Source organism: Acidovorax sp. T1 (genome assembly GCF_002176815.1).
GTDB lineage: Bacteria > Pseudomonadota > Gammaproteobacteria > Burkholderiales > Burkholderiaceae_C > Acidovorax.
The window spans coordinates 1-115,343 of sequence record NZ_CP021649.1 but is presented as its reverse complement, the minus strand read 5'-3'; the positions used below and the strand labels follow the sequence as shown (position 1 = coordinate 115,343).

Sequence of the window (115,343 nt, the reverse complement as noted above, 5' to 3'; positions counted from 1 at the left end):
TCCGGTGAAAAACCGTCGCATTCAGCATTCAAACCCTCTGACCGCGACGACACAGCACGCCCGCGCAGCGTGTTCTTACTGAGCGGGCTGAATGTCAGTGACAACCATCTTCCCGCCCTCGTTGATGACCATGAACTTGACCTTGTCGCCGGGCTTCACTTTGCCCAGCAGACTCTTGTCTTTTGCGGTGAACACCATGGTCATGCCGGGCATGTCCATGTGCTTGATTTCTGCGTGCTTGATGGTGATCTTGCCAGTTTCCTGATCGACCTTCTTGATTTCGCCGTCCGTCAGGGATGCCGATGCTTGGGACATATCCATCTTGCCGTGATCCATCATGGTCTGGGCGAAACTGCCCATGGGCGTGAATGTGCCCATGGCAAGAGCGGAGATGGCCAGAATGTTCTTGATGGTTTTCATGATTTCCTCACGATTGAGAGTAAAAAAAGTGGGTTATTTCATAGCCACTTTGACAGCGCCTTTCATACCGGCCTCGAATGACCAGACATCAGGCACGCGAACTCGGCAGTGCCCGCCTTCTTGGCGAATTGCCAGACGATCTCACCTTGCTTGCCAAGGGCCCGCGTGACCTTGCTGGGCACATCACAAAAAATGACCGATCTCATGGAGGTGATTCTGAAGCGCGGTCATGTCAGAAAGCTGTGCGCCGGATTACAAATTTGTTATCTACGTGTCAGGCACGCAGAAACTCGTCAAACTCACGTCTACGCCAGATAGCGGAGAGTGACCATGAAGATATTGATCGTCGAAGATGAACCTAAAACCGGCGAATACCTTCGCCAGGGATTGAGCGAGGCCGGATTTGTGGCCGACCTGGCGCAAAACGGTAGTGATGGCCTGCACCTGGCACTCCAAGGTGAATACGACCTCGTGATCCTGGATGTCATGCTGCCCGGACTGGATGGCTGGCAGGTGCTGCAGTCGCTGCGCAATCGCGGATTGCAGATGCCTGTGTTGTTCCTCACGGCGCGGGACCAGGTGGAAGATCGGGTCAAAGGGTTGGAATTGGGCGCTGACGACTATCTTGTCAAGCCCTTTTCATTCGCCGAGTTGCTGGCCCGTGTACGGACAATCTTGCGCCGGGGCCGAGGAGGCACCGAAACCAACACATTGCGCGTGGCTGACCTGGAACTTGATCTGCTGCGCCGACGGGTCTCGCGGGGTGGCCGTCGCATTGACCTGACAGCCAAAGAATTTGGTTTGCTGGAGTTGCTGTTGCGCAGGCATGGAGAAGTGCTTCCTCGCTCGCTGATTGCCTCCCAGGTGTGGGACATGAACTTCGACAGCGACACCAACGTGATCGAAGTGGCGATGCGCCGCTTGCGCCTGAAGATTGACGAAGGCCAGGACGTCAAGTTGATCCAGACCGTGCGGGGCATGGGCTACGTGCTGGAAGCACCGGAGAACGCTTGAATGTTTCGGTTCTTCTCGCTCACCCATCGTTTGGCCATCTTTTTCACGACGGTGGCCGCAGCCGTCGTGCTGGGGCTTGGAATGTTGTTCCTGGTTGCGACCGAACGCCACTTCCTGGAACTGGATCGAATCACGCTGCAAGACAAGCAGCACCTGATCGAGAACATAGTAGTCAATGCCAACTCCACCGATGACATCCCATCGCGCTTACGCGAATCTTTGAACAATCACCACGGCTTGTCTGTCATTGTCAAAAACGCTAATGGGGATGTTCTTTTCAGGACTGAAGGGTTTCAACCTCCAGCCACTTTGGACGCGCCAAAACCAGAGCATCGGATTTCCGAGATTCAGAGTTGGAAAAATCAAGGCCGTGAATTTCGCGCGTTGAACTTGCGTTTCAACCCTGCCAATAGTGCGGCGCCACCACTGGATGTCCTGATCGCCATTGACATGGAAGATCACATGCAATTCATGGCGCAATTACAGCGTACGCTTGTGCTCTATGCTATTTGTGCCATCTTTGTCAGCGGGATGCTGGGATGGTTCGCAGCCTACAAAGGGATGGCACCGTTGCGCGCCATGAAGACCCAAGCCACAACGGTCAGTTCCCATCGTCTCGATGAGCGAATGCCCATCGAAGCAGTTCCTGTGGAAATGGCTGACTTGGCACAGGAACTCAACAAAATGTTGGACAGGCTGCAAAATGACTTTCAACGACTGTCCGAGTTCTCCTCGGACTTGGCGCATGAAATTCGCACGCCCATCAGCAACCTGCTGACGCAAACCCAGGTGGCACTCGCCACCCGGCGAGACGCTGACACCTATCGAGACATACTGGCGTCGAACGCGGAGGAATTCCAACGCCTGGCGCGCATGGTGTCGGATATGTTGTTCCTGGCCAAGACGGATCGTGGGGTTGACTTGCCGAACAAGGAGCGGTTTTCTGCAGCCAAGGAAGCCCAGGCCTTATTAGAATTTTATGAAGCCGTCGCTGAAGAAAAGGGTGTTACGCTACACCATTTCGGTGATGGAGCCATCTTGGGTGACCGATTGATGTTTCGCAGAGCGCTGAGCAATCTGTTGTCGAACGCATTGCGCCATTCCAAAGACCATAGCGATGTAACGATTGACATCAGCGAGACAGCGCAAGCCATTGTCGTAACGGTCGAGAACACGGGGGAGGACATTGATCCTCAAAGCATTCCTCGTCTGTTTGACCGCTTCTACCGTGCCGACCCGTCTCGGTCGCACCCACAATCCGATGGTGCTGGCCTCGGACTATCAATTACCCGGGCCATTGCACAAGCGCATGGAGGACGTGTGACGGTTGTATCTGGCGCGGGGAGAACAAAGTTCAGTCTGGAATTTCCTAGCAAGTTGGCGTAATAGGAACAACTAACGCCAACAGAACTTCCACCAGCGTAACAGCACCTTATCTACTTACTGATCGGGATCAGTTTTTCTGTAGAGACTTCCTTACGAAGGGTTTCCAACAAAATGTAACCGACTACTCATCACTTCGTCACGAATGAACGGAATAATGAATACGCAATTCATGCAACCCACTTTCGGGGTCCCCTCGTTTTCAGTGCAATAACTGGCGGTACGCAAACCCAGCACTGGCGCGGGGGTGGTGTTGGTAGATCGTTGATTCTGTTGGCTTTCCTGTTCACCTTCAAATCCGGGATTCGTGGCGTCAAACCGTGATCGGTTTCATCCGTTGGTGCCAGTTATCGGTGCTCCCTGCCGCGAGGGCAGGATTTGGTCGGCATAACGGTCAACAGGAAAGCGGAACACGCCTCGCAGGTTGATGCTTTCCAGCCTGGTGGGAGCAATTTTTCCGATCAGTTCCGGCGGAATGGCCTGGCGGCGGTTCGACCAGCGATCCAGAACAGCCTGCATTTGTGACGTGTTCCACGCCATGACGATGTTGGCCAGCAGACTCAACGCGTCGGCCACAGCCTGCATTTCGTCCACACGTTTGGCCTGTGCCGGGCTGATCCGGCCGGTGTAAATGGCGCGCTTGAGGGCGTTGACCGCCTCCCCCCGGTTGAGCACCCGGCGCAATTCATTCCTGAAAGCGTCCTTAACAAAGTAGTCGGCAAGGAACGCGGTTCGCAGCAAACGTCCCAATTGCACGCCAGCGTCATAGATGGGGTCACCCTGGGCAGCAGAGCCAAACCGCGCCAGTGCTGCCACCGCACTGGCGTGACCACTCATGACCGAAGCCGCCAGATGCACCAGGCTGTCCCAATGCTTTTCGATCAGGGCAACGTCAACATTGGCCTCGCACACCGCAGCTATTTCGGCTGGCACCTTGGCGCCGCGAGGCACGAACAGGTGGCGTTGTTTCAATTCCTTCAACCGCGGGCAAAGATCAAAGCCCAACAACCGGGCCAGTGCCATCGCAAAATCGGTGTAGCCGTGGGTGTCCACCGCCAGTTGGCTGGTTTCAAGGCGTTCCTGACGTATGACGCCTTCAATGGCCACGCCAGCTTGGCGCTCATTGAGCACGAAGGGCTGTGCGTGAAAGATTCCCCAGCGGTCGCGTACATGGGAGTAGATGCCAATGGAGGGCGTGTTGCGCCGGGGATCAAGCCGGGCCTGCCATACCCGCTTGGTTGTCTCCATGCTCATCATGTCAGAAGACGCCAGGTCTGAACGGCCCCAAGTGGTGGCGATCGGGTGGCGTTGCATAAACTCCAGCACCGCCTGGCAAGCCTGACTCAGACGGCGTTCGTCCCGTGCCCAGCGCATGGCCTGGCGGATGCTGGTGGCAGACAACTGCGGAATCATGCGCGCGCATTCGATGGCTGTCAGACTGGTGCCGTGGGCCATGATGCCGGCATAGACCATCAGCAGTTCCGCTGTTGACCGTGGTTCACGGCCGAGCATGATCCAGCTGAAGCGCACCTGGGCGTCAACGGCCAGAATCACTTCAGGCAATTGCACTTCGCCGATGCGGTGATCCAAAGCCGCCCGTAGCTTGGTGACTTCGGGGTCTTCGTCTTCGGCGGGTAAAACTGAGAGGTGGAGTTCATCGTCGACGCGCAGTACGCCACTGCGTGCCGCCGCAGCCACAGCATCGACACCTGCAGTTACCTTGGCCAACAATGGCTTCAGAAAGGTGGCCGCCTTGCCGGGCAGCGACAGACGGGCATAGTGCTTCTTGGACTCGTCCTTCCAACGTTCGTCCGTGAAGAACAGGCGTGCACGGCCCCTAAAACTCAAGCTGTGCTCGATCCAGACCGATCCATTGCGCACCGCGCGGCGCAGGGCAAACAAGGTGGCAACCTCCAATGCCCGAAACGCCCGTTCCCGGTCTGGGCTGGATATGGCGGCTTGCCAGACCTTCCCCAGGCCTGGCGCGACAACGCCATCCGGCAACTTTCTGATGTTACTGGCGTAATAGGCGCTCAATTTCGTCAGGGCGTCGATGGTGGGATGCTCTCCGGTGGCTTGCCATGGAAGCTTTGCAATTGCCACAAGCAGTGAGCGTACGGGGCGAATGACATCAATCAATCCTTCGCGCACAAGGGAGGCCCGACTGGGTGGCTTGCGTTTCTGGGTTTCGATGACCAAGGCTTCAAGCCGTGCGCGCAGCTCGGCGTCCGGCACAGCGCCCTGGGCGCTCAAGGCCACGAGTTCGGCCAGTAGCGTTTTGTACATCGCCGCCCAGTTGACGGTGGCGGGGACCTCGGCAGCGGTCTGGCGCCACAGATCGGCAATCCGGCGCTGCACCATCAAAATCAACTGGTCCGTGGTGGTGAACAGGCAATACCGCAGAAAGCAGGCGACCTCCACGGTGCGCGCGGGTTCCTTGATCTTGGCGCCGGCAGACGGCGGCCGAGAGACTAGTCGGCGCGCGTAACGGCGCAAGATGAGATCGGGGATGTCGGTCAGGTGTTTATGAACGTCCAGCTCGTACAGCAGATCGATGCGTTCAAGTACCTCGCTGATTTGGCGGGTTGAGTGCTTGGCCGGCGCCGACCACAGCCAGCTTTGTTGGGTTTGTCCATCTGGGCGCAGCTCTGCAACCGAGGTTCGCCACCGATCAAGGGTTGCCGGATCGACGCTGGCGGCGATTGCAGCACCTGTCTCCGCTTCGAGCTGGGTGAGTGCGCTCGCAATCAAAGTCCGGATGGCCCGCTCGTGCACGATCACCAGCTTATTCTTGTACAGCCATTGGCGGGCCCTCCCGAGCAGTTGATCGCGGTCGGCGCAACGGGCCACTTCGTCCCGCAGTTCACGCACCAGGGAGCGGCGTTGGTGCTCGCTCATCCACCGAAAACCAAGGGCCGTGCACGCTACTTGCTGGTGATCGAACAGTGTCTTCTCCCGCCCGTACAGCGTGCGCAGCGAAGCCACATCAGGGGTGGCAATGCCAAGTTCCTCGCTCAAGTGGCGCCACAGGGCGACGGGAACCACCCGAAAGGCATACAGCAGGCGGCCACTCATGCGCAAAAACCCGATATGCAGCGCCAGACCGAGCTTGTGGGCGTCACCCCGGCGCGCATTGATTGCCTCGCGCTCTGCACCATCGAAGGTGAAAAACGCCTTCATCTCGAAGTCACTGATATCGCGGGGCAGCTCACGCATCCCCAAAAACGTCGTTTGCCAGTCCTGCATCGTGAACCCCATTAGTGGGAGGCCACGATACCCGTTTGAGAAGTGAACAGGAAAGCCAACAGAATCAACGATCTACCAACACCACCCCCGCGCCAGTGCTGGGTTTGCGTACCGCCAGTTATTGCACTGAAAACGAGGGGACCCCAGTCCCGTCTTTGGAGTATTTTTAGTGAAGTCTCCCGGTGCAATGTGTGAAAAAGAACGGAACACACAATGCAGCTCCCCCGCGTGGACGGTGTGGAACACAAGCAATTAGCATCCGGTTTGATCCGTACATCATTGGTACGTAATCAACCCGGTAATAACTTGTGCCCATTCACCCGCTATGGGTCACCAAGGTAAACGCAACAAGGCGTCGTCCAAGGCAGGCAGTGCCGTAAGTGGCAAACTGAGTTCGATCATCGGTCGAACCTCTGCACTCTACTTTCTACGGAACCCAGGCGATGGGCGCCGCACGCGTTTCAATATCCGGCATCAGACATCCCGCTCTTCATCTGCTCACCTCAACTACACAGTGACCCATCATGGAATTTCTTCCGGGTATGTGCACGAGGGCAAATGTGGCTTTGGAATGTCCAACACAAAGAAGCAATCAGGCTTCCGGCATTGATCGGTACGTAGAGCTAGAACCTTTCCGAAATTCATCGGAGGGATTCACTACTTCAGTCAGTTGGAACTGACTTTGGCCAAGGAACTTCCCCGGCACCAAGACCCAGACGGGCCTTTTTTGGTTTGCTTCGACCATCCCGCTGTACGCAGGATCTGAAGCTGGTTTGAACGCCGCGAGCGGCAACTTTGAAGGTTGAGCATCAAGCCCAGGAACAACCCGAAGGTCATTGGGAATGGATTCTGACATGAAAAGCATCAAAAGTCACTTTTTTGCAGGCCGATTTATCTCTAAAAAACCCGTCGAAACCCGTTTGGAATTCGTGTTCGGTCTTGAAACCCGCATGGATACTGGCCGCGAGCAATGGTTCTCCTTGGCCGAGAACTTGGGTTGCGGGGCAAAAAAAGGCGAAAAGTCGCCTTGGCAAAGGGCTCGAAACGGCGTTTTCGATGTGTTCTGGGGTGTCCTTGGCCCCTGTCCGGTGCGTCAAGGACTCACGCTGTGAGCCTGGAGCGAGTCGAGGCTTGCGGAGTGTTGTGGGGTGGCGACTCCGATACCTTGCCGTCATGGATGGCAGATGTTGTGACGATGGATGCGACCCAGCGCACACGCTTGTTCGGGCGCCCTGTCTCCGTGCATGACCAATCAGTGGCCCCAATGAGGCCAATCACTGGCATGTGCTCCAGCGGGTCATGGGTGGTTCTGGTGGGGTGTGGCACCAAGTGGCCTGCTATTGGCCCGGAGCGGGCCTCCCGTTGCCCGTCGCATTGTGTTTGCGCCGCCAGCCCATACGCCATCTGGCAATCAGTGGCCTTTTGCGCGCCAGTCAAAGGCCAGTATGGTGATTATCAACACGTTTCTTTGCGGTTTTGATAGGGCATCCGACCGTATCAGTGCCTTATGGAGATTCGTGATTTCCCACAAATCGAGGATGATTTCGCTCGTTCCCAACTATTGCTCATCCAGATATGGCTAATTCCACATTTCAAATCCCCGTCGTCGCGCTCGATATTGGTTATTTCTCTGTTAAAGGAGCATCTCGCCGCGAAAAGAACGACACGATCAAGGCATTTCAATTTCCCAGCCAGTGCTCGCATGTATCGTCGGTACATAAAACATCTATGGGAATGGCCGCACTTTCTGGTGCGAATGTCACGGTTAACGGCGCGGAGTATTTCGTAGGCAAAGACGTGGTACTTCAAACCAGCGCCCGACAAACCCGCGCCATCACAGAAAATTACGCTGACTCGCCCGAATACAAAGCACTGTTCCTGGGTGGCCTGTATTACTTCCTGAGCGATTATGCGGGTGAACTGCGCGGAAAGAACGAAGTAGAGATACGTCGCATGGTTGCTGGCCTGCCGATGAATATGGTTTGCGACAGGATCAAGCCTGGCATCAAAGACGATCCTCTTGTGGTTGAACGTGTCGATGAGGCGATTCGTGAGGGCTATGAAGAAATTACCCTCGGCGGCAAGAAATATCGCATGGACGATTATTTGCCCATTGCTGATGGGCGGATTCAAAAGTGAAGTGCAACACCTTGGATTTCAATGAATCTGAGTGTAGTGCTGTGGGTTGTTGATCAGCAACTCGCGGTACACCGCCGCGGTGATCGTACCCCCGGCCCCTTCTTGGGACGGTTGTTGATTTCATCGGCAATGGCATCGAGCTGCTCCTGGCTGTGGATGCTCAGTTCCGTCCCCTTGGGCAGGTACTGGCGCACCAGATCATTCATGTTCTCGTTGGTCCCCTTTGCAATGGGCTGTGCAGTACACGGCAATACCGGTCTGCTCGCTGAGCTTCTTACGCATGGCCATCTCCCGACCCTGGTCGTACGTCATGCTCAGGCGCATCGGCTGTGCAATGCCCAGCTGCTTGTTCGTGAAGGCCTGCAAGACGTGGCCGGCTTGAACTTAGGCAGCTTGACCAGCATCCATGTGCGCTCCACCAATATTCTCACTGCACTGGCATTGCCTTCGCCCCTTGATGAGATCACCTTCCCAGTGCCCGGGGAACTGGCGGTCTTCAATCTCGGGCAGGCGCACATGGATGCTCAGCCTGTCCGGTATCTGGCTTCTACGGTCCTTGCCCTTGCCCTTGCCCTTGGCTAGCGCGGCAGTCGCTTGTTATGGCCGTGGCGCTGGGTGGCGAACAGCTCTTTGCGCAACTCGCCCACGGGCATGGCATATATGCAGTTGTGGATGGTTTCATGTGACGCGCGGTATTCTTGGCCGGGGGGATACAAGCGTGCCAGTGTCAGGGCAATCTGCTCGGGCGACCAGCGCAGCCGCAGCAGATGGATTACCAGGGCGGACAAGATCGACTCGGAATGCAGCTTCATCGCTGGCCTGCCGCAACGCCTGCGCTGCAGGAAACAAACACGGGGCATGTGCGCTGTCATAGCCAGAGGAGCAGGCATTGCGCTGGAGTTCGCGGCTGAAGGTCGCCGGGGATCGGCGCAGTTGCCGCGCGATGGCTCGTACGCTGTGGTTCTGCTGCCTCAGGCTGGCAATAGTGACGCGGTCTTCAGGCTGGCGCAGGTGATAGTGCGAGGAGGCGGTTGGCATCTGCGGACCTTACAGGTTGGCAGGTGTTGCACTTCACTTTTGAATCCGCCCCTAAACATGGCATGTGTTGTGACGCATGAACGATCCGTTTGACAGCAAGCACTCTTCTATGTTGTTGATTTCATTAGATTTATTGGCATCATCTATCGCATATCTTGTGACCACATACTTCGAGCTTGCTAAACCCATGGTTAGCATATCTTGTGATTGCCATTGATCACAAGATATGCCATGTATGGCGTTTCTTGTGAAGAATTCCAGGTGCCCGCCAGAAAATTTGGCCATTTCATAAGCCAAACATGGCATGTCTTGTGACTAGATAGGACGCAGGTCGCACACCACGTATGCTGCTAAGTATTTGATTTATAAGGAAATTACAAGTTGAGCATCGCGTATCTTGTGAATACACGGCTTCAATGTTCTTCAGGTGGAACCACACACTTTTCTGCGCATTCCGATGGCTTGGCTCGGCTTCTGTGCACCAAAGATGGCGTTTCTTGTGACAGATGGCTCCCATTTTTCGAAGGAGCCGACCTCCAACTATGGCGTATCTTGTGTTGATTTCCACGCAGAAGTGACCCACTAACCCCAGGTGGGGGTGCGGTTGCATGGAAATCAACAGTAACGGTATGACGTTGGGGTTGTTCGGTGGCCGACTTGCTTCAAGTGTTGCATCTCTTGTGAAGAGTTTGGCCTAGGCCAGGCTGTAGTCCGGTGGTACGCCGTCTGCGTCAAGAGCAATGAGGAGCGCGTTGTCATCAGGCTTGCACTTCCAGCTGCCGGATTCGCTCTGCCGCTTTGATACTTGATGTTTTTAAAGAAGCTTCCGCAACCGAGCCACGAGCAGTTCCCCGCTGGTCGGGCCCAGGCCTGTACGGCCGTCGGTCAAGAACAGCGACTTGCAAAATGGCCTGTAGAGCCATGAACGGTCATCAACCGCCAGCCAAGGCAGATGGGAAGCCTCATGCATCCGGAGCCATGCATGGCACTCGGCTTCCCGCTCGTAGCCAACCAGCGTCTGTGGAACGTCGTTCAGATCAAAGTACTTTGGGGTGGTTCCTGCGATTCTGACTGCCACATCCGAGCTGAACCTTTGTCGAAGTTGCTCCAGCGGACTTTGCAGTCGCCAAGTGCTTGTGATCACCAGCTTGAATTCAGGGACTTGGCGCAATGCGCTCTCCAACACCGGCAAGCAGCAGAAGTGCTTCGATTCATGGCAATGCTCTGGATGCAGAACCCCGTCGAAATCCAGGAACAAAATAGGCATCGGTCGGCTTCCAAGGGTGGATTCTCGACAAGAGAACACTCAATCAGGCAATCAGGCAATCAGCAAAGTCCGCCCTCTCCACGCCCAAGTCACGCAGCCCACGTCGAGGGTGAATCTGCAGCGCTGCCAGCTACCCGCGCACTGAAGAAGCTCAAGGACGCAACGTTAGGATTGCTCGCGTCGGCATGGTGGTTCAGACAGAGGATTCGGTGGCGGGGACGTTGAGCCGCCGAATCGTCAGTGCGCAGCAGTGTTCGATCAAGGTACTGATTTGCTCTACCACGGCATTCCCCACAAAACCTCGTTCAGGGGCAAACTGAAGCTTGCGTGCATTCGCTGGTAGTAATTTTGCCAGCTCCAGAATTCGCCGTTTGGCCTGCGCTTTGGTTAGCCCGACGCTTTCAGCAAACTGCTCCCAGTGACGCGCCTGGACTTCGCTGAACTTGTAGTTGCTGCCGATTTTCATCGCCATCTTTTGCGTCATTGTTGGATACGCTGCCGTCGAGAGCGTGTCGTAAGACGGTGCCAGAACGGGCGCCTTGCCCGAGTACAGCAGTGAGAAATTCTTGGCGTGCGCATCATGATTGCCGATCAGCGCATTGAAGATCACATAGTCGAGCAGTCGCAGAACCTGCGGTGCACTGGGGCGTGTCGCACTGCGTAACAGATCAAAGCATTGCACCAGATCCGGACCACCTTCATTTTGGTATTTCATTTCTGGCACCACACCCAGCGCCTGGCAGAAATCCTCTTGATGAAGGCGTTGTCGGTTCCCCTGCGCATCAATCAGTCGGTCGTAGCGTTCAACCAGCAGAAAGGAGCGATCCAATACCTTGTGTACTTTTGATTTCGCTGGCTTGAGCTGCATGGCCTCAGCCAGTGCCATGCAGAATCCCTCGTTACTCACGCTGTCTTCAACAGCGTGAATGGCCGGTTTCAGGATATGCGAGCTAGGCGTTCCGTTGAGGGGCAGACCAATGCGGGCACCGTCAAACACCACCGGTAGTTTGTCCTGGGCACCTGCCAATGAAAGCCGCAAGCCGTCTTGGCCTGCCAACATGGGGCGGCGCGGTAATTCATTCAGGATGGCAACAACTTCCTCGTCGCTCAGCCATTGAACGTCATCGCTACGGGTCGGCACAGGCAAAGCTTGCCCCGGCTCCAGGAACGTCACAGCCCCGGCGCATTCGCCGCCAATGTGGTCCAGCAGTGCAAAGTCGTTCTGGCCTGAAACTTGGAATTGTTTCGCAATCAAGCGGCGCATCTGCCCTTCGGGCAGAAGACCCGCAAAGAAGGGGCGCGTTTTGCGATCGTCGAACGGCTCCGCTTGCAGGGGCAGCGAGGCAGACAAGGTGATGGCGTCCTTGTGTGACAGCCAATCGGGTAGGTAGCAAAAGTTGAGTCGACCATCAACCAGCGCCAACGTGCCGACACGATCTGCAAAAACCCAGACTTCCAGTTCATGCACCATGGTTGCCACCTTCACATTGATCGTCGACTACGGTTGATGGCAACCCGCTCAACTGAATCTCACCACCCAGGGCATCAATGACCCGTAGCACGTTTTCCAGTCGCAAGGTGGGTTTGCCTGCTTCAAGCTCGACAATGAAGCGCACCCCTACCCCAGCCGCCAGAGCCAGCTGAGGCTGTGTCAGCCCGAGCTGTTTGCGTGCGGCACGCAGTGCATCACCGAGTTGTTGCGGGGATCGAATGGATGTCATGGCTCGCTACGTTTCCCGTTCGGGAAATTATCAGCCATAACCGGACTATGTGCAAGCAATATTTCCCGATCGGGAATGTTCAGTTCGGTTAGGACATGATCTATCCATATGTTTCCCGATCGGGAAACAACCGCAGCGCTCGATTCCAAAGTGACAGGGTGCGCGGCAAGTATCGTCGCAGACCGTCCGACGTAGCGCAGCAGCACTTGCACGATGGCTCAGGAAACATGCATGACGCAAACGGCCGTCAGCCGCATCTAGCGCGCCTTCGGTCTGCAGCCGCATCGGCAAGAGAGTGGACCCGTTGACATCATGTTTGTGCTTCCAGCTGCCGGATTCGCTCTGCCGCTTTGATACCTGGTGTTTTCAAAGAAGCTTCCGGAATCGAGCCACAAGCAGTTCCCCACTGGTCGTGCTCAGGCCTGTACGGCCGTCAGTCAAGAACAGCGACTTGCAAAATGGCCTGTAGAGCCATGAACGGTCATTAACCGCCACCTTCGTTCTTCTACGGCCTGTTATCGAAGGGCCATCACAAGCCCGTGTGCGGCTGAGTTGCGTGGTTCGTTGGGTGATTGCGCAGTCAATACGGCTTGGTCACGCAGCCAGCTGACCCGATCGTACACATAGTCCGGGAATTCCTGTGCCAACGTGGTTTTGCGCAAGATGAGGTTGCGGGCCAGGTGGGCCACTTCTGCGACCTCTTGCTCATTGCGCACTTCAAGTGGTGCCGCCAGGGTCACGCCCATGGCCCAACTGAGACGCTCCCATTTCCATGACGGGCGAACTTCCAGGTCGATCCCATCCCTCATCAACCTTTCCTCAATCTGGAATAGCGTGGCGTAGTGTTGTCTCTGCGCCACCGAAGGCTCGCGACTGGTGTAGCTGCTCAGCTTTTTCCGCCGGCCCGATTTGCCAACTTTTTTGTAGTTCTGGGTTCCCCCTTCGATCAGCCAGCGATCCCGGGGGCCGTCACCAGCCTCGTCCCAAGCCAGGGAGGAGATAGCTTCTTTTAAGATGTCCCGAGGATGCCGCCACCACACCATGACGCGTCGTCCATTGAGGATGAAGCCCACATCATCCCAGTACGAAAGGCTGCCTTTTGAGGGCGACTGCGGTGTGTTCTTGCAGCATCTCCAATACCTCTGTCAGGTGTGCGCAGCGTTCTTCGATGGTTTCACCTTGGGTGTACGCACCTGGGATTCCTGGCACATTGCCCACCAGCAATCACGTGTCTGGATCGCGTTCGATCTGAATGGACGGGACACAAAGGCCAGCGCTTTGCTTCTGCAGGAACTTTGCAATCCGGGGGTCGGAAGCCTGGATCGTCTGCACGCGGCCATCGACATACCCGGTGAGGGGGATGCCAGCGCGTGCGTTCGATGCGACCGCGTTGGCCACAGCTTCCCTTGCTAGCTGAGTTAGCTGATCAGCATCCAATCCGTGAAAAGTAGGAGTCGCGCGTTCCATGCGGGGAAGGCTACAGCCATTGATGACCGGGGGCAAGGCCGCTTAGATCAGACCGATCCCCTCGTGCACGTGTTTTGAGATCGCAATGCGCACCTCGTGGTGCACTAAGTCACGAAGGTGGTACAGCCCTTTCGCGTTCTTCAGACCTGCAGCCTTCACCACTTGTTCGACAGTGAAGTCACTATTGAGCCATCGCACAAGGACGGTGTTTCGGACAACCTGTGGCCCCAGACGCGCGGGAGACGGCAGGTTACTGCTTTGACATGCCGTTCGAATGGTTTTGGTCACCAGATACAGGAGTGCGTGCATAGACATGGATGGCGATTTCCGCGAACAAAACAGCACCTCATGATCTTGGGCCGGCTCATAGCACTTACGGGCGGACAGCCATTCTCCGAGGGCTTTCGCCACTGACGCTGGCACATGCATGACCCTGTGGTCTCCGCGTGTTTCGTTTTCTACCCGCAACGCAGTGATCTTGCCATTCGGAATTGCCTTGCGTGGATCCTCATCTCCTTCGATCAATACGTCCTTCACCGTCAGTTGCCGTATCTCTCTGGGAGCAAGTCCAAGATGAAAAATTACCATCAATATCGCGCGATTTCGCCTCTCAATCAGGTCATCACCAACTGGGAAGGCAGCAAACGCTGCTTTCCAGAGCGCATTTGAGAGGATGGTCCCCTTGGGATCCTCGCTTGGCGGCATGTCCTCCCCCAGCAAGCCAAGAGCCGGATTTGCATTCACCCACTTCTGTGACAGCGCGAATTGGTAGATTCGGTTTATGGCGCTCCAATAGCGCCTGCGAGTGATGAGACTGACCGTACCTTGTTTTTTTGAAGCCCGTAAGCTGCCGTTGATGAAATTGTGGACGTCTACGGCAGTGGCCTTGTGCCAAGCGGTGGCAGACATAGCTTGCCCGTCGATGTTGGCATGTTGACTCAACGACGTAAGCCAGCGTTTCCAAATTAGCCGATAAAGAACCGCCCCCTTAGGGGTTAGCCAATCGCGATCGTCGTTGGCGCGATTGTTGAACCAGAGCTCAAACACCTCTGGTCCCAAAGGCCTCGGCACAGGGGATAAGAGGTGATTCTCCTGCAGAGGCAAGTCAGACATAGAGCTTTCTTGAAGTTTTGAATGCACATTACATGACGTAAGAAACATTAAGCCATCATGCCATCTCATATCCGAAAGCTACGCGCAAAGCATAGAAATGAAAAGTTGATCAGCAAATGAAAACGCTGATGACTGTGAAGTCCGGTCATGTAGTGTGCATTCAATTGTCGGGCCTAGTCGCTCGCGAAGATCGGCACCGGTATGCCGATGCCCCTAGGAGGTTTGCTCACGATGGAAATACTGCCCCCTCCCCCGAAGGGTTGCGCAAACGGTAAACGTCGTTGCTATGCTGCGGGCTGAAATTGCTCAATGAACTGCGCCAGAGCCTGGGCTGTAGGCTCGCCCCAGAGCTCCTTGGCATACCAGGTTGAAAAGAGGGAGCGGACCATGGCGCTTTCGATGCCCTTATCAAGCTTGATGGACTTGTTTAGGTTTTGTGCCTTGAACGCGTCGAAGATCTGCTTGTGCTCCTTTTCATCGAGCTCTTTATAAACGGCCAACGCGTCCTGCGCGCGTGCGGCGAGGAACTTCTCCATCACCGACGGACCTGCGGGGTTCTTTTTAGAAATCGTCTTGGGAGCGCTTAACAGCAAAGAACTCGGATTTCTAGCAATGTCTTGGAGTGTCCATCGGAAATACCCCGCCGGCGTGCCCAGTGGACTCATGCTGGTGGACTCTGCTCTGATTTCCACTCGGGAAATGGCAGCGCGGATGACATCGTCTTGGTACTGAGCGGCCAAGTCTGATGCGTCAGTCTGGCTGAATCCGAACTTCATAATTCTTCCAATCAACTCCACATCGATCACTGGAGGTGCGGGGAATTCGAGCTGCGGCTGCTTGTTTTGCTCGACACGAAATTGAAGCTTTTCCACCCTACGCCCGTTCTTATGCTCAACGAGCTCAATGTTGATGTCGGTCAGCGCATTGATTTCCGCAATGGCTGGCTTGATCGTGTCCCGCTTGAAATACTTGTATACCGGTGGAGCCTCAGCGGATATCGGATTTCCAGTAATGACACCGTACCAGTGCTCGTAGCTCTGGATAAAGGTCAACTTCGACGGGTTGGTGGCATAGCGCCTACAGATCTCATAGAGAGCAAGCGCCGAGCCGGATTTGAGCGAACTTTGGTAGACGATTGACAGCCGCGTATAAGTACTCGGTGCCATAACTTGCTCGTGGACCTCTGGCGGGAAGGCGAAACCGAACCATACTTGGCCAGAGTGCTTATTGAACCCCTCGGGGTTCACCAACGTCACCGACGAAACCAAACGCTCACTGGTCCACTGGCGCTCGTTCTCCATGAGCAGCTTGATGTTCTGCATGTCCTCCAGTTGTCGCTTGAGGTACTGGACGTCTTTGCTGTCGTATGCGGCGTCTCGAGCCAGGTCTGACAACGGTATCCAAAAATATTTCTTTGCAGCTGGCGTATTGATGGGAGCGTTAAGGCCGGGCTCTTTCATCTCCTGCGCGTGATACATCATCACATTGAAAACCTTGCGCGACAGCAAAGACAGGTTGCCTTCGACAACACGAAGACCGATGGCTTCGTTCGTCTTTCGAAATTGCTTGAGATCGCCTGATTCGAGGGTCGTCAGCGCATCGCTTCGAGCCTTGCTCTTCCTTGTCGCCATCGACAGCCTTTCAGTGTCACCTGCCCATCTCTTTCGCCGCAGCAATGGCCGCCATCATCGGTGAAAATTTCGATGAAATTTTTCACCTTTGTATGAGCACCTCGCTTTTTCACTTTTCGATGAGATCATAGCGCGCTCACCGCATGAATTGATAGCTTCTCTTTAAATCTCAAGCAGTTATCCAACAGGTACAAGAGATCAGGTCCCTGTAAAGGCTCACCAATGTCCCTGAATCCACTCACCTATGCTCCCTGTAGAAGCTCACCCAAAACTCATTTGCTCCCCGGTGAGTCTCACCTGTGTCCCTGTAGATGCTCACCTTGGTCCCCGAATCCACTCACCGGATCGCGCCCTTCCCCGCGCCAGTGCTGCGTTTTCCCTCACTTAATTTGTATTTAAATGATCCAAGGGTATTTTCAAAAAGATTCTCAACGTAACGGTGTCTCTTTTGAGGAATACAGGAACCAAAAACCGTCTCCAGAAAGACCGGGAAGCCAGCTCGGGGACACTCAAGCACTCCTGGTACAAGTTCAATCACAGCAACTGCTTCTACAGCGCACAACTGATCCTATCCTTGCCCTCCTCTCCTCCACAATGGCAGCCACCTTGGTGCTAGATCAAAGCTTCTCTGAACGCGCTTCAGGATCACGAACCCATACGTCATCGGGAAGAGGATTGTCAACTACATCCTGATAGGTGAGCTTCTGCAGGGACCACAGCCCAAGAATACCTCGCACTAAATTTTTGCTAGCTGAGCTGCCCCGCTTACTTGGAATAGTAGAAAGGTGAGCCTTTCCGGGGACCTTTGCAGACTCTCAGCGGCTGGTTTCTTAAGGTGAGCCTCTACGGGGACCATTTTCTTGCTAGTTACCCTCAATACTCGCACCACCGGTAAGACGTAAATCCATCCCTGTAGTCCAAAAGGTGAGTGTTTACAGGGACCTTGCACGACGCAACGGCGAAAGTGGACTCTCGCACTCACGCATCAACAAAGGTGAGCTTCTCCAGGGACACAAGACTTCAACATAAAGCCCACCATACCGCTCCAGTCAAGGAAAGGTGAGCTTTTTCAGGGACCTGCTTTCTGTGGTTTGCGCTCAAGAACACAACCAAAGTGAGTACACGCTCTCATGGAAATCATTTTTTGTCTGTATTCTTTCGAGACACTAACTGACTGGTGAGCTTCTACAGGGACTTATTCAAGGCTTTATCCAAAATGGACACCTCAAGATGAGCCTGAAATGGCCCCCAAGAGGCCCCTAAAAGCAGAGACCACGACAAGCCCTGATGGCCACCCAAATTCCCCCGTCTATGGCCACCTCAAACTCCCCCACCTGAACTGATCGGGGATAGGGGTTTAACGCCGGCGTCGTCGGCACCTGTTGGCAGGACATTGATCCAGTCTTCCCCGAGGGAAGGCCAAGGAGTGAATGTCTTGAAGTCCAACCAACGCGCCACCATAGAGACACTGCTGGAGCGCAACACATCGCAACGCGAGATCGCCCGCATCACGGGCATCGACCGCAAGACGGTCAGGAGCTACCACCAGCGCTGGCTGGAGCAACTGCAGTCAAATTCCCCCGGGGTGGCCACCGGCTCGGCCCAGCAAATTCCCCCACCCTGGCCACCGGCTGCTGTGCCGGTGGCCACCTCCCTGTGCGAACCCTGGCGCGAGTTCATCGAAGCCCAGTTGCGTCTGAAGCGCAACGCCATGGCCATCTTCCAGGACCTGGTCGACCAGCACGGATTTACTGGTCAGTACAACTCGGTCAAACGCTTCTGTGCAAAGCTGCGCCACAAGGAGCCCGAGCAGTTCGACCGCCTGTCCTTTCTGCCTGGGGAGGAGATGCAGGTGGACTACGGCGAGGGCGCGCCCACCCGCGTGCCGGGCAGCGAGCGGTACCGCAAGCCCCGCCTGTTCGTGGCCACGCTGCGCTACTCGCGCGCCAGTTTCCGCTGCGTGGTCTGGAAGTCCAGCCAGCAAATCTGGGCCGAGTTGCACGAGCAGGCTCTGCGGTACTTCGGTGGCTGCCCGCAGTACGTGGTTCTGGACAATCTGAAGGAAGGCGTCTTCAAGCCCGACCTGTACGAGCCCGAACTCAACAAAGTCTACGCCGCCACCCTGGCGCACTATGGCGTGGTGGCCGACCCGGCGCGGGTGCGAGACCCCAACCGCAAGGGCACGGTGGAGCATGCCATTGGCCACACCCAGGCCACGGCCTTGAAGGGCCGGCGCTTTGAGTCCATCGAGGCCCAGAACGAGTTCCTGGCGCACTGGGAGAAGAGCTGGGCAGCCAAGCGCATCCACGGCACCGAGCGGCGCCAGGTGCAGGCCATGTTCGAGGAGGAGCGCAGCCACCTCAAACCTCTGCCGCTCCTGGGCATGCAGTATTTCGAGGAGGCGGTGCGCACCGTCTGCGACGACAGCTGCGTGCGGGTGGATCACAGCAGCTACGCCGCTCGCCCGGCGAACATCGGCTCCAAGATGCTGGTGCGCATCTATGCCCAGCGCATCGAGATCCGCGATCTGCAAACCGGCGCCTTGCTGCGCACCCACGCCAAAGCCGAGCGCCCCGGCACGGTGGTGCTGCCCATGGAGGAGCGGGTATTCAATCCTTCGCGCGAGACCCGTCTGATCCTGCGTCAGGCCGGCGAGATTGGTGAGCACGCCAGCCGGCTGTGTGAGCTGCTCTTTGCCATCGAGGGTCGTGTCGGGCAGCGCAAGCTCTGGGGCATTGTGGGACTCATGCGCCGTTACCCGGCGCACTGCATCAATGCCGCCTGCGCCCAGGCCCTGGAGCAAGGGGTCTACAGCTACAAGCGCGTGCTGGCGCTGACCGAAGCCCTCTTTGCCCAGGCGATGGCGGCCATCGAGGCTACCTGCGGCGAAGCACCCGCCGCCGGTGCCCACGCGCTGACGCAGCAGCATGAGCTCATCCGAGACGCTGAGGAGTACAGCGATCTCTTCGCGCTCGCCGCCGCCACGGCAAACACCACCACCACCACCACCACCACCACCAACAACACCACCAACGCACCGGGAGTTCAGCCCATGAACATGATCGAGATCGAACGCGCGCTGCGCGAGCTGCGCCTGTCCGGCATCGCCGAGACCCTGTCCACCCGCGTGATGCAGGCCCAGGCCGCCCAGCAGCCTTTCCTGGAGACCTTCGCCGCCATGCTGCAAGACGAGCTGGACCGCCGGCGCTCTCGCCTGACCGAGCGCCGCTTCAAGCGCTCGGGTCTGGATGAGCGCCCCTCGCTGGCTGACTTCGACTGGCGTTTCAACCCGAAGCTGCCGCGCAGCGCCTGCTTCGAGTTGCACACCCTGAAGTTCATCGGCGAGGGGGCCAACGCGCTGATCATCGGCAAGCCGGGCACCGGCAAGAGCCATGTGGCCAAGGCCGTGGCCTACCAGGCCACGCTGCAGGGCTATGACGTGCGTTACCTGGAAGCCGACACCGAGTTCGCCCGTTACGCGCTGGCCACTACGGCAGAGCGCACCGAGCTGCTCAAGGACTGGGTCGCGCCGGACCTGCTCGTCCTCGATGACCTGTTCCTGGCCAGACGCATCAGCGAGCATGCCGCTGAAGTCCTACAGGCCATCGTGCACCAGCGCTACAAGCTGCGCCGCGCTGTTCTCATCACGTCCAACCGCGTGGTGCAGGACTGGGGCAAATACCTCGGCGACGCCACCATGGCCAGCACCATCCTGGATCGCCTCATGCACCGCTGCGCGATGCTGGAGTTCGAGGGCAAGAGCTACCGCCTCAAGGAGGCCGCTGCACGCATCGCCATCACACCCGAGTCGTCATAATCCGACCGTCCTGCCTGGGGGAATTTGGGGTGGCCAAGGGTGGGGGAATTTGACCTGGCCATCGGGGGACAAGTAGCCACCATGGTGAGTCTTGATCCGCAGGAAAGGCGTAATGCAACCAAAAGGTGAGCTTTAACGGGGACCAGTTGGAATCCTTGGTTCTCCGAGATGTCATCGTGCTGAGCAAAGGAGATGAGATCAGCTTTTCGGTGAAGATTTGTCCCTGAAAAAGCTCACCTTTCGCTCGTCCCTGTAAAGGCTCACCTCCTGACTCGCTACACAGGCGTTACACCGATAAGCGTGCGAGGGATAGCCTGCTGTCTACATCCCTTTCAGTTGTCGCTGCCGTCATGAGCAACTCTGAATGTTTCTTCTAAGCTTGGTGCTCAGATTTGGTCCCTGAAGAATCTCACCTTGGGATTTCTGGCAACGAGAAGTGGTTCTGAATCTGCAAACTTTCTCAGCACTTGCAAATCTTCCGCTGGCCCCGGCGTCAAGGCGTTGATCCAGTGCGCGGCAATCAAAGTGGAATCAGCTTGTGGACTCGCTGTCCAAGCCAGGGCAGGTCGAGCTGTGCGAAATGAGATTTGCAGGTTTTCGAGAACGGGCCATGAATCATGTCTCAACGAACATGCAAGCGCGTTGATCAGCGAAGTAGACACTTCGTGGGTTCATCGATGACCTAGACATGTCAAATTGACAATAATTACGGTAATTATGATAATTACCGTAACAAAGGAAAACCCTATGGCACGACCACTCGCCACCAAAGAACTCGTCTTTGATGCCGCCAGCTCTCTGGTATCTGATGGTACAGAGCCAAGCATCGTCAATGTGCAGGCAAAGATTGGGGGCGGATCGTACACAACGATCAAACGCTACCTTGACGCATGGAATGTCCAGCGCGAGATCAGTGCGCAAGAGGGCCTCGAAACACCCTCCTTCGTGCTTGAAAAGAGCGCAGAACTTGGGCGCCAGCTCTGGGCCATGGCTTGGCGAGATGCAAACAAGCAAACACAGTCAGTCAGGGACGCCGCAGAAGGTAAGGTGACAACCATCGCTCGCGATCTGGAGTTTGCCCTCTCCGAGATCCGGCGCATGGAAGAACTCGAAGAATCTCAAAACCAACTTTTGGAGAGAACCAATGAACAGCTCTCAAAAGTTATCGAGGCGCTGACAGATGCACAAATCAAGGCATCCAAGGTTCCAGACCTGGAAGCACGTCTTGCAGCTGCCTTGGCAGAAGTCGCCACCGCTCGCCAGGCGGTCACTGATAAAGCGGTGGAGATCGGGCGAATGACAGGCGAAACAGAAGCCTTGCGCAAGCAGCTCGTTGACCTGACTTCCGCGCTGGTATCCCCATCAAATCGCGCGTGAAGCTAGATTGCCCTGCCCTGCCCCGAAGCGAATTACTCTTTCGAAAACAATGCCATTAGTTTCGACGTAATTTCATGGGCAGTCTCGGGACTGAGACCCCTCAGACTGAGTTCGATTCGGCCGTCCTCCTCGAAGGATTTGAGTTCGCCTTTAGCGCCTTTGAAGCTGAGCGCCTCACGTGTGGAGCGAGGGCGCTTCACGGGGCCCTTGACAGCGGCTTTGCGCCTGGCCACGACGTCGCGATATCCCATGCCTGTTTTTGCGACTTCGAGGATGAGTTCGAGAGTAGCCTCATCTCCCTCGACATCCCAGAATTCACGGAGTGCATTGAGCATCTTGTGATTTAGCAGCTCCGGGTTCTCGGCTACGGCGTGTATGACTCTGTTGGACAGGCCGGCCAACGACAGCGTTCGACTGACGTGGTCTTCGCCCAGGCCGAGAGATTTTGCCAATGCTGCTTGAGTCTGATAGACCTTTTTTGCTAGCAGCTCTTTCCATTTGATCGCGTCATCCAGAGGCGTCTGCTCGCGTCGCTCAACATTGGCCGCGCGAGCTTCCTCGTAGAGTTCTCTATCGCTTGCCGGACGGGGCCGAATCTCGATGCGTAACGTCGCAAGTCCCGCGGCGCGGGCGCCGCGCAACCGCGTCTCACCTTCAATAAGGGTGATGCTCCCTTGGTCGTCAATGTAGCCAGTAGCGGAGATGCGCTGTCCTGAAGTCGACAGCGAAAGAGCCATGTTGTCCACTGCAGTGGTCGTGTAGACAGCGCGGGGATTGAATGGATTTGACTTGATGAGGCCGACAGGGACGTCATAGACGGTTCCTACCTGGTAGTCTGAAGAGACCGCAGTCCGATCTTGGCTCGAACCAACTCCTGAGGTGATAAGCACGGGGCGCGTGTCTGCTAGGCCTATCTCGGATGGACTCATGCGCGGATCACCGACGATGGGAATGCTTGCTGAGACTGATTCAACTGCAGCGACGCGGTCAGCGGAGACTTCGCGTTTTTTAAAACTGGTAGCCATGTTCATTGCTCCTCACCATTGATGCGGCTTAGGATCTCGTCGTAAACAGCTTGCATTTCATCAACCGCCTTTTGTGAGCGTTCGCGGCCTTTTAGCTCATGCACTGCGCGACCGCTCTTGCCGGTGGCCAGCCAAGAGGTGCGGTGAGCAATTTGAGACTTGAACACCGAGATACCCTCGCTGGTGAGGAACTCGCGCAGTTCCGCCGTGGCTTTGGCACCTTCGAGCGGTGAAACGCGAGTGAGAACGACGTGGGCTGGAATTTCGCCGGACTCGTGGCGGGGCCCCATCTCTCTAAGAGTGTCGAAGACATTCAAAGTCGATTCAACTTCTTGCTGGTCAGCACCACATGGAACTAAGACGATATCGCTGAGCAATGCGCACTCGAGCATGGTTCTGTAGTTTTGAGCTCCGATATCTACAACGACCAAGGTGTATTTTTTCGAGAGATTTGCGAGTTCACGTGCTGGATTCGGTGGCAAAGCGAGTACGGGAATTGATGGTGTGACGCCCTCATCGTTACGAATCTTTGACCAGCTCATCGCCGATCCTTGCTTGTCCGTATCTAAAAGAACGACATCCACGCCATTTGCCGCTGCCAAAGCTGCTATATGAGTTGCAAGTCTGGTCTTTGCGACGCCGCCTTTTTCTGCTCCGATGGTGATAACCATATCAAATTTCTTTCATAAGGCAAAAAACGTATCGGCATATTTTCTATGAAAATACAATGCCTAGTCAATATTAAATCTGATTCAACTTGAATATTTTCAACAAATGCAACATCGGTTGCAGCTCGTCGCCTGGAAATCAGTAACCAGAATCTTGGCTCGAGCCAAGCATCGGTTGATGCCCCAACTTCCGAGCCGAAGACGTGTGGGTTGGCTCGAGCCAAGATGCTTTTCGCGTCACACATGTCGATGTGAGTCTGGTGACTGACTTTAGGGGCGATAGTGCCCGGGGTGGTTTGTGCGCGGGTGTTGATCTGCTTGTGTTTGGAGTTTTTTCAGCATTCGCTGAATAGCTAGGGGTCGATGGGTTGGCTCGAGCCAACTTCTCGTCGTTGAGTTTGTTGTTTGGTTCGGGTGCCTGCCCTGTGTCGGATTATTTCTGAGATTTTTCAGAAGTGCCGTAAGTGGGAGGTCACGGTAGGGGCGTTGGGTCTGTGGATGTCCAACGAGTTCTGGCAGCAGGCTTGATACGTGCCGTATTTGTGGGTGGAGCTGCTCTGCTGAAAATTTCTTGCCTAATGAATTAGGGGTTTTGTTCGTTGATGAGCGGATGTGGCAGCAACAATAACGAGTCTGGGTGGCTGCGGTGTTTGGGGTTTTGGAATTTAGAGGGGCGGGTGCGTTAGGCAAAAAGTCTTGAGTGCTTGAAGAGCACTATTTCCGAAATCAAGGAGTTGCCGTAGATGTGCGGCCATTCAAGAGGAGTCCCCGTACATCGATATGCTATGGCGCACCATTGGAATGTGAAAACTTTGCTTAATTAGACGAAGAGACCCTTTTGCTGATGGGATCGAATGCGTCGAACGCCATGTGGTTTCAGGATGGATTTGGTGTATTCATTTCAGCAAGTTTCTCGACAACGTTGGGTGTCGTCAATTTCACTTAAACGCGGCAGAGATGGTTTCGATCTGGCGCTCCAATGGAGCCTTGGCGTAAATGTTCATCGTCGTGCTGATATTGGCGTGACCCAGCTGAGCTTGAACTACTTCCATGGGTACCTCGCGTTTAATTGCGCGAGTTGCAAAGGTATGTCGCAGCCAGTGTGCCGATGCGCCTGCAAGCGATTGACGTTCGGCAGAGGGGAGGAGGGATGCGTTAATCGCATTCCTCAACCAGGTGCGTACGGTGAGGTACAGAGCCTGGTAGCCAATGGATTCCATGGGACCTTTGGCGCTGGCCAGTAACGGAGCTTTTACAGGAGCTTGCTGCAGGCTGCCGATACCGCGGGCCTCGAGGTAGTCCTCCAGTGCCACCAAGGCAGAAGGGGGGATGGCTACGACACGCGGCGTACCTCCTTTGCCTATCACCTGCAACACATACCCTCCGCTGACATAGCGCAGATCGCCCAACCTGGCTGCCAGCAATTCAGAGGCGCGCAGTCCGACACCCGACAAGAATCCGACGATGAACCGCATGCGCGCGCGGGAAGGGGAGGGTGGTTGTGCATCAATGAAACGTTGGATTTCAGTCTGAGCGTCTTCGGAAAAGGCGCGAGTGTCTACGCTGTTGACAGCAGTCTTTTTCATTGAGGCGCGGGTCTTGATCAGCGGCCATGGGTTTTGGCCGATGTAGTCGGCCAACTTCAAATAAGCGAAGAGGGCGCCCACAATGTTGAGCAGGTGGTGCCGGCTCGATTGCGAAAGCTGTCCACGAAATGGTGCCCAACCGGGTTGGCCAGGGCTGGCGCGCTCACGCGATATCCAGTGGGCCGGTATGTTCTCGGTGAAGGCCCTGAACGCCAGGCAGTCCTCGACCTTGACCTCTGAAAAAGTGATGCCCCCGCGCTCCCACTGGAGCCAGAGCATGAAGACACGAGCCTCCCGCCAGAAACTCTTGACCGTGGCGGCAGAGCCTGCATGGGTCTGGATCCAGGTGCGCATAGCCTGCAGGTCGCTTGAGGCATTGAGCATGGAGCCCGACCCCGACAGAGGTAGCTCCATTGGCGGTGTCTGCAGAGACTCTTGATAAGCGTTTCTAGGGAGCCATTCAAGCTCCAGCGGATGGTCGGCCAGGGCAGAGGAGGGCAGGGCGAAGAGGCGCCTCAAGGGTGGCGTCGCTGACGGGATGAGAGTGTGGAGGTGAGCCGCAATGCGCTGGGCCTTGCCTTTGCCCACACCCGGTAGGTTGCGATACCAGCGTCCCCCGGCAGCAATGGCTTTGGCCATCTCGCCTAGGTTGATAAACCCCGCGCCGACGAGCTTGGTTGCGCTGCGCTCGTCGAACCAGCCGGTCACCATGTCCTGGGGTTTGGGCTGTTCGGCATTGCTCGTTTCCAGACTTCGCAACAGCTCCAGCTGCCTGCGGCGCAATCGGTCGCGCCGTTCGGCCTTGTGGTCGGTCGGGAAAGCTGCCTCGTAGAACTCCAGTTGCTCGGACTCGCTCCATCCATCCAGGTCCCGGTCAACGATGAAATCTTCCAGGCTGGGCCGCAAGCTGAAGTCCTGGACCCGAATCCGCACGCCTATCAGACGCCACGCTGAGTCTCCTCTACGCCGAGCGATGGCGCGAACCTGATCCACAGTTTGCCGGTGGGCGGTGATGGCCTCGTTACCGTGCTCGATGCCGAGGTAACGCAGGGCGCTCTCGTTGAGGTCAATACCTTCGGCCACAGCGCGCAGATGTGCGAAATGGTGGGGACCAAGCCGATGTATGAAACGTACATTCGCTCGGGTCTGGCGACGTTGCAAGTCCTTGATTGGATTGGGTTTTCGACCCAGATCGACAGGGGGAGCGATTTTTGTCACCTGTTTTTTGACTTAAGATAATGTAGCATTATCTTAATCACATTCGGTAGCGGGATGTGGGAAGGGCGTCGAAGTTGAAAGGAATACATGCAGGTCGACATTGGCGACGTCCCGTGGATGGGGTGATCGTACTTTCCGTGCAAATTGGTGCGCTTCGCGAAAAAAGTTCTTTCAAAAACAACCACTTGTGAATATCTGAATTTCCGGCGCGCCGTCCTTTGCGTGCAGATTGGTGCGCTTTGAGGGTTGCGGCTCCCTTTCATCAGATGTCACCGCCATCGTCCCACCGGGCTCAGTTCGGTTTGACGGTCTATGCCTAAATTGGCATAATCACCACTAATGTCCACCCAGCCGCGCAAACCGCTCAAATGGGTCGGCTCGGCCAAGCGGGATCTGGACGGAATGCCCGAGGACGTCCAAGACGTGTTCGGCCATGCGATCGACCTGGCGCAAGCCGGTGGCAAGCACCCGGACGCCAAGGCGCTGAGCGGGTTTGGTTCCGCCGCGGTTTTGGAAGTGGTCGAGGATTTCCGGAGCGACACGTTCCGGGCGGTCTACACGGTCAAGTTCGCGGGCTGGGTCTATGTGCTGCACTGTTTTCAGAAGAAGTCCAAGAGCGGCATCAAGACGCCGAAGGAGGACCTGGACCTGATCAAGGCACGGCTGAAGGCTGCGGTGCAGGATTTTGAGGCTTGGCAAGCAAAGCAAGGAGTAAAGCGATGAGCCAGAACAGCCACATCACCATCGAAGAAGGCAGCACCAACGTCTACGCGGACCTGGGCTATGCCGACGCTGCGGAAATGCAGCGCAAGTCGCAGCTCGCGGCTGAGATTGCCCGCGCCATCAAGGCGCGACGCCTGACGCAACAGGGAGCCGCCGCGCTGCTGGAAATCGATCAGTCCAAGATCTCCCGCATCACGCGCGGCCAGTTTCGCGGGGTCAGCGAGGCGAAGCTGCTGGAACTGGTGGCCAAGCTGGGGCATGACGTGAAGATCGTGGTCGGTCCAGTACGGCGGCGTGCCGGTAAGATCGAGCTGCAGTTCGCCTGACGCTGCGACCCGTCAAGATCGCCGGGCTGCGAAAGCCTCCCCCATCTCCCGCGCCCGCTTAACCTCGTCGCCGTGCAGGTAGATTGAGGTCGTCGAAATCGATGCGTGCCGCAGGTTGTCGCGCACGGTGGTCAATTCGGCCCCGCGCGCCAATGCATGCGTAGCATGGGTGTGGCGCATCCAATGTGGGCTGGCACGGCGCAGTTTCTCGGCCGTGGCCGGGCTGTCCTTCTCAATGACTTCGGCGACCTTTGTGAAAAAGCGTCGCATCACACTCCACAGCCGCGTCGCGGTGATGCCCGCTGTACTCTCTTGATCGAGGCTGCCAATGAGCGGTGCCAGCGGATCCCATCGCGCGGGCGTGATCGGCAGCTTGCGCTGCATCAGATACCGGTCCAGCGCCGCACAAGCCAGTGGCGGCAGCGCCACCTTGCCGGCCTTACTGCCCTTGCCCACCAGGTGCAGCCAGCGATCACCATGCGCATCGGTCTCGATCTGTCCCAGCGTGGCGCCGACCAGCTCCCCGATGCGCAGGCCCGTGGCGTAGGCGAAGTCCAGCACGAAGCGCAGGCGCTGCGCCGCCGGTGCCTGCCATCCATGTCCCCATTCCAGGCCTTCGGCGACCGCTTGGATCACTGACCATTCGCCTTCGCCGAAGACCCGGGTGACGGCCAGCGATTCGGAGCGCGATGCGCCGCGCACCTTGATGCCGGCGAACGGGTTGGCCAGCAGGTAGCGCTGCTGGATCAACCAGCGGAACATGGCGCCCACCACCGACAGCGCGTAGGCCACCGATCGGGCTGACAGTCCACCGATGAACGGCCGCCACTCGGGCGACGAGCGCGGCCGCGCCGGGCCGATCCAGCGGGCCCTGGGCGCTGGGTGTCGCAAGAAGGCGCGAAAGGCGACCGCGTCTTCTGTGGTGAGCGAGGACAGCGCCCGGCCGCGCTCCACAACGGCCCACAGAATCAGCCGCTCGGCCTCCTTGCGGTAGGCCCGCTGGGTTGCAGCCGATTCGTGCAGCGCCAGCCAAGCCTGCACCGCCTCGTAGTCGTCGTTTGCGTCCAGCGTGCAGGTGGCCTTGGGTGCGCGGAAGGTGCCCCGCGAGCCGTCGACCTCATGGGGCACGCGCAGCCTTTCCCAGGGCGCCACATCATCTTGAGCGCCGATGGGCACCAGCGCGCGGGCTTGCTGCGTGAGGTGCGCGTGCGCGGCGAAGAAGGCTTCGATCTGCCTGGCGCTGGCCGCGCCCAAGCCGGGAATGCCCGTCCACCAGCGCCGGCGCCGCGGAATTCGCACCGTCAGATCGGCCAGGGTCTTGAAGCCATGGGCTTTCATGGCGCCGGCGGCACGCGCCGGCAGCCAGCGCTCGAGGTCGTCCGTCACCATGGGCGCGGGCACCGGCAGATGCCGCAGCGTCTCGATCGCATCCATCACGGCGCGGGCGCGCTGCGCGCGTTCCGCCGCCGAGTGTTCGAGCAGGCTGGCCAGGTCTTCCCGGTGCCGCTGGCGCGCATGCTTGGTCAGCTGCCGGCGGATGTCGCCCAGCATTGCGCGAGAGGACTGGCCGTCCGCCCTGTCCACCCCAAGATATTGGGCAACGGCCGCTCGCGCACCCAGGCCCGCGTACCAGGCGCGCAGCGCCGCGAGGGCCGCGGTGCCGGGGAATTCCTTTTCCGCATTCGCCGGCTTGGAGACTCGGGTACTTTTCACGATCGCCAGTTTAGTGGATCGACATGGCTATTGCGATAAGAAAGATTATCTCAATAGCATCGTCAATGAACGCGTCATGAGGCCGATGCAGGTGGGTGCGGACATGACCGATGTGCTCATTCAGTGCAAGATTCGCCGCTCGGTAATCTGCTTTCCTGCGCAAAGCCAAGCTCAGCAGTGTTCGAACCTCTTCGAGCGACATGTCCATCGCCCGGCACAAGCAAATGAAGCGCAGCTGGTGGATGTCCTCGCCGGTGTATTGGTCATGCGGGTGATCGACGACAACTTCAAGACGATCGTCCAACTCCTGTCGACTGCTTGGCTATTTCTTGGATTGGCAATATTGCTCATTAGGCGAGTACCCGTGCCATTGCCAAGCTCGAAGCATCCGGATGTGCCGGGCGCTATGCGGCTGCTTTGGTGGGCTTTTTCCTGGCCTTGGTATTGCACGAGAAAATAGACTTGGAGCGAATCGCTTTGTTTTCAACATCGCTCAACTGTGCCTCAGCTGTAGGAGTGCGCCTGCGCGGTGAGACCGCGACGGCGGCTAGCGTAGCGGCAATGCCTGTGCAACTGGGGAGTCCCTCGGCGAAAAGGGCTGTACCATGCGATGGCACGTGACGAGCAGACAAAAACCCCTTTCCGAGCGACTCTCGAGACGTGCTCGCCCCTGTCGCAACGGGGGAACTTAGCCATGGATACCTTGCATTTGACGCGCCGCAAATGGGTTGTGGGATTTGGACTGGCGCTGGTTGCGACCGCGGCGTGCATCGCTGAGCCTTCCGCCAGCGACTTCATCTCTGGCCGGATCGTCAAGATCGATCACGAGGCAGGCAAGATCACCCTGCAGCACGATGCCATTCCCTATCTGCACCTTCGGGCCGGGACGACGACCTTCAGGTTCGTTGAGGCGAAGTGGCTGATTGGCAGGCGCGACGGGGACCGGGTCCGCTTTCAGGCGGATCGGTTCGATCTCAGCCTGAGAATGACGGCACTGATCTACGTGCCATCCTGAAACGCAACGAGGCGGACTCGCCGCCTCGCTCAAGTGCTGCGTAAGCAGCTTACTTCCTCTGTTGTCCGCCCGACGTATCGCGGTGTCCGTGCGGGTCCAGGTCCCCGGGTTTGTGGCCCTCGTGCGGATGATGGGCGCCAGGCTCTTCCGTTGTGCCTGTTGGTGGAGCGCTTTTGTCGCGGTGGCCTTGGGGATCCAGATCACCTGGAACGTGGCCTTGGTGCGGATGATGGGGGCCGGGTTTCTCGGCGGGTTGATTGGCCATGATTTGCTCCTTGGATTGAAGGGCCAACCTTAGCGCTACTGCACTTCCTGGGTGGTAGGACGGCATCCCGAAATTGCGAAGAGCTGGCGGTAGCGCGTTTACTCAGCCGTTGCGCCCGACGGTATCAGGACCTGACCCCCGGCGTGCCGCCGCCTGCGGATCGTGCCCATGAATCGTGGCCTCCAGTTTCCTGACGGCGCGCCAGGCGGCCGGCCCCGACAGCATGAATAGGACGGCGGCGAGACCGAGGTACAACCACCCCAGCATGGTCAGCGAAGCGATGGCCTTGGCGGCATCCGCGCGATAGACAAAGGCGAGAACGATCTGGACCGAAAAGAGGGCCGCCAGCACGACTGCCGATAGCAGGCTGAAGCGCAACCGGAGCAACAAAGCCACTCCAAATAGCGACTGTGCCGCGGTCAGAAAAAATTCCTCGTGCTGCCGCGCGTCCAGCGGCAACGACGCAATCGCTCCGGCGCCGACGCTCATCGCCAGCGGCAGCATGCCCACCAGCAGGGTCCACTGGTTGATCTTGTCGCTGATCATAGTTGTGAGCCCGCCCTCGGCGCGCCCCGAAAGGACGAACAGGATGGCGATGACGACTGCCGGCGCCTCGCTCGCCAAGGGTGCAAGCCACTGGATCAGCAGGAACTCGTCGATGCCCAGGATGCGCCCTGAGGCGACGATGGATTCAGCGAACGGCTCGGCTGCCGCCAGGATCACGCCCGCGGCGACGATCGCCAGCCCGGCCATCCAGGCCCACTGCTTTCGCGGAGAGAGCTCCGACAGCGCCGCGGCCGGGCCGGGCTCATCGTCGGCTTCGAGGCCCGTTTCCACCTTCGGCAGCCGGCTCGTGAACCAAAGATAGGTGCCGAAAATCAGGACCAGAATGACCGTGTCAACCAGATTGATGCGGTTCTTCAGGACGATCGAAAATGCGTAGACGCTGGCCACCAATAGGAAACCCACTTCCAGCACGTTCACGCTTGCCAGTTCGATGGTGCGCTTGCGGGTGCGCCACCAATGAAGGAACACCATGAGAGGCCACGCCACGCCGACCAGCAGCCGGTTGGCGCCTGTCATATTGGCCGCGGCATAGTGCACATAGTTCGACTCAGGCGCCTTGCCAGCCTGGTACGCGTAGTACATGTCGACTGCATACTCGGGCAGGACTGTGATGAGTGCGACGAGAGCCAGTATGAGGCCCTGCGAAATGCGCTTCTCTGCGGCTTCGGCGCCCCACGAGAGCATGAAGCCGGCCGCCAGCACGGCGAGCCCGAACACGGCCGTGTCCACGACAGCATTGGGGCGCCATCCGCTGATCCGGAAGATGGCGGCCGGGACAATCGCGGCAATGGCAATGGCCAGCAGGACAAGAAACTTTCTCATTGTTGTGCTTCGCAGTACGTTGGCGGGTTTGGCCCGGCAGCCGATCTTACCCACGAGCTTGTCTGCTGTGGGGCCCTCGGCGGGCCTGACTGATAACTCGACCTCATAATCCACTGTTCACAACGGCTGGAGCTGCATAGTAGCCCAGCAGCTTGACAACAAAAATCGGAGTGCACCCATGGCCAAAGCCGAAAAAATCCGCCTCGACATTCCCGTCCTTCTATCCGGCGTGGAAGATGTCAAGGACCTGTGCGTGGCGCGGCTCATCTCGCTGCTTTCAGGTCGCAACGGCATCAGTGAGGTGCATGTTGCCAACGCCGGGGGTTCGCAGCCGCCTCAGTTGTGCATTCACTACCGGCCCGACACGATCTCGCTGCAGCGTGTGCGCGAACTCGCTGCCTCATCGGGCGCCGAGCTGGGCGAACGCTTCGCGCATCTGGCGTTCCACACATCGACCCAGCACGCGCGCGCCGCGAGGCGCCTGAGCGACAAGATCTCCGCACTCCAGGGCGTGGTCGAGGCGGAAGTTTCAACCACGGGTTCCGTTCGCATCGAATTCGACCGGTCGCTGGTCGATGAAGCGAAGGTCAGGTCCGAACTCGAAATGCTTGGGCTTCCCCTGAAGCCAGCGAGCTCGGCCCCGGCGAAACACGGTGAAGGCGTGCATTCGCACGACGGCCATGCGCATGAGGGCGGCCATGCGTACGATGACGCGCCAACGCCGCACCAGGGTCATGCGCATGCCGAGCACGGTCACGATGACCATGCCGACGGGAAGGACCATGACCACGACCATGCGGATCACGCCGGCGCGGGCCATGCCCATGACCATGGCGGGCCCTTCGGAGAAAAGTCCGAATTGATCTTTGCGTTGCTGGCGGGCCTCATGGTGCTCATCGGCTGGCTGCTTGCGTGGCGCGACCTCGCGCCCGAACTCGTCAGCAAGGGCTTTTACGTCGCCGCGTATGTCTTCGGCGGCTACTACACGCTTAAAGAGGCGATCGAGAACATCCGCGCGAAGCGCTTCGAGATCGACACGCTGATGCTCGTTGCCGCCGCGGGCGCAGCCGCACTCGGTCAATGGGCCGAAGGAGGCCTGCTCCTGTTCCTGTTCAGTCTTGGCCACTCGCTGGAACATTACGCCATGGGGCGGGCACGCAAGGCGATTGAAGCGTTGGCCAAGCTCGCGCCCGAAACTGCGCTGGTGAAACGGCCCGACGGCAGCATGGAACAGGTCGCGGTGGCGCAACTCGTAGTGGGCGACGTGGTGCTCGTCAAGCCGAACGAGCGGCTGCCCGCCGACGGCTTCGTGGTGCGTGGCGAGTCCAGCGTGAACCAGGCCCCCGTCACCGGTGAAAGCGTGCCCGTGGACAAGCGGCCGGTCGACGATTCCCAGGCGGCGTTGCGGGCGTTCGAGAAGGTTGCCGCACTGCACAAGGTGTTCGCAGGCACGATCAATGGACCGGGCGCCATCGAAGTCATGGTGGCCCGTGCCTCGACGGAGTCCACGATGGCACGCGTTGTCAAGCTGGTCACCGAAGCTCAGACGCAGCGCTCACCCACGCAGAATTTCACCGACAAGTTCGAACGGATTTTCGTTCCCGTCATCCTCATTGGCGTGGTTCTTCTGCTGTTCGCCGGCTTCGTCATCGACGAGCCGTTCAGCACCACTTTCTACCGGGCCATGGCCGTGCTCGTGGCGGCAAGCCCCTGCGCGCTGGCGATTTCGGTGCCTAGTGCCGTGCTGAGCGGCGTGGCTCGCGCCGGGCGCAGCGGCGTGCTGGTCAAAGGCGGCGGCCCTTTGGAGAACCTGGGCACCCTGACGGCGATTGCGTTCGACAAGACGGGGACACTCACGGAAGGCAAGCCCCGGCTGACGGACGTCGTTGCCGGCCCCGGTTCGAGCGAATCGGAGTTGCTGACGGTCGCGCTGGCGGTGGAGCGGCACAGCGACCATCCGCTGGCCTCCGCGATAGTCGAAGGCGCACAAAAGCGACTGACCTCGGGCAGCCCCGAACCCGGCGTCGAATCGGTGCAGAGCATCACTGGCCGGGGCGTATCGGCACGAGTTGCCGGGGAAATGTTGCATGTGGGCAAGGCCGCCATGTTTTCCGAGATCGGCGGGGCGCCAATGCCGCCGGAGGTGGCTCGCGCCAACGAGGCGCTCATCGCCCAGGGACGCACGACCATGGTCGTGCGCCTGGGAGAGCGCTACCTGGGTGTGCTCGGCGTGATGGATACGCCCCGGCCGGCCGCAGCGGGCGTGATGCGAGCCCTCAAGGAGCTCGGAATCGAGCGCCTGATCATGATCTCTGGCGACAACCAGCGCGTTGCCGAAGCCGTGGCGCAGAGTGTCGGCCTTACCGAAGCGCAGGGTGATCTGATGCCGGAACACAAGGTGGATGCCATCAAGAAGTTGCTGGAGAAGGGAAGGGTCGCGATGGTGGGCGATGGGGTCAACGACGCGCCGGCCATGGCGAACGCGACCGTGGGCATTGCGATGGGCGCGGCCGGCTCAGATGTGGCGCTGGAGACCGCGGACGTGGCGCTGATGGCCGACGACCTGAGCCAGTTGCCTTTCGCGGTCGCGCTGTCGCGGCGCACGGCGCGGGTGATCCGCCAGAACTTGTGGGTGAGTTTGGGGGTTGTGGCCGTGCTGATCCCGGCAACCATCTTTGGGCTGAACATTGGCACGGCTGTTCTGTTCCACGAAGGATCGACGTTGCTCGTGGTCGTCAACGCGCTGCGCTTGCTCGCATTCGAAGGTGTGCCTTCCGTCGGCGCCGTGGTTCCGCAAGCAGCGCCCACCGCTGCCTCCTGAGACCGAGTCGCTAGCCCTTGTTCGCGTTTGCCGCCTTCGCAGGTACGGCCTTCTCGGCCTTCTTTTCTGCCTTCATGTCGGCCTTGGCGGCTTACCGTCGGCGTGCTCGGGATCTCCCCGCAGGTCCAGGCAGTTCATGCCATCAAGGACCGTGCGAACGCGTGTGCTCTGCTCGGTCAAGGTTTCCCTGACAACCTCAGCATGGCTGACGGGCGGACGGCCCAGCATGTCATCGGCCAACGCCGTGATGGCTGCCAGCCGTTCATGGGCATCGCGCGCGCTGTCAGCAGCAATGTCCCGCATCGATTCAATGGAATGGCGGTACTCGATTGCGCGCTGTGCCTGTTTGGCCTGGACGCGCTTGGTGCCCGAGCGGACGATGTCGTTGGTGTGCCGGTTGTTCCGAAAAATCGCCTCGTCACTAAGCTCGCCGAGCAGGTGTTTGAGAAAGCACACGATCTCGATCGAGCGGGTACCCTCGATGCGGCGGGCGGTTTCGGGGGGCGGCCGATTGACCACGGCCTGGGCGAACGCATGAATGCGCCCAATCGAGAGCCCTTGCAGGTCCCACAGGTGCACGCCCAGTGTTTTGAGAGCATCAATGCGTGAGTTCACCTCTTTGAGGCCCTTCACCCCATGTTTGCCGGCCGATTGCTTCAACCACTCCAGCAACGAGATGCCAGGAGTCGGACTCTCTTCGTGCATGACCTTGAGCACCGCGCGAAGTCGTACTGGAGTGACCGCTGCTCGAATTGTTGCCAGGGCCAGGTTCTCGACAACCTGAAACGCAGATCGGGCCAGGTCGAGCACCACACGCTGGCCTGGCAGGACGATCCTGCTGCCGAAGAGCCATTCCTGCGCGCAGGCGAGGAGGTCATCGACGGAGGAGGCGTCGATCGCCTGCTGGGACAATGCTGCCTGCAAGCGTGCCTCGGCGTTAGAGTCGTAGGTAGAGAAGAGGAGTTGTTCTCGAACCCAAGCCCTATGGTTGCTGATGGTCCGGTCGGCATTCGAGTACAGCGACTTTAGGGAGGCAATCGCGGTCGAGTGGATGCCCAGTTGCTCGCACAGCATTTTCAACATCGCACTCGGCATCTTGAGCGCGGCATCGGCATTCCTGCCAGTCAGCGCGAGGAACGACAGCTGCACGGCCAGTCCCAGGTGGTAGCGCTTCGCGTAGCCACTGTTCCTAATTTCCCTGATCAACTCGTCCGGTAAACGGCAGTGCAGCTGCACGTCATCCGCATTCATGCCAGACGGCAGCTTTTCGTAGCCTACGAATCTGTATCGGTAGCTCGACATCAGCGTTCTCCTTCGCTCCGGGGAACACTATAAATCGCAGCTAAGTTGTTGTCGCCAGAGGCTTATTTGGAGATGGATTCCGAAATTGCACGGAAACCGAGACTACCCCAATAAGTGACGGTACGAAAAGCTAGCACTGGCGCGGAGGTGGTGTTGGTAGATCGTTGATTTCATTGACTTTCCTGTTCACTTTCAAATCTGCGATTCGTGGCGTCAAACCGTGGTCGGTTTCATCCATTGGTGCCAGTTATCGATGCATTTGGCCGCGAAGGCAGGATTTGGTCAGCATAGCGGTCAACCGGGAAGCGAAACACACCCCGCAAGTTGATGCTCTCCAGCCTGGTGGGCGCAATCTTCCCGATCAGTTCCGGTGGAATGACCTGGCGGCGGTTCGACCAGCGATCCAGGACCGCCTGCATCTGTGAGGTATTCCACGCCATCACGATGTTGGCCATCAGGCTCAACGCATCGGCCACAGCCTGCATTTCATCGACACGTTTGGCCTGCGCCGGGCTGATCCGGCCGGTATAAATGGCGCGCTTGAGGGCGTTAACAGCCTCGCCCCGATTGAGCACCCGGCGCAACTCGTTCCTGAAAGCGTCCTTGACAAAGTAGTCAGCCAAAAACGCCGTACGCAGCAACCGCCCCAATTGCACGCCAGCCTCATAGATTGGATCGCCCTGGGCGGCAGAACCGAACCGCGCAAGAGCTGCCACCGCACTGGCATGTCCGCTCATGACCGAGGCTGCCAGGTGCACCAGACTATCCCAATGCTTTTCGATCAAAGCGACGTCGACATTGGCTTCGCACACCGCAGCGATTTCTGCGGGCACTTTGGTGCCGCGTGGCACAAAGAGGTGGCGCTGTTTGAGTTCCTTCAACCGCGGGCAAAGATCAAAACCAAGCAAACGGGCATGTGACATGGCAAAGTCGGTGTAGCCATGGGTATCCACAGCAAGCTGGCTGGTCTCCAGCTTTTCTTGGCGGATGACACCTTCAATGGCCACGCTCGCCTGGCGCTCATTGAGCACAAAGGGCTGCGCATGGAAGATGCCCCACCGGTCTTTTACATGGGAGTAGATTCCAATGGAAGGTGTGTTGCGCCGAGGATCAAGCCGGGCTTGCCACACCCGTTTGGTGGTCTCCATGCTCATCATGTCAGAAGATGCCAAATCGGACCGCCCCCAGGTGGCGGCAATCGGGTGTCGCTGCATGAATTCCAGCACAGCCTGGCAGGCCTGGCTCAGACGCCGTTCGTCCCGCGCCCAGCGCATGGCCTGGCGAATGCTGGTGGCAGACAATTGCGGAATCATGCGCGCGCATTCGACCGCAGTCAGACTGGTGCCGTGGGCCATGATGCCGGCATAGACCATCAGCAGCTCGTCGGTAGAGCGCGGCTCACGTCCGAGCATGATCCAGCTAAAGCGCACCTGGGCGTCAACGGCCAGAATCACTTCCGGCAATTGAACCTCACCGATGCGGTGATCCAAAGCCGCGCGCAGCTTGGTCACTTCTGGGTCTTCGTCCTCTGCGGGCAATGGCGACAAATGGAGTTCATCATCCACGCGCAGTACGCCACTGCGGGCTGCAGCGGCCACCGCATCGACACCGGCAGTTACTCTGGCCAGCAAAGGCTTCAAGAAAGTGGCAGCCTTGCTGGGTAACGATAGACGGGCATAGTGTTTCTTGGACTCTGCCTGCCAACGCTCGTCCGTGAAGAACAAGCGCGCACGACCCCGAAAGCTCAGGCTGTGCTCAATCCAGACCGAGCCATTGCGCACCGCGCGGCGCAGGGCAAACAGGGTGGCCACCTCCAACGCCTGAAACGCCCGTTCCCGGTCTGGGCTGGAGATCGAAACCTGCCAGATCATTCCCAGACTTGGTGCCACCACTTCAACTGGCAGCTTTCTGGATCCTTTGAGATATAAAGCTTGCAGCTTGGCAAGGTACTCGATGGCAGGATGCTCGCCGGTGGCCTGCCAGGGCAGCTTTGCAATGGCGACGAGCAACGACCGCACGGGGCGAATTCCATCAATCAATCCCTCGCGGACCAGGGAGGCCCTGCTCGGTGGTTTGCGTTTCTGGGTTTCGGTGATCAAGGCTTCAAGACGGGCACGCAACTCAGCATCTGGCACCGCACCTTGCGCGCTCAAGGCAACAAGTTCGCCGAGCAGCGTTTTGTACATTGCGGCCCAATTGACGGTAGCGGGGACATCGGCGGCAGCCTGACGCCACAGATCGGCGATCCGGCGCTGCACCATAAGGATCAACTGGTCTGTGGTGGTGAACAGGCAATACCGAAGAAAGCATGCGACCTCCACGGTGCGCGCTGGCTCTTTGATCTTGGCTCCGGCTGAGGGCGGCCTGGAGACAAGTCGGCGCGCGTAGCGGCGCAAGATGAGATCGGGGATGTCTGCCAGGTGCTTATGAACGTCCAGCGTGTAAAGCAGGTCGATGCGCTCCAGTACCTCGCTGATTTGGCGGGTTGAGTGTTTCGCCGGTGCAGCCCATAGCCAACTCTGCTGGGTTTGTCCATCTGGGCGCAGCTCTGAAACTGAGGCTCGCCAGCGATCAAGTGTTGCTGGATCAACGCTGGCGGCGATGGCGGTGCCTGTTTCAACTTCAAGCTGGGCAAGTGCCGCCGCAATCAGTGTCCGAATTGCCCGCTCGTGCACGATCACCAGCTTGTTCTTGTACAGCCATTGACGCGCCCGCACGAGTAGCTGATCGCGGTCGGCGCAGCGCGCCACTTCGTCGCGCAGTTCACGTACCAGTGAGCGGCGCTGGTGCTCGCTCATCCACTGGAATCCAAGGACCGTGCAGGCTACTTGTTGGTGATCGAATAGCGTGCGCCCGCGTTCATACATGGCTCTCAGCGAGGCGACTTCTGGTGCTGCAATGCCAAGCTCGTTGCCAAGGTGGCGCCACAAGGCTACTGGAATTACCCGAAAGGCACCGAGCAAACGCCCACTCATGCGCAGGAAACCAATATGGAGCGCCAGACCAAGCTTGTGGGAATCACCTCGGCGTGCATTGATTGCGTCGCGCTCGGCACCATCGAAGGTGAAAAATGCCTTCATCTCGAAGTCGCTGATATCGCGGGGGAGCCCACGCATCCCCAAAAACGTTGTGTGCCAACCCTGCATCGTGAACCTCAAAAGTGGGAGGCCACCATACCCGTTTACAAAGCGAACAGGAAAGTCAATGAAATCAACGGTCTACCCAGACCACCCCCGCGCCAGTGCTAGCTTTGCGTACCGTCACTTATTGCACTGAAAACGAGGAGACCCCACTGAACAACGCACAGGCTTGATGTTTGAAAACTACCCAATCCAATCAACCACTTAGCCCCTGGCGCATGTCCGTCGCCCCGATGATGGACTGGACGGCGCCTTAAAAAATCATAGACGAATCAACGTGTTGCAGCGATTCTTTTGGAGTCGTTGCATTTTCGTTGCACGGAAAGTGCAGAAAAGCGCTTGAGCTTGGGGCCGAGTTGCACTTTCTCCAGAACGTCGTCAGCGCCTGAAGCGTCGGCGGGGATGCCAGTCCAGCATGCCCATGGCTGACTTGACTATACGGCTGATATCCGTATGATCTGTTGTCTGTACTAGGAGAACCGACATGGGCGCGCTCGCACTCAAAGATGCTCGCATGGAGCTCAAGACCACCAAGGAAGCCAAGGAGCTGCTGAGCAAGGCCGCCGTCCTTGGCGGCATGGACCTGTCGTCCTTCATGCTGTCGACCGCCATGGAAAAGGCGCGTGCGATCCTGCTCGACCACACCTCCATCCAGCTCTCGGTGCAGGGGCAGGCGCAGTTGGCCAGCGTGCTGCAGACGCCGGGTGCTCCGACCGAGGCCATGAAGGAACTGCGCCGCACGCCCCGCTTGAAAGTGCGTGAATGAGTTTTTTCATCACTCGCTTCGATCCGGGGGCGAAGTATGGGGGCTACAACCAGTTCGATTGCCAGCACGCCGTCATCAACAAGTTCGTCAAGGACTCGCTCAAGAAGCAGGTCAAACAGGGCTTGAGCGTGGCCTACGCACTGCTGGAGGAGGATGGGGCCACGCAGCGATTCGCCGGCTTCTTCACGATCGCCAGCCACACCATTGCACTGTCGGCGCTGGGCGCCCTGCAGCGTGGCGGTCTCCCCAAAACCATTCCCTGTGTCCGCTTGATCATGCTCGGGGTTCACCATGCCGATGCAGGCCAGGGTCTTGGCTTGCAGCTCATGAACCATGCGCTGGACATCGTGAAGGTGGGGGCGCAGAGCATCGGGAGTTACGGCTTGTACCTGGATGCCGACGCTGGGGCGTTCGGCTTCTATCAGAAGCTGGGCTTTGTGCCGCTGGAGGGCGACAAGAGCCCCGCGCCTTCGCCCATGTTCCTGCCCATGTCGGCGATTCCCTGAGTCAGGCCAGCGACAGGGCATCGTTCTCTTGATTGCCAGCCGTGAGCTTGGGCATTCGTCGGGTCAAACCGAGGCCACTCAACCCGTAAGACAGGTGCATGGGTTCCACGATGAAGCTCGCCGACCGCATGCGTCAGTCGATTCAACGTCGCTCTGGCCACGTCGTGCTGCGCGCCGAGCTCGTGCCCCTGGGCAGCGCATCGCAGGTTTCGCAAGCTCTGAAGACGCTTCAGCACGACGGGGAGTTGCTTCGCTTGGGCGCAGGCGTCTATGCCAAGGCCCGCCGGGACGAATCCACGCATGAGGTGACGCCGGCGGTGGATGCCGAGACGCTGGGGCGCGAGGTGGCGCACAAGCTCAAGGCCCGGGTGATCGACGGCGGGGATGGCACGCTGGTGCTGGATACGGGCGATCGTCGTGTCTCCCGCAAGCTGGTTCTGGGCCATGGCGCCGTGCAATATGTCAATGATCGCAATCGCAGGGCCTTCACGGCAACCAGAAGGAAGCCGAGTGGCATGGCCCCGTTCCCGACCACCGATGTGGGCCGCTATGTGCGCTGGCTTGCGGCCTTTCATGGGGTCCGCTATATGCCGACGGCCGCCGATCAATGGGCCGAGACCCTGACCCGCTTGGCCGGAGACGACGTGCATTCTGGCCCGGTGCAGGAGCTGCTGGTCGCCCTCAAGCGTGCAGGTAAGCTGACCAAGGACGACATGGCGACGTTGCTCGTGAACTACCTGCGGGAGCGCAAGCAGGGTGTTTGATCCGTTCAAGGATTTCGAGACGGCCGGCTACGGTCCGTGTCGCACAGAGCATCCGCCTGGATCTGCAACCATCGACCATCGACCATTGATCGCGAGTGGCTTCTGCACCCGATACGGTGGCAGCTTTGGTGCTGCAAGCTGCCCCTGTGTTTTGGGAAACTGAGCAGCGGTATTCAGATGCGCTCTTGCTTTGGGTAAAAATGCTGGGCAGGGAGTGCAAACAATGAAGGAAATGGATTCAATGCAGTCGCTTTTACAGGACTGCACCGGAAAATTACCGGTCATCGTGTTGGGCAGCGGTGCATCCGCAGCGCATGGCATTCCAGGTATGGATCCGTTGGGCAAGCACCTTGCGGCGTCGATCTTGCCTGCCACCTGCCAAACCGAACCGCATCTCGCGGGATGGCGTGATTTCCTGGACAAGGTCCAAAAGATGGACCTCGAGTCAGCGCTGACCGGCGTCAACGTGACACCCGAAGTGCTCGAGCACATCGTGCACACCACCTGGCAGTTCCTTAACACAGCGGACTTTCGGATATTCGAGCAGGTACTGGCCGACCGGCGCTTGCTGCCGTTAAGCCAGCTCTTCCAGCATCTGCTGCGCAGCACTGCCATGGAGCTTCAGGTCGTGACTCCCAACTACGACCGTCTTGCTGAGTACGCTGCAGAGGCGGCAGGCTATTGCGCCTACACGGGTTTCACCTTCGGCATGTTCGGCACACGAGCCGTCGATGTGCCTCGGATCAATCTGGGACGGCGGCCGGCGCGGACGGTAAACGTCTGGAAAGTTCATGGCTCTCTGGGCTGGTTTAGCGGCAGCGATGGTTCCATCGTTGCGCTACCGCCTTTGGCGGCGGTGCCCAGCGGCTTCACCCCCGTGATCGTCACCCCTGGCACAGAAAAATATCGACGCACGCACGAGGAGCCTTTCCGCAGTGCAATGCATAGCGCCGACGATGCAGTCGCCCGTGCCAGCGCCTTCCTGTGCATCGGATACGGCTTCAATGACGACCACCTGCAGCCGTTGATGATGGAGCGCTGTACGCGGCCGGAGGTCCCGTTGGTACTCATCACCAAGGAAATCAGCCTCACGGCGCATCGCTTTCTCAAGAGCGGACGCTGTAGTCGTTACGTCGCACTTGAGGAGTCCCCAAAAGGCACGCGCATGTTCAGCCACGAAGTGCCGGATGGCCTGGAACTGCCCGGTGAGTCCTTTTGGCGCCTTGACCACTTCCTTCCACTTGTAGCTGGGTAAGTACCTATGAGCATTCTTGATTACAAAGACGGCGAATCGCTCGGACGTGTCCGGTCGGTCGATACCGCAACGGTGGTTATCGCTGTGGACGATGTCGAGCGACTGCGCAAGCTACAGGTCAATCGCTTGGCGGTGTTGCAAAGCAGCCGTGCTGGCCAGCACCTGATAGGCATCATCCAGAAGATCACGCGTACGGCGGTCGATGGTAAAGCGAGTTCCGTGGACACTGAGGACGCCCTGGATGGCGATCAAGCCATGGAGCTCAACGTAGTGCGCATCGCACTCATTGGCACCCTCATGGATAAAGTTGGTCAGCGCAACAACGTCTTCTTGCGCACGTTAGAGACAGTGCCAGAGATCGATGCCAACTGCTTCGCTCTCGAAGGAGCGCGGCTGACCGCCTTTATGCGCGTCATCGCCAACATTTCTGGCGACGGACAGAAACTCACGCTCGGCCACTACACCCTTGACGAAAGCGCTGACGCCTTCCTGAACGGCAACAAGTTCTTCCAGCGGCATGCAGTCGTCGTGGGAAGCACCGGTTCTGGAAAATCCTGGACGACGGCCAGAATCCTCGAGCAGGTTGCAGCCCTTCCGAACGCAAATGCGATTGTTTTTGATATCCACGGCGAGTACGCCCCGTTGGCCTCGAAGGGTTTCCGACATTTCCGCATTGCAGGGCCGGCCGATCTTGGTGGCAAGGAGGCACTCGAGAATGGCGTGATCTTCCTGCCGTACTGGCTGCTTGGCTATGAAGCTATGACGTCGATGTTTGTCGAGCGGTCCGACCAGAACGCCCCGAACCAATCGATGGTTATGTCACGAGCCATCCTCGCAGCCAAACAGAAGTATCTTGAGGCTCAGGGCCGCCAAGACGTACTCGACAACTTCACGATCGACAGCCCGATCCCCTTTGACCTCACTGCGGTCATCGATGATCTGAGCGTGCTGAACGAAGAGATGGTGCCAGGCGCACGTGCTGGCTCTGAGAAGGCTGGCGAGTTCAACGGCAAGTTAAGCCGGATGATCCAGCGGCTGGAGAACAAGCGTACAGACCGGAGACTGGGCTTCCTTTTTCAAGGCGCCGGTGAAACGCATGCATTTGATTGGCTCGATCGGCTGGTGAGGGCTTTGCTGGCCGGCTCGGTCGATCAGAACGACGGCGGAGGGGGAGTAAAAGTCATCGACTTTTCCGAAGTTCCGTCGGACGTACTGCCGCTGATGGTGAGCTTGGTTGCGAAGCTCGCTTTCTCTGTACAGCAGTGGACCGAAGCCTCGATGCGCCACCCCATCGCCATTTTCTGTGACGAAGCGCACCTCTATATCCCCGAGCGACAACAGGCGGGCGGGGCGGGAGAGATTTCCGTCGAAATCTTTGAGCGGATCGCAAAGGAAGGGCGCAAGTACGGAGTCGGGCTGGTTGTCATCAGCCAGCGGCCCTCAGAGGTCAACCGTACGGTCCTGAGTCAGTGCAACAACCTTGTGGCCATGCGTCTCACCAATGGCGACGACCAGTCGGTTGTGCGCAGGCTGTTGCCGGATAGTCTGGCGGGATTCGGGGATCTGCTGCCGGTGCTTGACACTGGTGAGGCGCTGGTTGTCGGAGATGCCAGCCTACTGCCGACGCGGATCCGAGTTTCAATGCCGGAGCACCGACCTAACAGCGGCACTGTGGAATTCTGGGAGCGCTGGACATCCGATAAGGCTGTCGGTGGTTTGGCGATTGCCGTTGATGGCTGGCGAAAGCAGACCATGCAGACTCTGTCGCCGGCTGCCTCTTGACTGCATTTCAACCAAGGTGCGTGCATCTGCAAACTCCCTTGCGTGAAGTGGCCGTTTTTGGGGAGCCGTGAGTTCACGGTGTTGCCCTGAGCGGCCGCAATCGCATTTCTGCTGCGCAGCCCCGCCCACTCACACTTGGCATCGCTTCCACGTCTCCTCAGCCTGCTCCCTGGCCTTGTCGATCAGCTTCGCCAAGTCGCTGACATGGATGACGTAGGGCGCCTTCTGGGACTTGTTGAGCCGGAACACCGGAAGAGGCAGTTCGCCTTGTGCCGCCTGCCGCATGGCCTCCTGCCTGCTGAGCCCGAGGTAGTCGACGCAGATGCGATCCAGCGACACGGTGGGGCCATCAAAGACGGCCATGAGTGCGAATGCGGTGTTCACAGTGCCACCTCCGGCAGTGCTGCGTTCATCAGCGTGAAGGTGACGGATGCGCGTGCGAACAGCTTTTCTTGGTGGTCAGGGCCCCCGACTTCGCGCGCCTTTTCGTCCAGCAGCAGAAGTTGTCCGTGGAACTGTGCGAGCAGATTGAACTGCGCCTCGTTGTGGTGGTCGACGCCACCGATGGAGTGGTCGAGCAGCCGGCTCAGCGTCCATTCGAGGCGACGCTCCACCTCGGCCTGAAGGTTTTCAGCGCGTGTTTTCTCAGGCGCGATGAAGCCCTGGCGAGGTGACTCGGGCACCGAGTTGTCGCACGATTCGCAGACGGGGAACTGTAGGGCGGTGAGGGCATAGCCGGTGAGGCTGCCGGATTTCTGGCAATCGTGCATGGTGATCCAAGGTTCGATTTCCCCAAGGGGAAAGAACCGGGTCACCGTTCGTCGCAACTTTGCGCTCCTGATCCCCTTACCCAGAATTGGGGGATACGAACCGGATCTACAGATGTCCGACCGTCCACTGCCCCAAGAGAACTTGTTCCTGGGCTCCGTCGTGGATCAGAGGGCTACCTCTGATGTCGTCAGTGCACTTTATGAAGTCCCGTCACTGCCTGCTGCGATCCCGTGCACCCATACGCCGCATCAGACTCTTTTTCGCTCAGGGACGTCGTCAGTATCTGGATACATCGCACCTTGGGTCAAGAAATCCGCGTGCCGGTTTCCTCTGAGTTGATGCTTTTAAGCAACGCGTGCCGGAGGCGCTGAGTCGACCGCCGGCAGGAGTCGTGGCGGCGCTGCGCCGCTCGGTCAGATGGTGTGCCGCGACGCTGTGGGTCGAGGGACAGGTGAGCGCTTCGCTCGTCAACAAACGTCTTCTGCTGTTTCGCCTTTTCCAATCGGTTGCATTTTGTTTCATTTGTTGCGAGGCACCAAGCGGCTCATTTGGCTGGCAAGTTATTAAACGTTTGAACGTTTGATTTGACCTGTTATTCACGTCATGACGTGAATCGATGGTTTATCGAGTAGTTCAAAAACTATTTCCGAGCCTGAATTATCAGATGTAACTTTCGCCGAATTGGCCTGCGTGCCAATTGGTGTCACATCCGGCAAACTTTCTCCATCGATCGCCGAAGAAGAAGGCGTTTCGATGGCGAATGTTTGAAATCCGTGTTCCTTACCAGCGTGGGGTCTGCCATTGTTTTCGGTGGTCCGGGGTTTCTGCCATTCGTCTCCTTCGCGGGATTTGAAGTGGGCGCCCTGAACCAGATTACCCATTTCATTCCCATCAAAGTTACGGCCGATTCAGGCCACCACATATTTGGGAATCGATGAGACTGAGTAAATCAGAAACAAGCGCGGCCAGCGGGCCGGCCGCGGAGCAAGATGAGCCGCTGGTTCCTGCGCAAGTCAACTTGGCCACGTACCCCTGGGCGCCTGTCCGCATGGACTACTTCACCGGGCACCTGCTCGCGCTGGCTGCCAACCCGGAGCCATTCCGGGCCCTGGTGCTGCTGATGGCCCAGGCCTGGCGACAGCAGCCCGCCATGACGCTGCCGGACAACGACACGCAACTGGCGGCGATGGCGGGCTTCGGACGGGATGTCGCCGGCTGGATGGTCATTCGTCCCGAAGTCCTGTGCGACTGGTACCTGGCCAGCGATGGCCGCTGGCATCACCCTGAGTTCGGCGGGTGGGCCTTGCAGGCATGGGACAGCAAGAAGAAGACCGACCGCAGCTCAGAAAAGCAACGCGAGCGCGCGCTGGTGGGCGTTGCCCGCAGGCAGGCCGCTGCTGCAGTGGGTTTGCCTTCGGGCGCGGGCCACGGCCCAGCCGCGGCTCAGCCATATGAGATGACCGAAGAGTCAGAACATAAGGTAGATGAAAAGACACATGAGAGGGAGAGGGACAGAAGCACATCGTCAGACGGCTCCCGGCTCCCCTCCTCAACAGGTACTTTTTCGTCTCATGTCGACCAGGACACAGGCACAAAGGAGGACGGCCAACCGGTGGGCGAGGTCGATCCTGTTCTGGTGATCTTTGAGCACTGGAAGCAGGCAACGGCGCGTCCCGATGAGCACTTGTTGAAGGCCCGCAGAAGCGTCATCCAGGCCCGGTTGGACGAAGGTGTCAGCGCAGCGTTGATCTGTCGCGCCATCAGCCATGCTGCGCAGGACCCCTTTTACCAAGGGCGCACGGCCAAAAGCACCCGCAGGCTCGACACGCTCGAGGTCATCTGCAAGACCACCGATCGCATCCTGGGCCTGGCCAGCGAGGCCCGTTCAGACAACGGCCCGCGGATCAGCATGCTCAAGCCTGCGGCCCAGCGCACAGCAGAAAACGCCGCAGCCGTGGCAGCACGGTACGAGGCCGACGTGATCGATGCTGAAGCGCCATCGGTGCAGACGATCGAAGGGAGCGCAGCATGAACCGCATGACCGTCAAACCGTCGCCATCGGTCGTGCGTGTGGTGACCGAATGTCTGTGTGAGGTCGCGGAGCGCACCGGGAAGGAGGTCGGCGCCTTGGAAATGGCGAAGTGGTACGAGGCGTTCGCTGTCTGTCAGCCCTTCGAACTCCGTGGGGCCTTCGACAACCATGCCTTGACTTCGCCCTTCGCGCCCAGCATGGCCGCCATTCGCCAGGAGCTGGACCGCTCTCGGTTCGGCGGCATCTCGGGTGCCTGGCTGATGGTCAGGGAGGCAGCCCTGGCGTGTGCAGACCGCAACTTCTTCGTTGTCTTCGAGCACGCCGCCATCCACTTTTCCATCGAGGTGATCGGGGGATGGCACTCAGTGATCCGGCTGGTCCGGGATCCAGGCAGCGTCTCATTCGCTCGGCGCGATTTCATGAAGGCCTTTGAGGACCATCGCCCCTCGATCGGCTACCCGGCTGGGTTGGGTGGTTTCAATGGAGTCAACGCGGTCCTGATCGGACGCCGGGAACGCGCGCTGGAGGTCTATCGGCACGGTGCAAAGGGGGGTGCAGCCTGCTTCTCCGGCATCGACATCCTGCATCCCCAAGTCGAGCTATTGCCCGGGCAACAACTGCAAGCCTGGCCGTCGCATCTGGGCCCCGAGCACATGGCCGCACCGCCCGGGCCACCTGTGCACATCACCCCGACATGGTGGGGCACCGAGCCGTAGCCAACGGCGCTGCCCGTAACGCCCACTTGATAACGCTGCATAACGCTACACGCGATAACGCACCGTAACGCTACCTGTTACCAACCGAAGAAATGAAGGAATGAAATCATGATGAAACTCGACCTGACCGACGCGGTCGTTGCTGCCGACGCGGCCGTTGCTGCCGTCTGCGATGCCATGGTGAAGGAGGGGCTGAAGCCCACCACCCGTTCCGTTCGTGAGCGGATGGGCGGCGGCTCCTACACCACCGTGTTGCGGGGGGTGCAGTATTGGAGGGAGCTTTGCGCGGCGAGCGCTGCTGACGATATCCCCCTCGACCCCGTCATCATCCAGCGGTTCCGTGCCCAGTACGTGGCGATCTCGAATCAGGCGTCGAACGATGCCAACATGCGCGCTGCAGATGCGGAAGAAACAGTGGTTCAACTGGCCGCCGAAATCGAGGCGATGGCATGTCGACTGGCCGAACGAGAGAGTGAGCTGAGCACGGCGCAGACCCAGGTGCAGCAGCAACAGGGACAGCTGTTGGAGCGGGCCGGGGCACTGGAAAAGCTGAAAGCGGAGCACGCTGCGGCGATCGATGAGGCCAATAAACGTGCCGCGTCTGAACGAGCTCAGGCGGAAGAGCTTCGTCAGGAGCTGGTGCGGAAGTCGATTGACCTGGCGCAGGTGCCGGGTCTGAAGGAAGAGCTGGAGACAGCCCGGCAAACGGCGAAGAGCAGTGCCGACCAAGTGGCCGAGGCCAGGACGGCCGCCGCCGTGGCAGACGAGCGAGCCGAGGCCCAGTTAGACCGGGCGTGCCAAACCGCTTTGCGTGAGACCAAGCTCGAAGCTCAACTGCTGCGTCTGCAGGAACAGCAGGAAAAGGCGCTGGCCACGGAGCGCGCGCTGCAGCAGGAGATCTTGAGGCTGTCCACCGCGGGGTCAGCCTTGGAAGCGCGTTGCTTGGTCCAGCTGTCCGAGATCGTGCAGCTGCGGGAGGCCGCGCGCAAGGCCGTTGCCAAAGACGATAAGCACGCCAGTGACCGTGACGGCGAGGAGGTTGCCCCCACACCGCGCGAACTGCGCGGCACCGTCTGATATCCGGCGGCGATCCGCGCTGGTCAGTGTGTCACCGACTTGGCCCGGATGCCGTTGCCACCATCGCGGTGTGGCGCCGGTAAGAGGTTGGCTTTTGACCGCGAGCCGAGCGTTTCAGCGGCCGGCCTTCTGCCGGGCTTCTTGGTCGGCGATCATCTGGCTCAGTTCCTTGAACGTGCCTGGCTTGTAGAGTTTGATGCCCAACTGCGCAAACTCTCGTTCGCAGGTGGGCACGCGGCCCGGCTCGGCGGGCTCGCAGCGCTTGGCCTGTAGCACGGCGCAGGACGTGTTCATCAGCCGCACGCTGATGCCGCCAGAGGGCAGCGCGCCGATAGACAGTTGATCCGGTTTGCCCCAGCCGGCTGTGGGCTTCTGCGTCCATTTGAGTTCGTCAGATCGGAACTCGCCTGTGGTGCCGCTGGGGCGGACAAAGCCCGCGAACGCCCCGTTCGGAAACGCTGCCTCCGGCCGATCGCCGAAGCTGAACTCGGCGTCCTTCAGGCCGTCCCTGTAGGGGCCGAAGGGGCGAACATCCACGATGGCCGCCACGCTCTGGCCCGGCCGGCAGCTGTAGACGCCAGCGAATCGGCCTTCAACAGGATGAGGGCCGACGACTTTCTGTTTGCACCGCCGCGCGATTTCCAGCGGATTGCCCAGCGCGATCATCGCGGTTCCCGCCGCGCAGAGGTTGTAGTCCATCCGCGCGCCGAAGCCTGCTTGCCATGTTCCGGTTGACGAGAACAGGCCGGGGTGACCGGAGCCGAATGTCTGCCCGAGCATCATGCCGATGAACCCGATCACCGCCAAGCCGGCCAGGATGGGCGCCAGGCTGAAGACCAGGGCCAGCACGGGCAGCGCAAGGCAGCCGCCGATCCAGGCCCATGCGAGCATCGCGACGACCAGCGCCACCATGCCTGCCCACCCGGGCTGCCCGATGCCGCCCATCAGGGCGGGCAACACACCAGCGCCGACGACGCCGCCGATGAGGCCGGCGACGACGATCACGAACAGCATGACCGCGTTCGGAGAGGCTGAACTCAGCACCGCTGTGCTGGCCGCGTCAGCGGCCCCAAGGGCACCTTCGCCACCGGTGCTGCGCACATGCCCCGAAAAGACGGGCGACCGCATGCGCGGGTCGGACCAGTCCAGCCGCAGTTTGACCGCGCGGCGGATCCAGAAGGCCAGCGCGACGGACGCGGTGGCGTAGGCGATGAGAAGAATCGATGCGATCACGGACGTGCTCCCACAGTGGTTGAACAAGTGGTGAGCGGGGTGACGAACTATTTCGTTGAACTGACCTGCGGAACGTCCCGGACCGATCCGTTGAGGTGCGGGTCCGTGTCCTTCTGTGCGGCTGCCGCTGCTCGGGCCTCGAGGTCGCGCTGGGACGCGCCTGCCGACACGGCGGCCGCGACGGGATGAGGTGTTGCGACGTGTGCGGACGTCTTGTGCGGCATCTGAGCGGTCTGCGCCAGTGCGGCGCCATTCATCAGCAAGCCCATCGAGAGAAGGGCCACAGAGGTTTTCAGGTCAGTCCGGAAGGATGGGGTCATCAGTGATCGGTGGTGAGGGATGTTTCCGCAGCGGTCCCGGTGACTGAATCTCCGGCCGGCCAGTATTTGCACCGACTCTATCACCGATGTATTTAATTAAGTGTGGTTTTTATACATACGTAAAGCAACCCTTATGGCATGGCAACAGCAAGCAAAAAAGTCATCCCCAGGGGCCGGCCCGTTGGCTCCAAATCGACCGACCCGACGATTGCAAAGGCCTTTGGCCAGGCGGTTGTGTTGCTGCGGACAGCCAAGGGTTTGTCGCAAGAATCCGTTGGACTGGCGGCTGCCATCGGTCGTTCGAACATGTCGTCTATCGAGAACGGCCGGACGGTTCCCAATTTTGTCGGCGCGGTCAAGATTGCCGCTGCTCTGGGATGCAGCCTGCCCGTGCTGTCTCGAGAGTTCGAACGAGCCTACAAGGAGCTCCTCCAAGGCACCGAGGGTGACGAGCCGGCCAGGTGACCAGAGGTCGCATTGCCGCCTTCACCGGCCGGCCAGCCGGCCAGTTTTTTCTTGTACGGACGATAGGTGTGCCGCTACAGTGACAGTGTTTGCCGTTATGGCTCGCACCCGATTCAGCGGCATCCCGCGTTTTCTGCCTTGCACACCACATGCCCCAGTTCTTCGACGCACGAACCTCATCGCCTCAGCAGGTGGTGCGTGAGCGTGGCCGGCCAGATTTCGTGGGCATAGCGAGACGATAGGTCACCCATTCCTCAGTTGGCGCGCCGTACTGGATGTCGGCGTCATCGCGGACTTCGTTCGCCCCAACTGAGCGTTATGTATGACTGAAAATCTGTTTGAAACCACTGTCGGCGTGGCCGAGTTGCTGCCGCTGTTTCAATGCCCCGACTGGATGAGCGTTCGGCTCGATCCTGGGTTGTCGCGCGATGGCCGTCGCCTGAGCGAAATCTTCCTGCGCACGTTTGCCCTTATCCTGGGGCGCAGGCAGCCCCGTCGGGCAGCCGTCAGCTGCGTGAGCGTGGACGGTGTCTTGCATGTGATGTTCGACTTCTCTCCGCGACGCGGCGATCTCGAGCATGCAACCCTCAGCAGTTTGGCCGAGTCCCTGCAGGAACTGCACAACCGCCGCCTGGCAGCCGAACTGCGCGACCACACTCAGCCGGCCAGGAGTGAGGTCCCGGACTTCGACCTGCCTGACGTGGACGGCGGTCTCGACCTGCTGGGGCTGGTCACCGGCCCGCGCGCTCTTGAGCCGATCGACGTCTTCAAGTTCGCAGAGAACGCAGAACAGCTCGAGCAGCGCATCAAAGGCCGCGATGGCGAAGCCGGCCGACGAATTGCGCAGACACTGGAGCGCCTGGCGCTCAGCGGCATCAGCCGGCCGATGGCGCCACCGCCCGCTGATTGGCTGCAGCGCCTGGACGCACTGGTGGAGAGCTTCCCCAGCTTCGTGCAGGTGATCGAGACGGCCATCCGCCCGCACATCACACTGTGCGCGCAGGGATTGCCGCACCGGCTGGCGCCCATCCTTCTGGTGGGTGGACCCGGGATTGGCAAAACCACCTTCGCCAATGCATTGGCGGCCTTGCTGGGAACGCCGCCGCCGTTGTTCGTTTCGATGGCGGCTGAGACAAATGGCAGCTCGATTTCTGGATCGAGTACCTTCTGGTCGAACTCCTCGCCGGGTCAGGTTTTCGAGTTCATCGCCTGGGGGCGTGCCGGTCATGATCCGGTCGCGAATGGCCTGATCGTGCTGGACGAAATCGATAAGGCCCACACGACCGGATACAGCGGGCTCGGGCCGCTTTATTCGCTCCTGGAGGAGCACACGTCGAAGTTTTTCGTTGATCAATCGCTGCCCGATTTGATCTTCGATGCCAGTCACCTCAGGCTCATCGCGACGGCCAACAATGCCGATGAGATCCCGGCGGCGCTGCGCTCGCGCATGTTGGTTTTCGAAATCTCGCCGCCGTCCGCAGGGCAACTGATGAACGTCGCCCGGCAGATCCTGGCGGAGCTGATCCGCAAGATGCGAGTGCAGTTTTCAGCCGATCTGCCCGCAGCGTTGAGCGGGCAGATCGGAGACATGAGCCCGCGGGCCATCAAGCACGCTGCGGAAATCGCGTTCGCGCGTGCCGTGATGGCAGGACGCAGCCATCTCGTCGAAGAAGACTGGCCGGCGCTGCGCATGGATGAACGCCAGCCGGCCCGACGCGCAGCGATGGGGTTTGTGCACAGCTGATGCGCCAGGTGCCGGGATCCGGCGCCCTTGCAGTTGCGTCCAGGCTGTGGACACGGTACCTCTGCGGGTCAGCTGATGGTGGTGGGCTCGGCGTCGTCATCCAAAGGCAGTTGGATGTCCACATGGGAAATGCCGGGAGCCACCTGGCCTGCAGCTGCCGCGGGTGGCATTTTGAACACGGCGCGATCCTGGTCGCGCTCCAGCATGCCGGTGATCTCGGTCACGAGCTCTGGCCGCTTGGCCATGACCCATTTGCCAATGATCACGGCCTGGCGCGTGATGCGTTTTCGCTCAGTGGCACCATGCTGCGCGAGCAACAGGGCGCGGCGGTTTTTGAGCTGCTGCAGTTTGATGTCAATCGACTGGATGTTGTTGGGTGTCATAGCGCCACTCGGATACGTTTGCTCAGTACAGTGTATTTATTGGCAAGCCAGCTGTGGGGCTGCGCGATCCTGATTACCCCCGATCATTTCGCCCATATTGCGAATGACTCTTGGATGGTGGTCGCGAACGACCTCCCCGAAGGGCGCACTTAGAGTATTCCTGCGCTGCAGGAATACGTGCGGTCAGGGCTGCGCCCCGACACCCCGGAGGAACTGCAGTGGCAATTTTTCATTTGAGCGCTCGCCCGCCCATTGCTCGCGCCAGCGGCCGATCTGCGACAGCTGCGGCGGCCTATCGCGCCGGCGCATTGATCACCGATCAACGCACCGGCCAGGTCTTTGATTACCGCCGCCGCAAGGGCGTGCTCGATGCGCGCATCCACTTGCCGGGCGGCCGGCTTGTGCACGATCGCGAAAGGTTCTGGAATGACCTGGAGCTGCACCACCGCCGGCGTGATGCCGTGCTCGCGCGCGAAGTTGTGCTCGCGCTTCCCAACGAACTGGATGCCGAGGAGCGCGCTGCGTTGGCCTTCGGCTTTTCCAAGGAAATCGCGCAGGAGTTTGGTGTCGGCGTGGACTGCGCCCTGCACGCGCCATCCCGCGATGGTGATGACCGAAATTTTCACGCGCACTTGCTCCTGACCGCATGCACTGTCGATGCCGACGGCGGGCTCGGCAAAAAAGCCGAGCGGCTCGACCCCATCGCGTGCAAGCGACATGGCGCAGCGGATTCCGTGTCCTGGTTGCGGCCACGCTGGCAGGACGCGGTGAACACCGCGCTTGCCCGCAAGGGCTCCAATGCGCGTGTTGATCACCGCAGCTTCAAGGTCAGAGGGTTTCAAAGGCTGCCCACTGTCCACGTCGGCCTCAATGGTGCTGCAGCCCGAGGGCGAGCCAGCCTCAATGCGCGTTTGCGACGGCGGAATGCGCGGCTGGAAGCCCTCGACGAGCAGATGGGCAAGCTGATACGGATGAAGGCGCGCTTGGCTGCGCGGACCGATCCAAAGCCAGATGACCGGCGCCAGGTACATGTTGTCGACGACCAAACGTCCGACTTGCTGCTGTGGCGACGCCGCGCTCAGCCGAAGATGCTCAAGGGCGGGGTTTCTGCGCGTCAGGCGAAGCCTGGAGGCCTGGAGGCGAGCCCGGAACCGGGCACCACCTGGAACGGCCAGCGGCCGGCCCGGCGACGTCCAGGACGCTGAACTCGGGGGCGTTCCAAGGTTCAGGGCGACCCCCTATGCCGGGGTTGAATGCGTGACTGTAGAATGCATGCATCGAATGCATTCGAGGAGATCGCCATGGCCATGCTGACAGTTCGCAACCTTTCCGAGGAAGTGCACCGTGCTCTGCGCGTCCGTGCTGCCCAGCACGGCCAGAGCATGGAGGCCGAGGTGCGCGAGATTTTGGAGTCAGCGATCAGCCCCAAGGGGCGCGTGAAGCTGGGTTCTCTCCTGGCCGACATGGGCCGTCAAGCCAAGCTGAGCGATGAAGAATTCGCGGTGTTCGAGCAGGTGCGCGACAAGACGCCTGCACGCCCGGTGAGCTTCGAATGATCCTGCTCGACACCAATGTGATGTCGGAGCCGCTCCGGCACACTCCCGAGCCGCGGGTGATCGAGTGGATCGACGCCCAAGCCATGGAGACCTTGTTCCTCTCCGCCATCACGGTGGCGGAACTGCGAGCGGGTGTCGCCCTGCTGCCGGCCGGCAAGCGGCGCGCAGGCCTGCAAGAGAACTTGGAAAAGCGCGTGCTGCCATTGTTCGCCGGCCGCGTGCTGCCCTTTGACTTGGCCTGCACCCAGGCCTATGCGGCGCTGATGGCGAAGGCCCGCAGCGCTGGCTTGGCCGTTGCCACGGCTGATGGCTACATCGCAGCGATCGCCGCGGCCAACGGTTTCGCTGTCGCGACCCGAGACACCAGCCCGTTCGAGGCGGCGGGCGTCACCGTCATCAACCCATGGGCTCAGGTGTAACCATGCGCAGGCCCATGCGGAGTTCGCTCCCGTACTTTTTTATCGCGGCTGAAGCCGCGCCCGTTCCGCTAGGGCGGAGTCTGGACCGTGTCAGCCCATGAACGCAGTAGAAATCGAACAAGCCATTTCAGAACTGGCTCTCCAACCTTTTGACGCAGCGGAATTCCCGTTCACGTTTCTGGCCGCCTTCGGCAACAAGGACACCACGCTCAAGCGCCTGCGTACGGGCAACAACAATGCCTCGGACGTGGCTGGCGGCGTGCTGCTGCGCAACAACATCCACCTCGCGGTGTGTGCGGCCGGCACCGTGGGCGACACGCTCAAGGCGCTGCGCGCCAGCCCGGCCACGACGAAGGCCAAGGCCAAGTTCATCCTCGCCACTGATGGCCAGACCCTGGAAGCCGAAGAACTGGCCAGCGGCGAAACCATTGCTAGCGCCTTTCCAGACTTCCCGAACCACTTCGGTTTCCTGCTGCCGCTGGCCGGCATCTCCACTATCAAGGAGATCAAGGACAACCCCATCGACGTGCGCGCCACGGGGCGCCTGAACAAGCTCTACGTCGAACTGCTGCGCGAGAACCCGGCCTGGGCCACGGATGAGCGCCGCAGCGACATGAACCACTTCATGGCGCGCTTGGTGTTCTGCTTTTTTGCGGAAGACACCAGCATCTTTAGCGACACCGGCCTGTTCACCCGAACCGTGGACAAGATGAGTGCCAGCGATGGCAGTAATACCCACGAGGTTCTGTCCGAAATCTTCCGCGCAATGAACGTGTCGACCCGGCATAACGGCAAGCTCGACAACCGGCACCGAGCGGCGGCGGGACTTCGACTATGGGCTGACCAATTCCCATACGTGAACGGCGGCCTGTTCTCCGGAAGCACCGAGGTGCCGCGTTTCACGCGCATGGCACGCACCTACTTGCTGCATGCCGGGGCCTTGAACTGGCGCGAGATCAACCCCGACATCTTCGGCAGCATGATCCAAGCCGTGGCCGACGACGAAGAGCGCGGCGCGCTGGGCATGCACTACACCAGCGTGCCCAACATTCTGAAGGTGTTGAATCCGCTGTTTCTGGACGATCTGCGCACCGCCTTGGCCGAGGCGGGCGACAACGAGCGCAAGCTGCTGAATCTGCGAAAGCGCATGGCGCGCATTCGCGTATTCGACCCGGCCTGCGGCTCGGGCAACTTCTTGGTCATCGCCTACAAGCAGATGCGCGAGATAGAGGCCGAGATTAATCGCCGCAGGGGCGAGCTGCATCTAGGAAGCGAAATTCCACTGACCAACTTCCGTGGCATTGAGCTTCGGGACTTTCCAGCAGAAATAGCGCGCCTCGCGCTAATTATTGCTGAATTCCAGTGTGATGTGATGTACCGCGGGCAGATGGACGCTGTAGCCGAATTTTTGCCGCTGGATGCGCAGAACTGGATTGTTTGCGGAAACTCTCTTCGACTGGATTGGTTAAGTGTTTGTCCGCCATCAGGGGTGGAAGTCAAGATTGTTTCGGATGATCTGATCAATTATCCATTGAGTGACAATAAAATCGATTTTGAAAATGAAGGTGGTGAGACCTACATTTGCGGAAACCCCCCTTTCACCGGAACTAGAAAACAATCGGTTGAGCAGAAAAGCGATCTTGAGTTTGTATTCTCTGGCTTGACTAGCCAGTGGAAAAATGTTGACTATGTCGGCGCCTGGTTTCTGAAGGCTGCTCAGTATGGCCGGCATTGCGAAGCGCCGTTTGCATTTGTGGCAACCAATAGCCTATGCCAAGGACAACAAGTCCCCATCACTTGGAAAGCTATCTTGTCAATGGGCTACTCCATTCGATTTGCTCATACACCATTTAAGTGGAGCAATCTCGCGAGTGGCAAAGCGGGTGTAACCGTGATTGTGGTCAGCCTCGATAGCCGAAAAGGCGGGGTTCGCACCATATTTACTGGCGAATCAAAGGCTGTGGTGGATCACATTAACCCCTACCTTACATCGCATCAAGTGGATATCGTTGAGGCTCAGCGCAGGCCATCGCGCACGGGTGTAGCTCTTGAATATGGCGTTTACTATTCAAAATCTGCAGGGCTAATGCTGAATTCCGACGAGGCGAACGATTTGCTGGCATCAGGAGTGCCTTCTAGATACATACGCGAGTTCATCGGCTCCGATCAATTTATTAACGGCACTTATCGATATTGTTTATGGATTTCTGATGCGGAGAAAAATGATGCTCTATCATTTCCTGCCATCGCGAGCCGGATTGAATCTGTAAAAAAGGATAGGCTTGAAACCACAGACAAGGCCGTCAATAAGTTAGCAACGCGCCCCCATCAGTTCAGGGAATTCAAGGGCGACGAGAAGAAAAAATTGTTCGTTCCAATAGTTAGTTCGGAAAACAGGGAATACTTTCCGGCCGGGCTGGCTTCTCAGGGAACGATTCCAACTAACAAGGCGTTTTACGGGCCCTCCGGTGAATTGTGGGCGCTCGCCCTTATAGTTTCGAAACTGCACTTGGTCTGGATTGGTACAGTCTGTGGTCGTCTTGAAATGCGCTACTCATATTCCAATACCCTGGGTTGGAACACCTTCCCAGTCCCGGTGCTTACTGAGAAAAACAAGGCAGAGTTGACCGATTGTGCTGAGGCTATCTTGCTAGCCCGTGAGGCTCATTTTCCTGCAACCATCGCAGAGTTGTACGACCCGGACACCATGCCGGACAACCTGCGCCACGCCCACGAGCGAAATGACGAGGTACTCGAGCGCATCTACATCGGCCGCCGATTCAAGAACGATACCGAGCGGCTGGAGAAGCTATTTGAGATTTACACCAAGATGACCGCTGCCGAGAGGGCCGCGCCGGCTGCAAAGGCAGTCAAGGGAAGAAAGCAAACATCATGAGCGATCAGCCTAATAACCCGACCAACGCCTACACCGTGCCCTCGGTGTCCATCTCCACTGCGCGGACAGGCGCATCCAGCAAGGCGAACGAGCTGGGCATGCGCGCCATGCAAGAGCGCGCATATGCCAAGCGCGGTGAGCAGTACCTGCTGATCAAATCGCCGCCGGCCTCGGGCAAGTCCCGCGCGCTGATGTTCATTGCGCTGGACAAGTTGCATAACCAAGGGCTGAAGCAGGCCATCGTGGTGGTGCCTGAGCGGTCCATCGGCGGCAGCTTTGCGGACGAAGCCCTGACACGTTTCGGCTTCTACTGGGACTGGCAGGTGGCCCCGCAATGGAACCTGTGCAACGCGCCTGGTGGCGACGAGCCCCGTGCGGCCAAGTCCAAGGTGGATGCGGTGCGCCAGTTCTTGGCCAGCAGCGACAAGGTGCTGGTCTGTACGCATGCAACCTTCCGCTTTGCGGTGGAAGAGATGGGCATTGCGGCTTTTGACAACCGGCTGATCGCCATTGACGAGTTTCACCACGTTTCCAGCAACCCGGACAACGTGCTGGGCAGCCAGTTGGGCGCTTTCATCGCCCGCGACAAAGTGCACCTGGTGGCGATGACTGGCTCCTACTTCCGTGGCGACAGCGAAGCGGTGCTGGGTCCGGCGGATGAGTCGCGGTTCGAGACCATCACCTATACCTACTACGAACAGCTCAACGGCTACCAGTGGCTCAAGTCGCTGGACATCGGCTACTTCTTCTATACCGGGCCGTATGTGGATGCCGTGACCAAGGTGTTGGACCCGGCGCTGAAGACCATCGTCCACATCCCCAACGTCAATGCGCGCGAGAGCCTGAAGGACAAGCAACGCGAAGTCGACGAGATCATGCACGGCCTGGGCACCTGGACAGGCGTTGATCCCGTCACCGGTTTTCATTTGGTTCAGACCAAAGAGGGCCGCGTGCTGAAGGTGGCAGACCTGGTCGATGACAGCGACGCAGCCAAGCGCACGCGGGTGCTGGGCGCGCTGAAAGACCCGGCGCAAAAGGACAACCGCGACCATGTGGATGTGATCATCGCGCTGGGCATGGCCAAGGAAGGCTTCGACTGGATCTGGTGCGAACACGCGTTGACCATTGGCTACCGCAGCAGCCTGACCGAGATCGTGCAGATCATCGGCCGCGCGACGCGAGACGCCAAGGGCAAGGAGCGTTCGCGTTTCACCAACCTGATCGCCGAGCCGACGGCCGAGCAATCCGCCGTGACCGAGGCCGTGAACGACATGCTCAAGGCCATTTCTGCCAGCCTGCTGATGGAGCAGGTGCTTGCGCCACGCTACGAGTTCACGCCCAAGAATGCGGGCGCTCAGGATGGCTTCGTCTACAACGGCGGCGAGGGCTACCAAGAAGGCCGAACCAACGTCGGCGTGAACGAGGCCACAGGCCAGTACCACGTCGAGATCAATGGCCTGGCCAAGCCCGAAACGCCCGAGGCCACCCGCATCTGCAAGGAAGACTTGAACGAGGTGGTGACCAGTTTCCTTCAGGACAAGACTGCGCTGGAGCGCGGCCTGTTCGACAAGGAAAACACCGTACCCGAAGAGCTGACTCAGCTGCGCATGGGCAAGATCGTGCGCGAGCGGTATCCTGAGCTGAGCGAGGCCGACCAGGAAGCCATTCGGCAACACGCCATCGCCGCGATGAACATCACCCAGCAGGCGAAGCTGGCCTTGGCCCAGGCCGACGCTAGCGGCAGCACGGTGCAGGGCAGCACGGCCTTGCTGGACGGCGTGCGAAAGTTCGTCAACGTGCGCGATCTGGACATCGACCTGATCGACAGCATCAACCCGTTTGACGCCGCCTATTCCGTGCTGGCCAAGGCGATGGACGAGAAGTCGCTGCGCCAGGTTCAAGCCGCCATTGCGGCAAAGAAAGTGAGCATCCCCGAGGAAGAAGCGCGCGACCTGTCAAAGCGGGCCTTGCAGTTCAAGAACGAGCGTGGTCGCCTGCCCGACATCAACTCGGCCGATGCCTGGGAGAAGCGCATGGCAGAGGGCGTGGCAGCCTTCGCGCGATATCGCGCCCAGGCCAAGGCAGCGCAAGCGCAAGGGGAGTCCAGCAATGGCTGACCTGGACGATGACGAACTGCTGGACGCTCTGGGCGTCGACGCGACACCACTCAAGGCCTCAAGCCACACGCCGCGCGAGGAACGCATCATCGCGGGCTTTGAAGACATCCTGCTCTTCCACCAGACCCACGGGCGAGCACCTCAGCATAGCGAGGGTGGCGACATCTTCGAGCGGCTGTATGCTGTGAGGCTGGACCAGTTGCGCAAGTTGCCGGAAGCGCAAGTGCTGCTGGCAGGGCTGGATGCCCCGGGGCTGCTGAGCGGCGCCGTTGTAGGCAACACTGATGTCGATGCCTTGGACGAGGATGCGCTGCTGGCCGAGCTGGGCATTAGCGCAGAGCCTACGGACGCCAGCGACATCACTGTGCTTCGCCACGTCAGATCCAGTGTCGAGAAACGCGCGGCTGAAGAGGTGGCAGACCGCACGCCGTGCGGTGACTTCGAACGTTTCCAACCCCTGTTTGAGCAGGTGGAACGCGAGCTGAAATCCGGCGTGCGCAAGGCCCTTCCTTTTGGCCGCGATGCCAGCGTTTTCAATGGCAATTACTTCATCGTGGGCGGCCAGCTTGCCTATGTGGCCGAGGTCGGCGACACGATCAAGGCCCCGAACGGCGAAAGCGATGCGCGCTTGCGCGTCATCTACGCCAACGGCACCGAAAGCAACCTGCTGCGCCGCTCGTTGCAACGGGCGCTCTACAAGGACGAGACCGGCCGGCGCCTCTCCGACCCAGACATGGGCCCCTTGTTCGGTGGCGAAGCCGAGCCCGACGACATCGAGTCCGGCACGATCTACGTGCTGCGCAGTAAGTCCATTCATCCGTTCGTGGCCGAGCACCGCGAGTTGATTCACAAGATCGGCGTGACCGGCGGCAAGGTAGAGACCCGCATCGCTGCTGCCGACAAGGATGCCACCTACCTTCTGGCCGATGTCGACATCGTCGCGACCTACAAGTTGCACAACCTTAACCGCACAAGGCTCGAGAACATCTTTCATCGCCTGTTCGGTGCGGCTCAGCTAGACCTGACGATAGAGGATCGCTTTGGGAGTCCCGTCAAACCAAGGGAGTGGTTTCTGGTGCCACTGCATGTGATCGACGAGGCCGTGCAGTGCATTCGCGACGGGTCGATCACCGGCGTGTCATACGACCTCACCACCGCTCGGCTGATTCATGGCGCACAGTAGATTTATACTGTGCAAATAAACAGTGCATTGATGTGCTGCACTGAAAGATGACTTATGGGAAAAGACACCCGCATTGAATGGACGCACCACACCTTCAATCCATGGTGGGGTTGCGTGCGCGTGTCCGATGCTTGTGACCATTGCTATGCTGAAACCTGGGCTAAACGGCTCGGGGAAGATGTTTGGGGCGCAAAGTCGGAGCGCCGCTTTTTTAGCGATGCGCACTGGAAGGAGCCCCTGAAGTGGGACCGCGAAGCGAAGGAGAGCAAGACCAGGCGGCGTGTGTTTTGCGCCTCCATGGCGGACGTTTTTGAGAACCGTAAAGACCTGGTTCCTCATCGGCTTCGTTTGTTGGAACTCATTGCGGCCACGCCCCATCTTGACTGGCTACTGTTGACCAAGCGGATTCACTTGGTGCGCAAGCAACTGCCGAAGGGCTATGCGTTCCCTTCCAATGTCTGGCTCGGTGCAACCGTTGAGAACCAAGACGCTGCGGGCAAGCGCCTGAAGTACCTTCTGGAATTCGACACGCCCGCTGTGCGGTTCCTTTCGTGCGAGCCTCTGCTCGGGCCGCTGGACTTACGCCCGTGGCTGCAGGTGGGCGAGGCCGGCACGCGGGTGGATTGGGTTATCGCTGGCGGCGAGTCAGGGCCGGGTTCGCGGCCCATGGAGCCGCAATGGCCAGACGACCTTCGCAAGCAATGCAACGACGCTGGCGTGGCGTTTCATTTCAAGCAATGGGGGCATTGGGCACCCCTTGAGCAGTCGTCAGACGTAGTGACCGGGCGGACTCCGATTCACATCGTCAGACGCGATGGTTCAGAGGTTAAATTGGCCGCCGTCGGCAAGGGGAAAGCTGGCCGCACTTTGGGCGGGCGCCATTGGGATCAGTTTCCCAACGTCGAGAATCAGGTTTAGCGTCGATTCACACCGGAGAAAGGCTAGCTCTTGGCACAGAGTCACTACGATTGGGGGAACGGTCCGGCAGAGATCGATCCGCATAGTGTCACCAAGCACGAGGTGCTTGTCGGCTACCTGATTCGGTACTTCGAGCAGCGAACGCTGAATGCCCGCGGCCGGGAGCGGCTTCGGATTACGCTGGTTGATGGTTTTTGCGGTGGTGGGCTGTATACGCTTAAAGGCCGGAACAAGGAGGTTATGGGTTCACCTCTTCGTATGCTGGCAGCCGTCGAGGAAGCACGCGTTCTGATCAACGCCAAAAGAACGAAGCCGCTCGATCTGGATGTCCGATATGTATTCATCGACAAGGACGCGCGGGCACTGTCCCATCTGAGGAAAGTCCTGCAAGATCGCGGTTATGGAGAGGCCATTGGTCACTCCATCCACATCATCCACAACGATTTTGTTTCGGCGTCGTCCTCGGCGCTCCAACTGGTCAGAGACCATACGCCACGCGCAAACACTGCGCTTTTCTTTCTGGACCAGTACGGCTATAGCGACGTCCCGGCGCCGCTGATTCAGAAGATATTTTCTGAGCTGCCAGGAAGCGAGGTCGTCTTGACATTCCATGTCTCGGCGTTCGCGACCTATACCAACGACAAGTTCACAGACCAGGTGTCTGACAAGTTGGCCATAGATATCCGTACTGCATTGGGTGGCAGAACGGTTGAACAGATCAAGGAAGAAGATTCAGCGGATTGGCGGCGCTTCATTCAGGCGGCGCTCTATCAGGCTCTGGTGCGGGGATGTGGGGCTGAGTATTTCACGCCATTCTTCATTCGAGGTGAGGGCAGCGGCCAGGGCGAATACTGGCTGGTGCATCTCTCTCGGCATCCCCGTGCGCAGGACGTCATGAAGCAGGTGCACTGGATGCACCAGAATCATTCCATCCACTACGGCGGTCCAGGCCTCGACATGCTCGCCACGCACATGATGGGTTTTCGACAGGAGTTCACCGGCGGATTTCTTTTCGACGATGTGGCGCATCGGTTGTCGTCTGAGGCTCTCGTTCAACAATTGGCCGACAACATTTACGGGCGAAGCCAGCCTGTGCAGATCGGGCAGTTGTACGCCTCGACTTGCAACACCTCGCCGGGTACCTCCGGCATGTACAAAGACGTTCTGGAGAAGTTGTCCGGTGAGAAGGACATCGTCATTCGTGCCGAGGACGGTACCGTTCGGCGGCGCGCGAGGTACATGCGTGACACCGATTGGATTGAGCGCAATCGGCAGGGGTCGTTGTTCAAATCTCCGGAGGTGCTCGCGCAATGAGCTTTCGTCTTGTCCATGACGCGGACCCCATGCCGCATCTCCCAATCGAACTTGGACGGGCCGGTGAGGGGGTTGGTCGCTGGGTTCCCGAGATGAAGCACACCTTCCTGGCGAAGTATGTGGAGGGCACGCGGCGCGCGAGGGAGAAGTTCAAGCAGCGCGTGTATGTCGATCTGTTTTGCGGGCCCGGGCGCATCCAGGTCAAAGGCGAAACGATGACGCGCCCCGGCGGCGCCCAGGTCGCATGGCAACATTCGTTGCGAGACGATATTGCTTTCACCTCATGCCTTGTTGGCGATCTGGATGCTGCCCGTGCAGCCGCCTGTGCAGAGCGCTTGCGGGGTATGGGAGCCCCGGCCGTTGCATTCCCGGGTGCGGCGGAATCCACGGTAGATCAAGTGCTTGGGCAAATTCCTAAAAGTGCACTGTGCCTTGCGTATCTTGACCCCTACAACCTCCAGTACCTTTCGTTCAACGTGATCGAGAAGCTGGCCCGCCTGCCCTATGTTGACTTTGCAGTCCATTTCAGCACGATGGATTTGCGGCGCAACATCCTGATGGAGTACAACCCCGACCGCGCGCGATTCGACGACGCGGCACCTGGTTGGCGCCAGCATGTCGATCCTCTCGCCTTCGTACGTGGCGATGCTGATGAGGAATTTTTTGACTATTGGTGCGGGCGGGTCAAAAAACTCGGGTTCTCGATCAGTTATCGCATGCCTCTGGTTCGCGATGACGGCAATCGGCCTCTTTATCACCTAGTCTTCTTCAGCCGTCATGAGCTTCCGAACCGGATCTGGGGCGATGTTGCGCAAGGCCCGAATCGGGAGTTCGACTTTTGAGCAGGTGTTGCGGCAGGCTGGTGCTGCTCAACTCATTCCGATAGCCGCCGGACATTAGGCCGATGATTTCCGCCCTCATGGACACCTGCGTTTGGCTGGATCTTGCTCAGGATAGCAAGCAGACCCCGCTGCTGCTGGTCGTTGAAAATATGGTGAAGTCGGGCGATCTCAAGCTGATCGTCCCGAGGGTGGTCATTGACGAGTTTCGGCGAAACCGCGCCCGGATCTCCAAGGCTAGCGCACGAAGTCTGAGCAGCCACTTCCAGGAAGTAAAGGCCGCCATCACCAAGACGGGAGGCAATGAGGAGCAACGCAAAGCGCTGTTGGCCCAACTGGACGACGTAAACCATCGCGTGCCGCTGATCGGCGGCGCAGCGGAAGGCGTGCTTGATCGAGTTGAAGCGCTGCTGGCTAGCGCGGAGGTCCTTGAGGCAACTTCGACCGTGATGGTCAGCGCCGCCGATCGAGCGCTACACCGCAAGGCGCCGTGCCACCATGAGAACAAGAATTCGATCGCGGACGCCATCGTGGTGGAAACGTTCTTCGAGGCAGTGAAGGCGGGCGTGCCAAGGAGCCGCTTCGCCTTCGTCACGCACAACAAGAATGACTTCAGCGTGCTGGCCGGCAACCAAAGAACGCCGCATCCAGACCTTGCCGAGGGCTTCTCCAAGCTGCGTTCGATGTACTTCATCAGTCTGGCTGAGCTTTTGCAGCGGGTGGACCCCTCCTTGGTAGATGAGTTGGTGTGGGAGCAAACATGGACACAGGATCCTCGCGGCCTGTCGGAGTTGCTCGCGGCGCACGAGATTCTGTGGAAGCAGGTTTGGTACAACCGCCACAAAAACTTGGAGTGGAAGATTAGCGAGGGCAAGCACCGCCTCGTCACGCGGGAGGAATGGGACAAGGCAGGTTCCAAAGCGCACAACGACATGACGCTGGACACGGTCTGGCACAGCGCTTTGGCAGCGGGTCAACGGACAGCCAAGGAACTGGGCTCGGACAATATCGGACCCTGGGATGACTTCGAGTGGGGAATGATCAACGGCAAGCTGTCAGCGATCCGCTGGATGCTTGGCGACGAATGGGACATGCTCGACACATGACGCCCACGACTGCACCTGTTGCCGAGGCTCCCGCAAAGGAGGCGGACCTGTCTTTGCTGGAGTTCTTGGAGCTCACCGGTGGCACTCCGCCAGATGAACTGCGCGAAGTCGTGGGAGAGCGGCGACGTTGGCTTGAGATCTTCGATTCCGACGACTCACCTTTTTAGTCGTCGCAATGACTGAGAAAAGTCATGACCTCCCCGACCTTTCTCCGCAAGTTGACCGCGAAAGTCGGCGAACCCACGACTTTTGAAGTCGTTCCGGCTGAGCAGTCCGTAGCGTTGTCTGGGGGCTTTGATTTCGCCCTATGCGACCCTACATGGTGATTCCCGCGATGCCGGCCGTCAAATAGCGGCATGCCTACGGTGCAAGCCAAAGAGACAAGAGATGATCAAACCACAGACGATGGAAGACGCAGCGCGCAACACGGCCGCTGCAGGCCTGTTCCAGCAGATTTCGACCGAAGAGAAGGCCGACAAATTAGCCGACAGCATGCGTAACATGCCCGATGCGTCCCTGCGGCTCATGTCGAAGATGAGTGGTATCCCAGCGCATCAAACCGACCTGCATGTGGCCGTGATGCGTGGGCAGGACAACGAATTCAGCCAGGGGCTCGCCGCGCTCGACGGGTGGTTCCAGCCCGGTGACCTCATTTTGATGACGGGGAACCAGACCCTCGCCAAGGTGCAGAAGGCCCTGTACGAGAACGCACGGTCCAGCCATGTTGCGATCGTGCACGCGGATTTCATCTGCATCGATGCGATTCCTGGTGTGGGCGCTTCGAATCGGGTGCTGCCTGACGTCTTGGCGGATGTGGAGCCCGGCTGGCGCGTCATTCGGCACAACGCTGTCGGCCCCGACGATGCCGACAACTTCCTGCGTGCATGCGCCTTCTACCTGGCGCAGCCCTACAAGATCCTCCCGTCCAAAAAGTCGGCCAAGAAGTTCGCGTATTGCTCTGAGCTGGCGAGGAAGATCTACCGTGACATCGGTGTGGCCGGCACGGACATTCCCGACGACAGCATCATTGGGCCGGCGCACTTCGATCGACTGGCTGACCAGCACCCGAACTGGGTGGACGTGACCGAGTCTTTGCGGCCAGCGGTCGAGTTCTGCCAGAAGTACCCGGAGATTCTTCGAGCGACCGCCAAGCTGTTCATCGACGGGCTGAAACTGAACCGGCGGCGTTTTGAGGAGCGGACCGAGCAGCTCGCCAAGATTCAAGTGCTGGTGAAGGCCGGCAAGTTGAGCCGGGCACAAGGGCAGGCTGCGACGGCCCAAATCCGGGCCATTGAGCAAAACATGAACAACACATTCTGGGACGTGCCTCGACCTGCCGGCGGATTCAAGAGCCGCGCGGCGGAAGCCGACCCGCGTCAAAATTGAGCGAGAAACGACTTACGCCATCTCGTCCTCTTCCACGCCGCCTCTGAATTTCATAGGGATATCGATTTTGGGGATGGTCTTGAGCGCCTCAAATCGACGGTGCAGTTGCTCAGGGCGAATGTGGGTGTAGCGCTTCAGCGTGTTCCAGCTCGCATGGCCAGAAATAACCGCCACCTCTTCGATTTTCAGACCATGCCAAAACAGCATCGAGATTCCGGTGTGACGGAGGTCGTGGAAGCGAAGGTCCTTGATTGAAGGCAGGCCGGTCTCTGCGATTCGATCCCGAGCGCGCTCGAACGCCGATGAGACTGAGTCCATGTTGTGCGGAAACAGTCTTGCGTCCAGCTTTGGAATGGTCTCCAGAAGTTTCCACGCTGGCTCTAGCAGCGGAACGATTTGGTCGTGGTACTCCTTTTTCTTCGGGTGCTTTACTTGGCGAAGAAGGATGGTGCGACGCTTGGTATCGATGTTCTTCCACTCCATTTTTCCGAGCTCACCCAGGCGCCGAGGGCAGGCCAAAGCGAAGTGGTAGATGGGGTCTCCTCGTTTTCAGTGCAATAAGTGACGGTACGAAAAGCTAGCACTGGCGCGGAGGTGGTGTTGGTAGATCGTTGATTTCATTGACTTTCCTGTTCACTTTCAAATCTGCGATTCGTGGCGTCAAACCGTGGTCGGTTTCATCCATTGGTGCCAGTTATCGATGCATTTGGCCGCGAAGGCAGGATTTGGTCAGCATAGCGGTCAACCGGGAAGCGAAACACACCCCGCAAGTTGATGCTCTCCAGCCTGGTGGGCGCAATCTTCCCGATCAGTTCCGGTGGAATGACCTGGCGGCGGTTCGACCAGCGATCCAGGACCGCCTGCATCTGTGAGGTATTCCACGCCATCACGATGTTGGCCATCAGGCTCAACGCATCGGCCACAGCCTGCATTTCATCGACACGTTTGGCCTGCGCCGGGCTGATCCGGCCGGTATAAATGGCGCGCTTGAGGGCGTTAACAGCCTCGCCCCGATTGAGCACCCGGCGCAACTCGTTCCTGAAAGCGTCCTTGACAAAGTAGTCAGCCAAAAACGCCGTACGCAGCAACCGCCCCAATTGCACGCCAGCCTCATAGATTGGATCGCCCTGGGCGGCAGAACCGAACCGCGCAAGAGCTGCCACCGCACTGGCATGTCCGCTCATGACCGAGGCTGCCAGGTGCACCAGACTATCCCAATGCTTTTCGATCAAAGCGACGTCGACATTGGCTTCGCACACCGCAGCGATTTCTGCGGGCACTTTGGTGCCGCGTGGCACAAAGAGGTGGCGCTGTTTGAGTTCCTTCAACCGCGGGCAAAGATCAAAACCAAGCAAACGGGCATGTGACATGGCAAAGTCGGTGTAGCCATGGGTATCCACAGCAAGCTGGCTGGTCTCCAGCTTTTCTTGGCGGATGACACCTTCAATGGCCACGCTCGCCTGGCGCTCATTGAGCACAAAGGGCTGCGCATGGAAGATGCCCCACCGGTCTTTTACATGGGAGTAGATTCCAATGGAAGGTGTGTTGCGCCGAGGATCAAGCCGGGCTTGCCACACCCGTTTGGTGGTCTCCATGCTCATCATGTCAGAAGATGCCAAATCGGACCGCCCCCAGGTGGCGGCAATCGGGTGTCGCTGCATGAATTCCAGCACAGCCTGGCAGGCCTGGCTCAGACGCCGTTCGTCCCGCGCCCAGCGCATGGCCTGGCGAATGCTGGTGGCAGACAATTGCGGAATCATGCGCGCGCATTCGACCGCAGTCAGACTGGTGCCGTGGGCCATGATGCCGGCATAGACCATCAGCAGCTCGTCGGTAGAGCGCGGCTCACGTCCGAGCATGATCCAGCTAAAGCGCACCTGGGCGTCAACGGCCAGAATCACTTCCGGCAATTGAACCTCACCGATGCGGTGATCCAAAGCCGCGCGCAGCTTGGTCACTTCTGGGTCTTCGTCCTCTGCGGGCAATGGCGACAAATGGAGTTCATCATCCACGCGCAGTACGCCACTGCGGGCTGCAGCGGCCACCGCATCGACACCGGCAGTTACTCTGGCCAGCAAAGGCTTCAAGAAAGTGGCAGCCTTGCTGGGTAACGATAGACGGGCATAGTGTTTCTTGGACTCTGCCTGCCAACGCTCGTCCGTGAAGAACAAGCGCGCACGACCCCGAAAGCTCAGGCTGTGCTCAATCCAGACCGAGCCATTGCGCACCGCGCGGCGCAGGGCAAACAGGGTGGCCACCTCCAACGCCTGAAACGCCCGTTCCCGGTCTGGGCTGGAGATCGAAACCTGCCAGATCATTCCCAGACTTGGTGCCACCACTTCAACTGGCAGCTTTCTGGATCCTTTGAGATATAAAGCTTGCAGCTTGGCAAGGTACTCGATGGCAGGATGCTCGCCGGTGGCCTGCCAGGGCAGCTTTGCAATGGCGACGAGCAACGACCGCACGGGGCGAATTCCATCAATCAATCCCTCGCGGACCAGGGAGGCCCTGCTCGGTGGTTTGCGTTTCTGGGTTTCGGTGATCAAGGCTTCAAGACGGGCACGCAACTCAGCATCTGGCACCGCACCTTGCGCGCTCAAGGCAACAAGTTCGCCGAGCAGCGTTTTGTACATTGCGGCCCAATTGACGGTAGCGGGGACATCGGCGGCAGCCTGACGCCACAGATCGGCGATCCGGCGCTGCACCATAAGGATCAACTGGTCTGTGGTGGTGAACAGGCAATACCGAAGAAAGCATGCGACCTCCACGGTGCGCGCTGGCTCTTTGATCTTGGCTCCGGCTGAGGGCGGCCTGGAGACAAGTCGGCGCGCGTAGCGGCGCAAGATGAGATCGGGGATGTCTGCCAGGTGCTTATGAACGTCCAGCGTGTAAAGCAGGTCGATGCGCTCCAGTACCTCGCTGATTTGGCGGGTTGAGTGTTTCGCCGGTGCAGCCCATAGCCAACTCTGCTGGGTTTGTCCATCTGGGCGCAGCTCTGAAACTGAGGCTCGCCAGCGATCAAGTGTTGCTGGATCAACGCTGGCGGCGATGGCGGTGCCTGTTTCAACTTCAAGCTGGGCAAGTGCCGCCGCAATCAGTGTCCGAATTGCCCGCTCGTGCACGATCACCAGCTTGTTCTTGTACAGCCATTGACGCGCCCGCACGAGTAGCTGATCGCGGTCGGCGCAGCGCGCCACTTCGTCGCGCAGTTCACGTACCAGTGAGCGGCGCTGGTGCTCGCTCATCCACTGGAATCCAAGGACCGTGCAGGCTACTTGTTGGTGATCGAATAGCGTGCGCCCGCGTTCATACATGGCTCTCAGCGAGGCGACTTCTGGTGCTGCAATGCCAAGCTCGTTGCCAAGGTGGCGCCACAAGGCTACTGGAATTACCCGAAAGGCACCGAGCAAACGCCCACTCATGCGCAGGAAACCAATATGGAGCGCCAGACCAAGCTTGTGGGAATCACCTCGGCGTGCATTGATTGCGTCGCGCTCGGCACCATCGAAGGTGAAAAATGCCTTCATCTCGAAGTCGCTGATATCGCGGGGGAGCCCACGCATCCCCAAAAACGTTGTGTGCCAACCCTGCATCGTGAACCTCAAAAGTGGGAGGCCACCATACCCGTTTACAAAGCGAACAGGAAAGTCAATGAAATCAACGGTCTACCCAGACCACCCCCGCGCCAGTGCTAGCTTTGCGTACCGTCACTTATTGCACTGAAAACGAGGAGACCCCGCCTCACGGATCAGCGCCACCATTTCCGCTGATGCCCACAGGTCGTAAGGGCTGGGCTGCACCGGGATCAGCACCCGCTCAGCCGCCAGCAGCGCGGAGCGCGCCAGGGCGGCGATCCTGGGCGGCCCGTCGATGACGACGTGATCGGCCCGTCTGGCGAGTTCTGGCGCTACCTGATGCAGGTTTTCGCGTGCCAGGCCCATGACGCTGAACAGCCTTGGCAAGCCTTGCTGGCTGCGGCGCTGCGCCCAGTCCAGCGCAGAGCCTTGCGGATCGGCATCCAGCAGGATGACCGATTGCCCGCGCATGGCCAGCTCGCCGGCGATGTGCGTGGCGAGCGTGGTCTTGCCGACGCCGCCTTTCTGATTGAGCAAAGCGACGATCATGGCGCGGCCCTCCAAGCTGGAAAGCTGGCCTGCATTTGCCTTGCAGAACGGGGTTGGTTTGGACTTCTGGCTTGCTGCGCTTTTTGCCTTTTGGCGGTTGTCCACCGAAACGGCGCGCTGCTACTACAAGTTAGAGAATTTAAGTTAGGTAAGTTAAGGGAGGCCGAAACCCGCTCCAGCATTGGCTTTGCGGGCGATTGACACGCCTGATAGCACGATAGTCCCACGCCTGATAGCACGATACCTGGCACGCCTGATAGCACGAGCCCGTCCACAGGCCGCGCACCGGTTATCCCCGTGCCGTGTATGGCACGGGCCGGAAGGTCAGCAGTTCGATGCCATCCAACCGCTCGATGCCCAGGACATAACCGGGCAGCGACTGCCGCGCCACCAAGGCGCGCAAGTCGCAGGCGAAGTCGTAGGGTTTGGCCGTGCTGCCCGATTTGCGGTGTAGGTGCCGGAAGTCGAACTGCCAGCCACCGGGCTGGCGCCCGCCGTGCTTCCTCACCAGCCGGTACAGCCATCGCTCGATTCCACCCGTCAGCCGGAAATACGCCGGGTCGATGGTCAGCACCAGTGCCGCATCCATCACACCCGCATAGAACCAGTCCGGCAGGATCAGTTCGATGCCCAGCGGCGTGCCGCGGGCATCGGCCAGTTCCTTCCATTCGTTGATCCACGAGAAGCGGTGCAATCGCCGCCCGGTCGTCTCTCGGATGGAGGTGGCCACCGTGGTGGACTGCAAGCGATCCAGGGCCGCTTTGAGGCGCTGGTAGTCGCGCAGCGACGTACCACGCCCGATGAAGCGCAGAATTTCCTAGGGCGTGGCCTGCATCAACCGCGACAGGCGCAAGCCCGCATCGCGCGCCTCCACGATCTGGCTGGCGGCCCAGATCAGCACGTCCGCATCCCAGATCGTGGCGATGCCGTGCTCGGCCGTGCCTTCCACGCGGATCGTCACGCCGCTGGTGCGGAAGTCGATCGGCGCCGTGCGCCGCGACTTCGCCAGCGAGAAGAACGGAAAGGCCATCAAGTCCTGGCTGTCGCGCGGCGCCATGTCGCCCGGCAAGGCGCGGAACAGGTCTAGCTGTTCGCGTTCTTGCGAGGGCTTGGACACGGCGAAGGTCACCCGCGCGCCAGGAATCGGGGTCTCCTCGTTTTCAGTGCAATAAGTGACGGTACGCAAAGCTAGCACTGGCGCGGGGGTGGTCTGGGTAGACCGTTGATTTCATTGACTTTCCTGTTCGCTTTGTAAACGGGTATGGTGGCCTCCCACTTTTGAGGTTCACGATGCAGGGTTGGCACACAACGTTTTTGGGGATGCGTGGGCTCCCCCGCGATATCAGCGACTTCGAGATGAAGGCATTTTTCACCTTCGATGGTGCCGAGCGCGACGCAATCAATGCACGCCGAGGTGATTCCCACAAGCTTGGTCTGGCGCTCCATATTGGTTTCCTGCGCATGAGTGGGCGTTTGCTCGGTGCCTTTCGGGTAATTCCAGTAGCCTTGTGGCGCCACCTTGGCAACGAGCTTGGCATTGCAGCACCAGAAGTCGCCTCGCTGAGAGCCATGTATGAACGCGGGCGCACGCTATTCGATCACCAACAAGTAGCCTGCACGGTCCTTGGATTCCAGTGGATGAGCGAGCACCAGCGCCGCTCACTGGTACGTGAACTGCGCGACGAAGTGGCGCGCTGCGCCGACCGCGATCAGCTACTCGTGCGGGCGCGTCAATGGCTGTACAAGAACAAGCTGGTGATCGTGCACGAGCGGGCAATTCGGACACTGATTGCGGCGGCACTTGCCCAGCTTGAAGTTGAAACAGGCACCGCCATCGCCGCCAGCGTTGATCCAGCAACACTTGATCGCTGGCGAGCCTCAGTTTCAGAGCTGCGCCCAGATGGACAAACCCAGCAGAGTTGGCTATGGGCTGCACCGGCGAAACACTCAACCCGCCAAATCAGCGAGGTACTGGAGCGCATCGACCTGCTTTACACGCTGGACGTTCATAAGCACCTGGCAGACATCCCCGATCTCATCTTGCGCCGCTACGCGCGCCGACTTGTCTCCAGGCCGCCCTCAGCCGGAGCCAAGATCAAAGAGCCAGCGCGCACCGTGGAGGTCGCATGCTTTCTTCGGTATTGCCTGTTCACCACCACAGACCAGTTGATCCTTATGGTGCAGCGCCGGATCGCCGATCTGTGGCGTCAGGCTGCCGCCGATGTCCCCGCTACCGTCAATTGGGCCGCAATGTACAAAACGCTGCTCGGCGAACTTGTTGCCTTGAGCGCGCAAGGTGCGGTGCCAGATGCTGAGTTGCGTGCCCGTCTTGAAGCCTTGATCACCGAAACCCAGAAACGCAAACCACCGAGCAGGGCCTCCCTGGTCCGCGAGGGATTGATTGATGGAATTCGCCCCGTGCGGTCGTTGCTCGTCGCCATTGCAAAGCTGCCCTGGCAGGCCACCGGCGAGCATCCTGCCATCGAGTACCTTGCCAAGCTGCAAGCTTTATATCTCAAAGGATCCAGAAAGCTGCCAGTTGAAGTGGTGGCACCAAGTCTGGGAATGATCTGGCAGGTTTCGATCTCCAGCCCAGACCGGGAACGGGCGTTTCAGGCGTTGGAGGTGGCCACCCTGTTTGCCCTGCGCCGCGCGGTGCGCAATGGCTCGGTCTGGATTGAGCACAGCCTGAGCTTTCGGGGTCGTGCGCGCTTGTTCTTCACGGACGAGCGTTGGCAGGCAGAGTCCAAGAAACACTATGCCCGTCTATCGTTACCCAGCAAGGCTGCCACTTTCTTGAAGCCTTTGCTGGCCAGAGTAACTGCCGGTGTCGATGCGGTGGCCGCTGCAGCCCGCAGTGGCGTACTGCGCGTGGATGATGAACTCCATTTGTCGCCATTGCCCGCAGAGGACGAAGACCCAGAAGTGACCAAGCTGCGCGCGGCTTTGGATCACCGCATCGGTGAGGTTCAATTGCCGGAAGTGATTCTGGCCGTTGACGCCCAGGTGCGCTTTAGCTGGATCATGCTCGGACGTGAGCCGCGCTCTACCGACGAGCTGCTGATGGTCTATGCCGGCATCATGGCCCACGGCACCAGTCTGACTGCGGTCGAATGCGCGCGCATGATTCCGCAATTGTCTGCCACCAGCATTCGCCAGGCCATGCGCTGGGCGCGGGACGAACGGCGTCTGAGCCAGGCCTGCCAGGCTGTGCTGGAATTCATGCAGCGACACCCGATTGCCGCCACCTGGGGGCGGTCCGATTTGGCATCTTCTGACATGATGAGCATGGAGACCACCAAACGGGTGTGGCAAGCCCGGCTTGATCCTCGGCGCAACACACCTTCCATTGGAATCTACTCCCATGTAAAAGACCGGTGGGGCATCTTCCATGCGCAGCCCTTTGTGCTCAATGAGCGCCAGGCGAGCGTGGCCATTGAAGGTGTCATCCGCCAAGAAAAGCTGGAGACCAGCCAGCTTGCTGTGGATACCCATGGCTACACCGACTTTGCCATGTCACATGCCCGTTTGCTTGGTTTTGATCTTTGCCCGCGGTTGAAGGAACTCAAACAGCGCCACCTCTTTGTGCCACGCGGCACCAAAGTGCCCGCAGAAATCGCTGCGGTGTGCGAAGCCAATGTCGACGTCGCTTTGATCGAAAAGCATTGGGATAGTCTGGTGCACCTGGCAGCCTCGGTCATGAGCGGACATGCCAGTGCGGTGGCAGCTCTTGCGCGGTTCGGTTCTGCCGCCCAGGGCGATCCAATCTATGAGGCTGGCGTGCAATTGGGGCGGTTGCTGCGTACGGCGTTTTTGGCTGACTACTTTGTCAAGGACGCTTTCAGGAACGAGTTGCGCCGGGTGCTCAATCGGGGCGAGGCTGTTAACGCCCTCAAGCGCGCCATTTATACCGGCCGGATCAGCCCGGCGCAGGCCAAACGTGTCGATGAAATGCAGGCTGTGGCCGATGCGTTGAGCCTGATGGCCAACATCGTGATGGCGTGGAATACCTCACAGATGCAGGCGGTCCTGGATCGCTGGTCGAACCGCCGCCAGGTCATTCCACCGGAACTGATCGGGAAGATTGCGCCCACCAGGCTGGAGAGCATCAACTTGCGGGGTGTGTTTCGCTTCCCGGTTGACCGCTATGCTGACCAAATCCTGCCTTCGCGGCCAAATGCATCGATAACTGGCACCAATGGATGAAACCGACCACGGTTTGACGCCACGAATCGCAGATTTGAAAGTGAACAGGAAAGTCAATGAAATCAACGATCTACCAACACCACCTCCGCGCCAGTGCTAGCTTTTCGTACCGTCACTTATTGCACTGAAAACGAGGAGACCCCGAGGCGCAGGTGTTCCGGCCTGCGCTGCGCGCGGCCTTCGTCATCAACCGGCGCGTCAGCACCACGGTGATTGGGCGCGAAGCACGCGGCGCGCTGGCCGAGCAGCCACTTCCTGCGCTGCGCTCGGAAGTGCACCAGCGCATCGTCTTCGCAGACAGCGTGGCCGCCGGCCGGGTCGCACGCGAGACGGCGCCCGACAGCGCCGCCGCACGCGAAATCACTGCACTGGTCGATGAGCTGTTGCGGTGGCCGACATGACGGCGAAGCCGCCACCCAACAGCAAACGCACGGCCAAGCGCGTCGGCATCGGCGCGCGCCCGCCTGCAAATCCGCACGCCGAGGCGTGGATTCGCCAGGGCGACGCCGATGCGCTCAACAAGGGCGATCTCTACACCGCCCGCCTGACCCTGGACATCACGCCCGCCATGCGCTCGCGCATCAAGGTATCGGCTTTCACGCAGGGCGTGACGGTGGCCGACCTGTTGCGCGCACTGCTGGAGCGGGAATTCCCGGAGAACATGCCATGAACGCATCTGCTTTGCCTTTTGCTACCGCAGCCACGGCAGCACCGTCGCCGTCACTCATTGCGCTCACGGGCCGGCCTGCCTCAACGCCGCTGACGCGCGTTTCGCTGGCCTTCCTTGAGCACCGCTTCAAGCTCTATCTGCGCTTTGGCGAGCCGGCGCGCACTCTGCGGTACGACCGCTGGCGGAGCGTCGCCGTATTCGTGCCCGACGCCATGTTCTGCCGCATCCGCTGGCAGGCCAACGACTACGGCACGATTCGCTGGCAGCTCATGGTGATGCAGGCTTGCACGCCCTTGGATGCGGCGCAGCGCATTCCCGGTGTGCAGCCCGGCGCACGCCTGTTGCTGCACGCCGAGGGCGACAGCGCGGTGCGCGCCGTGCTGGAGCGCATCGACGCCATCGAGGCGCTGGGCATCGCGCCTGCTGCCGCATCACCCGCGTACTGGCGCACGCTGGGCAACCGGCTCGCGGCACGCTTGCCGCTGCCCGATTACAGCGCCGAGCGGCACGCTGCCTGGCTGGCCGGGAGGGCGCTGCCATGACGGCTCATTCCACCGGCGTACATTCCGCAGAAGCCGCGCCGCATCCTCGCTCGCGCCTGCGCGTTCGCATCGTGCTGGCTGCGCTGTCCGCCTGTGGCCTCGCCGCGCTGGCCTGGGCGTCCTTCGTGTCGCCGCTGCCGCGCCTGATCTACAACCCGTCCGACAGCGTGGCGGTCGGCTGGTATCGCGTCGATCCGCTCGACCATCACGCCGCCTCGCTGCCACGTCCGTTGTCCGTGGGCAGCATCGTCTTGGCCCGGCTGCCGCCCGATGCCGCCGCGCTTGCTGCACAGCGCGGCTACCTGCCGACGCGCGTTCCGCTGCTCAAGCGCGTGGGCGCGGTCGCGCCGCAACACGTTTGCATCGTCGATGCGCTAATCTGGATCGACGGCGTGCCGGTGGCCGCCGTTCTGGCTGCCGACCGGCTGGGCCGCACGCTGCCATCCTGGCCGCAGTGCCTGCGGCTTCGGCCTGGCGAGTTGTTCCTGCTCAGCGCGACCAACCCGGCGTCGTTCGACAGCCGGTATTTCGGGCCGGTCAGCGCATCCGCCGTGATCGGCATTGCACGTCCGGTCTGGCTGGAGTCCCGCCCATGATGGCTGCCGATTCGCTGCACGCAGGCGTGCATTGCATCGTGCCATCGGGCATGTCATTTCAGTGGCTTCTGCCGTGTCGCCGCGCGTGCAGTGCAAATGCGTTCGCATTGCACTTCGCGCTGCATCCGGCGCAGCCGTCCACCGTGCAGGCGTCTTGCCTTGAACGCGCCGGGCTGCGGCCCTGGCCGCGTTCACCGGCGGGCTGGCTGCAAGCAGCGCAGCGCCACCGGGCCGCCGCTGCCGGGAGCGAAAGCGGGAGGCAAAGGCGGAAGGCAAGACAAAAGGGGGCGGCACTTCGTCGCCCGCAAAGCCAGCCTGCACGTGGGGGTTGGACGGCACGGCGCGGCTTCGCCGCCGTGCCGCCTGGGGCGCGAGGCCCGCGCCGATACGGGCATGTCCGCGTGCTTTGCACTACCGGACACGCCCCAGCTATCCAAGGAACAGCCATGAGCAACCGCCGCGATGACGATTTCCGCATCCGCCCCAGTGCTCCGAAGAACCGGGGCCAGGGCTTTGTTTCCAAGGTGCTCAAGCAGGTCGGCAAGACCAGTGGCGGCAAGTCCTCAATGCGTCGCCCGGCATCGACCGGCGGCACTGGAAAGCACGTCGGCCAGCGTCCCGGCTCGCGCCTGGGGCGCGGCCATACTGCGGCGCGCTTCGCCGGGGCGAAGCTGACGCCAATGTCGCGGCGCGTGAACATCAAAACCTTGCTGGTCAACCAGCGTCAGGCCAGTCCCCGATCACTCACCAAGCACCTGCGCTACATCGAGCGCGATGGCGCGGGCCGCGATGGCGAGCGAGGCCAAGCCTACGGGCCGCAGGTCGATGAAGCTGATCTGGAGGCATTCAAGGAACGCTGCGCCGATGACCGGCACCATTTCCGGTTCATCGTGTCGCCCGAGGATGGCGCCGAACTGGATGATCTTCGGACGTACACGCGCCACCTGATGAACCGCATGGAAGCCGACCTGGGCACGCGGCTGGATTGGGTGGCTGTCGATCACTGGAACACCGACAACCCGCACACCCACCTGATCGTGCGCGGGCGCGACGACACTGGCAAAGACCTCATCATCGCGGGCGACTACATCGCTGATGGCTTCCGCCATCGAGCCTCCGAACTGGCGACCGAATGGCTGGGGCCGCGCACCGAACTGGAGATCCAGCAGACCTTGCAGCGCGAAGTGGAGCAGGAGCGATGGACGAGCCTGGATCGAACGCTGAAGCGCGAGGCCGGCGACGATGGCCGGGTGCTGATCGAACGCTTCAACGAACCGAAGCTGCAACGTCAGCGCGTGCTGCTGATTGGCCGCCTGCAACGCTTGCAGCGCCTGGGCCTGGCCGACGAAGTGCAGCCCGGCACCTGGGCCGTGCATGCCGATGCCGAGAAGACCTTGCGCGCCCTGGGCGAGCGCGGCGATATCATTCGTACCATGCAACGGGCCATGCGCGGGCAGCCGCGTGAGTTGGCGGTGTTCGAACCGGGTGACGATGGGCGAACCGTCATCGGCCGCGTGGCCGCCAAAGGGCTGGCCGACGAGCTGCGCGATCGGGCCTATCTGGTCATCGACGGCGTGGACGGCAAGGCGCACTACGTCGCGCTCAATGCCCGCGACGAACCCGGCAACTACCCGACCGGCGCGGTGGTGGAACTACGCGGTTCCGCCAAGGTGCGGACGGCGGATCACAACATCGCTGCGCTGGCAAGCGATGGCCTGTACCGCACCGACCATCATCTGGCGATTGCACAGGGCCAGACCCAAGCTGGGCGCGACCCGCAGGAGGTAGTCGCGGCCCATGTCCGAAGGCTGGAAGCCCTGCGCCGCGCCGGCATCGTGGAGCGCGTGGCCGAGGGGCTATGGAAGGTGCCCGACGATCTGCCCGAGCGTGGACGGCAGTACGACGCACAGCGCCTGGGCGGCGTGGCGGTGGAACTGAAGTCGCACCTGCCCATCGAGCGGCAGGCCTGCGTGATCGGCGCCACCTGGCTGGACCAGCAGTTGATCGGTGGGGGCAAGGGATTGGGCGATTTGGGATTTGGCAGCGAGGTCAAGGAGGCGCTACAGAAACGTGCCGACTTCCTGGCCGAACAAGGACTGGCCGAGAAGCGCGGCCAGCGTGTGATTCTGGTGCGCAATCTGCTGACGACGCTGCGTAATCGGGAAGTGGTGCAGGCCGCGCAGGACATAGCGGCTGATACCGGCCTGGAGCATCGCCCCGTGGCCGATGGCCACCGAGTGGCCGGCATCTATCGGCGCAACGTCATGCTCGCCAGTGGGCGCTACGCCATGCTCGATGACGGCATGGGATTCAGCCTGGTGCCGTGGAAGCCAGTGATCGAGCAGCGGCTGGGACAGCAGCTCGCCGCGACGGTGCGCGGCGGCGGGGTGTCATGGGAAATTGGACGGCGGCCTGGGCTGTCCCGAGGTTAGTCAGGCCGACGTCAACAATCCCACAGAATGGATTCCAAGCAATTTTCCGCACCCCAAACGTGGGCAATCAACCCGGGTAGTAGAGACGCAGACGCGCGTCGCGTTCGGCAGGTGACTCGTTCCGCAACTCGTTGACTACTTGCTCACGCGTCTTGCCTGGACCTGCCGCATCAGGTGTGCGGATAGGGTAGTTGCTTTCGCCGTAAGAAAGGAGGCCTTGCCGCATGGCAGCCTCGGCTTCTGTTTTGACTTGAGCACGGGTTTTATCGCTCTTGAAGTGTTCCGGGTGAACGATGAAGCCCTTTTCGTTGTTGGCGGGATGCTCGTACGCTGCCGAAGCCATCCCTGGAAGGCCCAAGGTAACCACTGCGGCCGCGGCGGCAATCATGGAAGAAAGGGAAAGACGTTGTTTGATCATGGTTGAAGCTCCTAGCGATGGTGAATAAAACTTGCATCTCTCATGCCTTGCTTGGTCGTTGAGGAGATGTGTTGATCGTAGAGAGCGCACCCCAACAGAATGGAGACAGCCCGATGACATTTTTATCAGGGAGAGGCGCGAACTGGGCGTAGCCCCACAGTCCCGGCCGATATCCGCGTATGGATGAGCCCATCCGGGACGGGTGCACTTGGCAGCACGTAGCGTGGTCCTTGTGCTCGTCGGAGCCGTGCGCCAGCACGCCCACGGAGGCGGCGACGGCGACGGCGACGGCGACACAAAGGTCGATCAGGGTATGGCGAATGTGAACTGCGCATTCCACTGATGGCGGGCAGTGAATCCATTCCCGTCGCGGACAGTGTTTCAGACGATGGCGGACACGCTGCGCGGGTGTCCTAAGTAACGTTCGAATCGAAGCCGAAGTGTCCGCCATCAGCGTGGAATGGCGGTTGGGCTGGATGGTCAGGTGGCCGGTGACAGCTTGCGCATCGACTCGCCCTTGAGGGCCAACTTGTGCGAGCCGTGCACGATGCGGTCCAGGATGGCGCCGGCCAGCGCGGGCTCGTCCAGCCAGACGTGCCACGCCGTCACCGGCAACTGACTGGTGATGAGTGTCGAGCGCGTGCTCACCCGGTAGTCGAGCAACTCCAGCAAGTCGTTTCGCTCGCGCGCGGCAATCGGCGCAATGCCGCAGGCATCCAGGAAGAGCAAGTCCGGCCGCGCCATTTGCGCCAGCCGCTTAGCAAAGCTGCCGCCATCAATTTGGAATGCTGTCCGCCATCAGCATGGAATCGTGTCCGCCATGGCGTGGAATACGCATGAACATGATGCCTCCTCCTTGTGGTGGAGGGGCTGACTAGGGCTGCCGCGCCCGACGAGATGGTGCGGTTGTGAATTTGCTCAGCGCACGGGCTGGATATCGGTGACGATCATCTTCCCGCCTTCCTGGAGGACCATGAATTGCACCTTGTCGCCAGGCTTGAGGTTGGTGAGTTGCCCCTTGTCGCGGACGGTAAAGACCATGGTCATTCCGGGCATGTCCAGGTTCTTGATGTCCCCATGTTTGAGGGTGATCTTGCCGTTTTCCAGATCGACCTTCTTGACCTCGCCATCGGTCATAGATGCGGGTGCGGGGGCCGAGGTCTGGCCTGAATTGGGACTGACCTGAGCATGGCCCGCCAGCGGCAGGGCAGCGCCCATGGCAAGGGCGGAGATGGTGAGCAGACGTTGGATGGTGTTCATGGTGACCTATGGGTAAATAGTTGGATCTATGGTCTGGCCCGGCCATGGCTGGGCCAACTGTGGTGGGCGCTTCAGACCATCACTTGCGGCCCACCTGGATGGCGCCCTTCATGCCGGCCTCATAGTGGCCAGGCATCAGGCAGGCGAAGTTCACGGCGCCCGCTTTGGTGAACTGCCAGACGATTTCACCCTGCTTGCCCGGTGCGAGCGTGACCTTGCCTGGTTCGTCGTGCTCCATGTCCGGGAATTTTTTCATCTGCTCCAGGTGCTCCAGCAGCTCCTTCTCGGTGCCCAGGCTGAGTTCGTGCTTGACCTGGCCGACGTTCTTGACAACGAAGCGCACGGTTTCGCCCTGTTTGACCTGAATGTTCGACGGCGTGTAGCGCATGTTGTCGCTCATTTCGATGGTGATGGTGCGACGGGCCTTGGCGGCGACGCCGGGTTTGCCAATGGCTGTCTCACCCTCGTCACCGTGGCCACCTGCATGGTTGCCGGCAGCGAAGGCTGCCCCCGATGCGGCCAGTGCAGCCATGGCGAAGAGTTGAGAAATAGTGGAGCGCGTGAATTTCATGGATTGGCTCTCGTTGATAACTGAAGGGAAAACTCAATGCTCACCATGCGAAGTGGGCTTGCGCACCTTGACTTCGGTCGGCGTTGCAGGCTTGCGAACGCGCGGCATGGACTGGCCGCCCTCGGCGCTGAAGCGCGCGGGCTCGGCCATGGGGCCGGTGTACTCATGCGCCACCGTGCCTGCGGGATGCTTGTACCAGCCCGGATCCTTGTAGTCGCCCGGCTTCTGGTCGCGGCGTACCTTGAGCACGCTGAACATGCCACCCATCTCCACCGAGCCGAACGGCCCCTGGCCGGTCATCATCGGGATGGTGTTGTCGGGAATCGGCATTTCCATCTCCGTCATGTCGGCCATGCCGCGCTCGCCCATGACCATGTAGTCGGGGATGAGCTTGTTGACTTTCTTGGCAAGGCCGCTGTGATCCACGCCAATCATGGTGGGAATGTCGTGCCCCATGGCGTTCATGGTGTGGTGGCTCTTGTGGCAGTGGAAAGCCCAGTCGCCCTCCTCGTCGGCGACGAACTCGATTTGGCGCATCTGCCCCACGGCCACGTCGGTGGTTACTTCATGCCAGCGCGTGCTTTTGGGCGTCGGGCCGCCATCGGTGCCCGTGACCACGAATTCGTGGCCATGCACGTGCATCGGGTGATTGGTCATGGTGAGGTTGCCCATGCGGATGCGCACCTTGTCGTTGAGACGCACGTTCAGAGAGTCGATGCCAGGAAAGACACGGCTATTCCAGGTCCACAGGTTGAAGTTCGTCATCTCCGCGACCTTGGGTGTAGCCGCGCCGGGCTCAATGTCATAGGCACTGAGCAGGAAGCAAAAGTCCCGTTGCACCTCGTCGATCAGCGGGTGCCTAGCTTTCGGGTGCGTGACCCAGAAACCCATCATGCCCATGGCCATTTGCACCATCTCGTCGCCGTGCGGGTGGTACATGAAGGTGCCCGGGCGGCGCGCCACGAACTCGTAGACAAAGGTTTTGCCCGACGGAATCGCCGGCTGCGTCAGACCGGTCACGCCATCCATGCCGCTGGGCAGGCGCTGGCCGTGCCAGTGAACACTGGTGTGCTCGGGCAGCCTATTGGTCACGAAGATGCGCACACGGTCGCCCTCGACGACCTCGATGGTCGGGCCGGGGCTCTGTCCGTTGTAGCCCCACAGGTGGGCCTTCATCCCTGGTGCCACTTCGCGCACCACCGGTTCGGCGACCAGGTGGAACTCCTTGATGCCCTGATTCATGCGCCAGGGCAGCGTCCAGCCGTTGAGCGTCACCACTGGGTTGTACGGCCGTCCCGAATTGGGCATCAGCGGGGCCATGGTGTTCGGGCTGGTCTGAATGACGGGCTCAGGCAGGGCCGCCATGGCGACACGGCTGACCGCGCCGGCCGCAACGGCGCCGCCAGCAATACCGGCGACCTTGAAAAAATCTCTTCTGGATGTCATGGCAATCGTCTCTGCATCAGTGACCGGCACCCGCGTCGCTGGGGGCGCTGGTGGTGACCGACAAGGTGGTGTTGGTGGGGCGTCCGATTACGGCTGCCTGCAATGCGGCATCGGCCAGCCAGAATTGCTGCTGCGAGTCCAGGGCCGCCGTGACGGCACCGACCTGGTCGCGCGCATCGGCCAGCAGTTCGAACGCGCTGATCAGCATGCCGTTGTAGCGAAGCTGGTTCTCCTCCGCGATCACCTTACGCACCGGAACCACTTCGTCGCGGTAGTGCCGCGCCACGTCGTAGGCCGTTCGATAGGCCGAATAGCTTTCGCGCAGGCTGGAGCCCGCGGAACGCACCGTGCCTTCAAGCTGGTTGGCGGCCGCCAGCGTTCGAGCGTTCATCGCATCGCGTTGCATTCCGCCCCAGTCAAAGATGGGCAGGCGTACCGCGACTTCCCAGCCGCGCGCGGTAGAGCGGGTGCCCTCGGCATTGTCGAAGGTGGTATTGCGGCGCCCAGTGAGTTCGATATCGGTGAAGCTGGTCACCATGTTCAAGCCCTGGGCCTTGGCAGCGCCATCCAGCGCAGCCTGCGCCAGACGGATGTCCAGCCGCGCCTTGGTCGCCAGCGAGCCAACCGCCTGCGGATCCAGTGCTTGCTTGGGGAGATCGGGTAGACGTTCGGGAAGCTTCAGCGCTTGCGCTTGGCTTTCATCGAGCCCCAGCAAACGTACCAGTTCTTCCCGGCTGGCCGTGACCTGGTGCTGGGCCGTGCTCAGTCGGGTGGCGGCATCGGCATAAAAAGCCTGCTCGCGTGCGCGGGTAATGCGGTTGAAGTTGCCCACGCCCTGCATGCGCCGGGCCAATTCGGCGCCCGCTTCGGCGCTGTCATAGACCTGCTTGGCATACTGGAGCGCCTGCTGCGCGGCCACGGCCCGTACCCAAGCCTGGCGCACCCCGGTGACCTGGTCCACCACGCTGCCGGTCAGGCGCAATTGAGATTGCTCGATACGCCGGGTGGCGACACCGTACCGGGTCGGCAGGGTCAGCAGATCCAACAGGCCAAAGGACAGCGCACGCCCCAAGTCCAGCTCAGTGCCGGCCGTCATGCGCTCAAAACTGAAGATGGGGTTGGCAATCCGCCCCACCTGCGCGGCATCGGCAGACTCCGCCCAGCCTTGCGCCAGCAGGGCCTGCAAAGACGGGCTGTTAACCAAAGCCAACTGAACGGTTTCTTTCTGACCCAGAGGCTGCGCAAGCAAGGCTTGAGCGGCCTGCGCCCGCTGGTCGCTTTCCTCCTGGGTACGAGCCAAGGCGAGTTTGCCTTCGGTAAAGCTGCCCGCTTCGACGTTGACACGATTGATGTTCTGATCCAGGCTGACGCTGGCACAGCCGGTCAGCACCGCCAGTCCGAGTGCAGATAGAGCGAGTTTGGCGTGAGTGGCACGCAAACGCATCATGGTTTTTCTCCCCCGTGATGGCCAGAATGCGGGTCGGTGACGGGAGCAGCGTCCTTGGCGGACCCGGGCTGGCCCGACTTGATTTCCTTCGCATAGGCGCGCCAGCCGCCGATTTCACCCACCTTGTCGTTCGCCGCCTTCCAGGGCTGGACGGACTGCTCCTTGTAGGCCTCGTAACCCGAGAGGGCTGATCGGTACGAGAGCAGGTAGCCCACCTTCGCGGTTTCGCCCTCTGGCATCTGTGCAAATGCCAGGGACGGCACCATTAGTGCGGCGCCCAGCCAGAGGCTTGAGGTAGGTCGTGAAAGCCAGAGATTGTTCATGGATTTGTGATGCATTTTTGACTTTTGTCATTGTGCAAACGACTAGCTGTCAAAAGCATAACGGCTTCATTACATCTTTGTCATGATCGAGAGGGGTGAGGGGTAACCCCTCACCCCTCTTACACCACCGTACGTGCGGTTCCGCCTACGGCGGTTCAAGTGAAACGCTGGAGGTGTTGGTGGATGGTCAACTACCGATACAAGCCCCACGCCTGTGAAGTATTTGGGCGGCAGTGCGGCGACCATGTGCCTGCCCCGATGGCCAGGTCAAATTCCCCCACCCTTGGCCACCCCAAATTCCCCCAGGCAGGACGGTCGGATTATGACGACTCGGGTGTGATGGCGATGCGTGCAGCGGCCTCCTTGAGGCGGTAGCTCTTGCCCTCGAACTCCAGCATCGCGCAGCGGTGCATGAGGCGATCCAGGATGGTGCTGGCCATGGTGGCGTCGCCGAGGTATTTGCCCCAGTCCTGCACCACGCGGTTGGACGTGATGAGAACAGCGCGGCGCAGCTTGTAGCGCTGGTGCACGATGGCCTGTAGGACTTCAGCGGCATGCTCGCTGATGCGTCTGGCCAGGAACAGGTCATCGAGGACGAGCAGGTCCGGCGCGACCCAGTCCTTGAGCAGCTCGGTGCGCTCTGCCGTAGTGGCCAGCGCGTAACGGGCGAACTCGGTGTCGGCTTCCAGGTAACGCACGTCATAGCCCTGCAGCGTGGCCTGGTAGGCCACGGCCTTGGCCACATGGCTCTTGCCGGTGCCCGGCTTGCCGATGATCAGCGCGTTGGCCCCCTCGCCGATGAACTTCAGGGTGTGCAACTCGAAGCAGGCGCTGCGCGGCAGCTTCGGGTTGAAACGCCAGTCGAAGTCAGCCAGCGAGGGGCGCTCATCCAGACCCGAGCGCTTGAAGCGGCGCTCGGTCAGGCGAGAGCGCCGGCGGTCCAGCTCGTCTTGCAGCATGGCGGCGAAGGTCTCCAGGAAAGGCTGCTGGGCGGCCTGGGCCTGCATCACGCGGGTGGACAGGGTCTCGGCGATGCCGGACAGGCGCAGCTCGCGCAGCGCGCGTTCGATCTCGATCATGTTCATGGCTGAACTCCCGGTGCGTTGGTGGTGTTGTTGGTGGTGGTGGTGGTGGTGGTGGTGGTGTTTGCCGTGGCGGCGGCGAGCGCGAAGAGATCGCTGTACTCCTCAGCGTCTCGGATGAGCTCATGCTGCTGCGTCAGCGCGTGGGCACCGGCGGCGGGTGCTTCGCCGCAGGTAGCCTCGATGGCCGCCATCGCCTGGGCAAAGAGGGCTTCGGTCAGCGCCAGCACGCGCTTGTAGCTGTAGACCCCTTGCTCCAGGGCCTGGGCGCAGGCGGCATTGATGCAGTGCGCCGGGTAACGGCGCATGAGTCCCACAATGCCCCAGAGCTTGCGCTGCCCGACACGACCCTCGATGGCAAAGAGCAGCTCACACAGCCGGCTGGCGTGCTCACCAATCTCGCCGGCCTGACGCAGGATCAGGCGGGTCTCGCGAGACGGATTGAACACCCGCTCCTCCATGGGCAGAATCACCGTGCCGGGACGCTCGGCCTTGGCGTGGGTGCGCAGCAAGGCACGGGTGTGCATGTCACGAATCTCGATGCGCTGGGCGTAGATGCGCACCAACACCTTGGAGCCGATGTTCGCCGGGCGAGCGGCGTAGCTGCTGTGATCCACCCGCACACAGCTGTCGTCGCAGACGGTGCGCACCGCCTCGTCGAAATACTGCATTCCCAGCACTGGCAGGGGTTTGAGGTGGCTGCGCTCTTCCTCGAACATGGCCTGCACCTGGCGTCGCTCGGTGCCGTGGATGCGCTTGGATGCCCAGCTCTTCTCCCAGTGCGCCAGGAACTCGTTCTGGGCCTCGATGGACTCAAAGCGCCGGCCCTTCAAGGCCGTGGCCTGGGTATGGCCGATGGCATGCTCCACCGTGCCCTTGCGGTTGGGGTCTCGCACCCGCGCCGGGTCGGCCACCACGCCGTAGTGCGCCAGGGCGGCGGCGTACACCGGGTTGAGATCGGGCTCGTACAGGTCGGGCTTGAGGACGCCTTCCTTCAGATTGTCCAGCACCACGTACTGGGGGCAGCCCCCGAAGTACCGCAGGGCCCGCTCGTGCAGCTCGGCCCAGATCTGCTGGCTGGACTTCCAGACCACGCACCGGAAACTGGCACGGGAATACCGCAAGGTGGCCACGAACAGGCGGGGCTTGCGGTACCGGTCGCTGCCGGGCACGCGGGTGGGCGCGCCCTCGCCGTAGTCCACCTGCATCTCCTCGCCGGGCAGGAAGGACAGGCGATCGAACTGCTCGGGCTCCTTGTGCCGCAACTTTGCACAGAAGCGTTTGACCGAGTTGTACTGGCCATCAAAGCCGTGCTGGTCGACCAGGTCCTGGTAGATGGCCGTGGCGTTTCGCTTCAGCCGCAGCTGGGCTTCGATGAACTCGCGCCAGGGTTCGCACAGGGAGGTGGCCACCGGCCCAGGAGCCGGTGGCCAGGGTGGGGGAATTTGACCTGCCGAGCCGGTGGCCACCCCGGGGGAATTTGACTGCAGTTGCTCCAGCCAGCGCTGGTGGTAGCTCCTGACCGTCTTGCGGTCGATGCCCGTGATGCGGGCGATCTCGCGTTGCGATGTGTTGCGCTCCAGCAGTGTCTCTATGGTGGCGCGTTGGTTGGACTTCAAGACATTCACTCCTTGGCCTTCCCTCGGGGAAGACTGGATCAATGTCCTGCCAACAGGTGCCGACGACGCCGGCGTTAAACCCCTATCCCCGATCAGTTCAGGTGGGGGAGTTTGAGGTGGCCATAGACGGGGGAATTTGGGTGGCCATCAGGGCCTGGCCCGGGGTTCCACCAGGGGCCGCGCCAGTTGACGCTGGAGCGCCGTGCGCGCAGGGCATCAAGCCCGTAGCGTCGCATCTGCGCTTCTCGCGTCAGTGGCCGCTTCCACTGCGCTCCCGGGTGTCGGAGCTGAAGATCCGTTATCTGCCCGACAGCCAACTGGAGCAGAACCACGCGTCCAGGAGCCGCTTTGGCTCCAGCATCAAACCGTTGCTGGAGATTGCGCAACGGCCGTAGACCACGCTCCCTTTGCGTGGCACCTGCCAACCTTCATGCTTTGCGGTGCGCACCACTACGCGTACCGGCAACTCACGGCGATGTCGGCAAGATGACGTTTCTGTTATCCATAGCTGTGCAATTGAACGACTGACGCACCAGTTGCAGGGCTTCTTGATCGGCTGGCGACACTTACTATTTCGTATCGATCGCTGGTCTCGATCTCCAGCAAAAAAGGCCCCTCATAACCTCCGTCAGTTCGACAATGGACACACCATGAACGTCACCACAAACTCGCTTGACGCACTACTGCCATTCAATCCGGTGGGCAAGTTGGTGTCCAAAGCATCCACAGTTCAAGACGGTGGATTTTTGGACGCGATGAAGCAAGCGTTAGCGACCACGAGCCAATTGCAAAGTGAATCTGGGCGCCTGAGCCGCGAGGTCACCTTAGACAACCCCACTGTCAGTCTTGAAGAAACGATGCTTGCAGGAGTCAAGTCGAACATTGCATTTCAGGCCACGCTGCAGAGCCGAAACCGAATTGTTCAGGCTTACACCGATGTAATGAACATGCAGGTCTGATGCTCGGAAGGCGAAGCAGTACAAATGCAGGTAATGAGCGCACTCGTTGCTGAAATCGCCGGCTCACGTGGCGAACAAGCTGGAGTTGGAGCCTTTTTGACAAAGGCCCCTCCAGCTTTGACTGCTGATCGCCTGAAGAGCCGTTTTAGTACCGGGGTGTTGGAGCACCGAGCCCATGAACTGGGCTGGTGGCTCCATGCGCTGCTCGCACTGTGTGTTGTCCTGTTGTACTGGCTGGCTCATACTGCCGAGGCCGGCAGTCGCGACGTCGATCTGCACTGACGGCGACCAAGACATGCACATCCTAGCCATCAACGCCGGCAGTGCGACCCTCAAGTTCGGGGTTTTCGACCCGGCATCGGCCACGACTGTGATCGAGTCGACGATCGACCATCCCGCAGTTGATGTCGCGGCGTTTGACGAGATCGAGCAGCGAGTACGAAGGTCCGGCGTGACGTCGCTCGATGCCATCGGCCACCGTGTCGCACACGGTGGCCCCTTCTTGCGCGAGGCGGCTTTCGTGGACGCGAAAGTCGAGCACGAGATCGACCAGGCTGCTGCGCTGGCGCCGCAGCACAACCCCGTTGCACTGGCCGGCATCCGCATCGCGCGCGAGCGTTGGCCAGGCGTGCGCCACGTGGCGGTCTTCGACACCGCTTTTCATGCCGGCATGCCAGAACACGCCTCATGCTATGCCGTTCCGCAGTCATGGCGCGCAGTTGGGGTGCGGCGATTCGGGTTTCATGGCCTGTCGCACCAGAGCGTACTGGCGGCTGTCAGTTCCGCGTTGATGCGGCCTCCATCCGAACTGCGCATCGTGAGCTGCCACATCGGCAATGGGGCAAGTGTCTGCGCGATCGACCGTGGCCGCTCTGTCGACACCTCGATGGGGATGACGGCCCTGGAAGGTCTGGTGATGGGCACACGCAGCGGGGACCTCGACCCCGGCGTGCCAGGCTATGTCGCGCGTACCCTGGGCTTGTCACTGGTGCAAATCGAAGCGGCGCTTTACAGCGACAGTGGACTGAAGGCGTTGTCGGGTGTGGGCTCGGACCTGCGCGAGATCGAGAGTCGCGCGCGGGATGGTCATGCTGCTGCCCAAATGGCGTTGCAGGTCCATGCCTACCGCGTGCGCAAGTACATCGGTGCCTACGCCGCGGCGATGGGCGGCTGCGATGCGGTGGCTTTCACTGGCGGAGCAGGGGAAAACTCCCCGACGCTGCGTTGCCGCATTCTGGACGGCTTGGAATTCCTTGGCCTGCATCTGGACGAGGAGCGCAATCGCGCCTTCAGTCCGGCATCCGAAGTCGCCCAGCTTCAGGCGTCAAGGTCCTCGGTCGCGGTGCTGGCCGTGCGTGCGCGCGAACAGTGGGTGATCGCGCACGAGACTGCCAGGTTGTTGAATGGTTCGGTAAGTGCCGAACACGAAATCGATGAATAGGGAGAGCACCGTGGTCAGCAACAGCCCCGCTTTCGGCGTCGCCCACAAGCCGGTCCACCCCTGTCACCGTGTTCTGCCGGTTGTACTTCCGAAAGCGCACGGACAATGGGATCACAGCCGATCAAACACCCACGCTCTTGACCTATGTGCGGCACCTGGGTTCAAACTCCTGCCATGCGTTTCGACGCGAGACTACCCCGCTGGAGAACGGTGATGCAACTCATTGAATGCGCCCGGGAGGCAGGTGTGACCCCAGACACGCTGCGCCATTACCTGCGGGTTGGCCTCCTGGTGCCGGATGGTCGCGGCGCGAACGGCTATCGCGCGTTCTCCGAGCGCAGCGTGGCGCGGGTGCGGTTCATCCGCAACGCATTGGCGCTCGGCTTCACGCTCAAGGACGCCGCGGAGTTCGTTGAGATGAGTCAACGCGGAACATCTCCTTGTCCGCGCGCTCGGGCGCTGCTGAGCGAGCGGCTTGACGAACAGGCTCGACGACTGAAGGAAGCGACGGAGCTGCATCTGCGCATGCAGCAGGCAGACCGCGACTGGACGCGACTCCCTGACGGGATACCGGATGGACATTCCGTCTGCAGTTTGATCGAAGGAGCGGCAGCGGACGTTAAGCGCAAATCTGTGCGAGCGAAGTCTAGTCGTGTACGCGCATGACCGACTTTGATCGGTTTTGATATTCCCAGACATCATGAGGCTCTACGGACATGCAAAAAAGTGGCGTTGGTCATGTCGATCGTGCCGGCGCGAAAAAGAGTCGTCTGCTACATCGCAGCTTGCGCTGCACGCGAGCAACTGAGGTGCCCCAGATGAACCATTCCAAGACACTTGCGCAATCCCCGTCACCAGACATGAATGCCGCCGCGCTGCGCATCCTGCGCCGGTTGCTGGCCGGCATCGAGCGCCAGCCGGCGTTGCGTCTGGGCGATGTGCTCCTGCACGAGTTCGAGGCGCATCCAGAGTACACCCTGATCATCCGCGACCCGGGTCTGCTTCGACGCCTTGTCCTGCGGCCGGATCCTCTGCTGCTGGCGGAGGCCTACTTCCGCGGCACCATCGACATCGAAGGGGACCTGTACACCGCGCTTGGGCTCAAGGCGCACTTCGAGAAGTTCTCGCTCTCCTGGCGCGACAAGCTGGCCCTGTTGCGCGACGCTCTGATACTGCGCGTGTCTGACCAGGATGGTTTGAAACCATCGCGTAGTCTGGCCTCGCGCGTTGCGCGCCGCTTCTCCCATCGACATTCGCGCCAAACCGACCGAGCAGCAATTTCATTCCACTACGACGTTTCAAACGTGTTCTATGGTCTCTGGCTCGATGCCGAGAGAGTCTATTCCTGCGCCTACTTCGAGACGCCGGACGACACGCTGGACCAGGCGCAGCGCAACAAGCTGGAGCACATCTGCCGCAAGCTGCGGCTGCAGCCGGGCGAACGTCTGCTCGACATCGGCTGCGGCTGGGGCGCACTCGTGTGCTGGGCGGCACGAGAACATGGCGTGCGCGCGTACGGCATCACTCTCAGCCAGCAGCAGCTCGAATACGCGCGCGAGCGCATCCGATCAGAAGGCTTGCAGGACCTCGTCACGGTTGAGCTGCGCGACTACCGCGACCTCGATGACACTACCGTATTCGACAAGGTGTCCAGCATCGGCATGTTCGAGCATGTGGGCCTCGCTCATCTGCCGGCCTACTACGCCGTGGTGCAGCGTGTTTTGCGGCCGGGCGGGCTCTTCCTCAACCATGGAATCACCCATGACGAAGAGGGCTGGAACCGAACTGTCGCGACCGATTTCATCAACCGCTATGTCTTCCCTGACGGCGAATTGGACTGCGTCAGCAACATCCAGCTCGGGATGGAGCGGTCCGGCTTCGAAATCCATGATGTCGAAGGTCTTCGATCACACTACGCGCTGACGTTGCGTCATTGGGTTCAGCGACTCGAAGCGCGCCGAGAGGAGGCTCTGCAGGAAGTCGATGAGGTGACCTTCCGCGTCTGGCGCCTGTACATGGCGGCATGCGCGCTGGAATTCGAGGCGGGCGGCACAGGGATCTACCAGATCGTAGCGTCCAAACGAGACGACGGAAGATGGCCCGTTCCTTTGACGCGCCGCGATCTTTACTCGGGTACTACCCCATCAAAGCCAATGACGGTGCGCGAAAAATGAGCAGGCCCGCTGACCGGGTTGCGCGAGTTGTATTCTTCTGTCCGATGCAGGTCAATGTGAGGGCGTGGAGGTGGACGGTCAGCAGACCCGCGTTCGCCCTATCCGCAGTTCGGCTTCGCGTGGTCGCAGTGACGCGGTCGCCGCAGCGATGGTACGCCGTGAGCCGCCGACAAGCACGCCGAGACGCCCGCCGACACAGCGCGGTGGCACCTCTGCGCACGCAGGCGCCGCGCACCTCCATGTCGCTGTTCATGGCCTGCGGCGTCTGGCTCGTCAGGCTGGGCGCCTACTTCGTGTTCCTGCGGCCGGCGCTGCTGCCCGAGGATCCGCGCTTCATCAGCGTGCCGCTGGATCGGCTTCGTGGATTGGCACCCGGTCTGGAGGCATGGCGGCGAATCGTGTTCACGGTGATGGGCGGCTTCATGACGGGCGCGTGCGTACTGATCGTCCACCTGGCGCGCATGGCCATGCGCGAGCGGCAAGGCGGTACCGGCTGGGCCGTCGCGTTCTCCGGGCTTGTGACGGTCGGGCTGATGAGTGCGATGGACTTCGTCCTCCACTCGGACTTCCGCTGGGTGCTATTGCTGCCTGCCTTGCTGTGGGCCGTGGCCGTGGTGCTATATGCGAGGCAGGTCTGACGTGCCGAGCGCCATGCCATTCGTTTCTGCGCCGGCGATCCGAGACGCCGGCGTTCCCAACCCCGCCGACGCTCGTCATTGCGGGTCGGTTCCAAGGACCTTCAAAATGAATCACAACCTCCCCTGGGTCGCCGAGCGGGTGCGACTGTTCCGCGAATTCGATCCCGAGTTCGCGCGCTGGGCGCGCGGGCATGGCCCCATCGCCCACAACGACCTCACGCAGCTGCGAATCCACGACCTCGCACAGGTGCTGGTCGCCGAAGGCAAGGCGAGCGACACATCCGCGATCTACCGCACGCTGTGGGCCGCAGACCGATTGGCCGTGGCCGGGATGTGGCTAACGGTTCACATGACCTATGCCGATCGGGTCTATACCGACGGCCGGGAAATGGCGGCCGAGGACTACAAGGAGACGCCTGAAGGCCACACCGGCGGATCACTGAACATCGTGCCGGCCTATGTCGGCTACCTTGCCGCGAACGCGCTCAGCGGCCTGACACGCGGCTGGCTGATGGGTCAAGGCCATTGCGTGGCGGGCATCGACGCCTGCAACCTGCTTGTTGGCAACATGACGCCGCGCCACGCCGAGCGGTACGACCGAAGCGAGAACGGCCTTACGCGCTTCGCTCGGGACTTCTACAGCTACGCGATCGACGCGCAGGGGCGCCCGGCCTCGCCGCTGGGCAGCCACGTCGGCCCGAACACGGCAGGCGGCCTGTCCGAGGGGGGCTATCTCGGCTTTGCCGAACTGCAGTACGTGCACATGCCCCTGCCCGGCGAACGGCTGGTGGTGTTCCTCAGCGACGGTGCATTCGAGGAGCAGCGCGGCAGCGACTGGGCGCCGCGCTGGTGGCGCGCCGAGGACAGTGGATTCGTGGCTCCGTTCATGATCCTCAACGGCCGTCGCATTGAGCAGCGCAGCACCATGCAGCAGCAGGGCGGCCTCGAATGGTTCCAGCAGCATCTGCGCCTGAACGGCTTCGACCCTATGGAGATCGACGGCACCGACCCCGCCGCATTCGCCTGGGCCATCCACGCGATGGAGGAACGGCTGGCGGCCTGCGCTACGGGGGTTTCGCGTGGAACCGTTCAGTACCCGGTGCCACTTCACTACACCATCGCCGAAGCGCCCAAAGGATTCGGTTTTCCCGGTGCCGGAACCAACGCCGCGCACAACCTGCCGCTGGCGGGCAATCCCCGTCTCGACCCGTCAGCACGGCAGCAGTTCAACGAGGGCGCGCGCGCGTTGTTTGTACCGCCGGGTGAAATCGACCAAGCGGTGGCCCTGCTCTGCAGGCATGAGGTGCAGCGCCGTCCCCTTGAGCGGGAGCATGCCCTAGCGCATCGCCAGGTCGCAGCGCCGAGGCTTCCGGAGCCGCAGTGGCACGACAACGATGTCTCGCCGATGGGCGCGCTCGACGGGGCCTTCGCCGCAATCATCAAGGCCAATACTCAACTGCGCCCGCGCGTCGGCAATCCCGACGAGCTGCGCAGCAACCGCATGGGCCAGACCTTGGACCTGCTCAAACACCGCGTCTTCACGCCCGAACCGGGCTTGGCTGAAGCCGTGGATGGTGCCGTGATCACGGCCCTCAACGAAGAGGCTGTGGTCAGTGCGGCGCTGGGTAACAAGGGCGGCATCAACCTCGTTGTTTCTTACGAGGCCTTTGCCGTGAAGATGCTGGGTGCACTGCGGCAGGAAATCCTGTTCGCGCGCCACCAGGCGGAGGCCGGCATGCCTCCGGGCTGGCTGTCGGTAGTGACGGTGGCGACATCCCACACCTGGGAGAACGGCAAAAACGAGCAGTCCCATCAGGACCCGACACTGGCCGAAGCGCTGCTGGGCGAGATGTCCGACACCGCACGTGTGTTGTTCCCGGTGGATGCCAACAGTGCCGTCGCGGCGCTGCGAGCCGCCTACACCTCGCATGGCCAGTTCTGGACACTGGTCGTTCCAAAGCGGGCCATGGCCAGCCAACTGAGCGGCGAACAGGCCCAGCGTCTGGCCGATGAGGGTGCCTGCGTGGTGAAGCCCTGCGACGCACCCGATGTCTTGCTGGTCGCCATCGGTGCGTACCAGCTACAGCAGGCGCTGCTCGCGGCGCGGCGGCTGGACGACGCCGGGCATCGGACGGCAGTCACCTGCGTCTTCGAGCCGGGCCGCTTCCGGCTGCCACGCGACGAGCGCGAGCGGGCTTTCGTGGCGGGCGACGCGGCATTGCGCTCGCTGTTCCCGGACACCGCTGCGGTGCGCGTCATCGTCTCGCACATGCGGCCGGAGCCGACGCTGGGCCTGTTGCGTCGCATCGATACCGGGCCTCGGCAGACCCGTGCACTGGGCTACCAGGCGCGCGGTGGGACGCTCGACGTTGCCGGCATGCTGTTCGCGAACCGCTGCACGTGGGCGCACGTCGCGACCGAGGCAGCGCAGGCGCTCGGCGTCGATCCCGCGAGCATATTGACCGCCGAGGAGTTGGCCGCGGTGGGAGGCCACGGCGACCCGCGGGCGGTGATGGTCTCGGCATGATTCCCCTGTTCTCCCCATAGGGACAAGAATAACGTCGTTTCCGGCGCCGATCGGTACGAGGCCGTGGTCCAATTGGAACCCTGTGCCCGCCCATTTATCGAGACCATGTCCCACGCGCTTGAAACTCTCATCGGTCACTGGAAAGCCGATCCGCTGAGCACCTACAACACCTGGTTCCTTTGGGAAGAACGGCTGAAGAACTTCCGCTCGATTCGCCGCGGCCTGGCGCAGGTGGTCAAGGACATCGATGCGGGCACCTTCGGTAGCGCATTCCGCGGTTCCTCGCTCGAAACGGTGGTCGGCTCGGTGGCCGAGCAGCGCCAAATCTTCAAGGGGGCAGACCATGCATTCCTGTGGAAGCCCAAGCTGCGCATTCCCGACATCTACGAGAACGCGACCAACCAACAGGCCTTTGCCCGGTTGTTGCACACCTGCGACTGCTGCAACAGCGCAGAGGAAGTGATCGAAGCAATACGGCGGATCGACGCTCGTCAGATCAAGGGTCTGGGCCCCGCCGTGGCGAATCTCCTGTACTTCGTTCACCCCACGATCGTGATGCCGTTCAACACCGCGATCGTGAAGGGCTACAACGCGGTCACGGGCAGCAGCGTCAAGCTCGGCAAGTGGGAGCACTACCTCTCGATGCGCGAAGGCGGCCTTCGCCTCAATGCCCAGCACCGCAACGCGTTGTCGAACGACATGGGGGCACTGGCTGGGCTGCTGTTCGACATCGGCTCGGGCCGGTACGCGGCGCCACCGCGCGATGACGATGCGGCCGCCCTCCAGGGCTGGGAGGCCGATCTCGAAAAGGTGCGCGAGGAATCGGCCGCGGCCCACAAACGCTGGGCCGCGGAGCGCGAGAGCGACGCGACCCACACCGAAATTCAGGGATGGCTGCGCGACCTGGGCAAGTCGCTCGGCTACGGTGTCTGGATTGCGTCCAACGATCAGGGGCGCAGTTATCAGGGAGGTCGCCTTGGAGACGGCTGTCTGACGCAGCTCCCCGCGCAGGCCCGGGCCGGTCTGGACTCTGTTCGCCTGATCGACGTCATTTGGGTGGAGGCCGACGGCTCGAAGGTCGCCGCTGCCTTCGAGGTCGAGCACTCGACCTCGATCTATTCCGGCATCGTGCGCATGCTCGACCTGGCCTTGGGAACGGAACTGGGAGCGGGCGTATCGATGTTCCTGGTGGCGCCGGACGCTCGCCGCGAGGATGTCCGCAGCCAGTTGCGTCGGCCGGCATTCACGCGGGTGGCGGAGCTGGGAATTCGCTACCTCCCCTACAGCGAGCTTGGCGCGCATCGCGATGCGATCGGCAGATTCGGCTCAGGCCTAAAGCCGTTGAACGAGATATCGCACCTGCTGTGATGCACGGTCGTCGAGGCACCAGCGGCACCAGCGGCAGAATGTACCGCCCAAGCGTGAATCGACGCCTAGTCGCGGTCGTGGATGAAGTCGTGCCGCAAGCCGAGTGCGGCATCCGTCCGAGCGATTGACGCTGACGGATCGGACTCGATGCCGCTCAGCGCGCGGATCGCATCGATGGTTTCGGGAATCACGATCGCCTGGTTGAAGACCTGGTAGGTGTAGTACGCTTGGTCGCCATCTACCGCGAGGACGTCCTCCCACAGGGCGACCTCCCACATGTCGCCGCGCGGGCGGCCAAGATCGGACATCAGCTCCACCGTACTGTTGAGTGCCACGAGGCCATCCGAGGAACGCACGAACGCGATCCGTGGTGCCGCACGGAAGGCCGCCAGCACCTCGTCGCGCGTTGCCGGCCTCGTCAGTTCGACCCACCAGGTGTGCAGGTGACTGCTGTTGTGGGACGCCTTGACCGCGATCGTTACCACATCCAGGTCCGGGATCACGGTCCTCGCGTCCGGTCCCTGGTGGCTGGGGACCGCCTTCTCCGGCACGAGGGTGTTAATGATGCCCTCAGCATGCGCTTCCCAGGGGTCGGATGCGCGGCGGATGAGCGTGCCGCGTGCACGCTTGAGCAGGCCGGCCGTCCGCAGCGCCCCCAGCGTTCGCACGATGGACGTGGTGTTGCAGGAGACCACGCGAGTGGACTCGCGGCCGATGGCCGACGCATAGTTCGCTTGCGCGACGAATGAGTGCCCCGTCAGCGCATGAGACTCACCACCGTGGAAGATCGACTTCACGCCGGCCGCGGCGTACACCTCTTTGTTGACCGCAGCGACTTTCTTGGGCGTGCAGTCGACCACGACATCGGCCTTCGCGAGCAGTTCTGCCAGATTGCCCGCCAAAGCAAGACCTGCGGCGCGCATCGCTCCTTCAGCTTCAAAGGTTGCCGCGTGGATGGCGAAGCCGCGCTGCGCGGCGACCTGTAGTCGATAGTCGTGCACCACGTCTGCGACGCCGGCAAGTGCCATGTCCTCCTGGAGCGCGACCGCGTCTGCCACCCGCTTGCCGATCACACCGTACCCGTTCACCGCCACTCTGACCTTGTTCATTCCTTGCTCCTGACTTGATGAGACGCGTCAGCCACGGCTGCGCGCAATGAAAAACGTGAACCGGATCGCCAGCGCATAGCCCAGCAGCGCGAGCACCGGCATGTCGCCCCAGCGAGGGCCTACGGCGTGCTGCATCAGCAAGCTTGACGCGATGTACAGGCCCAGCGTCACGAGCGCGAGGGCGATGCGGCGGCCGAGGCGGTCGATACCGCTCAGCATCCGGGCGTCGGGCTTGATCGACAGTTGCAGCAACTCACGCTGCCGCAGTACGCTGTGCAGGCGCCGCGCCAGCAGCGTGGGCAGCGCGTTGGCTGCGTTTCCCAGCTCGTAGGGCAGACGTTGCGACGCCGCGGATTTGCGCTCATCGAATATGCCGGTTGCCGTGTGGCGCGAGATGGCCTCGATGATGGAGAAGTCCGGCGCGAGCAGGCGTACCGTCCCTTCGAGCAGCAGCAGTGTGCGGGTGAGTACCAGCAGGTCTCTAGGAAGCCGGACATCCTGGGTCCGGCCGGCCGCCACGAGCTGCGCGAGCGCATCGGAAAGCGACCAGTCTTTCAGCGGGTGCTCTGCGCAGTCCGCGACCAGCGCGCGCACCACGGGCACGAAGACGGCCCGATCCGTGCCCTCGCCGACCAGTCCCAGGTCCAGCCAGGCGTCGACCACCCAGTCGGCATCCTGCTCGACGAAGGCCAGCGCGAACGCCACCAAAGCGCGCCGCATGCTGCGGTCGACCCGTCCCACGATGCCGAAATCGTGCAGGCAAATGCGGCCATCGTCCATCACGAAGACGTTGCCGGGGTGTGGATCGCCATGGAAGAAGCCATCGCGGAAGATCTGCACGATGTAGCTGTCCACGAGCTTGCCCGCAGCGGCCGCGCCCATGGCAGGCGGCAGACCGTGCAGGTGGGCCCCGCGGCTGAACTGCTGGACCATCACCGTCGATGTGCACAGCTCGTCCACCACGTCGGGCAGCACGATGTCCGGAGAGTCTCGCCAGGCGTCGGCGAAACGTCGCACGGAACTCGCCTCCCGGGACAGGTCCATTTCGTAGCGGAAGTTCGCCGCAACCTCGTCCACGATGGCCGCCAGACCCCAGCGGCGCAGCGAGGGGACGAACCACTGAATGGCCAGGACCAGCCGGCGCAGGATGCGCATGTCGGTCTCGGCTTGCTCGGCCGCACCAGGGCGGCGGATCTTCACCACGACCTCCGTCCCGTCGGGCAGCGCCGCACGATGGATCTGCGCGATCGAGGCCGCGGCCAGCGCCTGCATGTCGAAGCGTGCGAAGACCTCTTGCCAAGGGCGGCCCAGGGCCGCCTCGACCTCCTGGACAGCCTGTTCCGAAGAAAACGGCGCCACATGCGCCTGAAGGCTGGCCAGGGCCCGTTGCGCATCGGGAGGCAGGACGTCCGCGCGCAGGCTGAGGTGCTGGCCCAGCTTCACGAAGGTCGTTCCCAATCGCTGCAGCACTTGGGCAAAGCGCTCGGCCGCCCGGTGCGTGTCGCAGCGCATGAGTCCCCGGTGCCAGGCCACCCAGAGCAGGACCCCGGTCAGCGCCATTGCGATCTGCGTCGCCCGGCGCAGCGCCGAGCGTTGCGGTGGACGGTCCGGAAGGCGCGCGGCAGAAACGGAGCGGTCAGGGCGCATCACGGCTCATCCACCCTGTTGCGCAGCCGGCCCGCATGCCAGGCTGCGATGTTCGAGATGGTCTCGTCGAAGATGCGCGCGATCGCCTCTGTCGTGTTGAAACCGACGTGGGGAGTCACGAGCACGCGCGGATGGGTCAGCAGCGGGCTGGACGCCATCCAGCCGGTATCGCAACCGAGCCCCCCGCAGCCCGTGGGCACCTCGGGAGACAGCGCGCCTTCTTGCTCCAGCACGTCCAGGCCGGCGGCTGCGACACTGCCGTCGTCCAGCGCGCGCAGCAAGGCGGCCTCGTCGATCAGCGCTCCACGTGCCGTATTGATCACTACCACGCCAGGCTTCATGCGCGCGAAGGCCCGGGCGTCGATGAGGTGGCGCGTGGCCTCGGTGGCCGGAACATGCAGGCTCAGGATGTCGCTGCCTTGCAGGACCTGCTCCCATGTCACGAGGGACACGCCAGCTGGGCGCGCAGCCGAAGCAGCGAAGGCGGGGTCGTAGGCGAGAACGTCCATGCCGAACCCCACGGCGATACGCGCCACGTGGCGTCCGATGCGGCCCAGGCCGACGATGCCCAGCGTCCTGCCTTCCAGCTCGAAGCCGGTGAGTCCGCGGTAGGCGAACGAGCCCTGGCGCGCCCGCTCGTGGGCCTGCGTCAGATGGCGTGTCACGCCCAGCAACAGTGCAAAGGCATGCTCTGCGACGCTGGCCGACCCGTAGTCCGGCACATGGCAGACGGCAATGCCGCGTTTTCGACACGCCTCCAGGTCAATGTGGTCGAAGCCCGCGGAGCGGGTGGCGACGAGCCGCAAGCGCGGCAGCATGCGAAGCACCGATTCGTCCACCCGCGTGCGCACGAACACGCAAAGGACCTCGATCGCCCCATCTTCGGTGTCGGACGCCACCAGGTGCTCGCGCTGGACGAAGTGCGCGTGCCAGTGGGCCGGAAGCCATTGCTGCATCGCCGCTTGGTCCGTTGGTGCGAAGTCGGTGAACAGAACACTAAGACGATGGTCCTCGGTCATGGCGCAACCTTGATGGCGCTGTACAGGGACAGGATGTGGAAGATGGCAACGAATTGCCGTGTCTCGGCAACCTGCGCAAACCCTGCTTGCGCGAGCACCGACGGCAAGTGACCGGCGACCGCGTCGCGCGTGGTCTCGAAGCCATCGAGCAGTTGAACGGCGAAGAACGCCGTACGGCTGATCGGTCGGCGCGAGCGCTCCCGGTCCGCGAAGTGCAGTTGAACGCCAACGCGCAGAACGCGATGCATCTGGCGGGCCGCTTTCAGTTTGTCCGCGTGCGCCAGGTGACGGAAGAAGACGCTCGATACGACCCGATCGAACGAGCCATCGCCGTAAGGCAGGTATGTCGACAGGCCTTCGTCGAATCGGATCGGCGCCGCCACGCTCGCCGCCTTCCGGCGGGCCAGCGACAGGATGGCGGGGTCGGCATCCACCCCGGTGACACGGGCCTGCGGGCACGCGGTGGCCGCAAGGAGGGCGAACGTCCCCGTTCCGCATCCGGCGTCCGATACGTCGTGGCCATGCTGGATCGACGCCTGCGCCACGAGGGCCGGCTTGAACGCTTGCTCGCGCGTGGTCAGCACCACCACCCGGTCGTACAGGGGCGTGAGCACGTGGTGGGCAAGTGCGGGCCTGAAGCCGGCCGGACGATCCGTCATTGCACGGCGAGCCTCGCTCGGGGTTCACGGAACTGCCACAGCACGATGATGCTGAGGACCCCGGCGAAGAAGCACCACACCGAGATGAACCAGGTCGCATAAAAAAAATAGGCGGCGACCGCGGACACGAAGGCCGCATTTCCGAAAGCCGCTACGCGCCGGTGGCTGGAGACCATCAGACCTGCGCAGGTGCCGATCAGGTACAAGGCCATCGTGGTCAGGACGTAGAAGTGCGGGGAGTCGTAGAAGATGTGCTGGCCGACCACGCGCGCGGTGATGGGCAGTCGCACCAGCATCACCAAAAGGTACACCCCGACGAGCGCGCCTGCGAGCGCGATGCCCGCGAGAACCCGACGGCGCCACGGAACGGTCTCCAGCGCCAGGGCGGCCAGCGGCACGTAGATCGGCCACAGGACGTGCGAGAAGAACGAATAAAGATGCGTCAGCACCACCTTCAGCAAGGGCGCGCGGTCGGGGAATGTCAGCCACAACATGCCTTCGAGTAGCTGCTGAATCCCAAAGAGCAACGGGATGGCCGCGTAAGGCACTTCGCGCCACGCGCGGACCCGGCGCACGGTGACGATCCCCGTCCCCAGAAGTACCGCGGCTGCCGTGAAACTGGCTGGTGCAGAAAAACACATCGCTGTCATTTCCTCTTGAATGTGGGTGTCATGGCGTTCATGGCTGTGGCCGATCTGTCGGTCCTGGCGGAGATGTTCCCGGTGCGGCTCGATGCTGCGAACCCGGATCGAGCGCCTGGGCGCGGCTCAGCGCGGCGTGCAGGGTCGCCGTCCGGTCCTGGACCCTGCGGATCCAGGGCGATGGGAAAGCAGATGCAAGCCACGCATAGAGCGTGTACTTCACCAGCTTGCCCAACCAGAGCGCCAGAAGAACCTCGGCCACCGGCAGCCGGGAGATTGCCGCGAACATGAGGGCAGGCGTCAGCGGTACCGGGAGCGCTGCAATGACCAGCAGCGCGGGCACGCCGTACCCGCCGAGCCAGGACGTGGCGTCACGCCAGGCCGTCGATCGCACCACGTCGGGGTAGGCGACGAAGAAACGGTTCCAGCCCAAGTGATGAAACACGAGATAGAGGACCAGTGCGCCAATGGCCGCGCCGATGCTGGAGGTCGCGGCGATGCTCCGCCAGCGCCGCGGGGCGAGTAGCACGGCAGCGACGAGCAACGTTCCGAACGGAATCGTCATCGACAGCGTGGTGGCCATGGCCACGGCCGCCACGATGAGGGGAAAGGCACGCGTCTCCGCCCCGCGGGTCAGCGCGCGCAGCAGGCCGGTCTCGACGGTTTCGTGCAGCATCGTCATCGGCGCTCAGGGCTTGCGGACCGCGGGCCGCTGCCCGAGTTCGACTTGTACGGTCACCGTCTCGCGGCCGCGCAGGATCTTGAATTGGGCGTTGCTGCCCGGTGCGACCGCGGCTGTTTCGCCGATCAGGCCGGCGGTGTCCGGGATCTCCTTGCCGTTGATCGCAAGCACCGTGTCACGGGGCCTCAGCCCGGCGCGATCGGCAGGCCCGCCGCGCTGCACCGCCACCAGTGCGGCGCCCCCGGTGGCACCGGTGGCCTCGTGGATCACGTCGCGGGCGCTCACCCCCAGCCAGCCCCGGCGCACGCGGCCGGTGGCAATGATCTGCTCCATCACCTGCCGTGCCAAGCTGACCGGGATCGCGAAGCCGATCCCCTGGGAGCCGCCGCTGCGCGAGTAGATGGCGGTGTTGATGCCGACGAGATGGCCGTTTCCATCGACGAGCGCGCCGCCCGAATTGCCGGGGTTGATCGCGGCGTCGGTCTGGATGAAGTTCTCGAAGGTGTTGATGCCCAGGCGGTTGCGCCCCGTGGCACTCACAATGCCTTGCGTGACGGTCTGGCCGACCCCGAACGGATCGCCGACGGCCAACACGATGTCGCCGACCTGCACCGATGCTGGATCAGCGAAAGTGATGGGCTGCAGCCCCGTGGCCTCGACGCGCAGCACGGCAAGGTCCGACTCCGGATCGATACCGACGACGCGCGCCGTGGCAACCTTCTCGCCTGGCAGCATCACGGCGATCTCGTCGGCGCCCTCCACGACATGGTTGTTCGTGAGGATATAGCCCTGGGCCGCGACGATGACGCCTGACCCAAGACTCGACGCGCCTTGGGCGGCGTCCTCATCGCCGCCATCGGGCCGCAACCAGTTCTGCATCCTGCGCGGAGGTGTCTTGCGGGTGTAGATGTTCACAACCGAAGCGGACGCCTTGGCGGCGGCGGCGCGAAACCCCGCCTCCAGGCGGGCTGTGATCGCGCTCGGTGTGGCAGGCGCCGAGCCGGTAGTGGCGCCCGCATGCGGCGCCTCCTGTACCGCCACGACGTCGGGCGTCACAGGGACAGGCGCCGGCCCGAAGGCCCGCCAAGCAATGATGACACCCGCGCCAATCGCGATTGCCTGGGCCAGCAGGAGCCAGAGCCGCCGCAGCGCGGAGGGGCGGCGTACAAGGTCGTCGCTCATGTGGCGCTGGCCTCGATCAGGTCCTGAACCGCGGCCGCCAGCGGTTCCACCACGCTGATGCCATTGGAGGCATGCGGCACGGTGTCGCAGGTCAGCACCCGCTGGGGGCCCGCCGCGAGGAGCGCGTCATAGGCATCGGCGGCAAAGAGCGCATGCACACCGATGCACACCGGCGGCGGCAATCCGACGCGGCGCACGCTCGCGATGGCCTGGATCATCGTGCGCGCGCTGGACACGATGTCGTCGATGAGCACGGGCTGGCGGTCTGCCAGGGCCGCGGTGTCGGGAAGGCTGACCTCCACGTCCTTGTCGCCCCGGCGGATCTTCTGCAACACCGTGAACGGCGCGCCAGCCAAGCGCGCGACTTCATGGACCCATTGCTCGCTTTCCGCATCGGGTCCGATCAACACGGGACGGTCCACATGGGCTGCGACCCAGGCCGCGATGGCGGGCGCGGACTGGACCACACGGGTCGGCACCCGGTAGACCTCGCCGAGCGAGCGGTAGCGGTGCAGATGGGGATCGACGGTGACGATACCGTCGAACACCGTCGACACCAGCGCAGCGAACGTGCGGGACGTGATGGCTTCGCCCGTGTTGAAGCGCCGGTCCTGACGCAGGTACGCCAGGTACGGGGCAGCCAGCAACACGCGGGTGGCGCCGAGGTCGCGCGCTGCGTCCGCGGCGAACAACAAGGGCAGCGCCTTGGCGTCCGGCTGTGCCAGGCTGGCCACGATCACGACGGTGCGGCCGGTGACGTCGGCGTCCAGCCGCACCAGCGACTCGCCGTCCGGGAACCGGTGCAGCTGCAGGGCAGCCCGCTGCGCGCCCAACGCCCGGATCAGTCCATCGGCGAAGTCTTCGTCGCCCGGCAGGTGAAAAACGAGAGGTTTCATAGGTTCTCCGAAATCTGGAAGATCGGTGGGCGCGAGCGGACGAACTGCAGCGCATAGGCCAGCTCGCCCGGCGCCTGGGCGTGCAGCGTGAAGAGCGGCTGTCCCGCTTCGACCTGGTCGCCCAGGCGCGCATGCACGTCGATGCCGGCGGCAGCGGCGGTCGGTGCTCCGGCGAGCTTGGCCGCCCGCGCGAGCAGCCGGTTGTCGATTCGGGAGACCCGTCCCGTGGACGGCGATGCGACGGTGTGCCGATGCGTTGCCACCGGGATGCTGCGCAGGCCGCCCTGCTCAGCGCAGATCGCCTGGAACGTGGCCCAGGCGCGGCCGTCGGCCAGCACCTGCGCGGCGAGCGTCAGGCCGCCGCCGGCGGGCGCTGCACCGCCCATTTCGAGGATGTCCGCCGCCAGCCGCAACGCTCGCTCCCGCAGGTCGGCCGGGGCCTCGGGCGTCCCTTGTAGGACGGCCAGCACGTCGCGGGCCTCCAGTGCCGGGCCGATCCCGCGGCCGACCGGCTGCTCACCATCGGTGACGCGCAAGGCCACGTGCAGGCCGATGGCGCTGCCCACCTCCTGCAGGCGCCGACCGAGCGCCGCCGCGGCCTGCGCGCTGCGCACTTTGGCGGTGGCACCCACGGGCAGGTCGATCAGCACATGGGTCGAGCCCGCGGCGGCCTTCTTGGACAGGACCGAGGCGACGAGCTGGCCCTCGCTGTCCAGGTCCAGCGGCCGCTCGACGCGGATGAGGATGTCGTCGGCGGGGCTGAGCCGTACCGAGCCGCCCCAGACGATGCAGCCGCCCGTGCGTTCGACCACGCGCCGCATGCTCGGCACATCCAGGTTCACCGGCGCCAGCACCTCCATCGTGTCGGCCGTCCCGGCCGGCGAGGTGATGGCGCGCGAGGAGGTCTTGGGCATCGTGAGGCCGCACGCCGCCACGATGGGCACCACGAGCAGGGTTGTGCGATTGCCGGGCAGGCCGCCGACGCAATGCTTGTCCACCACCAGCGGACGAGCCCAATCGATGCGGTCACCGACGCCAATCATGGCTTTCGTGAGCGAGACCGTCTCCGCCAGGTCGAGGCGATCGCCCGCGCAGGCAGTGATGAAGGTGGCGAGGTGCAGGTCCGAGTAACGGCCCGCCGCGACGTCGGAGATGATCGCGCCGAACTGGGCGTCGCCAAGGGAGTTGCCGTAGACCTTGGCCCGGACATGGCTGAGCGAATCCAGCGGTGGCGCATGGGTGACCGCGACCGGCTCACCCGGCTGCGCACCCAGCGATGCCCACGCGGACTCGGACAGACCGGCGACGTTCTCGGCCAGCCAATCACCGTCGACGACACTGAGCGTCGCCACGATGCTTCGGCCGCCGGCCGTCAATTGCACGCGCGCCTGGGTCGTGAAACCCTCCGATCGACAGACCGGGCAATCGCGCCGCATGTAGACCACCGGCTCCTGATAGGTGTCGATGCCCGTGCGCCACGCCTGCAGCCTGTTCCCGGCCTCCTTGGTGCGGCCGGCTTCATGCATTTGCGCTGTCATGCAAGCTCCACGGTCTGCAGGTAGTCGGGCACCGAGACCGCCCAGCCGAGTTCATGGTCGATCCGCGAGCGCAGCGCATCGGCCGCTTCGGGCTCGCCGTGCGTCACGAACGTGCGGCGCGGCGTTTGCGTGAAGCCGCGCAGCCACGCGATGATCTCGTCGGCATCGGCATGGGCGGAGAGGTTGTCGAGCGAGGCCACCTCGGCGCGAATCGGCACGTCTTCGCCATGGATGCGAACGGTGGACGCACCATGCAGGATCGCCGCGCCGCGGGTTCCACCCGCCTGGTAGCCGGCGAACAGGATCGTGTTGCGCCGATCGGGTGCGAAGGACTTCAGGTGGTGAACCACCCGGCCACCCGTGGCCATGCCGCTGGCGGAGATGATCACCATCGGGCCGCGGCTGGCACGGAGCGCCTTGGACTCCTCGACCTTGTTGACGATCTTCGCGGCGTGGCACATGCCCTCGCACTCCTCGGGCGAGAGCCGATGCTCGTCACGGTGGGCGTGATACAGCTGCGTCGCATCGATGGCCATCGGGCTGTCGAGGTACACCGGCAGGTGGTGGATGCGGCCCTGCTTCTTGAGCTGGTAGATGCCATACATCAGGCTTTGGGCGCGGCCGACCGCGAACGCGGGGATGACCACGACACCGCCGCGGGCGGCGGTCTGATTGATCACGGTCTCCAGTTTTTCCAGCGCGTCAGTCTCTTCATGCTTGCGGTTGCCGTAGGTAGACTCCACCAGCAGGTAGTCTGCGCCCGGAACCTGCAACGGCGGGCGCAGCACCGGGTCGTTCGGGCGGCCGATGTCGCCGGAGAAGAGCACCGACCGCTGCCCATCGCTGAGGTGCACGAAGGCGGAGCCGAGCATGTGCCCCGAGGGCTCCAGCCGGGCTGTGAGTCCGGGCAGAGCTTCGAAGGCCTCGGCGAACGGACGCGGTGAGAAAAGCTTCAGGCAGCGCTCGGCATCCTCCCGCGTGTACAGCGGCAGCGCGGGCTTGTGCTTGGAGAAGCCGTAGCGGTTGGCGAACTTCGCCTCTTCTTCCTGCAAATGACCACTGTCGGTGAGCAGTATCTTGCATAGCTCATGCGTCGCGGACGTGCAATAGACCCGCCCGCGAAAACCCTGCCGCGCCAGCAGCGGCAGGTAGCCGCTGTGATCGATGTGGGCGTGGGTGAGCACGACGGCATCGATCGTCTTGGGCGCGACCGGCAGCGGCTCCCAATTGCGCAGCCGCAGCTGCTTAAAGCCCTGGAACAGGCCGCTGTCCACCAGGATGGTCGAGTCGCCATGGCGCAGGAGGTATTTCGAACCGGTCACGGTGCCCGTGGCACCCAAAAACTGAAGTTGCATGGAAAGTCTCCAAGGATGTTGTCGTTCAAAAAAGAACTGGCCGATCGGGCAACTCGTTTCCGTCGCCCGCGTCGCGCGGAAAGTGCTGCATCAACAGATGGCTGACGGCGGCGATGCCTTCCATGGAACCGGCCTCGAAGTGCCCCTGCGCGAACTGGGCTTCCATGCGCTGGCACACACCTGACCACATGTCGGCACCGCAACAGGCATGGATGCCGCGATCGGCCACGACCTCCACCGCCCGATCGGCCAGCAGCACGTAGATGAGCACGCCGCTGTTATGCGCCGTGTCCCATACGCCCATACGGGCAAACAGATCCAGCGCTCGCTCGCGCGGCGACTGGTCTCGCCACAGCGGCGATCCATCCAGCGCGCCCTCGACCACAAAGCGCAACTGGCCGCCATGCTGGGACTCTCCCGCACGGATGGCTTGCTCGATGGCGTCCAGAGTGCGCGGCGGGAAGGCGCGGCGTACCGCGCCGCCGGTGGTGGCGAGGTGGCGAAGAAGTCGTTGAATGTTCATCTCACCACCGTCCTGAGGCGCCACCGCCACCAAAGCCACCGCCACCGCCGCGGAATCCTCCTCCGCCGCCGCCGAATCCGCCACCAGGCCACCCACCACCCCGATGGTGCCCATGCATGCCGCCGTGGCCGCCCATGCCGATGCCTAGCAGCGTGACGAAGAATCCCGCCAATCCGGCCAGCGCGGCTACCGCGAGGGTGCCCACCACCAGCCACGCCGCAGCACCCAATACCCCGGCTGTGACCACGGCGCCAGGGACCCGACCGAGCGCGTTGCGCAGCAATCCGCCCAGCATCAAAGCCACGATGAACAGGAAGGGCCAGGCCTGGCCGATGTCGTTGGTCCGGCCTTGCCGCCGTGGATCCGCCGCAGGCAGGGCTTCGCCGTCGACGACGCGCATGATCTGTTCGGCGCCTGCCGCGATGCCACCGTCGAAATCGCCCTGGCGAAAGCGCGGCGTGATTACTTCGTCGATGATGCGCCGCGCCACCAAATCGCTCAGCGCGCCCTCGATGCCGTAGCCAACCTCGATGCGCACGGCACGATCTTCCTTGGCAACCAGCAGCAGTGCGCCATCGTCCACCTTGCGGCGGCCGAGCTTCCACTGTTCGACCACCCGCATGGCGTACTGCTCGACCGGTTCTGGCCGCGTAGAGCCGACCATCAGCACCGCGATCTGCACGCCCTTGCGTTCCTCGAAGGCACGAAGCTGCGCATCCAGCGAGGCGATCCGATCGGCGGCGAGCGTCCCCGTGAGGTCGGTGACACGCGCCTGCAGCGGCGGAATAGCTACCAGTTCCTGCGCGGACGCGACCACCAGGAACAGGCTCAGCAACAGCCAGGCCAACATGCGGGCCAGGCGCAGGTGGGCGGCCGGGTACGGCACCGCTGTTCTCAGCGTGCTCATGTCAGGGGCGCGCCGCCGGTGCCGAGGCGCCGAAGTCGACCTGGGGCGGCGTGGCCATCGCCTTCTCGTCGGCGACGGAGAAGTTCGGCTTGACGTCGTAGCTGAACACCTTGGCCGTGATGTTGGTCGGGAAGCTGCGCGTGAGGACGTTGTAGTCCTGCACCACCTTCACATAGCGCCCGCGGGCCACGGTGATGCGGTTCTCGGTGCCTTCAAGCTGCGCGCGCAGTTCCTGGAAGGCCTGGTTGGCTTTGAGCTGCGGGTAGTTCTCGCTCACGACCAGCAGCCTGCTCAGCGCGCCGGACAGCTCGCCCTGCACCGCCTGGAACTTCTGGAACGCCTCGGGGTTGTTGACGAGTTCCGGAGTAGCCTGAATCGAGGTGGCCTTGGCGCGCGCTTCGACGACCCGGGTCAGCGTCTCTTGTTCGAAGTTGGTCTCTCCTTTCACCGTCGCGACGATGTTCGGTATCAGATCTGCGCGTCGCTGGTACTGGTTCAGCACCTCGGACCAGGCAGACTTGGTCTGTTCGTCCAACCGCTGGAAGTCGTTGTAGCCGCATCCGCTCAGCGACAGGGCAAGCGCTGCGAGCAGGGTCGTCAGGATAAGTCTCATGGTTCGGTCTCCGTGGAGGTGGGTGAAGTGGAGGAAGGTGAAGCTGTCAGCAGGGCCGGGTTCGCTGGCCACCACTGCCGGGGAATCAGCAAGAATGCGAGGGTGGCCACGAGCGGGATGGAGAGCCATGCGAAGCTGCTCTGCATGACGGTGCCGAACAGCCAGCCGGCGACTGCCGATCCAAGCGTCTGCCCGAAGCCGGCTGCTGCCGCTAGGCCGCCCATCGCGGTTCCGAGCCGCCGACGTGCGGAGCCTGCGGCGAGGTAGGCAACGGTCGGCAGCACGATACCGGTGCCCGCCGCTGTGAAACTGACGCCAACGTACATCCAGGTCTCGCTGCCATGGCGAGCCAGCACCGCGAGTCCCGCGATACCCAGGACCATGCCGGCAGCCAACATGCGACGGGGATCAGCGCGCTCAAGCAAGCCGGTGAAAAACAGGACCGCGTTGACGCCCAACATCACCAGGCTGCATGCGGCGAACATCCACGACACCTCGCGCGACGTGAGTTCGGGATGACGCTGGCCCTGCAGCACGATGCCGAGTTCAAAGCCGGCGAGCACGAACATGACCACGCCATTGAGCAGCCAGAGCGTGAAGGACCGGCTCTCGGGCGGGCCGTCGTCATCGCTCGGGCCCGCATCCAGAGTGCTGGACGGCGCGGGAAGCGTGGCGGCCAGGCCCAGCATCATCAACGCACCCAGCGCGGCCGAGAGTCCGATCACGAGCTTGGTCGATGACCCCTGCACGAGGGCGGCGAAGACGCCCAAGCCGGCAAGGCGATCCGCGACGGCGTTGAGGCCGGGTCCGAACAGGAACCCGAGCAGCGACATCGCGCCCAACCATGCGAAGCGCTTGGCGCGTATCGCCTGCGGCGTGTACTGCGCGACGAGCGCCGGCACCACGGGCACGACTGCGGCGACAAAGAAGCCCGCAGCGCCGCGCAGCGCATAGATGCCGACCACGCCCACAGATTCGGGGCGCAGCAGCGGAAGCAGGCTCGCCACATAGCCGACCAGCCCGACCAACAGCACGCGGGCGCGTCCCAGCCTGTCCGCCAGCACGCCCCACAGTGGCGCCCCCACAAGTATCCCGGCCGTGTAGATGCCGCTGAGGTAGCCGACATGGCGCGCGAGCACCGCTGGGTCGGCGTCACCCATCAGAGGGCGCAGCCAGTCGGGAATCAAGGGCATCAACGCGCCGTACCCGGCCGAGACAACGAACACGGCCGCCGCTAGCCAGCCCAGCTGAACGACGCCCAGATCGTCCTGACGGGCCAGCCTGGCTTTGGACGGCGGCGATCTCATCGGGCGGCTCTCGACCATGGTGGCTCGCAGCACGGGCTCACGCGACCGCTTGAGCGGAGGTGCGCGACGTGACGCGCTTGATGCCCGGTAAGCGCGTGCGTTTGAGCATTAGTGCATTGATGGCCACTATCGCAGAACTGCCGGACATCGACAACGCGGCAACCTCCGGCGACAGCGTGAAGGGGTACAACACCCCAGCCGCAAGCGGGAAGGCGACCACGTTGTAGCCCACGGCCCACCATAGGTTCTGGTGCATCTTGCGCAGCGTTGCGCGAGAGAGCTCGATGGCCCCGACGACGTCGTACGGGTCGCTTTTCATCAACACCACCTGGGCGCTTTCCATGGCGACATCCGTCCCGGCGCCGATCGCAAAACCGACGTCGGCCTGGGTCAGCGCTGGAGCGTCGTTGATGCCGTCGCCGACCATGCCCACCTTGTGGCCCTGCTGCTGCAACTCCTTGATCTTGGATGCCTTCTGGCCGGGCAGCACGTCCGCAAGGACGATGTCGATGCCCAGTTCCTTGCCGATGCGCTCGGCGGTCGCCTGGTTGTCGCCGGTCAGCATCGCGACCTTCACGCCCCGCGCCTGCAGCTTGGAGATCGTCTCGCGCGAGGTCGGCCGGACGGCGTCCGCGATTGCGATGAGGCCGATCAGCCGGCCGCCGCGCGCGACATAGACCACCGTGCGCCCGCCGCCTTGCAGCCGCGTTGCCTCGCTGGCGAGGACGGTCAGGTCTACCTGCTCCGACTGCATCAGCAGCCGGTTCCCGAGCAGCACCCTCTCGCCCCCGATGGTGGCCCGTGCACCTTGCCCATCGATGTTGGTGAAGTTCTCGGTGACCTCCGTCGGCATGTCCCCCGCACGCTTGAGCACTGCGAGTGCAAGGGGGTGCTCGGAGAACTTCTCCACCGCGGCGGCCGTCGCCAGAAGCCGCGCCTCTTCGACACCGGGCGCGGCCACGATCTCGACGACATCGGGCTGCCCGAGTGTCAAGGTGCCGGTTTTGTCGAACACCACCACTGTCAGCTTGGTAGCGTTCTCCAGCGCGGCCGCGTTCTTGAAGAGGATGCCGTTCATCGCACCCAGGCCGGTCCCGACCATGATGGCCATCGGCGTGGCCAGGCCCAGCGCATCAGGGCATGCGATCACGAATACCGTGATGGTCAAGGTGAGTGCGAATAGCAGCGTCTGGCCCATCACCCAGTACCAGACGCTGAAGGTCAACAAGCCAATCACGATCGCCGCCAGCACCAGCCACTGCGACGCCTGGTCGGCCAGCAGCTGGCCGGGTGCCTTCGAGTTCTGGGCCTCCTGGACCAGCTTGACGATCTGGGCCAATGCCGTGTCCGCACCGACCTTCGTGGCCTTGTAGCGGAAGCTCCCGCTCTTGTTGATGCTGGCGCCAACGACGGTGCTGCCTACCACCTTCTTGACCGGCATCGACTCGCCGGTCAGCATCGACTCGTCGACCTGCGAGGCTCCTTCGACGATCTCGCCATCCACCGGGATCTTGTCGCCGGGCTTGATCACCACCAGTTCACCGGCCACGACCTCGGCGGTTGGCACCTTGGTCTCGACACCGTTGCGCACGACGGTGGCCATCGGTGGCGCGAGATCCATCAGCGCGCGAATCGCGTCGGACGCACCCGCGCGGGCGCGCATCTCTAACCAGTGGCCCAGCAGGATGAAAACCAGCAGCACTGACGCCGCTTCATAGAACACCTCACCCTCGTAGAAGAAGGTCGCTCCGACGCTGAACAGGTATCCCACGCCCACCGACAGCACGACCAGCGTGGCCATGTTGGCGACACCGTTGCGCAAAGCGCGCCACGCAGCGATGCAGAAAGGCCAGCCGGGATAGAGGATCGCCGCGCTCGCGAAGATGAAAAGAAAGAGCTTGTTGTCCAGCCCGAACGGTGTCTGGAAGTCGCCGAACATCTTCCCCATCGGCGAATAGAGAAACACCGGAATCGAAAAGATCAGGGACACGAAGAACCGATTGCGCATGTCCCGGGCCATGTCCTGCATCGACCCAGACCCGTGCCCCATGTCGTGCATCATGTCGTCCATGACGGGCTCGCCTGCGTGGCCCTGGTGCCCGGCATGGGAGGCCGGCGAGGCGGCCATCGTCGCAGTCGCTCCGACTGCATGGGCATGCCCCGAATGCACCGCGTGATCCTCCTGCTTCGCAGACACGGCGTGATCGGCGTGTCCGTCATGGCGCTGGCCCGCCGTACTGCCCGTGGCGGGATCGCACACATGCTTAGGCGTCTGCTCGCCACTGCAGTGATAGCCGCACTCCACGATCCGGCGGCGCAGATCCTCGACACTGAGCTGCCGTTCGTCGAGATGGACCGTTGCGCTTCCCGCAACGTAGTTGACATCCGCGTGATGGACGCCGGGAAGCTGCAGCAACTTGCGACGTACTCCCTCCGCGCTCAGGCTCGATATGAGCCCTCCGACTTCAACGTTGATTGACTTCATAGATGGTTCATCCTGTTGGTTCTGTTCGATGTATCAACGTGCGAGTCGGCCGGAATCCAGGCAGTCCTGCGAGAACTCGAAGACGATCTCCCGGTCGGGTGCGATGAGCTTGTGCTTCTTGCCCGCGTAGTGGAGCCGCGAGAGGACGTCCCTGATCAGGTTGAGCCTGGCGACTCGCTTGTTGTCGGCGAGCACGACGGACCAGGGAGCGGCAGCGGTGTGCGTGCGTATGAACATCTCGTCGCGCGCACGCGTGTAGCCGTCCCAGTGCTTCAGCGCCACGGCGTCGACCGGACTTGATTTCCATTGCTTGAGCGGGTCACGGCGGCGTTCACTGAGCCGGCGGGTCTGCTCTTTCTTCCCGATGTCGAGGTAATACTTCAGCAGCTTGATGCCGGAGTTGACCAGCATCTCCTCGAACTTCGGCACGGAGTTCATGAACTCCTCGTGCTGCTCAGCCGTGCAGAAACCCATCACCGGCTCCACGCCGGCGCGGTTGTACCAGCTGCGGTTGAACACAACGAGTTCTTCGCCGACCGGTAGGTGCGGCACGTAGCGCTGGAAGTACCAACTGGTGCGGTCCCGATCGGAGGGTTTGCTGAGCGCGACGACCCGGGTTTCCCGCGGACTCAGGTGTTCGACGAGCCGCTTGATGCTGCCATCCTTGCCCGCACTGTCCCGTCCCTCCAAGAGGATGAGGATCCGGTCGCTGCACTTGATGAAATGGCGCTGCAGCTTCACGAGTTCTATCTGCAGCATGTGCAACTGCGCCTCATAGTCCTCGCGGCCGATCGAGCGTTCCGTTGCCTCGTCGCGCGACGGGTTGTGCGCGACATCGGTCACGTCCGCATGAGCCTTTTTCGTCGCGCCTGTCGCGGCCTTCTTGTTCTTTGCCATGGGGTTCTCCGTTACGCCTGCTCGTTCCAGGCAGCATTGATCCGCGAGTGCTCCGGCATGCCCTCGAAGCTCGGCGCCACTAGAGCCGAAGTCCCAGGGGCGCTCGAACCCGCAGGATGATGGGCCTGATGGTCGTCTTGCGCGAATGAAAACAAACTGACGAGGGCGGCGCCGAAGACGACCGCGATGGAGCGCACGAATGTCATTTCTTTCTCCTTTAGCCGCTGGCTTTTGTCGTCTGGTCGAGCCAAGTGGCGCTTCCAGAAGACAAATCCCATATGAGAACTCCGTAGCCGGGTACAGAGTCAAGGCGTACGAGACGCGTGCGGGACATAGCCGGCACAGCGCTCACAGGAGGGGCTATAACGCGAGACGTGCAAACAGCAGCCAAGCAGGCGGCTGTGGGTGAGCCCGCTGGGGGCTCCTCAATAGGATGGCTCGCAGAGCCAGCGCCGGGGCCGGTTCCCAGGCAGTATAGGAAGGGGGCGGAAGCCCAATAAGGTCGAACGCAAAGGTCGGCGTCTTCTGAATTGCCGACTGGTTGACCTCTCCGCAAAGTTTCAGGCAAGGTGCCTTCGACGGGTCCTGGCTCCCCTCTTCATGCTTTTCGTGGGCGCCCTCATGACCCCCATGGGAGTGGCCATTGCCGTGTTCATACCCTGACGCATAGTGGTGCGGCTCCGGGGACTCCAACAGGCAGGCATTCGCCATCCCGGCCGCAAGCGCAAGAAACCATACCCCCAGCACCATCCACGCGATGGCACGAATCCTACGAGGGTTGAGATGTGTGCGCATGTGCGGCCTATATACCCAATGACACCAATCCTATGCTTAGGCAAGCTGCGAGATCTTGATCTTAATCAAATGGAGGCAGGGGTCAACTACGCGGTACAGCGTTATCCTGCCATGGCTATGAAGAAAACGGTAGATCCCTCGATGAACGAAGGCCCGGGCGATTGGATGACGGTCGGCAGACTGGCCAAAGTCGCTGGCGTCGGCGTAGAGACGATTCGCTACTACCAGGGTCGCGGGCTTTTGCCGGTCCCGAAGGCCGCAGGCAGTTTCCGGCGTTACCACGCTTCAATGGTTCAGCGGATCGGCTTCATCAAGCGGGCGCAGAGCTTGGGCTTCTCGTTGGACGAGGTGGGATCGCTGCTGGACCTTGAGGACGGACGGAATCGCCGGGCCATCCAGACGGTGACGCAGCGACGCCTTGAGCAGATTGATGAGAAGGTCGGGGATCTGGAGCGCATGCGAGGTGCACTGCGTGACATGCTCGCGCGGTGCGAGGAGACAGGGCAGGCGTCTCCCTGCCCCATCATCGCTGCACTTGTTGGCCCGCCTGCGGACCCACAACCACCTATCAATCGATTGCGATAGCTCGCTGGAGCGACATCGCTGGATGGGTGCGCGAAAGCCAGGGGCTGCCCAATGGCACCCGGACTGCTGTCGTGATAGGCGCGTAGCCGTGGGGTAGATCCTCCGTCCTCCGCGTTTGCCCCCCGCAGATCCACCAACTTGCGCTCCAGTTCGCGCCGCTCCCTGATAAAAATGTCATCGGGCTGTCTAGATTCTGTTGGGGTGCGCTCTCTACGATCAACACATCTCCTCAACGACCAAGCAAGGCATGAGAGATGCAAGTTTTATTCACCATCGCTAGGAGCTTCA

The 115,343-nt window shown here is 61.3% G+C and carries 95 protein-coding genes and 6 pseudogenes; 48 read left to right on the top strand and 53 right to left on the bottom strand.

What is annotated here, in order from left to right; genetic code table 11:
• Positions 1-75: 75 nt before the first annotated feature.
• The gene (locus tag CCX87_RS19515) at positions 76-420 is read right to left on the bottom strand and encodes a copper-binding protein (protein WP_087748564.1); all 345 of its coding nucleotides are present in this window, start codon (positions 418-420) and stop codon (positions 76-78) included.
• A gap of 330 nt (positions 421-750) precedes the next feature.
• Between CCX87_RS19515 and CCX87_RS19510 the strand changes: the two genes are divergently transcribed.
• Together CCX87_RS19510 and CCX87_RS19505 are read left to right on the top strand one after the other, a co-directional pair.
• On the top strand, positions 751-1,434 hold the full coding sequence (locus CCX87_RS19510; protein ID WP_011804755.1) for a heavy metal response regulator transcription factor: 684 nt from the start codon (positions 751-753) through the stop codon (positions 1,432-1,434).
• Positions 1,435-2,820: a heavy metal sensor histidine kinase gene (locus CCX87_RS19505; RefSeq protein ID WP_087748563.1), complete on the top strand. Its 1,386-nt coding sequence runs from the start codon at positions 1,435-1,437 to the stop codon at positions 2,818-2,820.
• Between the two features lie 327 nt (positions 2,821-3,147).
• Here the strand turns inward: CCX87_RS19505 and CCX87_RS19500 are convergent, their stop codons facing one another.
• Positions 3,148-6,063 (bottom strand): Tn3 family transposase, encoded by a 2,916-nt coding sequence (locus tag CCX87_RS19500; RefSeq protein ID WP_087748587.1) that lies wholly within the window; start codon positions 6,061-6,063, stop codon positions 3,148-3,150.
• Between the two features lie 854 nt (positions 6,064-6,917).
• Between CCX87_RS19500 and CCX87_RS21010 the strand changes: the two genes are divergently transcribed.
• Both CCX87_RS21010 and CCX87_RS19495 read left to right on the top strand, forming a co-directional pair.
• Complete coding sequence (locus tag CCX87_RS21010) at positions 6,918-7,175, top strand: hypothetical protein (RefSeq protein ID WP_143218422.1); 258 nt, start codon at positions 6,918-6,920, stop codon at positions 7,173-7,175.
• 463 nt (positions 7,176-7,638) lie between these two features.
• Complete coding sequence (locus tag CCX87_RS19495) at positions 7,639-8,202, top strand: hypothetical protein (protein WP_143218421.1); 564 nt, start codon at positions 7,639-7,641, stop codon at positions 8,200-8,202.
• Positions 8,203-8,220: 18 nt separating this feature from the next.
• Here CCX87_RS19495 and CCX87_RS21710 read toward each other — a convergent pair.
• From CCX87_RS21710 to CCX87_RS19455, 7 genes and pseudogenes are all read right to left on the bottom strand, one after another.
• A pseudogene (locus tag CCX87_RS21710) lies at positions 8,221-9,240 on the bottom strand (IS30 family transposase).
• Between the two features lie 814 nt (positions 9,241-10,054).
• The gene (locus CCX87_RS19485; protein WP_086929088.1) at positions 10,055-10,507 is read right to left on the bottom strand and encodes an HAD domain-containing protein; all 453 of its coding nucleotides are present in this window, start codon (positions 10,505-10,507) and stop codon (positions 10,055-10,057) included.
• A gap of 193 nt (positions 10,508-10,700) precedes the next feature.
• A complete protein-coding gene (locus CCX87_RS19480) occupies positions 10,701-11,978 on the bottom strand; it encodes a type II toxin-antitoxin system HipA family toxin (protein ID WP_087748561.1) in 1,278 nt (425 codons plus the stop codon).
• The gene (locus CCX87_RS19475; protein ID WP_086929086.1) at positions 11,968-12,228 is read right to left on the bottom strand and encodes a helix-turn-helix transcriptional regulator; all 261 of its coding nucleotides are present in this window, start codon (positions 12,226-12,228) and stop codon (positions 11,968-11,970) included. The genes CCX87_RS19480 and CCX87_RS19475 overlap by 11 nt, the downstream gene beginning before the upstream one ends.
• Positions 12,229-12,743: 515 nt before the next feature.
• Positions 12,744-13,301, bottom strand: coding sequence for a hypothetical protein (locus CCX87_RS19470; protein ID WP_232476749.1), 558 nt, complete (start codon positions 13,299-13,301; stop codon positions 12,744-12,746).
• Between the two features lie 436 nt (positions 13,302-13,737).
• Entirely contained in the window at positions 13,738-14,808 is a 1,071-nt protein-coding gene (locus tag CCX87_RS19460) for a tyrosine-type recombinase/integrase (protein ID WP_157667156.1), read from the bottom strand.
• 284 nt (positions 14,809-15,092) lie between these two features.
• Positions 15,093-16,439: a replication initiation protein gene (locus CCX87_RS19455; protein WP_086929083.1), complete on the bottom strand. Its 1,347-nt coding sequence runs from the start codon at positions 16,437-16,439 to the stop codon at positions 15,093-15,095.
• A gap of 1,426 nt (positions 16,440-17,865) precedes the next feature.
• Here CCX87_RS19455 and istA (CCX87_RS21705) point away from each other — a divergent pair.
• From istA (CCX87_RS21705) to CCX87_RS19440, 3 genes and pseudogenes are all read left to right on the top strand, one after another.
• Positions 17,866-18,801 (top strand): annotated as a pseudogene (istA, locus tag CCX87_RS21705) (IS21 family transposase); the annotation flags it as partial.
• 690 nt (positions 18,802-19,491) lie between these two features.
• Positions 19,492-20,256, top strand: a complete 765-nt coding sequence (istB, locus tag CCX87_RS21700) for an IS21-like element helper ATPase IstB (protein WP_056269326.1) — start codon at positions 19,492-19,494, stop codon at positions 20,254-20,256.
• 747 nt (positions 20,257-21,003) lie between these two features.
• Positions 21,004-21,633, top strand: coding sequence for a DNA-binding protein (locus tag CCX87_RS19440; protein WP_157667155.1), 630 nt, complete (start codon positions 21,004-21,006; stop codon positions 21,631-21,633).
• A gap of 32 nt (positions 21,634-21,665) precedes the next feature.
• On the opposite strand, the gene CCX87_RS19435 is transcribed toward CCX87_RS19440, so the two are convergent.
• The 3 genes from CCX87_RS19435 to CCX87_RS19425 all read right to left on the bottom strand — a co-directional run bounded on the left by CCX87_RS19435 (position 21,666) and on the right by CCX87_RS19425 (position 25,995).
• A complete protein-coding gene (locus CCX87_RS19435; protein WP_087748586.1) occupies positions 21,666-22,658 on the bottom strand; it encodes a ParB/RepB/Spo0J family partition protein in 993 nt (330 codons plus the stop codon).
• Positions 22,659-22,660: 2 nt separating this feature from the next.
• On the bottom strand, positions 22,661-23,329 hold the full coding sequence (locus CCX87_RS19430; protein ID WP_086929081.1) for a nucleotide-binding protein: 669 nt from the start codon (positions 23,327-23,329) through the stop codon (positions 22,661-22,663).
• A gap of 935 nt (positions 23,330-24,264) precedes the next feature.
• Entirely contained in the window at positions 24,265-25,995 is a 1,731-nt protein-coding gene (locus tag CCX87_RS19425) for a tyrosine-type recombinase/integrase (RefSeq protein WP_232476754.1), read from the bottom strand.
• A gap of 474 nt (positions 25,996-26,469) precedes the next feature.
• Between CCX87_RS19425 and CCX87_RS19420 the strand changes: the two genes are divergently transcribed.
• Together CCX87_RS19420 and CCX87_RS19415 are read left to right on the top strand one after the other, a co-directional pair.
• The gene (locus CCX87_RS19420) at positions 26,470-26,853 is read left to right on the top strand and encodes a type II toxin-antitoxin system RelE/ParE family toxin (RefSeq protein ID WP_011805136.1); all 384 of its coding nucleotides are present in this window, start codon (positions 26,470-26,472) and stop codon (positions 26,851-26,853) included.
• Positions 26,850-27,179: a helix-turn-helix domain-containing protein gene (locus CCX87_RS19415; protein WP_011805135.1), complete on the top strand. Its 330-nt coding sequence runs from the start codon at positions 26,850-26,852 to the stop codon at positions 27,177-27,179. The genes CCX87_RS19420 and CCX87_RS19415 overlap by 4 nt, the downstream gene beginning before the upstream one ends.
• 12 nt (positions 27,180-27,191) lie before the next feature.
• Here the strand turns inward: CCX87_RS19415 and CCX87_RS19410 are convergent, their stop codons facing one another.
• The gene (locus CCX87_RS19410; RefSeq protein ID WP_011805134.1) at positions 27,192-28,892 is read right to left on the bottom strand and encodes a site-specific integrase; all 1,701 of its coding nucleotides are present in this window, start codon (positions 28,890-28,892) and stop codon (positions 27,192-27,194) included.
• A gap of 10 nt (positions 28,893-28,902) precedes the next feature.
• Positions 28,903-29,196 (bottom strand): MerR family DNA-binding protein, encoded by a 294-nt coding sequence (locus CCX87_RS21695; RefSeq protein ID WP_049756471.1) that lies wholly within the window; start codon positions 29,194-29,196, stop codon positions 28,903-28,905.
• A gap of 390 nt (positions 29,197-29,586) precedes the next feature.
• Between CCX87_RS21695 and CCX87_RS19400 the strand changes: the two genes are divergently transcribed.
• Positions 29,587-29,907 (top strand): copper-binding protein, encoded by a 321-nt coding sequence (locus CCX87_RS19400; protein WP_067513095.1) that lies wholly within the window; start codon positions 29,587-29,589, stop codon positions 29,905-29,907.
• Positions 29,908-30,274: 367 nt separating this feature from the next.
• On the opposite strand, the gene CCX87_RS19390 is transcribed toward CCX87_RS19400, so the two are convergent.
• Positions 30,275-31,561 (bottom strand): sodium/hydrogen exchanger, encoded by a 1,287-nt coding sequence (locus tag CCX87_RS19390; RefSeq protein WP_011805132.1) that lies wholly within the window; start codon positions 31,559-31,561, stop codon positions 30,275-30,277.
• A 178-nt stretch (positions 31,562-31,739) separates the two neighbouring features.
• On the opposite strand from CCX87_RS19390, the gene CCX87_RS19385 reads away from it, so the two are divergent.
• A complete protein-coding gene (locus CCX87_RS19385; RefSeq protein WP_087748559.1) occupies positions 31,740-34,382 on the top strand; it encodes a heavy metal translocating P-type ATPase in 2,643 nt (880 codons plus the stop codon).
• A gap of 72 nt (positions 34,383-34,454) precedes the next feature.
• Here CCX87_RS19385 and CCX87_RS19380 read toward each other — a convergent pair whose 3' ends face one another.
• Together CCX87_RS19380 and CCX87_RS19375 are read right to left on the bottom strand one after the other, a co-directional pair.
• Positions 34,455-35,684: a DUF4158 domain-containing protein gene (locus CCX87_RS19380; RefSeq protein WP_011805130.1), complete on the bottom strand. Its 1,230-nt coding sequence runs from the start codon at positions 35,682-35,684 to the stop codon at positions 34,455-34,457.
• A 230-nt stretch (positions 35,685-35,914) separates the two neighbouring features.
• Entirely contained in the window at positions 35,915-38,830 is a 2,916-nt protein-coding gene (locus CCX87_RS19375; protein WP_087743256.1) for a Tn3-like element IS1071 family transposase, read from the bottom strand.
• A 478-nt stretch (positions 38,831-39,308) separates the two neighbouring features.
• Here CCX87_RS19375 and CCX87_RS19370 point away from each other — a divergent pair, with 478 nt between their 5' ends.
• The 5 genes from CCX87_RS19370 (at position 39,309) to CCX87_RS19350 (ending at position 43,897) form a co-directional block, all read left to right on the top strand.
• The gene (locus CCX87_RS19370) at positions 39,309-39,590 is read left to right on the top strand and encodes a type II toxin-antitoxin system TacA family antitoxin (RefSeq protein ID WP_087748558.1); all 282 of its coding nucleotides are present in this window, start codon (positions 39,309-39,311) and stop codon (positions 39,588-39,590) included.
• Positions 39,587-40,096, top strand: a complete 510-nt coding sequence (locus CCX87_RS19365) for a GNAT family N-acetyltransferase (RefSeq protein WP_087748557.1) — start codon at positions 39,587-39,589, stop codon at positions 40,094-40,096. The genes CCX87_RS19370 and CCX87_RS19365 overlap by 4 nt, the downstream gene beginning before the upstream one ends.
• Positions 40,097-40,206: 110 nt before the next feature.
• Positions 40,207-40,860 carry a DUF6088 family protein gene (locus CCX87_RS19360; RefSeq protein WP_087748556.1) on the top strand — a complete coding sequence of 218 codons (654 nt, stop codon included), beginning with the start codon at positions 40,207-40,209 and terminating at the stop codon, positions 40,858-40,860.
• A 223-nt stretch (positions 40,861-41,083) separates the two neighbouring features.
• Positions 41,084-42,115 (top strand): SIR2 family protein, encoded by a 1,032-nt coding sequence (locus tag CCX87_RS19355; RefSeq protein WP_198948152.1) that lies wholly within the window; start codon positions 41,084-41,086, stop codon positions 42,113-42,115.
• A gap of 6 nt (positions 42,116-42,121) precedes the next feature.
• Positions 42,122-43,897 (top strand): ATP-binding protein, encoded by a 1,776-nt coding sequence (locus CCX87_RS19350; RefSeq protein WP_087748555.1) that lies wholly within the window; start codon positions 42,122-42,124, stop codon positions 43,895-43,897.
• A 129-nt stretch (positions 43,898-44,026) separates the two neighbouring features.
• Here the strand turns inward: CCX87_RS19350 and CCX87_RS19345 are convergent, their stop codons facing one another.
• The 3 genes from CCX87_RS19345 to CCX87_RS21000 form a co-directional block, all read right to left on the bottom strand.
• The gene (locus tag CCX87_RS19345) at positions 44,027-44,281 is read right to left on the bottom strand and encodes a pyocin activator PrtN family protein (RefSeq protein WP_198948151.1); all 255 of its coding nucleotides are present in this window, start codon (positions 44,279-44,281) and stop codon (positions 44,027-44,029) included.
• Positions 44,278-44,667: a hypothetical protein gene (locus tag CCX87_RS19340; protein ID WP_087748553.1), complete on the bottom strand. Its 390-nt coding sequence runs from the start codon at positions 44,665-44,667 to the stop codon at positions 44,278-44,280. The genes CCX87_RS19345 and CCX87_RS19340 overlap by 4 nt, the downstream gene beginning before the upstream one ends.
• Positions 44,668-45,264: 597 nt before the next feature.
• Positions 45,265-45,549 (bottom strand): hypothetical protein, encoded by a 285-nt coding sequence (locus CCX87_RS21000; protein ID WP_143218403.1) that lies wholly within the window; start codon positions 45,547-45,549, stop codon positions 45,265-45,267.
• A 167-nt stretch (positions 45,550-45,716) separates the two neighbouring features.
• On the opposite strand from CCX87_RS21000, the gene CCX87_RS19335 reads away from it, so the two are divergent.
• The 3 genes from CCX87_RS19335 (at position 45,717) to CCX87_RS19325 (ending at position 48,493) form a co-directional block, all read left to right on the top strand.
• Complete coding sequence (locus tag CCX87_RS19335; protein WP_087748552.1) at positions 45,717-46,700, top strand: hypothetical protein; 984 nt, start codon at positions 45,717-45,719, stop codon at positions 46,698-46,700.
• Positions 46,697-47,416 (top strand): hypothetical protein, encoded by a 720-nt coding sequence (locus CCX87_RS19330; RefSeq protein WP_087748551.1) that lies wholly within the window; start codon positions 46,697-46,699, stop codon positions 47,414-47,416. The genes CCX87_RS19335 and CCX87_RS19330 overlap by 4 nt, the downstream gene beginning before the upstream one ends.
• Positions 47,417-47,524: 108 nt before the next feature.
• Complete coding sequence (locus tag CCX87_RS19325) at positions 47,525-48,493, top strand: DNA-binding protein (RefSeq protein WP_087748550.1); 969 nt, start codon at positions 47,525-47,527, stop codon at positions 48,491-48,493.
• A 114-nt stretch (positions 48,494-48,607) separates the two neighbouring features.
• Here the strand turns inward: CCX87_RS19325 and CCX87_RS19320 are convergent, their stop codons facing one another.
• Together CCX87_RS19320 and CCX87_RS19315 are read right to left on the bottom strand one after the other, a co-directional pair.
• Positions 48,608-49,726 (bottom strand): hypothetical protein, encoded by a 1,119-nt coding sequence (locus tag CCX87_RS19320; protein WP_087748549.1) that lies wholly within the window; start codon positions 49,724-49,726, stop codon positions 48,608-48,610.
• Positions 49,727-49,773: 47 nt separating this feature from the next.
• Complete coding sequence (locus CCX87_RS19315; RefSeq protein WP_087748548.1) at positions 49,774-50,046, bottom strand: hypothetical protein; 273 nt, start codon at positions 50,044-50,046, stop codon at positions 49,774-49,776.
• A gap of 138 nt (positions 50,047-50,184) precedes the next feature.
• On the opposite strand from CCX87_RS19315, the gene CCX87_RS19310 reads away from it, so the two are divergent.
• Both CCX87_RS19310 and CCX87_RS19305 read left to right on the top strand, forming a co-directional pair.
• Positions 50,185-50,511, top strand: a complete 327-nt coding sequence (locus CCX87_RS19310; protein ID WP_087748547.1) for a helix-turn-helix domain-containing protein — start codon at positions 50,185-50,187, stop codon at positions 50,509-50,511.
• Positions 50,512-50,833: 322 nt separating this feature from the next.
• Positions 50,834-52,255 carry an AAA family ATPase gene (locus CCX87_RS19305; RefSeq protein ID WP_087748546.1) on the top strand — a complete coding sequence of 474 codons (1,422 nt, stop codon included), beginning with the start codon at positions 50,834-50,836 and terminating at the stop codon, positions 52,253-52,255.
• A 68-nt stretch (positions 52,256-52,323) separates the two neighbouring features.
• Here CCX87_RS19305 and CCX87_RS19300 read toward each other — a convergent pair whose 3' ends face one another.
• A complete protein-coding gene (locus CCX87_RS19300) occupies positions 52,324-52,638 on the bottom strand; it encodes a hypothetical protein (RefSeq protein ID WP_087748545.1) in 315 nt (104 codons plus the stop codon).
• A gap of 218 nt (positions 52,639-52,856) precedes the next feature.
• Between CCX87_RS19300 and CCX87_RS19295 the strand changes: the two genes are divergently transcribed.
• The 11 genes from CCX87_RS19295 to CCX87_RS19245 all read left to right on the top strand — a co-directional run bounded on the left by CCX87_RS19295 (position 52,857) and on the right by CCX87_RS19245 (position 66,372).
• Complete coding sequence (locus CCX87_RS19295; protein WP_157667154.1) at positions 52,857-53,843, top strand: MobA/MobL family protein; 987 nt, start codon at positions 52,857-52,859, stop codon at positions 53,841-53,843.
• 96 nt (positions 53,844-53,939) lie between these two features.
• Positions 53,940-54,194 (top strand): FitA-like ribbon-helix-helix domain-containing protein, encoded by a 255-nt coding sequence (locus CCX87_RS19290; protein WP_087748584.1) that lies wholly within the window; start codon positions 53,940-53,942, stop codon positions 54,192-54,194.
• Positions 54,191-54,613 carry a type II toxin-antitoxin system VapC family toxin gene (locus CCX87_RS19285; RefSeq protein ID WP_087748543.1) on the top strand — a complete coding sequence of 141 codons (423 nt, stop codon included), beginning with the start codon at positions 54,191-54,193 and terminating at the stop codon, positions 54,611-54,613. Before CCX87_RS19290 ends, CCX87_RS19285 begins: the two co-directional genes overlap by 4 nt.
• Before the next feature lie 97 nt (positions 54,614-54,710).
• Positions 54,711-57,509 carry a DNA methyltransferase gene (locus tag CCX87_RS19280; RefSeq protein WP_087748542.1) on the top strand — a complete coding sequence of 933 codons (2,799 nt, stop codon included), beginning with the start codon at positions 54,711-54,713 and terminating at the stop codon, positions 57,507-57,509.
• Positions 57,506-59,626, top strand: a complete 2,121-nt coding sequence (locus CCX87_RS19275; RefSeq protein ID WP_087748541.1) for a DEAD/DEAH box helicase — start codon at positions 57,506-57,508, stop codon at positions 59,624-59,626. The genes CCX87_RS19280 and CCX87_RS19275 overlap by 4 nt, the downstream gene beginning before the upstream one ends.
• Complete coding sequence (locus tag CCX87_RS19270; protein ID WP_087748540.1) at positions 59,619-60,809, top strand: GIY-YIG nuclease family protein; 1,191 nt, start codon at positions 59,619-59,621, stop codon at positions 60,807-60,809. The genes CCX87_RS19275 and CCX87_RS19270 overlap by 8 nt, the downstream gene beginning before the upstream one ends.
• Positions 60,810-60,863: 54 nt before the next feature.
• On the top strand, positions 60,864-61,727 hold the full coding sequence (locus tag CCX87_RS19265; protein WP_087748539.1) for a DUF5131 family protein: 864 nt from the start codon (positions 60,864-60,866) through the stop codon (positions 61,725-61,727).
• Between the two features lie 30 nt (positions 61,728-61,757).
• The gene (locus tag CCX87_RS19260; protein ID WP_087748538.1) at positions 61,758-63,041 is read left to right on the top strand and encodes a three-Cys-motif partner protein TcmP; all 1,284 of its coding nucleotides are present in this window, start codon (positions 61,758-61,760) and stop codon (positions 63,039-63,041) included.
• A complete protein-coding gene (locus CCX87_RS19255; protein WP_087748537.1) occupies positions 63,038-63,883 on the top strand; it encodes a three-Cys-motif partner protein TcmP in 846 nt (281 codons plus the stop codon). The genes CCX87_RS19260 and CCX87_RS19255 overlap by 4 nt, the downstream gene beginning before the upstream one ends.
• A 62-nt stretch (positions 63,884-63,945) precedes the next feature.
• Positions 63,946-64,986, top strand: a complete 1,041-nt coding sequence (locus tag CCX87_RS19250; protein WP_087748536.1) for a PIN domain-containing protein — start codon at positions 63,946-63,948, stop codon at positions 64,984-64,986.
• A gap of 387 nt (positions 64,987-65,373) precedes the next feature.
• Entirely contained in the window at positions 65,374-66,372 is a 999-nt protein-coding gene (locus CCX87_RS19245; protein WP_087748535.1) for a hypothetical protein, read from the top strand.
• A gap of 12 nt (positions 66,373-66,384) precedes the next feature.
• On the opposite strand, the gene CCX87_RS19240 is transcribed toward CCX87_RS19245, so the two are convergent.
• The 4 genes and pseudogenes from CCX87_RS19240 to CCX87_RS19220 form a co-directional block, all read right to left on the bottom strand.
• Positions 66,385-66,891: a tyrosine-type recombinase/integrase gene (locus CCX87_RS19240; protein ID WP_157667153.1), complete on the bottom strand. Its 507-nt coding sequence runs from the start codon at positions 66,889-66,891 to the stop codon at positions 66,385-66,387.
• Positions 66,892-67,049: 158 nt separating this feature from the next.
• Positions 67,050-69,965 (bottom strand): Tn3-like element IS1071 family transposase, encoded by a 2,916-nt coding sequence (locus CCX87_RS19235; RefSeq protein WP_087743256.1) that lies wholly within the window; start codon positions 69,963-69,965, stop codon positions 67,050-67,052.
• A 144-nt stretch (positions 69,966-70,109) separates the two neighbouring features.
• Positions 70,110-70,496: pseudogene (gene parA, locus CCX87_RS19230) on the bottom strand (ParA family partition ATPase); the annotation flags it as partial.
• A 289-nt stretch (positions 70,497-70,785) separates the two neighbouring features.
• A pseudogene (locus CCX87_RS19220) lies at positions 70,786-71,553 on the bottom strand (replication initiator protein A).
• A gap of 233 nt (positions 71,554-71,786) precedes the next feature.
• Here CCX87_RS19220 and CCX87_RS19215 point away from each other — a divergent pair.
• From CCX87_RS19215 to CCX87_RS19185, 6 genes and pseudogenes are all read left to right on the top strand, one after another.
• Positions 71,787-74,702 (top strand): Tn3-like element IS1071 family transposase, encoded by a 2,916-nt coding sequence (locus CCX87_RS19215; protein WP_087743256.1) that lies wholly within the window; start codon positions 71,787-71,789, stop codon positions 74,700-74,702.
• A 143-nt stretch (positions 74,703-74,845) separates the two neighbouring features.
• Positions 74,846-75,103, top strand: a pseudogene (locus CCX87_RS19210) (ParA family partition ATPase); the annotation flags it as partial.
• The gene (locus tag CCX87_RS19205; protein WP_087748533.1) at positions 75,100-75,372 is read left to right on the top strand and encodes a chromosome partitioning protein ParB; all 273 of its coding nucleotides are present in this window, start codon (positions 75,100-75,102) and stop codon (positions 75,370-75,372) included. The pseudogene CCX87_RS19210 and the gene CCX87_RS19205, both read left to right, overlap by 4 nt.
• Complete coding sequence (locus CCX87_RS19200; protein WP_024815506.1) at positions 75,369-75,914, top strand: DUF2840 domain-containing protein; 546 nt, start codon at positions 75,369-75,371, stop codon at positions 75,912-75,914. Before CCX87_RS19205 ends, CCX87_RS19200 begins: the two co-directional genes overlap by 4 nt.
• Positions 75,911-76,510, top strand: coding sequence for a S26 family signal peptidase (locus CCX87_RS19195; protein ID WP_087748532.1), 600 nt, complete (start codon positions 75,911-75,913; stop codon positions 76,508-76,510). The genes CCX87_RS19200 and CCX87_RS19195 overlap by 4 nt, the downstream gene beginning before the upstream one ends.
• 446 nt (positions 76,511-76,956) lie before the next feature.
• Complete coding sequence (locus tag CCX87_RS19185; RefSeq protein WP_087748531.1) at positions 76,957-78,942, top strand: relaxase/mobilization nuclease domain-containing protein; 1,986 nt, start codon at positions 76,957-76,959, stop codon at positions 78,940-78,942.
• A 67-nt stretch (positions 78,943-79,009) separates the two neighbouring features.
• Here CCX87_RS19185 and CCX87_RS19180 read toward each other — a convergent pair whose 3' ends face one another.
• The 9 genes and pseudogenes from CCX87_RS19180 to istA (CCX87_RS19135) form a co-directional block, all read right to left on the bottom strand.
• Positions 79,010-79,360, bottom strand: coding sequence for a DUF4148 domain-containing protein (locus CCX87_RS19180; protein WP_087748530.1), 351 nt, complete (start codon positions 79,358-79,360; stop codon positions 79,010-79,012).
• 480 nt (positions 79,361-79,840) lie between these two features.
• Positions 79,841-80,131, bottom strand: a pseudogene (locus tag CCX87_RS19170) (ATP-binding protein); the annotation flags it as partial.
• A gap of 147 nt (positions 80,132-80,278) precedes the next feature.
• Positions 80,279-80,620: a copper-binding protein gene (locus CCX87_RS19165; protein ID WP_087748528.1), complete on the bottom strand. Its 342-nt coding sequence runs from the start codon at positions 80,618-80,620 to the stop codon at positions 80,279-80,281.
• 79 nt (positions 80,621-80,699) lie between these two features.
• Positions 80,700-81,191: a cupredoxin domain-containing protein gene (locus CCX87_RS19160; protein ID WP_087748527.1), complete on the bottom strand. Its 492-nt coding sequence runs from the start codon at positions 81,189-81,191 to the stop codon at positions 80,700-80,702.
• A 33-nt stretch (positions 81,192-81,224) separates the two neighbouring features.
• Positions 81,225-82,637 (bottom strand): multicopper oxidase family protein, encoded by a 1,413-nt coding sequence (locus CCX87_RS19155; RefSeq protein ID WP_087748582.1) that lies wholly within the window; start codon positions 82,635-82,637, stop codon positions 81,225-81,227.
• Positions 82,638-82,653: 16 nt separating this feature from the next.
• Positions 82,654-84,084, bottom strand: coding sequence for a TolC family protein (locus CCX87_RS19150; RefSeq protein WP_086911994.1), 1,431 nt, complete (start codon positions 84,082-84,084; stop codon positions 82,654-82,656).
• Positions 84,081-84,407 carry a hypothetical protein gene (locus CCX87_RS19145; RefSeq protein WP_026435760.1) on the bottom strand — a complete coding sequence of 109 codons (327 nt, stop codon included), beginning with the start codon at positions 84,405-84,407 and terminating at the stop codon, positions 84,081-84,083. The genes CCX87_RS19150 and CCX87_RS19145 overlap by 4 nt, the downstream gene beginning before the upstream one ends.
• A gap of 320 nt (positions 84,408-84,727) precedes the next feature.
• Complete coding sequence (istB, locus tag CCX87_RS19140; protein WP_056269326.1) at positions 84,728-85,492, bottom strand: IS21-like element helper ATPase IstB; 765 nt, start codon at positions 85,490-85,492, stop codon at positions 84,728-84,730.
• Positions 85,489-87,117: an IS21 family transposase gene (istA, locus tag CCX87_RS19135; RefSeq protein ID WP_087744503.1), complete on the bottom strand. Its 1,629-nt coding sequence runs from the start codon at positions 87,115-87,117 to the stop codon at positions 85,489-85,491. Before istA (CCX87_RS19135) ends, istB (CCX87_RS19140) begins: the two co-directional genes overlap by 4 nt.
• Before the next feature lie 32 nt (positions 87,118-87,149).
• Here istA (CCX87_RS19135) and CCX87_RS19130 point away from each other — a divergent pair, with 32 nt between their 5' ends.
• From CCX87_RS19130 to CCX87_RS19095, 9 genes are all read left to right on the top strand, one after another.
• Positions 87,150-87,503 (top strand): hypothetical protein, encoded by a 354-nt coding sequence (locus CCX87_RS19130; RefSeq protein WP_198314823.1) that lies wholly within the window; start codon positions 87,150-87,152, stop codon positions 87,501-87,503.
• A 255-nt stretch (positions 87,504-87,758) separates the two neighbouring features.
• The gene (gene fliE, locus CCX87_RS19125) at positions 87,759-88,067 is read left to right on the top strand and encodes a flagellar hook-basal body complex protein FliE (RefSeq protein WP_026435761.1); all 309 of its coding nucleotides are present in this window, start codon (positions 87,759-87,761) and stop codon (positions 88,065-88,067) included.
• A gap of 33 nt (positions 88,068-88,100) precedes the next feature.
• Positions 88,101-88,349 carry a hypothetical protein gene (locus CCX87_RS21165; RefSeq protein WP_162143883.1) on the top strand — a complete coding sequence of 83 codons (249 nt, stop codon included), beginning with the start codon at positions 88,101-88,103 and terminating at the stop codon, positions 88,347-88,349.
• Positions 88,350-88,362: 13 nt separating this feature from the next.
• Positions 88,363-89,508 (top strand): acetate/propionate family kinase, encoded by a 1,146-nt coding sequence (locus CCX87_RS19120; RefSeq protein ID WP_198314817.1) that lies wholly within the window; start codon positions 88,363-88,365, stop codon positions 89,506-89,508.
• A 213-nt stretch (positions 89,509-89,721) separates the two neighbouring features.
• A complete protein-coding gene (locus CCX87_RS19115; RefSeq protein WP_087748525.1) occupies positions 89,722-90,174 on the top strand; it encodes a MerR family transcriptional regulator in 453 nt (150 codons plus the stop codon).
• A gap of 152 nt (positions 90,175-90,326) precedes the next feature.
• Entirely contained in the window at positions 90,327-91,682 is a 1,356-nt protein-coding gene (locus tag CCX87_RS19110) for an SAM-dependent methyltransferase (RefSeq protein WP_087748524.1), read from the top strand.
• A gap of 239 nt (positions 91,683-91,921) precedes the next feature.
• Positions 91,922-92,320 carry a hypothetical protein gene (locus CCX87_RS19105; protein WP_005794603.1) on the top strand — a complete coding sequence of 133 codons (399 nt, stop codon included), beginning with the start codon at positions 91,922-91,924 and terminating at the stop codon, positions 92,318-92,320.
• A gap of 106 nt (positions 92,321-92,426) precedes the next feature.
• Positions 92,427-94,847 (top strand): xylulose 5-phosphate 3-epimerase, encoded by a 2,421-nt coding sequence (locus CCX87_RS19100; protein WP_087748523.1) that lies wholly within the window; start codon positions 92,427-92,429, stop codon positions 94,845-94,847.
• A 105-nt stretch (positions 94,848-94,952) separates the two neighbouring features.
• Entirely contained in the window at positions 94,953-96,215 is a 1,263-nt protein-coding gene (locus tag CCX87_RS19095) for a hypothetical protein (RefSeq protein WP_005794599.1), read from the top strand.
• A gap of 65 nt (positions 96,216-96,280) precedes the next feature.
• On the opposite strand, the gene CCX87_RS19090 is transcribed toward CCX87_RS19095, so the two are convergent.
• The 17 genes from CCX87_RS19090 to CCX87_RS19010 form a co-directional block, all read right to left on the bottom strand.
• On the bottom strand, positions 96,281-97,324 hold the full coding sequence (locus CCX87_RS19090; protein ID WP_087748522.1) for a type II glyceraldehyde-3-phosphate dehydrogenase: 1,044 nt from the start codon (positions 97,322-97,324) through the stop codon (positions 96,281-96,283).
• A 27-nt stretch (positions 97,325-97,351) separates the two neighbouring features.
• Positions 97,352-98,884: an AarF/UbiB family protein gene (locus CCX87_RS19085; RefSeq protein ID WP_198314819.1), complete on the bottom strand. Its 1,533-nt coding sequence runs from the start codon at positions 98,882-98,884 to the stop codon at positions 97,352-97,354.
• An 86-nt stretch (positions 98,885-98,970) separates the two neighbouring features.
• Entirely contained in the window at positions 98,971-99,990 is a 1,020-nt protein-coding gene (locus CCX87_RS19080; RefSeq protein WP_024815528.1) for a hydroxyacid dehydrogenase, read from the bottom strand.
• The gene (locus tag CCX87_RS19075; protein WP_087748520.1) at positions 99,987-100,649 is read right to left on the bottom strand and encodes a class I SAM-dependent methyltransferase; all 663 of its coding nucleotides are present in this window, start codon (positions 100,647-100,649) and stop codon (positions 99,987-99,989) included. The genes CCX87_RS19080 and CCX87_RS19075 overlap by 4 nt, the downstream gene beginning before the upstream one ends.
• Positions 100,646-101,290, bottom strand: coding sequence for a DUF6629 family protein (locus tag CCX87_RS19070; RefSeq protein WP_005794588.1), 645 nt, complete (start codon positions 101,288-101,290; stop codon positions 100,646-100,648). Before CCX87_RS19070 ends, CCX87_RS19075 begins: the two co-directional genes overlap by 4 nt.
• A 37-nt stretch (positions 101,291-101,327) precedes the next feature.
• Positions 101,328-101,972: a YqaA family protein gene (locus CCX87_RS19065; RefSeq protein ID WP_005794586.1), complete on the bottom strand. Its 645-nt coding sequence runs from the start codon at positions 101,970-101,972 to the stop codon at positions 101,328-101,330.
• Between the two features lie 6 nt (positions 101,973-101,978).
• Positions 101,979-103,154, bottom strand: coding sequence for a S1C family serine protease (locus CCX87_RS19060; protein WP_087748519.1), 1,176 nt, complete (start codon positions 103,152-103,154; stop codon positions 101,979-101,981).
• Complete coding sequence (locus tag CCX87_RS19055) at positions 103,151-104,050, bottom strand: ribose-phosphate pyrophosphokinase (RefSeq protein WP_087748518.1); 900 nt, start codon at positions 104,048-104,050, stop codon at positions 103,151-103,153. The genes CCX87_RS19060 and CCX87_RS19055 overlap by 4 nt, the downstream gene beginning before the upstream one ends.
• Positions 104,047-105,588, bottom strand: a complete 1,542-nt coding sequence (locus CCX87_RS19050; RefSeq protein ID WP_087748517.1) for a thymidine phosphorylase family protein — start codon at positions 105,586-105,588, stop codon at positions 104,047-104,049. The genes CCX87_RS19055 and CCX87_RS19050 overlap by 4 nt, the downstream gene beginning before the upstream one ends.
• On the bottom strand, positions 105,585-106,943 hold the full coding sequence (locus CCX87_RS19045; RefSeq protein ID WP_087748516.1) for an MBL fold metallo-hydrolase: 1,359 nt from the start codon (positions 106,941-106,943) through the stop codon (positions 105,585-105,587). The genes CCX87_RS19050 and CCX87_RS19045 overlap by 4 nt, the downstream gene beginning before the upstream one ends.
• A 25-nt stretch (positions 106,944-106,968) precedes the next feature.
• Positions 106,969-107,466: a TPM domain-containing protein gene (locus CCX87_RS19040; RefSeq protein WP_086911987.1), complete on the bottom strand. Its 498-nt coding sequence runs from the start codon at positions 107,464-107,466 to the stop codon at positions 106,969-106,971.
• A 1-nt stretch (position 107,467) separates the two neighbouring features.
• Positions 107,468-108,373: a TPM domain-containing protein gene (locus CCX87_RS19035; protein ID WP_087748515.1), complete on the bottom strand. Its 906-nt coding sequence runs from the start codon at positions 108,371-108,373 to the stop codon at positions 107,468-107,470.
• A gap of 1 nt (position 108,374) precedes the next feature.
• A complete protein-coding gene (locus CCX87_RS19030) occupies positions 108,375-108,986 on the bottom strand; it encodes a LemA family protein (protein WP_005795319.1) in 612 nt (203 codons plus the stop codon).
• Complete coding sequence (locus CCX87_RS19025; RefSeq protein WP_035241126.1) at positions 108,983-110,311, bottom strand: MFS transporter; 1,329 nt, start codon at positions 110,309-110,311, stop codon at positions 108,983-108,985. Before CCX87_RS19025 ends, CCX87_RS19030 begins: the two co-directional genes overlap by 4 nt.
• A gap of 19 nt (positions 110,312-110,330) precedes the next feature.
• Positions 110,331-112,778: a heavy metal translocating P-type ATPase gene (locus CCX87_RS19020; protein WP_087748514.1), complete on the bottom strand. Its 2,448-nt coding sequence runs from the start codon at positions 112,776-112,778 to the stop codon at positions 110,331-110,333.
• Between the two features lie 33 nt (positions 112,779-112,811).
• Positions 112,812-113,675, bottom strand: coding sequence for a polyphosphate kinase 2 (gene ppk2, locus CCX87_RS19015; protein ID WP_087748513.1), 864 nt, complete (start codon positions 113,673-113,675; stop codon positions 112,812-112,814).
• 11 nt (positions 113,676-113,686) lie between these two features.
• Positions 113,687-113,953, bottom strand: a complete 267-nt coding sequence (locus tag CCX87_RS19010) for a hypothetical protein (protein WP_232476753.1) — start codon at positions 113,951-113,953, stop codon at positions 113,687-113,689.
• A gap of 628 nt (positions 113,954-114,581) precedes the next feature.
• Between CCX87_RS19010 and CCX87_RS19000 the strand changes: the two genes are divergently transcribed.
• Positions 114,582-115,055, top strand: a complete 474-nt coding sequence (locus tag CCX87_RS19000) for a MerR family transcriptional regulator (protein WP_232476752.1) — start codon at positions 114,582-114,584, stop codon at positions 115,053-115,055.
• The last annotated feature ends 288 nt before the right edge of the window (positions 115,056-115,343 follow it).

Coding starts and splice junctions, on each gene's coding strand:
- CCX87_RS19265 (WP_087748539.1), top strand. CDS start 60,864: ATGGGAAAAGACACCCGCATTGAATGGACGCACCACACCTTCAATCCA.
- CCX87_RS19120 (WP_198314817.1), top strand. CDS start 88,363: ATGCACATCCTAGCCATCAACGCCGGCAGTGCGACCCTCAAGTTCGGG.
- CCX87_RS19255 (WP_087748537.1), top strand. CDS start 63,038: ATGAGCTTTCGTCTTGTCCATGACGCGGACCCCATGCCGCATCTCCCA.
- CCX87_RS19350 (WP_087748555.1), top strand. CDS start 42,122: ATGAGCATTCTTGATTACAAAGACGGCGAATCGCTCGGACGTGTCCGG.
- CCX87_RS19315 (WP_087748548.1), bottom strand. CDS start 50,046: ATGACCCCATCCTTCCGGACTGACCTGAAAACCTCTGTGGCCCTTCTC.
- CCX87_RS19075 (WP_087748520.1), bottom strand. CDS start 100,649: ATGACGGATCGTCCGGCCGGCTTCAGGCCCGCACTTGCCCACCACGTG.
- CCX87_RS19065 (WP_005794586.1), bottom strand. CDS start 101,972: ATGACGATGCTGCACGAAACCGTCGAGACCGGCCTGCTGCGCGCGCTG.
- CCX87_RS21010 (WP_143218422.1), top strand. CDS start 6,918: ATGAAAAGCATCAAAAGTCACTTTTTTGCAGGCCGATTTATCTCTAAA.
- CCX87_RS21165 (WP_162143883.1), top strand. CDS start 88,101: ATGAGCGCACTCGTTGCTGAAATCGCCGGCTCACGTGGCGAACAAGCT.
- CCX87_RS19480 (WP_087748561.1), bottom strand. CDS start 11,978: ATGGTGCATGAACTGGAAGTCTGGGTTTTTGCAGATCGTGTCGGCACG.
- CCX87_RS19365 (WP_087748557.1), top strand. CDS start 39,587: ATGAGTTTTTTCATCACTCGCTTCGATCCGGGGGCGAAGTATGGGGGC.
- CCX87_RS19515 (WP_087748564.1), bottom strand. CDS start 420: ATGAAAACCATCAAGAACATTCTGGCCATCTCCGCTCTTGCCATGGGC.
- CCX87_RS19300 (WP_087748545.1), bottom strand. CDS start 52,638: ATGACACCCAACAACATCCAGTCGATTGACATCAAACTGCAGCAGCTC.
- CCX87_RS19325 (WP_087748550.1), top strand. CDS start 47,525: ATGATGAAACTCGACCTGACCGACGCGGTCGTTGCTGCCGACGCGGCC.
- istB (WP_056269326.1), top strand. CDS start 19,492: ATGAACATGATCGAGATCGAACGCGCGCTGCGCGAGCTGCGCCTGTCC.
- CCX87_RS19400 (WP_067513095.1), top strand. CDS start 29,587: ATGGATACCTTGCATTTGACGCGCCGCAAATGGGTTGTGGGATTTGGA.
- CCX87_RS19110 (WP_087748524.1), top strand. CDS start 90,327: ATGAACCATTCCAAGACACTTGCGCAATCCCCGTCACCAGACATGAAT.
- CCX87_RS19360 (WP_087748556.1), top strand. CDS start 40,207: ATGAAGCTCGCCGACCGCATGCGTCAGTCGATTCAACGTCGCTCTGGC.
- CCX87_RS19155 (WP_087748582.1), bottom strand. CDS start 82,637: ATGACATCCAGAAGAGATTTTTTCAAGGTCGCCGGTATTGCTGGCGGC.
- CCX87_RS19330 (WP_087748551.1), top strand. CDS start 46,697: ATGAACCGCATGACCGTCAAACCGTCGCCATCGGTCGTGCGTGTGGTG.
- CCX87_RS19380 (WP_011805130.1), bottom strand. CDS start 35,684: ATGTCGAGCTACCGATACAGATTCGTAGGCTACGAAAAGCTGCCGTCT.
- CCX87_RS19145 (WP_026435760.1), bottom strand. CDS start 84,407: ATGAACAATCTCTGGCTTTCACGACCTACCTCAAGCCTCTGGCTGGGC.
- CCX87_RS19040 (WP_086911987.1), bottom strand. CDS start 107,466: ATGAACATTCAACGACTTCTTCGCCACCTCGCCACCACCGGCGGCGCG.
- CCX87_RS19020 (WP_087748514.1), bottom strand. CDS start 112,778: ATGAAGTCAATCAACGTTGAAGTCGGAGGGCTCATATCGAGCCTGAGC.
- CCX87_RS19235 (WP_087743256.1), bottom strand. CDS start 69,965: ATGCAGGGTTGGCACACAACGTTTTTGGGGATGCGTGGGCTCCCCCGC.
- CCX87_RS19500 (WP_087748587.1), bottom strand. CDS start 6,063: ATGCAGGACTGGCAAACGACGTTTTTGGGGATGCGTGAGCTGCCCCGC.
- CCX87_RS19245 (WP_087748535.1), top strand. CDS start 65,374: ATGATCAAACCACAGACGATGGAAGACGCAGCGCGCAACACGGCCGCT.
- CCX87_RS19160 (WP_087748527.1), bottom strand. CDS start 81,191: ATGAAATTCACGCGCTCCACTATTTCTCAACTCTTCGCCATGGCTGCA.
- CCX87_RS19205 (WP_087748533.1), top strand. CDS start 75,100: ATGACGGCGAAGCCGCCACCCAACAGCAAACGCACGGCCAAGCGCGTC.
- fliE (WP_026435761.1), top strand. CDS start 87,759: ATGAACGTCACCACAAACTCGCTTGACGCACTACTGCCATTCAATCCG.
- CCX87_RS21000 (WP_143218403.1), bottom strand. CDS start 45,549: ATGGGTAATCTGGTTCAGGGCGCCCACTTCAAATCCCGCGAAGGAGAC.
- CCX87_RS19385 (WP_087748559.1), top strand. CDS start 31,740: ATGGCCAAAGCCGAAAAAATCCGCCTCGACATTCCCGTCCTTCTATCC.
- CCX87_RS19195 (WP_087748532.1), top strand. CDS start 75,911: ATGACGGCTCATTCCACCGGCGTACATTCCGCAGAAGCCGCGCCGCAT.
- CCX87_RS19215 (WP_087743256.1), top strand. CDS start 71,787: ATGCAGGGTTGGCACACAACGTTTTTGGGGATGCGTGGGCTCCCCCGC.
- CCX87_RS19305 (WP_087748546.1), top strand. CDS start 50,834: ATGACTGAAAATCTGTTTGAAACCACTGTCGGCGTGGCCGAGTTGCTG.
- CCX87_RS19095 (WP_005794599.1), top strand. CDS start 94,953: ATGTCCCACGCGCTTGAAACTCTCATCGGTCACTGGAAAGCCGATCCG.
- CCX87_RS19495 (WP_143218421.1), top strand. CDS start 7,639: ATGGCTAATTCCACATTTCAAATCCCCGTCGTCGCGCTCGATATTGGT.
- CCX87_RS19460 (WP_157667156.1), bottom strand. CDS start 14,808: ATGTCTGACTTGCCTCTGCAGGAGAATCACCTCTTATCCCCTGTGCCG.
- ppk2 (WP_087748513.1), bottom strand. CDS start 113,675: ATGGCAAAGAACAAGAAGGCCGCGACAGGCGCGACGAAAAAGGCTCAT.
- CCX87_RS19070 (WP_005794588.1), bottom strand. CDS start 101,290: ATGTGTTTTTCTGCACCAGCCAGTTTCACGGCAGCCGCGGTACTTCTG.
- CCX87_RS19060 (WP_087748519.1), bottom strand. CDS start 103,154: ATGAGCGACGACCTTGTACGCCGCCCCTCCGCGCTGCGGCGGCTCTGG.
- CCX87_RS19285 (WP_087748543.1), top strand. CDS start 54,191: ATGATCCTGCTCGACACCAATGTGATGTCGGAGCCGCTCCGGCACACT.
- CCX87_RS19440 (WP_157667155.1), top strand. CDS start 21,004: ATGGCACGACCACTCGCCACCAAAGAACTCGTCTTTGATGCCGCCAGC.
- CCX87_RS19270 (WP_087748540.1), top strand. CDS start 59,619: ATGGCTGACCTGGACGATGACGAACTGCTGGACGCTCTGGGCGTCGAC.
- CCX87_RS19415 (WP_011805135.1), top strand. CDS start 26,850: ATGAGCCAGAACAGCCACATCACCATCGAAGAAGGCAGCACCAACGTC.
- CCX87_RS19115 (WP_087748525.1), top strand. CDS start 89,722: ATGCAACTCATTGAATGCGCCCGGGAGGCAGGTGTGACCCCAGACACG.
- CCX87_RS19355 (WP_198948152.1), top strand. CDS start 41,084: ATGAAGGAAATGGATTCAATGCAGTCGCTTTTACAGGACTGCACCGGA.
- CCX87_RS19030 (WP_005795319.1), bottom strand. CDS start 108,986: ATGAGACTTATCCTGACGACCCTGCTCGCAGCGCTTGCCCTGTCGCTG.
- CCX87_RS19340 (WP_087748553.1), bottom strand. CDS start 44,667: ATGCACGATTGCCAGAAATCCGGCAGCCTCACCGGCTATGCCCTCACC.
- CCX87_RS19080 (WP_024815528.1), bottom strand. CDS start 99,990: ATGACCGAGGACCATCGTCTTAGTGTTCTGTTCACCGACTTCGCACCA.
- CCX87_RS19375 (WP_087743256.1), bottom strand. CDS start 38,830: ATGCAGGGTTGGCACACAACGTTTTTGGGGATGCGTGGGCTCCCCCGC.
- CCX87_RS19510 (WP_011804755.1), top strand. CDS start 751: ATGAAGATATTGATCGTCGAAGATGAACCTAAAACCGGCGAATACCTT.
- CCX87_RS19185 (WP_087748531.1), top strand. CDS start 76,957: ATGAGCAACCGCCGCGATGACGATTTCCGCATCCGCCCCAGTGCTCCG.
- CCX87_RS19390 (WP_011805132.1), bottom strand. CDS start 31,561: ATGAGAAAGTTTCTTGTCCTGCTGGCCATTGCCATTGCCGCGATTGTC.
- CCX87_RS19420 (WP_011805136.1), top strand. CDS start 26,470: ATGTCCACCCAGCCGCGCAAACCGCTCAAATGGGTCGGCTCGGCCAAG.
- CCX87_RS19010 (WP_232476753.1), bottom strand. CDS start 113,953: ATGGGATTTGTCTTCTGGAAGCGCCACTTGGCTCGACCAGACGACAAA.
- CCX87_RS19000 (WP_232476752.1), top strand. CDS start 114,582: ATGGCTATGAAGAAAACGGTAGATCCCTCGATGAACGAAGGCCCGGGC.
- CCX87_RS19055 (WP_087748518.1), bottom strand. CDS start 104,050: ATGAAACCTCTCGTTTTTCACCTGCCGGGCGACGAAGACTTCGCCGAT.
- CCX87_RS19045 (WP_087748516.1), bottom strand. CDS start 106,943: ATGCAACTTCAGTTTTTGGGTGCCACGGGCACCGTGACCGGTTCGAAA.
- istB (WP_056269326.1), bottom strand. CDS start 85,492: ATGAACATGATCGAGATCGAACGCGCGCTGCGCGAGCTGCGCCTGTCC.
- CCX87_RS19505 (WP_087748563.1), top strand. CDS start 1,435: ATGTTTCGGTTCTTCTCGCTCACCCATCGTTTGGCCATCTTTTTCACG.
- CCX87_RS19150 (WP_086911994.1), bottom strand. CDS start 84,084: ATGATGCGTTTGCGTGCCACTCACGCCAAACTCGCTCTATCTGCACTC.
- CCX87_RS19105 (WP_005794603.1), top strand. CDS start 91,922: ATGTCGCTGTTCATGGCCTGCGGCGTCTGGCTCGTCAGGCTGGGCGCC.
- CCX87_RS19435 (WP_087748586.1), bottom strand. CDS start 22,658: ATGGCTACCAGTTTTAAAAAACGCGAAGTCTCCGCTGACCGCGTCGCT.
- CCX87_RS19090 (WP_087748522.1), bottom strand. CDS start 97,324: ATGAACAAGGTCAGAGTGGCGGTGAACGGGTACGGTGTGATCGGCAAG.
- CCX87_RS19335 (WP_087748552.1), top strand. CDS start 45,717: ATGGACTACTTCACCGGGCACCTGCTCGCGCTGGCTGCCAACCCGGAG.
- CCX87_RS19275 (WP_087748541.1), top strand. CDS start 57,506: ATGAGCGATCAGCCTAATAACCCGACCAACGCCTACACCGTGCCCTCG.
- CCX87_RS19130 (WP_198314823.1), top strand. CDS start 87,150: ATGTCCTGCCAACAGGTGCCGACGACGCCGGCGTTAAACCCCTATCCC.
- CCX87_RS19485 (WP_086929088.1), bottom strand. CDS start 10,507: ATGCCTATTTTGTTCCTGGATTTCGACGGGGTTCTGCATCCAGAGCAT.
- CCX87_RS19250 (WP_087748536.1), top strand. CDS start 63,946: ATGATTTCCGCCCTCATGGACACCTGCGTTTGGCTGGATCTTGCTCAG.
- CCX87_RS19290 (WP_087748584.1), top strand. CDS start 53,940: ATGGCCATGCTGACAGTTCGCAACCTTTCCGAGGAAGTGCACCGTGCT.
- CCX87_RS19035 (WP_087748515.1), bottom strand. CDS start 108,373: ATGAGCACGCTGAGAACAGCGGTGCCGTACCCGGCCGCCCACCTGCGC.
- CCX87_RS19200 (WP_024815506.1), top strand. CDS start 75,369: ATGAACGCATCTGCTTTGCCTTTTGCTACCGCAGCCACGGCAGCACCG.
- CCX87_RS19085 (WP_198314819.1), bottom strand. CDS start 98,884: ATGGCGCTGACCGGGGTCCTGCTCTGGGTGGCCTGGCACCGGGGACTC.
- CCX87_RS19310 (WP_087748547.1), top strand. CDS start 50,185: ATGGCAACAGCAAGCAAAAAAGTCATCCCCAGGGGCCGGCCCGTTGGC.
- CCX87_RS19455 (WP_086929083.1), bottom strand. CDS start 16,439: ATGGCGACAAGGAAGAGCAAGGCTCGAAGCGATGCGCTGACGACCCTC.
- CCX87_RS19050 (WP_087748517.1), bottom strand. CDS start 105,588: ATGACAGCGCAAATGCATGAAGCCGGCCGCACCAAGGAGGCCGGGAAC.
- CCX87_RS19025 (WP_035241126.1), bottom strand. CDS start 110,311: ATGGTCGAGAGCCGCCCGATGAGATCGCCGCCGTCCAAAGCCAGGCTG.
- CCX87_RS19100 (WP_087748523.1), top strand. CDS start 92,427: ATGAATCACAACCTCCCCTGGGTCGCCGAGCGGGTGCGACTGTTCCGC.
- CCX87_RS19370 (WP_087748558.1), top strand. CDS start 39,309: ATGGGCGCGCTCGCACTCAAAGATGCTCGCATGGAGCTCAAGACCACC.
- CCX87_RS19475 (WP_086929086.1), bottom strand. CDS start 12,228: ATGACATCCATTCGATCCCCGCAACAACTCGGTGATGCACTGCGTGCC.
- CCX87_RS19180 (WP_087748530.1), bottom strand. CDS start 79,360: ATGATCAAACAACGTCTTTCCCTTTCTTCCATGATTGCCGCCGCGGCC.
- CCX87_RS19430 (WP_086929081.1), bottom strand. CDS start 23,329: ATGGTTATCACCATCGGAGCAGAAAAAGGCGGCGTCGCAAAGACCAGA.
- CCX87_RS19165 (WP_087748528.1), bottom strand. CDS start 80,620: ATGAACACCATCCAACGTCTGCTCACCATCTCCGCCCTTGCCATGGGC.
- CCX87_RS19280 (WP_087748542.1), top strand. CDS start 54,711: ATGAACGCAGTAGAAATCGAACAAGCCATTTCAGAACTGGCTCTCCAA.